Source organism: Streptomyces sp. NPDC059649 (assembly GCF_042734445.1).
Taxonomy (GTDB): domain Bacteria; phylum Actinomycetota; class Actinomycetes; order Streptomycetales; family Streptomycetaceae; genus Streptomyces.
The window spans coordinates 56,745-169,412 of the sequence record NZ_JBHWDV010000004.1 but is presented as its reverse complement, the minus strand read 5'-3'; the positions used below and the strand labels follow the sequence as shown (position 1 = coordinate 169,412).

At 71.5% G+C, this 112,668-nt stretch carries 100 protein-coding genes, 1 tRNA gene and 1 pseudogene (1 of these 102 cut by a window edge); 37 read left to right on the top strand and 65 right to left on the bottom strand.

Annotation, left to right across the window (positions count from 1 at the left end; genetic code table 11):
• Positions 1-211: 211 nt before the first annotated feature.
• On the bottom strand, positions 212-1,642 hold the full coding sequence (locus tag ACFV1J_RS08850) for a nitrilase-related carbon-nitrogen hydrolase (RefSeq protein WP_385856585.1): 1,431 nt from the start codon (positions 1,640-1,642) through the stop codon (positions 212-214).
• A gap of 244 nt (positions 1,643-1,886) precedes the next feature.
• Positions 1,887-3,260: a pyroglutamyl peptidase gene (locus ACFV1J_RS08845; RefSeq protein ID WP_385856735.1), complete on the bottom strand. Its 1,374-nt coding sequence runs from the start codon at positions 3,258-3,260 to the stop codon at positions 1,887-1,889.
• Between the two features lie 562 nt (positions 3,261-3,822).
• Between ACFV1J_RS08845 and ACFV1J_RS08840 the strand changes: the two genes are divergently transcribed.
• Complete coding sequence (locus ACFV1J_RS08840; RefSeq protein ID WP_385856584.1) at positions 3,823-4,578, top strand: hypothetical protein; 756 nt, start codon at positions 3,823-3,825, stop codon at positions 4,576-4,578.
• On the opposite strand, the gene ACFV1J_RS08835 is transcribed toward ACFV1J_RS08840, so the two are convergent.
• A complete protein-coding gene (locus tag ACFV1J_RS08835; RefSeq protein ID WP_385856734.1) occupies positions 4,562-5,236 on the bottom strand; it encodes a TetR/AcrR family transcriptional regulator in 675 nt (224 codons plus the stop codon). The two genes, ACFV1J_RS08840 and ACFV1J_RS08835, sit on opposite strands and share 17 nt — an antisense overlap.
• Before the next feature lie 336 nt (positions 5,237-5,572).
• Here ACFV1J_RS08835 and ACFV1J_RS08830 point away from each other — a divergent pair, with 336 nt between their 5' ends.
• Entirely contained in the window at positions 5,573-8,476 is a 2,904-nt protein-coding gene (locus ACFV1J_RS08830) for a glycoside hydrolase family 3 protein (protein ID WP_385856583.1), read from the top strand.
• Between the two features lie 624 nt (positions 8,477-9,100).
• Here the strand turns inward: ACFV1J_RS08830 and ACFV1J_RS08825 are convergent.
• From ACFV1J_RS08825 to ACFV1J_RS08815, 3 genes are all read right to left on the bottom strand, one after another.
• Positions 9,101-9,799 carry a DUF4097 family beta strand repeat-containing protein gene (locus ACFV1J_RS08825; protein WP_385856582.1) on the bottom strand — a complete coding sequence of 233 codons (699 nt, stop codon included), beginning with the start codon at positions 9,797-9,799 and terminating at the stop codon, positions 9,101-9,103.
• 249 nt (positions 9,800-10,048) lie between these two features.
• Positions 10,049-11,113, bottom strand: coding sequence for an aldose epimerase family protein (locus ACFV1J_RS08820; RefSeq protein WP_385856581.1), 1,065 nt, complete (start codon positions 11,111-11,113; stop codon positions 10,049-10,051).
• Between the two features lie 262 nt (positions 11,114-11,375).
• Complete coding sequence (locus ACFV1J_RS08815; RefSeq protein WP_385856580.1) at positions 11,376-12,287, bottom strand: SGNH/GDSL hydrolase family protein; 912 nt, start codon at positions 12,285-12,287, stop codon at positions 11,376-11,378.
• 324 nt (positions 12,288-12,611) lie between these two features.
• Between ACFV1J_RS08815 and ACFV1J_RS08810 the strand changes: the two genes are divergently transcribed.
• Both ACFV1J_RS08810 and ACFV1J_RS08805 read left to right on the top strand, forming a co-directional pair.
• On the top strand, positions 12,612-13,106 hold the full coding sequence (locus tag ACFV1J_RS08810; RefSeq protein ID WP_385856579.1) for a DUF3145 domain-containing protein: 495 nt from the start codon (positions 12,612-12,614) through the stop codon (positions 13,104-13,106).
• A gap of 211 nt (positions 13,107-13,317) precedes the next feature.
• Positions 13,318-14,232, top strand: coding sequence for an NAD(P)-dependent oxidoreductase (locus tag ACFV1J_RS08805; protein WP_385856578.1), 915 nt, complete (start codon positions 13,318-13,320; stop codon positions 14,230-14,232).
• An 80-nt stretch (positions 14,233-14,312) separates the two neighbouring features.
• Here ACFV1J_RS08805 and fabF read toward each other — a convergent pair whose 3' ends face one another.
• The 5 genes from fabF to ACFV1J_RS08780 form a co-directional block, all read right to left on the bottom strand.
• Positions 14,313-15,578, bottom strand: a complete 1,266-nt coding sequence (gene fabF, locus ACFV1J_RS08800) for a beta-ketoacyl-ACP synthase II (protein ID WP_385856577.1) — start codon at positions 15,576-15,578, stop codon at positions 14,313-14,315.
• 77 nt (positions 15,579-15,655) lie between these two features.
• Positions 15,656-15,904, bottom strand: coding sequence for an acyl carrier protein (locus tag ACFV1J_RS08795; protein WP_006605825.1), 249 nt, complete (start codon positions 15,902-15,904; stop codon positions 15,656-15,658).
• Positions 15,905-16,009: 105 nt separating this feature from the next.
• Positions 16,010-17,056, bottom strand: coding sequence for a ketoacyl-ACP synthase III (locus ACFV1J_RS08790; protein ID WP_385856576.1), 1,047 nt, complete (start codon positions 17,054-17,056; stop codon positions 16,010-16,012).
• Positions 17,057-17,069: 13 nt separating this feature from the next.
• Positions 17,070-18,032, bottom strand: a complete 963-nt coding sequence (locus ACFV1J_RS08785; RefSeq protein WP_385856575.1) for an ACP S-malonyltransferase — start codon at positions 18,030-18,032, stop codon at positions 17,070-17,072.
• 89 nt (positions 18,033-18,121) lie between these two features.
• Positions 18,122-19,306: a helix-turn-helix domain-containing protein gene (locus tag ACFV1J_RS08780; RefSeq protein ID WP_362136629.1), complete on the bottom strand. Its 1,185-nt coding sequence runs from the start codon at positions 19,304-19,306 to the stop codon at positions 18,122-18,124.
• A 57-nt stretch (positions 19,307-19,363) separates the two neighbouring features.
• Between ACFV1J_RS08780 and ACFV1J_RS08775 the strand changes: the two genes are divergently transcribed.
• Positions 19,364-20,035 carry a pirin family protein gene (locus ACFV1J_RS08775; RefSeq protein ID WP_385856574.1) on the top strand — a complete coding sequence of 224 codons (672 nt, stop codon included), beginning with the start codon at positions 19,364-19,366 and terminating at the stop codon, positions 20,033-20,035.
• A 169-nt stretch (positions 20,036-20,204) separates the two neighbouring features.
• Here ACFV1J_RS08775 and ACFV1J_RS08770 read toward each other — a convergent pair whose 3' ends face one another.
• Positions 20,205-21,026, bottom strand: coding sequence for a serine hydrolase domain-containing protein (locus tag ACFV1J_RS08770; protein ID WP_385856573.1), 822 nt, complete (start codon positions 21,024-21,026; stop codon positions 20,205-20,207).
• Positions 21,027-21,193: 167 nt separating this feature from the next.
• Between ACFV1J_RS08770 and ACFV1J_RS08765 the strand changes: the two genes are divergently transcribed.
• Both ACFV1J_RS08765 and ACFV1J_RS08760 read left to right on the top strand, forming a co-directional pair.
• Positions 21,194-21,685: a MerR family transcriptional regulator gene (locus tag ACFV1J_RS08765; protein WP_385856571.1), complete on the top strand. Its 492-nt coding sequence runs from the start codon at positions 21,194-21,196 to the stop codon at positions 21,683-21,685.
• 6 nt (positions 21,686-21,691) lie between these two features.
• The gene (locus tag ACFV1J_RS08760; protein ID WP_385856569.1) at positions 21,692-22,717 is read left to right on the top strand and encodes an aldo/keto reductase; all 1,026 of its coding nucleotides are present in this window, start codon (positions 21,692-21,694) and stop codon (positions 22,715-22,717) included.
• Between the two features lie 189 nt (positions 22,718-22,906).
• Here ACFV1J_RS08760 and ACFV1J_RS08755 read toward each other — a convergent pair whose 3' ends face one another.
• The 7 genes from ACFV1J_RS08755 to ACFV1J_RS08725 form a co-directional block, all read right to left on the bottom strand.
• Complete coding sequence (locus ACFV1J_RS08755; RefSeq protein ID WP_385856568.1) at positions 22,907-24,127, bottom strand: acyltransferase; 1,221 nt, start codon at positions 24,125-24,127, stop codon at positions 22,907-22,909.
• A gap of 232 nt (positions 24,128-24,359) precedes the next feature.
• A complete protein-coding gene (locus ACFV1J_RS08750; RefSeq protein WP_385856567.1) occupies positions 24,360-25,529 on the bottom strand; it encodes an alpha/beta hydrolase in 1,170 nt (389 codons plus the stop codon).
• Positions 25,530-26,126: 597 nt separating this feature from the next.
• A complete protein-coding gene (locus ACFV1J_RS08745) occupies positions 26,127-26,810 on the bottom strand; it encodes a response regulator (RefSeq protein ID WP_385856566.1) in 684 nt (227 codons plus the stop codon).
• On the bottom strand, positions 26,807-28,282 hold the full coding sequence (locus ACFV1J_RS08740; protein WP_385856565.1) for a sensor histidine kinase: 1,476 nt from the start codon (positions 28,280-28,282) through the stop codon (positions 26,807-26,809). The genes ACFV1J_RS08745 and ACFV1J_RS08740 overlap by 4 nt, the downstream gene beginning before the upstream one ends.
• 153 nt (positions 28,283-28,435) lie before the next feature.
• A complete protein-coding gene (locus ACFV1J_RS08735; protein ID WP_385856564.1) occupies positions 28,436-29,317 on the bottom strand; it encodes a DUF4429 domain-containing protein in 882 nt (293 codons plus the stop codon).
• A gap of 214 nt (positions 29,318-29,531) precedes the next feature.
• The gene (locus ACFV1J_RS08730; protein ID WP_385856563.1) at positions 29,532-30,746 is read right to left on the bottom strand and encodes an alpha/beta hydrolase; all 1,215 of its coding nucleotides are present in this window, start codon (positions 30,744-30,746) and stop codon (positions 29,532-29,534) included.
• 217 nt (positions 30,747-30,963) lie between these two features.
• Positions 30,964-31,623 carry a TetR/AcrR family transcriptional regulator gene (locus tag ACFV1J_RS08725; protein WP_385856562.1) on the bottom strand — a complete coding sequence of 220 codons (660 nt, stop codon included), beginning with the start codon at positions 31,621-31,623 and terminating at the stop codon, positions 30,964-30,966.
• 115 nt (positions 31,624-31,738) lie between these two features.
• On the opposite strand from ACFV1J_RS08725, the gene ACFV1J_RS08720 reads away from it, so the two are divergent.
• Entirely contained in the window at positions 31,739-33,340 is a 1,602-nt protein-coding gene (locus tag ACFV1J_RS08720; RefSeq protein WP_385856561.1) for an MFS transporter, read from the top strand.
• Positions 33,341-33,940: 600 nt separating this feature from the next.
• Positions 33,941-34,369, top strand: a complete 429-nt coding sequence (locus ACFV1J_RS08715; protein WP_385856560.1) for a peptidase inhibitor family I36 protein — start codon at positions 33,941-33,943, stop codon at positions 34,367-34,369.
• Between the two features lie 128 nt (positions 34,370-34,497).
• On the opposite strand, the gene aceE is transcribed toward ACFV1J_RS08715, so the two are convergent.
• On the bottom strand, positions 34,498-37,230 hold the full coding sequence (gene aceE / locus ACFV1J_RS08710) for a pyruvate dehydrogenase (acetyl-transferring), homodimeric type (protein ID WP_385856559.1): 2,733 nt from the start codon (positions 37,228-37,230) through the stop codon (positions 34,498-34,500).
• A 519-nt stretch (positions 37,231-37,749) separates the two neighbouring features.
• Here aceE and ACFV1J_RS08705 point away from each other — a divergent pair.
• The 6 genes from ACFV1J_RS08705 (at position 37,750) to ACFV1J_RS08680 (ending at position 42,324) form a co-directional block, all read left to right on the top strand.
• The gene (locus tag ACFV1J_RS08705; RefSeq protein WP_030414571.1) at positions 37,750-38,181 is read left to right on the top strand and encodes a DUF3052 domain-containing protein; all 432 of its coding nucleotides are present in this window, start codon (positions 37,750-37,752) and stop codon (positions 38,179-38,181) included.
• A gap of 144 nt (positions 38,182-38,325) precedes the next feature.
• On the top strand, positions 38,326-38,784 hold the full coding sequence (locus ACFV1J_RS08700) for a peroxiredoxin (protein ID WP_261951749.1): 459 nt from the start codon (positions 38,326-38,328) through the stop codon (positions 38,782-38,784).
• A gap of 170 nt (positions 38,785-38,954) precedes the next feature.
• The gene (locus ACFV1J_RS08695; RefSeq protein ID WP_385856558.1) at positions 38,955-39,530 is read left to right on the top strand and encodes a TerD family protein; all 576 of its coding nucleotides are present in this window, start codon (positions 38,955-38,957) and stop codon (positions 39,528-39,530) included.
• 180 nt (positions 39,531-39,710) lie between these two features.
• Positions 39,711-40,286 (top strand): TerD family protein, encoded by a 576-nt coding sequence (locus ACFV1J_RS08690; protein WP_385856557.1) that lies wholly within the window; start codon positions 39,711-39,713, stop codon positions 40,284-40,286.
• Positions 40,287-40,338: 52 nt separating this feature from the next.
• Positions 40,339-41,481 carry a DUF475 domain-containing protein gene (locus ACFV1J_RS08685; protein WP_385856556.1) on the top strand — a complete coding sequence of 381 codons (1,143 nt, stop codon included), beginning with the start codon at positions 40,339-40,341 and terminating at the stop codon, positions 41,479-41,481.
• Positions 41,482-41,580: 99 nt separating this feature from the next.
• A complete protein-coding gene (locus ACFV1J_RS08680; protein ID WP_385856555.1) occupies positions 41,581-42,324 on the top strand; it encodes a Tellurium resistance in 744 nt (247 codons plus the stop codon).
• Positions 42,325-42,355: 31 nt separating this feature from the next.
• Here ACFV1J_RS08680 and ACFV1J_RS08675 read toward each other — a convergent pair whose 3' ends face one another.
• Positions 42,356-43,480, bottom strand: coding sequence for a TerD family protein (locus ACFV1J_RS08675; RefSeq protein ID WP_385856554.1), 1,125 nt, complete (start codon positions 43,478-43,480; stop codon positions 42,356-42,358).
• Positions 43,481-43,697: 217 nt separating this feature from the next.
• Here ACFV1J_RS08675 and ACFV1J_RS08670 point away from each other — a divergent pair, with 217 nt between their 5' ends.
• The 4 genes from ACFV1J_RS08670 (at position 43,698) to ACFV1J_RS08655 (ending at position 48,937) form a co-directional block, all read left to right on the top strand.
• Entirely contained in the window at positions 43,698-44,870 is a 1,173-nt protein-coding gene (locus tag ACFV1J_RS08670; RefSeq protein WP_385856553.1) for an HpcH/HpaI aldolase/citrate lyase family protein, read from the top strand.
• 28 nt (positions 44,871-44,898) lie between these two features.
• The gene (locus ACFV1J_RS08665; protein ID WP_385856552.1) at positions 44,899-47,382 is read left to right on the top strand and encodes a phosphoribosyltransferase; all 2,484 of its coding nucleotides are present in this window, start codon (positions 44,899-44,901) and stop codon (positions 47,380-47,382) included.
• Positions 47,379-48,209, top strand: coding sequence for an HAD family hydrolase (locus ACFV1J_RS08660; RefSeq protein WP_385856551.1), 831 nt, complete (start codon positions 47,379-47,381; stop codon positions 48,207-48,209). The genes ACFV1J_RS08665 and ACFV1J_RS08660 overlap by 4 nt, the downstream gene beginning before the upstream one ends.
• A 104-nt stretch (positions 48,210-48,313) precedes the next feature.
• Positions 48,314-48,937 carry an O-methyltransferase gene (locus tag ACFV1J_RS08655; RefSeq protein WP_385856733.1) on the top strand — a complete coding sequence of 208 codons (624 nt, stop codon included), beginning with the start codon at positions 48,314-48,316 and terminating at the stop codon, positions 48,935-48,937.
• Between the two features lie 157 nt (positions 48,938-49,094).
• Here ACFV1J_RS08655 and ACFV1J_RS08650 read toward each other — a convergent pair whose 3' ends face one another.
• From ACFV1J_RS08650 to ACFV1J_RS08620, 7 genes are all read right to left on the bottom strand, one after another.
• Complete coding sequence (locus tag ACFV1J_RS08650; RefSeq protein ID WP_030806040.1) at positions 49,095-49,313, bottom strand: zinc ribbon domain-containing protein; 219 nt, start codon at positions 49,311-49,313, stop codon at positions 49,095-49,097.
• 25 nt (positions 49,314-49,338) lie between these two features.
• Positions 49,339-50,427, bottom strand: coding sequence for a sugar kinase (locus tag ACFV1J_RS08645; protein ID WP_385856550.1), 1,089 nt, complete (start codon positions 50,425-50,427; stop codon positions 49,339-49,341).
• Positions 50,428-50,459: 32 nt separating this feature from the next.
• Positions 50,460-51,080, bottom strand: a complete 621-nt coding sequence (locus ACFV1J_RS08640; RefSeq protein WP_385856548.1) for a bifunctional 4-hydroxy-2-oxoglutarate aldolase/2-dehydro-3-deoxy-phosphogluconate aldolase — start codon at positions 51,078-51,080, stop codon at positions 50,460-50,462.
• 241 nt (positions 51,081-51,321) lie between these two features.
• Positions 51,322-52,728 carry a galactonate dehydratase gene (gene dgoD, locus ACFV1J_RS08635; RefSeq protein WP_385856546.1) on the bottom strand — a complete coding sequence of 469 codons (1,407 nt, stop codon included), beginning with the start codon at positions 52,726-52,728 and terminating at the stop codon, positions 51,322-51,324.
• Positions 52,729-52,832: 104 nt separating this feature from the next.
• Positions 52,833-53,537, bottom strand: coding sequence for a FadR/GntR family transcriptional regulator (locus tag ACFV1J_RS08630; RefSeq protein WP_385856544.1), 705 nt, complete (start codon positions 53,535-53,537; stop codon positions 52,833-52,835).
• Between the two features lie 277 nt (positions 53,538-53,814).
• Positions 53,815-54,702 carry a DUF4383 domain-containing protein gene (locus ACFV1J_RS08625; RefSeq protein WP_385856543.1) on the bottom strand — a complete coding sequence of 296 codons (888 nt, stop codon included), beginning with the start codon at positions 54,700-54,702 and terminating at the stop codon, positions 53,815-53,817.
• Positions 54,703-55,139: 437 nt separating this feature from the next.
• A complete protein-coding gene (locus tag ACFV1J_RS08620) occupies positions 55,140-56,543 on the bottom strand; it encodes a hypothetical protein (RefSeq protein ID WP_385856542.1) in 1,404 nt (467 codons plus the stop codon).
• Between the two features lie 143 nt (positions 56,544-56,686).
• Here ACFV1J_RS08620 and ACFV1J_RS08615 point away from each other — a divergent pair.
• Positions 56,687-56,758: transfer RNA gene (locus tag ACFV1J_RS08615), tRNA-Val, on the top strand.
• Here ACFV1J_RS08615 and ACFV1J_RS08610 read toward each other — a convergent pair.
• Together ACFV1J_RS08610 and ACFV1J_RS08605 are read right to left on the bottom strand one after the other, a co-directional pair.
• Positions 56,732-56,932, bottom strand: a complete 201-nt coding sequence (locus ACFV1J_RS08610) for a hypothetical protein (RefSeq protein ID WP_385856541.1) — start codon at positions 56,930-56,932, stop codon at positions 56,732-56,734. The two genes, ACFV1J_RS08615 and ACFV1J_RS08610, sit on opposite strands and share 27 nt — an antisense overlap.
• A complete protein-coding gene (locus ACFV1J_RS08605; RefSeq protein WP_385856540.1) occupies positions 56,929-57,075 on the bottom strand; it encodes a hypothetical protein in 147 nt (48 codons plus the stop codon). Before ACFV1J_RS08605 ends, ACFV1J_RS08610 begins: the two co-directional genes overlap by 4 nt.
• A 557-nt stretch (positions 57,076-57,632) precedes the next feature.
• Here ACFV1J_RS08605 and ACFV1J_RS08600 point away from each other — a divergent pair.
• The gene (locus ACFV1J_RS08600; protein ID WP_385856539.1) at positions 57,633-57,848 is read left to right on the top strand and encodes a 4-oxalocrotonate tautomerase family protein; all 216 of its coding nucleotides are present in this window, start codon (positions 57,633-57,635) and stop codon (positions 57,846-57,848) included.
• Positions 57,849-58,327: 479 nt separating this feature from the next.
• On the opposite strand, the gene ACFV1J_RS08595 is transcribed toward ACFV1J_RS08600, so the two are convergent.
• The 3 genes from ACFV1J_RS08595 to ACFV1J_RS08585 all read right to left on the bottom strand — a co-directional run bounded on the left by ACFV1J_RS08595 (position 58,328) and on the right by ACFV1J_RS08585 (position 60,722).
• Positions 58,328-58,612, bottom strand: coding sequence for a chaplin (locus tag ACFV1J_RS08595; protein WP_385856538.1), 285 nt, complete (start codon positions 58,610-58,612; stop codon positions 58,328-58,330).
• Between the two features lie 553 nt (positions 58,613-59,165).
• Positions 59,166-60,029, bottom strand: a complete 864-nt coding sequence (locus ACFV1J_RS08590) for an alpha/beta fold hydrolase (RefSeq protein WP_385856536.1) — start codon at positions 60,027-60,029, stop codon at positions 59,166-59,168.
• Between the two features lie 60 nt (positions 60,030-60,089).
• Positions 60,090-60,722, bottom strand: coding sequence for a MarR family winged helix-turn-helix transcriptional regulator (locus ACFV1J_RS08585; RefSeq protein ID WP_385856535.1), 633 nt, complete (start codon positions 60,720-60,722; stop codon positions 60,090-60,092).
• Positions 60,723-60,811: 89 nt separating this feature from the next.
• On the opposite strand from ACFV1J_RS08585, the gene ACFV1J_RS08580 reads away from it, so the two are divergent.
• Entirely contained in the window at positions 60,812-61,249 is a 438-nt protein-coding gene (locus ACFV1J_RS08580; protein ID WP_385856732.1) for a hypothetical protein, read from the top strand.
• Positions 61,250-61,287: 38 nt separating this feature from the next.
• Here the strand turns inward: ACFV1J_RS08580 and ACFV1J_RS08575 are convergent, their stop codons facing one another.
• Together ACFV1J_RS08575 and ACFV1J_RS08570 are read right to left on the bottom strand one after the other, a co-directional pair.
• On the bottom strand, positions 61,288-61,944 hold the full coding sequence (locus ACFV1J_RS08575; protein ID WP_385856534.1) for a nucleoside/nucleotide kinase family protein: 657 nt from the start codon (positions 61,942-61,944) through the stop codon (positions 61,288-61,290).
• Between the two features lie 104 nt (positions 61,945-62,048).
• Positions 62,049-62,624, bottom strand: coding sequence for a cupin domain-containing protein (locus tag ACFV1J_RS08570; RefSeq protein WP_385856533.1), 576 nt, complete (start codon positions 62,622-62,624; stop codon positions 62,049-62,051).
• Between the two features lie 274 nt (positions 62,625-62,898).
• Between ACFV1J_RS08570 and ACFV1J_RS08565 the strand changes: the two genes are divergently transcribed.
• Positions 62,899-63,402, top strand: coding sequence for a TetR/AcrR family transcriptional regulator (locus ACFV1J_RS08565; protein ID WP_385856731.1), 504 nt, complete (start codon positions 62,899-62,901; stop codon positions 63,400-63,402).
• Positions 63,403-63,477: 75 nt separating this feature from the next.
• Here ACFV1J_RS08565 and ACFV1J_RS08560 read toward each other — a convergent pair whose 3' ends face one another.
• The 6 genes from ACFV1J_RS08560 to ACFV1J_RS08535 all read right to left on the bottom strand — a co-directional run bounded on the left by ACFV1J_RS08560 (position 63,478) and on the right by ACFV1J_RS08535 (position 70,449).
• Positions 63,478-64,794 carry a methyltransferase gene (locus ACFV1J_RS08560; RefSeq protein ID WP_385856532.1) on the bottom strand — a complete coding sequence of 439 codons (1,317 nt, stop codon included), beginning with the start codon at positions 64,792-64,794 and terminating at the stop codon, positions 63,478-63,480.
• A 262-nt stretch (positions 64,795-65,056) separates the two neighbouring features.
• Complete coding sequence (locus tag ACFV1J_RS08555) at positions 65,057-65,629, bottom strand: GNAT family N-acetyltransferase (protein ID WP_385856531.1); 573 nt, start codon at positions 65,627-65,629, stop codon at positions 65,057-65,059.
• Between the two features lie 134 nt (positions 65,630-65,763).
• Complete coding sequence (locus ACFV1J_RS08550; RefSeq protein WP_385856530.1) at positions 65,764-66,435, bottom strand: DedA family protein; 672 nt, start codon at positions 66,433-66,435, stop codon at positions 65,764-65,766.
• A gap of 189 nt (positions 66,436-66,624) precedes the next feature.
• The gene (locus ACFV1J_RS08545) at positions 66,625-67,089 is read right to left on the bottom strand and encodes a DoxX family protein (RefSeq protein ID WP_385856528.1); all 465 of its coding nucleotides are present in this window, start codon (positions 67,087-67,089) and stop codon (positions 66,625-66,627) included.
• A gap of 78 nt (positions 67,090-67,167) precedes the next feature.
• Complete coding sequence (locus tag ACFV1J_RS08540) at positions 67,168-69,276, bottom strand: FAD/NAD(P)-binding protein (protein ID WP_385856527.1); 2,109 nt, start codon at positions 69,274-69,276, stop codon at positions 67,168-67,170.
• A 516-nt stretch (positions 69,277-69,792) separates the two neighbouring features.
• Positions 69,793-70,449 (bottom strand): HNH endonuclease family protein, encoded by a 657-nt coding sequence (locus ACFV1J_RS08535; RefSeq protein WP_385856526.1) that lies wholly within the window; start codon positions 70,447-70,449, stop codon positions 69,793-69,795.
• Positions 70,450-70,865: 416 nt separating this feature from the next.
• On the opposite strand from ACFV1J_RS08535, the gene ACFV1J_RS08530 reads away from it, so the two are divergent.
• Entirely contained in the window at positions 70,866-71,624 is a 759-nt protein-coding gene (locus ACFV1J_RS08530) for an ABC transporter permease (RefSeq protein WP_385856525.1), read from the top strand.
• A gap of 205 nt (positions 71,625-71,829) precedes the next feature.
• Positions 71,830-72,414: a TMEM165/GDT1 family protein gene (locus tag ACFV1J_RS08525; RefSeq protein WP_385856524.1), complete on the top strand. Its 585-nt coding sequence runs from the start codon at positions 71,830-71,832 to the stop codon at positions 72,412-72,414.
• 337 nt (positions 72,415-72,751) lie between these two features.
• Here ACFV1J_RS08525 and ACFV1J_RS08520 read toward each other — a convergent pair whose 3' ends face one another.
• Together ACFV1J_RS08520 and ACFV1J_RS08515 are read right to left on the bottom strand one after the other, a co-directional pair.
• Positions 72,752-73,414, bottom strand: a complete 663-nt coding sequence (locus ACFV1J_RS08520) for an HAD-IA family hydrolase (RefSeq protein ID WP_385856523.1) — start codon at positions 73,412-73,414, stop codon at positions 72,752-72,754.
• 192 nt (positions 73,415-73,606) lie between these two features.
• On the bottom strand, positions 73,607-74,158 hold the full coding sequence (locus tag ACFV1J_RS08515) for a peptidoglycan-binding protein (protein ID WP_385856522.1): 552 nt from the start codon (positions 74,156-74,158) through the stop codon (positions 73,607-73,609).
• Positions 74,159-75,203: 1,045 nt separating this feature from the next.
• Here ACFV1J_RS08515 and ACFV1J_RS08510 point away from each other — a divergent pair.
• Complete coding sequence (locus ACFV1J_RS08510) at positions 75,204-77,288, top strand: DHA2 family efflux MFS transporter permease subunit (RefSeq protein WP_385856521.1); 2,085 nt, start codon at positions 75,204-75,206, stop codon at positions 77,286-77,288.
• 72 nt (positions 77,289-77,360) lie between these two features.
• Here ACFV1J_RS08510 and ACFV1J_RS08505 read toward each other — a convergent pair whose 3' ends face one another.
• Positions 77,361-77,921: a GNAT family N-acetyltransferase gene (locus ACFV1J_RS08505; RefSeq protein ID WP_385856520.1), complete on the bottom strand. Its 561-nt coding sequence runs from the start codon at positions 77,919-77,921 to the stop codon at positions 77,361-77,363.
• Between the two features lie 352 nt (positions 77,922-78,273).
• Between ACFV1J_RS08505 and ACFV1J_RS08500 the strand changes: the two genes are divergently transcribed.
• Complete coding sequence (locus tag ACFV1J_RS08500) at positions 78,274-78,702, top strand: DUF4190 domain-containing protein (protein WP_385856519.1); 429 nt, start codon at positions 78,274-78,276, stop codon at positions 78,700-78,702.
• 43 nt (positions 78,703-78,745) lie between these two features.
• Here ACFV1J_RS08500 and ACFV1J_RS08495 read toward each other — a convergent pair whose 3' ends face one another.
• The 5 genes from ACFV1J_RS08495 to ACFV1J_RS08475 form a co-directional block, all read right to left on the bottom strand.
• Positions 78,746-79,063, bottom strand: coding sequence for an antibiotic biosynthesis monooxygenase family protein (locus tag ACFV1J_RS08495; protein WP_385856518.1), 318 nt, complete (start codon positions 79,061-79,063; stop codon positions 78,746-78,748).
• A 94-nt stretch (positions 79,064-79,157) separates the two neighbouring features.
• Positions 79,158-80,315 (bottom strand): DUF2330 domain-containing protein, encoded by a 1,158-nt coding sequence (locus ACFV1J_RS08490; RefSeq protein WP_385856517.1) that lies wholly within the window; start codon positions 80,313-80,315, stop codon positions 79,158-79,160.
• 252 nt (positions 80,316-80,567) lie between these two features.
• Entirely contained in the window at positions 80,568-82,088 is a 1,521-nt protein-coding gene (proP, locus tag ACFV1J_RS08485; protein WP_385856516.1) for a glycine betaine/L-proline transporter ProP, read from the bottom strand.
• Between the two features lie 445 nt (positions 82,089-82,533).
• Positions 82,534-83,535, bottom strand: coding sequence for a CU044_5270 family protein (locus tag ACFV1J_RS08480; RefSeq protein WP_385856515.1), 1,002 nt, complete (start codon positions 83,533-83,535; stop codon positions 82,534-82,536).
• Entirely contained in the window at positions 83,528-84,079 is a 552-nt protein-coding gene (locus tag ACFV1J_RS08475; RefSeq protein WP_385856514.1) for an RNA polymerase sigma factor, read from the bottom strand. The genes ACFV1J_RS08480 and ACFV1J_RS08475 overlap by 8 nt, the downstream gene beginning before the upstream one ends.
• Before the next feature lie 139 nt (positions 84,080-84,218).
• Between ACFV1J_RS08475 and ctaD the strand changes: the two are divergent.
• A pseudogene (gene ctaD, locus ACFV1J_RS08470) lies at positions 84,219-85,853 on the top strand (cytochrome c oxidase subunit I); the annotation flags it as partial.
• Positions 85,850-86,230: a hypothetical protein gene (locus ACFV1J_RS08465; RefSeq protein ID WP_385856513.1), complete on the top strand. Its 381-nt coding sequence runs from the start codon at positions 85,850-85,852 to the stop codon at positions 86,228-86,230. The pseudogene ctaD and the gene ACFV1J_RS08465, both read left to right, overlap by 4 nt.
• Here ACFV1J_RS08465 and ACFV1J_RS08460 read toward each other — a convergent pair.
• The 4 genes from ACFV1J_RS08460 to ACFV1J_RS08445 form a co-directional block, all read right to left on the bottom strand.
• Positions 86,220-86,930 (bottom strand): hypothetical protein, encoded by a 711-nt coding sequence (locus ACFV1J_RS08460; protein WP_385856512.1) that lies wholly within the window; start codon positions 86,928-86,930, stop codon positions 86,220-86,222. The two genes, ACFV1J_RS08465 and ACFV1J_RS08460, sit on opposite strands and share 11 nt — an antisense overlap.
• 57 nt (positions 86,931-86,987) lie before the next feature.
• Positions 86,988-87,356, bottom strand: a complete 369-nt coding sequence (locus ACFV1J_RS08455) for a DUF6114 domain-containing protein (protein WP_385856511.1) — start codon at positions 87,354-87,356, stop codon at positions 86,988-86,990.
• Positions 87,347-87,967 carry a DUF6230 family protein gene (locus ACFV1J_RS08450; protein ID WP_385856510.1) on the bottom strand — a complete coding sequence of 207 codons (621 nt, stop codon included), beginning with the start codon at positions 87,965-87,967 and terminating at the stop codon, positions 87,347-87,349. Before ACFV1J_RS08450 ends, ACFV1J_RS08455 begins: the two co-directional genes overlap by 10 nt.
• A gap of 354 nt (positions 87,968-88,321) precedes the next feature.
• Complete coding sequence (locus ACFV1J_RS08445) at positions 88,322-89,554, bottom strand: cytochrome P450 (protein WP_385856509.1); 1,233 nt, start codon at positions 89,552-89,554, stop codon at positions 88,322-88,324.
• A 247-nt stretch (positions 89,555-89,801) separates the two neighbouring features.
• On the opposite strand from ACFV1J_RS08445, the gene ACFV1J_RS08440 reads away from it, so the two are divergent.
• Entirely contained in the window at positions 89,802-90,971 is a 1,170-nt protein-coding gene (locus ACFV1J_RS08440; protein ID WP_385856508.1) for a steroid 3-ketoacyl-CoA thiolase, read from the top strand.
• Here the strand turns inward: ACFV1J_RS08440 and ACFV1J_RS08435 are convergent.
• The 7 genes from ACFV1J_RS08435 to ACFV1J_RS08405 all read right to left on the bottom strand — a co-directional run bounded on the left by ACFV1J_RS08435 (position 90,955) and on the right by ACFV1J_RS08405 (position 99,392).
• Complete coding sequence (locus tag ACFV1J_RS08435; protein ID WP_385856507.1) at positions 90,955-91,812, bottom strand: ECF transporter S component; 858 nt, start codon at positions 91,810-91,812, stop codon at positions 90,955-90,957. The genes ACFV1J_RS08440 and ACFV1J_RS08435 overlap by 17 nt on opposite strands.
• Complete coding sequence (locus tag ACFV1J_RS08430; protein ID WP_385856506.1) at positions 91,809-93,431, bottom strand: ABC transporter ATP-binding protein; 1,623 nt, start codon at positions 93,429-93,431, stop codon at positions 91,809-91,811. The genes ACFV1J_RS08435 and ACFV1J_RS08430 overlap by 4 nt, the downstream gene beginning before the upstream one ends.
• A complete protein-coding gene (locus ACFV1J_RS08425) occupies positions 93,428-94,594 on the bottom strand; it encodes a CbiQ family ECF transporter T component (protein ID WP_385856505.1) in 1,167 nt (388 codons plus the stop codon). The genes ACFV1J_RS08430 and ACFV1J_RS08425 overlap by 4 nt, the downstream gene beginning before the upstream one ends.
• Positions 94,591-95,346, bottom strand: coding sequence for an SCO2322 family protein (locus tag ACFV1J_RS08420; RefSeq protein WP_385856504.1), 756 nt, complete (start codon positions 95,344-95,346; stop codon positions 94,591-94,593). Before ACFV1J_RS08420 ends, ACFV1J_RS08425 begins: the two co-directional genes overlap by 4 nt.
• On the bottom strand, positions 95,346-96,707 hold the full coding sequence (locus ACFV1J_RS08415; RefSeq protein WP_385856503.1) for a prenyltransferase/squalene oxidase repeat-containing protein: 1,362 nt from the start codon (positions 96,705-96,707) through the stop codon (positions 95,346-95,348). The genes ACFV1J_RS08420 and ACFV1J_RS08415 overlap by 1 nt, the downstream gene beginning before the upstream one ends.
• A 473-nt stretch (positions 96,708-97,180) precedes the next feature.
• A complete protein-coding gene (locus ACFV1J_RS08410; RefSeq protein ID WP_385856502.1) occupies positions 97,181-98,149 on the bottom strand; it encodes an SAM-dependent methyltransferase in 969 nt (322 codons plus the stop codon).
• A gap of 136 nt (positions 98,150-98,285) precedes the next feature.
• On the bottom strand, positions 98,286-99,392 hold the full coding sequence (locus tag ACFV1J_RS08405) for an MBL fold metallo-hydrolase (protein WP_385856501.1): 1,107 nt from the start codon (positions 99,390-99,392) through the stop codon (positions 98,286-98,288).
• 234 nt (positions 99,393-99,626) lie between these two features.
• On the opposite strand from ACFV1J_RS08405, the gene ACFV1J_RS08400 reads away from it, so the two are divergent.
• On the top strand, positions 99,627-101,078 hold the full coding sequence (locus tag ACFV1J_RS08400; RefSeq protein ID WP_385856500.1) for an aldehyde dehydrogenase: 1,452 nt from the start codon (positions 99,627-99,629) through the stop codon (positions 101,076-101,078).
• Positions 101,078-101,332, top strand: a complete 255-nt coding sequence (locus ACFV1J_RS08395; protein WP_385856499.1) for a ferredoxin — start codon at positions 101,078-101,080, stop codon at positions 101,330-101,332. Before ACFV1J_RS08400 ends, ACFV1J_RS08395 begins: the two co-directional genes overlap by 1 nt.
• A 67-nt stretch (positions 101,333-101,399) precedes the next feature.
• On the opposite strand, the gene ACFV1J_RS08390 is transcribed toward ACFV1J_RS08395, so the two are convergent.
• Complete coding sequence (locus tag ACFV1J_RS08390; RefSeq protein ID WP_385856498.1) at positions 101,400-102,035, bottom strand: TetR family transcriptional regulator; 636 nt, start codon at positions 102,033-102,035, stop codon at positions 101,400-101,402.
• Positions 102,036-102,295: 260 nt separating this feature from the next.
• Here ACFV1J_RS08390 and ACFV1J_RS08385 point away from each other — a divergent pair, with 260 nt between their 5' ends.
• From ACFV1J_RS08385 to ACFV1J_RS08370, 4 genes are all read left to right on the top strand, one after another.
• On the top strand, positions 102,296-103,687 hold the full coding sequence (locus ACFV1J_RS08385) for a glycosyltransferase family 4 protein (RefSeq protein WP_385856497.1): 1,392 nt from the start codon (positions 102,296-102,298) through the stop codon (positions 103,685-103,687).
• 86 nt (positions 103,688-103,773) lie between these two features.
• Positions 103,774-104,643: a class I SAM-dependent methyltransferase gene (locus tag ACFV1J_RS08380; RefSeq protein WP_385856496.1), complete on the top strand. Its 870-nt coding sequence runs from the start codon at positions 103,774-103,776 to the stop codon at positions 104,641-104,643.
• On the top strand, positions 104,640-105,710 hold the full coding sequence (locus ACFV1J_RS08375; protein ID WP_385856495.1) for a prenyltransferase/squalene oxidase repeat-containing protein: 1,071 nt from the start codon (positions 104,640-104,642) through the stop codon (positions 105,708-105,710). The genes ACFV1J_RS08380 and ACFV1J_RS08375 overlap by 4 nt, the downstream gene beginning before the upstream one ends.
• 78 nt (positions 105,711-105,788) lie before the next feature.
• Complete coding sequence (locus tag ACFV1J_RS08370) at positions 105,789-106,607, top strand: maleylpyruvate isomerase family mycothiol-dependent enzyme (protein ID WP_385856494.1); 819 nt, start codon at positions 105,789-105,791, stop codon at positions 106,605-106,607.
• Positions 106,608-106,624: 17 nt separating this feature from the next.
• On the opposite strand, the gene ACFV1J_RS08365 is transcribed toward ACFV1J_RS08370, so the two are convergent.
• The 4 genes from ACFV1J_RS08365 to ACFV1J_RS08350 all read right to left on the bottom strand — a co-directional run bounded on the left by ACFV1J_RS08365 (position 106,625) and on the right by ACFV1J_RS08350 (position 110,449).
• Positions 106,625-107,635: an LLM class F420-dependent oxidoreductase gene (locus ACFV1J_RS08365; protein WP_385856493.1), complete on the bottom strand. Its 1,011-nt coding sequence runs from the start codon at positions 107,633-107,635 to the stop codon at positions 106,625-106,627.
• Positions 107,636-107,808: 173 nt separating this feature from the next.
• Positions 107,809-108,654 carry a hypothetical protein gene (locus ACFV1J_RS08360; RefSeq protein ID WP_385856492.1) on the bottom strand — a complete coding sequence of 282 codons (846 nt, stop codon included), beginning with the start codon at positions 108,652-108,654 and terminating at the stop codon, positions 107,809-107,811.
• A gap of 169 nt (positions 108,655-108,823) precedes the next feature.
• Positions 108,824-109,756, bottom strand: coding sequence for an N-acetylmuramoyl-L-alanine amidase (locus ACFV1J_RS08355; RefSeq protein ID WP_385856491.1), 933 nt, complete (start codon positions 109,754-109,756; stop codon positions 108,824-108,826).
• 27 nt (positions 109,757-109,783) lie between these two features.
• Positions 109,784-110,449: a class I SAM-dependent methyltransferase gene (locus ACFV1J_RS08350; RefSeq protein ID WP_385856490.1), complete on the bottom strand. Its 666-nt coding sequence runs from the start codon at positions 110,447-110,449 to the stop codon at positions 109,784-109,786.
• A 405-nt stretch (positions 110,450-110,854) separates the two neighbouring features.
• On the opposite strand from ACFV1J_RS08350, the gene ACFV1J_RS08345 reads away from it, so the two are divergent.
• A protein-coding gene (locus ACFV1J_RS08345) for an acyl-CoA dehydrogenase (protein ID WP_385856489.1) crosses the window boundary here: on the top strand, positions 110,855-112,668 show its 5' portion. It continues 379 nt past the right edge of the window; the window shows 1,814 of its 2,193 coding nt (coding positions 1-1,814); its start codon is at positions 110,855-110,857; the stop codon falls past the right edge of the window.

The following is a 112,668-nucleotide window of genomic DNA, read 5'->3' as shown; positions in this document are numbered from 1 at the left end:
TCGGCCACTGGCCGCCGGCCACGGACCGTAGACCGTCGGCCGCCGGGCGTCGACCACCGGCCGTCAACCGCCAACCGTCGGCCGCGTCGGCCCCGGCCGGGTCATCGCTATCCGTCCACCTCCGCCCCCGCCCCCCATCCGCGTCCCCGCCCCATCCCCATCCCCATCCCCATCCCCGTCCCCGGCCCCATCTGCATCTCCATCTCCACCCTCATCCCGTCTCCCGCTCCACCTCCCGCTCGCTCTCGATTTCCTTCTCCAGTTCCTTCGGTCCGTACAGTGCATGGTCCGCGCCGGTCGCCACTGCCCAGTAGCGGTCGCCGTAGGACCAGTGCCACCACTCCGTCGGGTAGTTGACCAGCCCGGCGGCGGCGAGCGCGGCGCTCAGTATCCGGCGGTGCTCGCGGGCGGCGGGGGACAGGCCCGGCGCGGCCGTGTAGCAGGCACCGTCGCTCTCCTCCGGGGAGGCGTTGATCGGTGTCCCCATGTCGACCTCTTCGCCGTCGGCGGTGACGAGCGTGAGATCCACCGCACCACCCGCGCTGTGCGGTGCTATCTCCGGCGGGGAGACGTACCGGCTGGCGGCCTGATGGACCCGTGCCCCGTCCCAGTCCGGGTGCGCGGCGCGCAACTCGCCCGCGTACTCCTCGAAGTACTGTCGCTGGAGGCCCGGCGGGCGGTACCCCTCGACGAACTGCAGCCGCAGCCCGTCCGGCAGCGCCCGCTGCGCGTCCAGCAGTCGCCGCAGCACTCCCTCCCGCAGGTGTGCGAAGGCACCCTGCTCGTCGACCAGGTCCCCGGCCACCTGCAGGCCGGGCGCCGCGGTCCGCACGTCCACCAGCGGCTCGCCGCACTCCTTGACCGGTATCGCCGCCACCGCCGGGTCCGACATCAGCGTGATCTGGTCACGGACGTCGCTCACCACCAGCTCCGCACCGTCGCCCGGCACCGGGGCGGTCCACTCCGCGGCCACTGCCACCCGCTCACCCGACGGCAGCCAGACTCCGCTCAGCCCGCAGGCCGGCCCGGGACTGCCGACCTCCATTCCGTTGGCAAGCAGCACGAGGAGTCCGTGCTCCCGCGCTATCTCGCCGTACTGCGCCAACCGTTCCGCCGAATCATGGAAGGCGCTGGAGAGATACACCCGGCAGCCGTCCGCCGCGGCCCGCGCCGGCACCTCGGGGAAGCTGTTGTCGAAGCATGTGGCCAGCGCGAACCGGATCCCGCCGAGGAAGAACCGGCCATCGGCACTGCCCGGCGCGAAGACCTCGCTCTCGTCGTCGGACACATGGACCTTGTCGTATCGGGTCAGCAGCGTGCCGTCCGGTCCGTAGACGAACGAGGAGATCGTCGGCCGGCCGCCGGCCTCGACGGCCCGTCCCGGGGCGTTCACCACCGCCGCCACCCCGCTCGCCCGACAGGCTTCCCGCACCGGCGCCAGCCGGGCATCGTCGGGAGCGACCGTGAGCCGGTCCGGATCGGCCGCTATGAGCCGCAGGTCGTAGTGCGTCAGGGCGAGTTCGGCGAAGACCACCAGGCCGACGCCACGGCCGGCGGCCTCGCCGATGAGCGCGGCCATGCGGGCGGCGTTGGCCTCGATATCCCCTGGCACGGGGGCGAACTGTGCGGCTGCGGTGATCATTCCCCCATGATGCCCGCCACGGCCCCGACGCGTGCGGGCCTGTGGATAACTTTTCGCGGCCCCAGTCGCGGCCCGGTCGCGCCGGCGGTACGCCCTGCTCACCCCCTTGCCCTGCTCGCTCCGCCCGACCCCTTCCCGCTCGTCCCCTCTTCCCGCTCATCCCCCTTCGCTACGAGGTGCCAGTTCGGCACGATGGTGCCGGTTCATCACGAGGGGTGCCGGTTCGTGACGAGGTGCCGGTTCGCTACGACGTACCCGCCGCAGTGCCGCTCGCCGAGTCGGCCGCCACCGTCACGATCTCCCGCACCTGCCGGGTGATCGCCATCCGGTTCTGCACCAGGACCGGGTCGGTGACCTGCCCGTTCGCCGGATCCGTGTTGCCGGGCCCGAACTCCAGGACGGGGGTGTGCAGATGCCCGCCCGGCAGCGTCGGGCGTCCGACCGCATCCCGGAGCAGCGTCGCCCGATAGGCGATCTCATTGGACAGATAGTCTCCACCGCCCCCCGCCCGGGCGGTCGAACCCGGAGTCGGCCCGTCCGGCCGCTCGACCGGCGCCGTACCGCCCGCCGGTATTTCCGTCACGGCGGTGTGATCGACCACCGGGTACGGCCCGGTGCCGGCCGCCACGATCCGTGCGTACGGGAGGCTGGTGGTCGTCCACTGCGGCTGCGGCGTAACCGTCGGGACCCCGGGCGGAATCGGCACGGTCTCGGTACGTGAGTCCCGCACATTGTCCGGGTAGCCGCCCCGCCAGGCGCCGTTGGTCCGCTCCACGTCGAACCGTCCAGGTCGTCCCTGGCTGATCGTCGTGAACAGATCCACCTGCCGCGGACCGCCCCGCAAATACGGAGCCAGGGTTCGTTCCACCGTCCCCCGCGCGAAATCGGCCCACCGTACGGGGAAGACCACGGCCTCGATCCGCGCCGACTCACCCGACGCGGTCCGAATCGTCGTTCCGTCCAGTGCGAGCGCCGCCGCTCCCGACGGGTTGCTCCGCCGCGGATCGGCGTCCAGCTGGAACGGATCGAACCCGGTCACCACGATCCGCCGCAGGTGCTTTCCCGCGGGCAGCTCGATCGAGTCCTGGCCCCGCGATCCGCGTTCCAACGTGCCATTCAGCGCCTCTCGTTGACCCGACGACAGCCCGAAACCCGGCCGCCACTGCCGCAGCTCCTTCGACATCCCAAGCCGCGCCCAATACAGCGGGCGGTCGTCGTCCCGGCTGAGATCGCCACCCGCGGGCCCACGCCCCTGCGCCCGGTCCACGGCCCGCCGCCACAACGCCCGCCCCTCAGCCTCCACATACCGCCTGGCCTGCTGGTACGTGCGTATTCGCGCCAGCCCGCGCGCGAACTCCCGCGGCCATACGGCAAACCCACTGCGCCGCAGGATCTCCTGAGGGGCGGCCTGCGTCAGTCGGCCCTCCTCCACGGTGAGCTCCGCAGCTGCAGTTGCAGCTGCACCCGTAGCCGTCGCCGTAGCCGTGTGGGCGGTGGTTGTGGGTACCGCAGTGGCTATGGATGTTTCGGGCGTGATGGAGGTCGTGGTTGCCGCGGCCGACGGGGTCGGAAGGGACAGCGGAACGGCCGCCAACAGGGCGACACCGAGCCTGCTCAGGAAGGGGGTTGAGCGACCGGCGCTCGGCCTGGACGAGGGCGCTGAGGGTGATCTCATGGGGTGAGTAAAGCGGGGGCGCGGGCGCGACGGTAGAGGGCGGGTGCATGGCCCTCCGCGGTCACGGATAGGGTTTCCCGTCCGGCCTGGGTCTGGTCCGAGTCAGGCCCGAGTCCGACCTGGGTCTGGTCCGGGTCCGGTCCGCTCCCTTCGTCACATCGCCGTCGGGAGCCTGTTTTCGGCTCGATGCCGGGCGCCTGACCGAACTCGTCACCAGGCTCATCACGGGGTCTATCGCCCGTTTGGTCACCAGGCTCATCACCAGACTCATCAGGGCTCATCACCGGGCTCATTCCGGACACGACACGTATCCGGGCTTGTTTCCACGAGACTCAGGGGGATCTCTGTGGCCACCCCGCCACCACCGCACGGCCCGCACCCGTACGCTCCGCCGCCCAGCCAGCCAGGCCCGAACCCGTACGGCCCACCATCGGGTTACCCGGCCCCGGGCCTCGGGCCGACCCCGGCCGCCCAGGCGTCCCACCCGCACCCTCACCAACCCCCGGTGCAGCAGTATCCGCACCAGCAGTACCCGCCCCACCAGTACCCACCCCAGCAGTACCCGCCCCACCAGCACCCGGATCCGTACGCTCAGCCGTACGGGGCAGCCCCCGCCCCCGGTTGTGTGTTCTGCGGTGCGCAGCCCGCCGTCCAGGCCACCGTACGGGGCCACCAGGGCATCCTCTACGTCATGCGGTTCCTCAGCCGCAGCGGCATGTTCTGCCGTTCGTGCGGACTGGCCACCTATCGGGAGATGTCGGCGAAAACCCTGTGGCAAGGCTGGTGGAGCCCGCTTTCCGTGGCCATCACCCCGCTCACCCTCCTGATGAACCTCGGCCCCCGGGCGCGCTTCCGCAAACTGGGGCCTCCGATGGGCGGCTTCCGGCCCTCGCTCGATCCGGGCAAGCCGCTCACGCGCCGCCCCGAGGCGATGCTGTTCCTCATACCCATGGCCCTGCTCGCACTGCTGCTGCCGGTGCTGTTCGTCATCGGCCTGCTCGCGGACGACCCGTACGACGGCCCGACCACTACGGGAGGGGAGACGGCGCAGACCCTCAGCGTCGGCGACTGCGTACGCAATGACGGCGACTGGCACGAGCAGGACCTGCAGACACTGGATTGCGGATCGGCCGATGCGCAGTTCAAGGTGACCCGCATCCTCCGCTCCACAGGCGAGCAGTGCGCCGACGGGGACTACCTGGCCGACACCAAGTACAGCTCGGACGGGATGACCACCTCCTGCCTCACACCCCTCCGGTAGGCGTTCCGGAGTCCCCACTGTCGCCGCCCGCGCTCTCGTCGTCCGCGGGGTCGCCGCCCCCGCTGTCGTCGTCCCCGCCTCCGAGCAACGTGACAAAGTCCCGGAACGCCGCGGGCATATCGACGTTCTCCGGGTCCATCAGCCACTGCAGCTGGAGCCCGTCCATCACCGCGACCAGCAGCGGAGCCGCGCGCTCCGGCGTCAGACCGCCGGGCAGCCGGTCCCCGAACTCGGCCCGTAGCGCCGCCGCCATCGCCGCCCGTACGGTCCGGAAACGGGACTCGAAGAAGGCGCGGGCGGGATGGTCCTCGGTGACGCTGTCGGCGGACAGGACGGTGTAGGTCTGGACGATGCCGGGGCGGGTGGCGTTGTAGTCGACGAGTTGGGCGAGGGTGTCGGTGCCCCAGGTACCGGACGCCGCGGCGGACGAGGCCAGATCCCAACGGTCCCGCGCCTCCAGTACACCGACCAGCAGCAGCTCCTTGGTGGGGAAGTGGTGCAGCAGCCCCTGCTGGGTCAGCCCGGCGCGCTCGGCGACGGCGGCCAGCGAGGTGCGGCGGTAGCCCCGCTCGGCGATGAGTTCCATGGCGGCCTCCAGGATGGCCTCGCGCCGCTCGGCGCGCTGGGCCTCCCGCCCGCCACCGCCCCGCCGCGGCACCGTCCGGTCGTCGCGGGAGGCGCCCCGATCTCGTGCAGTCACCGGCCGAGCGTAACCCCGGCGTGGAGAACTCGTACGGGCAAGGTAACGGACGGGTCACAATGCCTACCGTTCAGGAGGTGAGAGGATCAGAATCCGGCCAGGGGGAGCGCATGCCGCCGGGGCAGCAGTCCCACAGCTCCGACAGGCCCAACGGGCCCCACACGTCTACAGGTTCACGGACCCAACGGGTCCACAGGCCCAACAAGCCCGACAAGCCCAAGGGGCCCAACAGGCCTAACAAGCCCAACAAGCCCAACAGGTCCACCAGGCCCAACAGCGAGACCGGAGAGCCGTATGGCCGACGCCCAGTCACACCGCCCGTCCCGCGACGACGCCGTCCCCGCCCAGGCCTCCACTCGTACGGATGCACACGCCGGGCTCCACCCTGCTGCCCAACCCGTGGATGCGGATGCCGAGACGCGCGCCGACGAACACGAGGAGCCGCTCGGCGCGGAACATGCCGCCGAACACGCCGAACACGCCGAACATGCCGAACACGCCGATGCCGTCGAACGGGCCCTCGCCGCGCTCGACCTGGAGACCAAGGTTCGGCTGCTGTCCGGCCAGGACATGTGGACCCTCCCGGCCATCCCCGAGATCGGCCTGCGGTCGCTGGTGATGTCGGACGGCCCGATCGGCGTACGCGGCCAGGAATGGAGCGCCGCGGACCCGTCGGTCGCCCTGCCCAGCCCCACCGCGCTGGCCGCCACCTGGGACCCCGAACTCGCCCGCCGCGCCGGGCACCTGCTCGCCCAGGAGGCCCGCCGCAAGGGCGTGCACGTCCTCCTGGCGCCGACCGTCAATCTGCACCGCTCCCCACTGGGCGGCCGCCACTTCGAGTGCTATTCGGAAGACCCGCTCCTCACCGGTGCGATCGGCGCCGGATACGTACGGGGGGTCCAGGAAGGCGGCGTCGCAACCACGGTCAAGCACTTCGTCGGCAACGACGCCGAGACCGACCGGCTCACCGTCGACAACCGCATCGCGCCCCGCCCGCTGCGCGAGCTCTACCTCGCGCCGTTCGAGCACATCGTCACCCACGCCCGACCCTGGGGCATCATGACCGCGTACAACCAGGTCAACGGCTCGACGATGACCGAACACCGTTACCTCGTCCAGGACGTCCTGCGCGGCGAATGGGGCTTCGACGGCTGCAACGTCTCCGACTGGACGGCCGCCCGGGACACCGTCCGCGCGCTCCGCGGCGGCCTGGACGTGGCCATGCCCGGCCCGCGCACCGTCTACGGCGCCCCGCTCGCCGAGGCCGTCCGAGCCGGTGAGGTGTCCGAAGACGAGGTGGACGACGCGGTCCGCCGCGTACTCCTGCTCGCCGCCCGGACGGGATGCCTTGCCGACGTACCCCCTGCCGTCGCCCCGACCGACGTGCCCCAAGGGATCGACGGCCCCGCAACGGCCCGCGAAATCGCCCGCCGCGCCTTCGTCCTGCTCCGCAACGAACCGGTGACGGGTGAGTCGACGGCCGATGCACCAGTAGTCGTTCAAGAGGTAGCCCATGAAGCAGTAGCCGATGCACCGGTAGCCGATGAAGAGGCAGTCAATGACGCAGCGGGGGCCCAACCCGCTCACGCCGCACGCCCATTGCTGCCCCTGGACCCGACCACGATCCGCTCCCTCGCCGTCATCGGAGCCACCGCGCGGGACGCCCGGGTACTCGGCGGCGGATCCGCGACCGTCTTCCCCGACCGGATCGTCTCCCCGCTGGAAGGACTGCGCGCGGCCCTGCCCGACGACGTCGAGGTCACCTTCGCCGTCGGCGCCGACCCGCGCACCCGGATCGCCCTCGCCCGCGAAGGGTTCACCCTGCATGCCCACTACCTCGACGCGGACGGCAACCTGCTCGCCGAAACCCCCCAGTTCGACGGGAAGGTACAGGTGATGGGCCGTTTCCCGGGCGGCGTCACCCGGCAGAACCTCAATGCCGTCGAACTGACCGGCAGCTACACCCCGCGGCTCAGCGGCGCCCACACCTTCGCCGTCGCCGGGACCGGCGCCCTCCGGCTGACCGTGGACGGCACGGTCCTCTTCGACGACACCGTCGTACCCGAGGGCAGCGACCCGTTCGAGGCGTTCATGAATCCCGTCGAGCAGCAAGTAACGGCAGAACTGGCGGCGGGGGAACGGGTCGACGTCACCCTGCGGTTCGTGCCGCGCAGCCTCGGGCTGGGGGAGGGGATGGACGCACTGAACTTCACCCTCGGCCACAGCGCGCCGCAGCTCGACCCGGACGCCGAGATCGAGGAAGCGGTCCGCGCCGCGGCCGCCGCCGATGTCGCGGTGGTGGTCGTCGCCACGACCGAAGAGGTCGAGTCAGAGGGCTTCGACCGCAGCGATCTACGGTTGCCCGGCCGCCAGGACGAACTGGTCAGCCGGGTCGCCGCGGTCAACCCGCGCACCGTCGTCGTGGTCAACTCCGGCTCTCCGGTGGAACTCCCCTGGCGCGAGCAGGTCGCTGCGATCCTGCTGAGCTGGTTCCCGGGGCAGGAGGCCGGTGCCGCACTCGCCGACGTCCTGCTCGGGACCCACGAGCCCGGCGGCCGACTCCCCACCACCTGGCCGGACCGCCTCGACGACGCCCCGGTCACCACCGTCACTCCCACCAACGGCGAACTCGCCTACGCCGAGGGCCTGTTCCTCGGCTACCGCGCCTGGCAGCGGTCCGCGTCGCTTCCCACCCCCGCCTACCCCTTCGGCCACGGCCTCGGCTACACCGACTGGGAGTACGAGTCCCTGGACACCACCCCCGACTCCGTACGCGTACGCCTCCGCAACACGGGCCCCCGCCCCGGCCGCGAGACCGTCCAGATCTACCTGACCCCCGCCCCCACCCCCACCCCCACGCCAACCACCCCGCACAGCACCCCGCCCGTCCCATACGCCACCGAGTCCGCCACGGCTACCCCGCATGGCACAGAGCCCTCCCCGGCTGCCCTGACGGGGGCGACCGCCGACGCCACCGCAGAGGCCCCCGAACGACCGGTCCGCTGGTTGGTCGGCTTTGCCGTCGTCGAGGCCGGTCCCGGGGAGAGCGCCGAGGCGGAAATCCCGCTACCGGACCGCGCCTTCGCCATCTGGGACGAGGAGGCAGGCGACTGGCGCCGGATCAAGGGCGTCTACACCGTCGAGGCATCCCACAGCCTCACCGACCGCCGCCTCACAGCCGAGGTCACCGCCGCATGACCGCCGAGGGCAACTCACCGTGGCCTGACAGCCGAGGCCGCCGCCGTATGACAGCGAGGGCTGCTCACGCGGCCTGACACCCGAGGCCTCCGCTTGCATGACAGCGAGGGCCGCTCACCTGGCCTGACACCCGAGGTCACCGCCATCCGACCGCGAGGGCCGCTCACCGCCGCCCCACACCTGAGGCCGCTTTCGCATGACAGTCGCGATCAGCGCAGCGCGACGGCCGAATCACCGCTGTCTGACCCCAGCTCCCCGGGAGGCGCCGACCGGACCGGGGGCCCCGGGGCCCCGCCCCCACCCCCTCCCCCAACCCCCTCTCGCTCCCCCCATCCCGTCGCCACCCACACACAGAGCCGCCCACAGCCCGACACGCCCACGGCCGGACGGGCAAGCACGCCCACGACCCGACGGACAGCACGCCCACGGCCCGACACACAGCACGCCCACGGCCTGACACACAGCACATCCACGGATCCGATGCACAGCACATCCACGGCCCGCGGGTGCAGCACGGAGCGTCGAACCGTCCACGGCGCCCCTACGTACTCCTCTACGTACTCCTCCCGCCACCCCGCGGCGAGGAGTCGGCGACGAGGAAGCGGCGAAGTTGGTGACGAGTCCTTAAGACGTCTGCACCGACACATCACCACCGCTCGTCCGCGCCGTCACCTTGTGCGGGGAGTTCGGGTCCGTGGGTACGGAGACCTTGCTGGTGCCGCCGGAGGTTGTGGCGTTGACCGCGTAAGTCCCCTTCGGGAGACGGACAGTGACGTTGCCTCCGCTCGTCCGGGCCGAGATGTTGTCGGGCATCGTGGTCAGCGTCAGCTCGACGTCGCCGCCGCTGGTTCTGGCCTGGGCTCTGCGGGTCGTGGAGTCAGTGATGGTGACGTCTCCGCCGCTGGTCTCCGCGTCGATGGCGCCCGAGGTGCCGCGGACGATGACGTCTCCGCCGCTGGTGTGCAGATTGACGGAGGCATCGCGCGGCAGCAGCACCCGGAAGTCCACCTCGCATTTGCGACCCATGCCGCAGTCCTCGGCCTTCAGCGTCAGCCGGCCGTTCTTGACGCTGTGTGCCGGGGTCGGCTTGCGGTCGTTGTAGCGGTACTTCTCCGTGACCTTCACCGAGCCGCCGGCCGCGACCGGCACTACCTCGATGTCGCCGCCGTGGGTCGTCGCGGAGAGAGCAGAGATCTTTCCGTCCACGGTGTACGTGCGCTTCGCCTCTTTGGTCGGGCCGAAACCGGAGAGCGAGCAGCCGGCCACCAGCGTGGTCAACGCCGCACAGGACAGGACGAGATGAGAGGCGCGGAGGCGGGCCATGGTGATACGTCTCCCGAGACGAAGGAAGGGGACCGAAGCGGTTCCGGCCCGGGTGGGCCGGACACTGATCATCTTCGGGTATCGCGAATCGGGAATCGTCACCGCAGGGTATGACCTTTGGCATCACCGCACGGTATGAGAGTCCCCTAGGGGAGTCCCCTCTCGCCCCTCATCCCTGACCCCCTCGTCCCGCCAGGGCTGCCCCCAGGGGCTGGCCTCTCTTCCCCGGCAGCTCCCAAGGGTCCCGGTTCAGGCTGTGTCGGCCGTCTCCCGCGGCCGTACCGAGAAGTGGTACACGGTCTCGGAGTGGTAGGGCTCGCCCGGGCGCAGGACCGTGCTGGGGTAGTCCGGGCGGTTCGGGGAGTCCGGGAAGTGCTGGGTTTCGAGGGCGAGGCCGGCCGCCGGGCCGTAGGGGAAGCCGGAGAAGCCGGTCAGGGAGCCGTCGAGGTGGTCGGCGGTGTAGAGCTGCAGACCGGGTTCCGTCGTGGCCAGCTCCAGGGTTCGGCCGGAGGCCGGGTCGTACAGCTCCGCGACCGGGCGCGGGGTCGTGGTCACGCCGCCGTCCAGCACGAAGTTGTGGTCGTACGGGCCGCCCACCGCGCGGGCGGTGCGGAAGTCGAAGCGGGTGCCCGCGACCTCGGCCGGCGCGCCGGGCAGCGGAATGCCGGTGTCGTCGACGGGTGTGTAGCGGCTCGCGGCGAGTCGCAGCTCGTGCCCGGTGGCGCTGCCGCTGTCGTCCCCGCCCAGGTGGAGGTACGTGTGGTTGGTGAGGTTCAGGACGGTGGGGGCGTCGGTGCGCGCGTCGTAGGAGACGTGCAAGGCACCACCGCGCGGGCCGGGGGAGAGGGTGTAGGCCACCCGCACGTCCAGGTTGCCGGGGAAGCCCTCCTCGCCGTCGGGGCTGACCCGGTGGAGTTCCACTCCGTTTTCGATCTGGCGGGCGTCCCACACCACCCGGGAGAAGTTGCGTGCGCCGCCGTGGAGGCAGTTGCGCCCGTCGTTCGCCGTCAGCGGGTACGTCCCGTTGTCGAGGGCGAAGGCGGCCCCGGCGATCCTGTTGGCGTACCGGCCGACCAGCGCGCCGAAGTGGAAGCCGCCGTGGGCCACGTAGGAGGCCAGGTCGCGGAAGCCGAGCGCCAACTGGCGCGACCTGCCGTCCCGGTCGGGAGCCTCGACGGTCTGGACGATGCCGCCGTACGTCAGGACCCGGACCCGTAGGGCGTCCGGGCCGGTGCCCGACTCAAGGGTCCAGCGGTCGACGCCGGTTCCGTCGTCCAGCGTGCCGAAGTGTTCCCTGCTGACCTGCGTCTTCATGGTCATGAGCCTATGCCTGGTCGGGGGCCGAATCTTCGTGGAGGCGCCCCACCGCGTGCCCTACGGGCCACCCGCCGCAGGCCGCAGGCTGCCCACCGCGCGCCCAGTGGGGAAGCCCCACCGGCCGGGCCCCACCGGGCCAGCCCCACTGGACGAGCCACCGGCCAGCCCCACCAGACAGCACAGCCGGCCAGCCCCAACAGACAGCCCCACCAGACGACCCACCAGCCAGCCCCACCAGCCAGTCCGGCAGCAACCCCCGCTACCCCTGCCGACGCGTAATCGTCCGGAACGCCAGTTCCGCCAGTTCCTTCTGGCCGCCCGCGCCCGGGTGGAACCAGTCCCAGGTGCTCAACTGGCGGCCGGTGAAGCGGTAGTCGAAGACGGTGGGGTCGAAGCGGCACAGCGGGTCCTTGCCGCAGACGTCGGCCAGCGCCGAGTTGTACGCCATGACGCGCTCGCGCACCTTCTCCCGCCGGTCCTGGGCGGGCTTGGTCAGGTCGTCCGGGTCGCGCAGCATCGAGCCGCAGATGCCGAACTTCCAGACTTCCTTCCCGAGCGGGTTCTTGCGCCCCTCGGACCACAGCCGCATCAGGTCGGGCACCGCGGCCACGTAGACCTGAGTGTGTGGCAGGGCGCGGCGCAGCGCCTTCAGGGAGCGCGTGAAGTCGGCGCGGAAGGTGGCCGTGGGGGTCATCGCCCCTACACCGGGGCGGCAGGCGTCGTTGGCGCCGATCAGGATCGTGACCAGTTCGGGTTTCCGTACGGCCGCGGCGGCCACCTGGCCCGGCAGGTCGTTGATCAGGGCGCCGGCCCGGGCGAAGTTCCAGCTGTGGGTGGCGGGACGTTTCACCAGGCGTCTGGCGAGGCTGTCAACTTTGGGGTCGGTGCCGGTGGCCCAGGAAACCTCGGGGCATTCGGAGAGGATGGTGCAGGCGTTGAAGCCGACGGTGATCGAGTCGCCGAGCGCGGCGATCGAACCGGGGTGGGTGTGCCAGGCGGGCGCCGGTTTCGCCTGCCGTCCGGCCGACGGGCTGGAGTGCGGGCTTGCGCTGCCGTCGGCACTACAGGAGGCGAGGGCGAGCAGCAGGGCGGAGACGGCGGTGACGGTGCGTGTGCGGCGTGCGCGACGACCGTGTCGACGGAGGCGAAAGGGTCGATCGATCTGGGTCATCCCCTGTCCCCTCCGGCGTGCGAGTGATATCTCTTCGGGTACCGACGGTACGTCACCCCCTCGTCCGGCACCGCGCGGTAGCTTTGCCCCCGTGCCTGCCGGGCGGTGACCCAAAGTGGCACGTGCGGTCGGCACAGACAAATTACATCACGTCATTTCCTGTCCCTTTTGCGGCAAATTCCGCCTAATGGTGTTTACTGTAGGTCACCTCGCAGGCTGGTGCCGAAGTGATCACTGGGGCAGAATGACAACTGTCCCGGCCGCAACCGGAACGGGCACGAGGCCGCTGGGGAAGGCGAACCTCGAACCGCACTGGAGGTCCCGGTGACGACACGTGGAGTTCTGTACGTCCACTCCGCTCCGCGCGCGCTGTGCCCGCACGTCGAATGGGCCGTGGCGGGCGTCCTCGGCGTGCGCGTCAACCTCGACTGGATCCGGCAGCCGGCGTCGCCGGGCACGTGGAGAGCCGAATTCTCCTGGCAGGGCGAGGTCGGTACGGCCTCCAAGCTCGCCTCCGCACTGCGCGGCTGGCACCTGCTGCGCTTCGAGGTGACCGCGGAACCCTGCGCCACCGCCGAGGGCGAGCGCTACAGCTCCACCCCCGACCTGGGCATCTTCCATGCCGTCACGGGCATCCACGGCGACATCCTGATCCCCGAGGACCGGCTGCGCGCCGCCGTGGCCCGCTCCGCACGCGGCGAGACCGAACTGGCCGCCGAGGTCGCCAAGCTCCTCGGCAAGCCCTGGGACGACGAACTGGAGCCGTTCCGGTACGCCGGTGAGGGCGCCCCGGTGCGCTGGCTCCACCAGGTCGTATGAGGCGTGCGGCGCCCGTGCGCTGCCTCCGCCAGGTCGTATGAGGGGTGAAGCGCGCACGTGTGCCGGCCCGCCGCCACGTCGTGTGAGTAGTGAGGCCCCCGGTGCGCTGCCTCCGCCACCAGGTCGTCCGACGCCACCGCCGGGCGGCGCCCGCAAGGCGACACACCGCCCTGTTTGCCTTGGAGCGCGCGCCAAGTCCTAGCGTGCCCTCATGGCCGACAACAACTCTCCCGACACCGACACCGACACCGTCACTGACACCCTGTCAGTAGCCGTCCTGGGCACCGGAATCATGGGCGCGGCGATGGCCCGCAACCTCGCCCGGGCCGGGCTGGACGTCCGCGCCTGGAACCGCACCCGGGCCAGGGCCGAGCCGCTGGCGGCCGACGGGGCCCGGATCGCCGACACGCCCGCGGAGGCGGTGGACGGCGCCGATGTGGTGCTCACCATGCTGCTCGACGGGGACGCCGTGCTCGACGCGGTGCGGCAGGCCGCCCCGGCGCTGCCCGACCGCGCCCTCTGGCTCCAGATGAGCACGGTGGGCGACGAGGCGCTCGACCCGCTCGCCCGGTTCGCCGACGACCACGGGCTGCGGTTCGTCGACGCCCCCGTATTGGGCACCAAGGCGCCCGCCGAGAAGGGGGAGTTGACGATTCTGGCGGCCGGCGCACCGGACGTGCGGGAGCGCGCCGAGCGGGTCTTCGGGATCGTCGGAAGCCGCACCCAGTGGGTGGATGAGGACGGCGCGAGCGGGGCCGCCAGCCGGCTCAAACTGGTCGTCAACAACTGGGTGATGACCCTCATCACCGGTACGGGGGAGACCATGGCGCTGGCCAAGGGGCTGGGCGTGGACCCGCGCGAGGCGCTCGCGGCGGTCGCCGGCGGGCCGCTGGACGTGCCGTATCTGCGGATGAAGTCCGAGCTCATCCTGTCCGGTGAGTACCCCGCGAGCTTCACCGTCTCCGCCGCCCGGAAGGACACCCGGCTGATCACCGAGGCCGCCCACCGGGCCGGCGTACGGGTGGATCTGGCCGAGGCGGCCGCGGAGCGCTTCCGCCGGGCCGAGGCGCAGGGCCACGGCGACGAGGACGGCGCCGCGGCGTACTTCGCCAGCTTCGACGACTGAGAGCACCCGACCGGGAAAAACGGAGGGCCCGCCCGGTGAACGTCACCGGGCGGGCCCTCTCACGAGTCCAGCGGCGCGCCTCAGACCGTGCGGAAGGCGAGCACGACGTTGTGGCCGCCGAAGCCGAACGAGTCGTTCAGCGCCGCGATCGTGCCCTCGGCCGGCAGCTTGCGGGGCTCGCCGCGGACGATGTCCGCGTCGGCCTCCGGGTCGAGCTCGTCGATGTTGATCGTCGGCGGGGCGATGCGGTTCTTGAGCGCGAGGATCGTGGCCACCGACTCGATGCCGCCCGCGCCGCCCAGGAGGTGGCCGGTCATCGACTTCGTGCTGGTGATGGCCATGTGATCGACGTCGTCACCGAACGCCTTGCGCAGCGCCCTGAGCTCACCGACGTCACCGGCCGGGGTCGACGTCGCGTGCGCGTTCACGTGCACAATCTCCGCCGGGTTGAGACCGGTGTTGTCGATCAGGTTCGTCAGCGCCGCCGCGATGCCGTTGCCGGACGGCTCGGGCTGCGTGATGTGGTGTGCGTCGGCGGAGATGCCCTGGCCGATGGCCTCGGCGTAGATCGTGGCGCCGCGGGCCTTGGCGTGCTCCTCGGACTCCAGGATGATCACGCCGGCGCCCTCGCCGAGCACGAAGCCGTTGCGGTCGACGTCCCACGGGCGGGAGGCGCCCTGCGGGTCGTCGTTGTTCTTGGACATCGCCATCATGTTGCCGAACGCGACGATCGGCAGCGGGTGGATGGCGGCTTCCGTGCCACCGGCGACGACGACGTCGGCGCGGCCCGAGCGAATCATCTCGATGGCGTAGCCGATGGCCTCGGCGCCCGACGCGCACGCCGAGACCGGCGTGTGCACACCGGCGCGGGCGTTGAACTCGATGCCGACGTTGGCGGACGGCGAGTTCGGCATCAGCATCGGCACGGTGTGCGGGGAGACGCGGCGTACGCCCTTCTCCTTGAGCACGTCGTACTGGTCGAGCAGGGTCGTCACACCACCGATGCCGGAGGCGATGACGGCGCCCAGACGGTCGGGGTTGACCGACGTGTCCTCGCCCGCCTTGGCGGTGAAGCCCGCGTCCTTCCAGGCTTCCTGGGCCGCGACGAGCGCGAACTGCGCCGAGCGGTCCAGCTTGCGGGCCTGCGGCCGCGGGATGATCTCGGACGGCTCAACGGCGATCTGCCCGGCGATGCGGACGGGCAGGTCGGCGGCCCAGTCCTGGTCGAGCGTGCTGACACCGGAGCGTCCGGCGAGCAGGGCCTCCCAGGTCGAAGCGCTGTCGCCACCCAGCGGTGTGGTTGCGCCGATACCGGTGACGACCACGGTGCGATTGGTCGCGTTCACGGGAATTCTTACTCCACGGGTAGAGGGGTCTGAATCGACGGCGCCACCGCGGGGTGGCGACATGCGCGGGAGCTGGATCAGCTCTGGTGCTTGAGGATGTAGTCGGTCGCGTCGCCGACGGTCTTGAGGTTCTTGACGTCGTCGTCCGGGATCTTCACGTCGAAGCGCTCTTCGGCGGCGACGACGACCTCGACCATGGACAGCGAGTCGACGTCCAGGTCGTCGGTGAAGGACTTGTCCACCTGGACGTCCTCGGTGGGGATCCCGGCGATCTCGTTCACGATCTCGGCGAGACCGGCAACGATCTCTTCCTGAGTGGCGGCCATGATGGCGCTCCTTCGGTCATTTTAAGGGGAAACTGCGTTACTTGCGGTGAAGATCCGTGCGGCGTCCGGCACGTCCGGAGACGGACGGTGCTGCGCAGATCTTGCCTAGGGGAGGGTAACGACCGTCGCGGCGTACACGAGACCCGCCCCGAAGCCGATGACCAGCGCGGTGTCGCCGCTCTTGGCCTGTCCGGTCGCCAACAGCCGCTCCATGGCGAGCGGAATGGAGGCGGCCGAGGTGTTGCCGGTGGTCTCCACGTCGCGGGCGACCGTCACACTCTCCGGCAGCTTCAGAGTCTTCACCATCGAGTCGATGATCCGCATGTTGGCCTGGTGCGGGATGAAGACGTCCAGGTCGTCCGGGCTGACTCCGGCCGCGTCCAGCGCCTGCTGGGCGACCTTCGCCATCTCGAACACCGCCCACCGGAAGACCGCTTGGCCCTCCTGGGTGATGGCGGGGTACCGGATCTCCGCCAGGGCGGGGCGCGCCTCGGGCCCGTCGCCTCCGGGGAACGGCGTGGAACGGTAGACGTCCCAGCCGAGGGTCTGCTTGATCGTGTCGGCCTTGTCGCCCTCCGAGCCCCAGACCGTCGGGCCGATCTCCGGCTCGTTGGCGGGGCCGACGACCACCGCGCCGGCGCCGTCACCGAACAGGAAGGCCGTCGCCCGGTCCTCCAGGTCGGTCAGGTCCGACAGTCGCTCGACGCCGATGACCAGGACGTACTCCGCCGAACCCTCCGTCACCAGGCCCTTGGCGAGGGTCAGTCCGTAGCCGAAGCCCGCGCAGCCCGCCGAGATGTCGAAGGCGGCCGGCTTGCCGGCGCCGATGCGGTGCGCGATCTCGGTCGCGATCGCCGGGGTCTGCTTGAAGTGCGAGACCGTGGAGACGATCACGGCGCCGATCTGCTCGGGCGTGATCCCGGCGTCGGCGATGGCCTTGCCGGACGCCTCGACCGACATCTGCGCCACGGTCTCCTCGGGGCTCGCCCAGTGGCGGGTCGCGATGCCGGACCGCGAGCGGATCCACTCGTCGGACGAGTCGATGTGCTTGAGGATCTCCTCGTTGGGCACGACACGGGTCGGCCGGTAGCCGCCGACGCCCATGATCCGGGCGTACGGAGCGCCCTTGGAGGGCTTGATCTTCGAGGTCATGCGCTTCGGACTCCTATTCGGCCGGTGCCGAGCCAGCAGCGGTGGCGGCGGACGCCTCGGCGATCAGCGTGCGGGCCGCGTCGAGGTCGTCGGGCGACTTGAGGGCGAGGGTCCGCACGCCGGGCAGGGCACGCTTGGCCAGGCCGGTGAGCGTGCCGCCGGGGGCCGCCTCGACGAGCGCGGTGACGCCGAGTGCCTTGAAGGTCTCCATGCACAGGTCCCAGCGCACGGGGTTGGCCACCTGGCCGACCAGCCGCTGCACCAGTTCCTGACCGGAGGAGACCAGCTGTCCGTCCTTGTTGGAGACGTAACGGGTGTGCGGATCGGCGACCGACAGCGATGCGGTCGCGGATTCCAGCGCGGAGACGGCGGGTGCCATGTGGTGAGTATGGAACGCGCCGGCCACCTTCAGCGGTACGACCCGGCGAGTGCCTTCCGGCTTGTTCTCGACCAGCGCGGCGATCTGCTCGGCGGTGCCGGCCGCGACGATCTGCCCGGCGCCGTTGACGTTCGCCGGAGTCAGGCCCAGCCGCTCCAGGTGGGGCAGCACGACGGCCTCGTCGCCACCCAGGAGGGCGGCCATACCGGTCTCGGTGACGGCGGCGGCCTCGGCCATCGCCAGGCCGCGGCGGCGTACCAGCCCCATCGCGGCCTCGTCGGAGAGCGTGCCGGTCAGCGCGGCGGCGGCGAGCTCACCGACGCTGTGGCCGGCCGCGGCGCCGACCTTGGAGGAGAAGTCGTCGGCCGTCGCGAACAGCTGACGGGCGGAGATCAGGGCGGACGCCACCAGCAGCGGCTGCGCCACCGCGGTGTCGCGGATTTCCTCTTCGTCCGCCTTCGTGCCGTAGTGGACCAGGTCGAGGTCGATGGCGGCCGACCACTCACGGAGCCGGTCTTCGACACCGGGGAGGTCGAGCCAGGGGGTCAGGAAGCCGGGCGTCTGGGCGCCTTGGCCGGGAGCGACGAGTACGAGCACCCTCACACTCTCTCTTGTGGGTGGTTCCGCCCGCCCGTGGGGACAAGGACGAAGAACCATCGGGGTAATTGTTGGTCTCCGACAAAAGTCTAGAGTTGCGCCTCACCGTCAGCCAGACGCCCCAGAATCAACGCGATACGGAGGGTGAAGGCCGAGCGCACGTCAGAGGGTGACCATCCGGTGACGTCCGTCACACGTCGCAGCCGATAGCGCACGGTGTTGGGGTGGACGAACAGCATCCGCGCCGCGCCCTCGAGGCTACTCGCCTGCTCCAGATAGACGCTCAGCGTCTCAAGGAGCGCCGACCCGGCTTCCTCCAGCGGTCTGTAGATCTCCTCCACCAACTGCTCCCGCGCGACCGGGTCCGAGGCCATCGCGCGTTCCGGAAGCAGGTCGTCCGCGAGCACCGGGCGCGGTGCGTCCGGCCAGGCCGCGCACGCCCGCAGACCGGCCGCCGCGGCCTGCGCGGAACGGGTCGCCGCCAGCAGGTCGGAGACCACCGGGCCGGCCACCACGGGACCGGCGGCATACGGGCCGATCAGTGCCTTCGCCGCCTTGAGCGGATTGTCCGAGCCGCCCGCGATCACCACCAGGCGCGAGCCCAGCACCCCGGTCAGCACCTGGAGCTTGGCGTGCCGGGCGGCCCGCCGGATCGCCTCCACGGTCAGCTCGCTGTCGCCGTCCGGGGCGGTGCCCAGCACCACGCAGACATGCTCGGGGGAGTTCCAGCCCAGCGCCGCCGCCCGGGAGACCGCGCCCTCGTCGGCCTCCCCCGAGAGCACCGCGTTGACCACCAGCGACTCCAGGCGGGCGTCCCAGGCACCGCGAGCCTCGGCGGCCTGGGCGTAGACCTGGGCGGTGGCGAAGGCGATCTCCCGGGCGTACACCAGGAGCGCCTCGCGCAGCACGGACTCGTCACCGGGGGCCGCGACCTCGTCGATCGCCGCCTCCATGACCTCGATGGTGGTCCGCACCATCTCCACGGTCTGGCGCAGCGTGATCGCCCGGGTCAGCTCGCGCGGCGCGGTGCCGAAGACGTCGGTGCTGATCGCCTGCGGGGTCTCCGGATGCCGGAACCACTCGGTGAAAGCGGCGATACCGGCCTGGGCGACCAGGCCGATCCAGGAGCGGTTCTCCGGGGGCATCGCGCGGTACCACGGCAGCGTGGCGTCCATGCGGGCGATGGCCGCGGCCGCCAGCGTGCCGGAGGAATTCTCCAGCCGCCGGAGGGTCGCGGAGTGCGGGTGCGCGTCGCGCGATGCGGGTTCAGACACGGGACAAGCCTGCACTATCGGGGCGGAGGGGTGAGGGGGCGGGGCTACCGTGGGCCCATGATTCAGGTGCGCAGGGGCGAGGAACGCTATCGGGGCGGCGATCCGGACGCCGGGATCGAGTCACTCCACGCATTCTCCTTCGGGCCCCACTTCGACCCGGACAATCTGCGCTTCGGGGCAATTGTCGCCTGCAACGAGGAGCGGCTGGCGGCCGGTGCCGGCTTCGACGAGCATCCGCACCGCGACACCGAGATCGTGACCTGGGTGGTCGAGGGTGAGCTGACCCACCGCGACTCGGCCGGTCACGAGACCACCGTACGCCCGGGCGATCTCCAGCGGCTCAGCTCTGCCGGCGGGGTGCGGCACGTGGAGCGCAACGGGGGCGGGGCGCCGCTGCGCTTCGTCCAGATGTGGCTGGCGCCGCGCGAATTCGGCGGGGAGCCGGCGTACGAGGTGGTCCGCGGCATCGCCGACGGCACGCCGTACGCGGTCCCGCGGGCCGGCGCCCTGCTGCATGTGCGCCGCCTCACAAACGGCGAGCGCACCGCCGTCCCGGACGCGGAGCGGGTGTACGTGCACGTCGTGCGGGGCGCGGTCACACTCGGCGGGGACCGCCTGGAGGCGGGCGATGCGGCGCGGATCACGGACGGCACGGGGCTGGAGCTGACGGCGCTGGCGGCGGCGGAGTGCCTGATGTGGGAGATGGGGCCGGAGCCGGTGTACGGGTGAGCGGGCGGCGGGCGGTGGCGGTAGGCGGTGGCGGTGGGCGCGTTCCGCTTCCCTCTCCTACGGGCCGCGCCCCCGCTCCTACGAGGACGCACCCCTCCTACGAGGAGGCGCCCCTACGAAGACGCGCCCCCGCTCCTACGAGGACGCGCCCGGTCGTCGGCCCGCTGCGTCAGGCCGACCGCGCCAGCTCGTCCAGCACCGCGTCGGTCAGCTTCGGCCAGACCTCGATCGCCCACGGTCCGAAGGCCCGGTCGGTCAGCGCCACACAGGCGGCCCCGGCATCCGGGTCCACCCACAGGAACGTCCCGGACTGCCCGAAGTGGCCGTAGGTGCGGGGCGAGGAGCCGGCGCCCGTCCAGTGCGGCGACTTGCCGTCGCGGATCTCGAAACCCAGCCCCCAGTCGTTCGGCTTCTGGTGGCCGTAGCCCGGCAGCACGCCCGTCAGCCCGGGGAAGGCCACCTGCGTCGCCGCCGCGAGCGTCTGCGGCGCGAGCAGCCGCGGCGCCTGAAGTTCGGCCGCGAACCGGATCAGATCGGCGACCGAGGAGACGCCGTCCTTGGCGGGCGAGCCGGGCAGTTCCGTCGCGGTCATGCCGAGCGGCTGAAGCACCGCCTCGTGCAGATACTGCGGGAAGGCGATGTCGGTCGCCTTGGCGATGTGGTCGCCGAGCACCTCGAAACCGGTGTTGGAGTAGATCCGGCGGGTGCCGGGCGCGGCCATCACGCGCTGCTCGTCGAAGGCGAGCCCCGAGGTGTGCGCGAGCAGATGACGGACCGTGGAACCCTCCGGTCCGGCCGGCTCGTCCAGCTCGACGGCGCCTTCCTCGACGGCCAGCAGGGCGGCGTACGCGGCCAGCGGCTTGGTCACCGACGCCAGCGGAAACCTCTGCTCCAGAGGGCCGTACGATCCGGCCACCGACCCATCGGCTCGTACGACGGCGGCCGCAGCGGTGGGCACCGGCCAGTTCTCGATCATCCGCAGGCTCTGCATGCTCCGAGCCTAACCTCCCCAAAATTGGGTCAAGTCTGCGCCCGATCCGCGCTTGCTTGGAGTGCGCTCGAACTCTCTAGCGTTGAAGCGTCGCAAGGCATCCGGCGAAAAGCCGCGAGGTCCGCGGCGAAGTCGAGAGCAATCCGGCGAAACAGGGGAGACGGGGCATGACGGTCACGCACAGCGAACCGGTGACGAGCGGCGCGGCAGCGACCGCCGAACCGCCGGTGAGGGTCGGCCGCTGCGGCCCCCCGCCGCTCCCGCACCCCAGGCCCACCGGCCAGGACCGGTACACCATCAGCGAGGTGGCGGAGCACACCGGGCTCAGCGCCCACACCCTCCGCTGGTACGAGCGGATAGGGCTGATGCCGCACGTGGACCGTACGCACACCGGGCAGCGCCGCTTCAGCAACCGCGATCTGGACTGGCTGGACCTGGTCTCCAAGCTGCGGCTGACCGGTATGCCGGTCGCCGACATGGTCCGCTACGCCGAACTGGTCCGGGCGGGCGAGAGTACCTTCGCCGAGCGTGAGCAGCTGCTGACCGCACACCGCGAGGACGTACGGCAGCGCATAGCGGAGCTGCGGAGCACGCTGGATGTACTCGACTACAAGATCGATATCTACGCCGACGCCCGACGGGCGTCCGAGAGGTTCTGAGGTCTCATGGGTAGCGAGAAGATCGACACGGTCGAGCTGGGCACCGGCGGCCCCCGGGTAGGGGTGCAGGGCCTCGGCTGTATGGGCATGAGTTTCGCCTACGGCCCCACGGACGCCGACGAGGCGCGAGCCACCCTGGAGCGCGCGCTGGAGCTGGGCGTGACGCTTTACGACACCGCCGACATGTACGGCCAGGGGGACAACGAGAAGTTCATCGCCCCGTTCATCCAGGCGCACCGCGACGAGGTCGTCCTGGCCACCAAGTTCGCCATCTCGCCGGACCCGGACGCTCCGGACGACCCGTACCGGCGCATCATCCGCAACGACCGCGCGTACATCCGCCAGGCCGTCGAAGGCAGCCTCAAGCGGCTGGGCGTCGACGAGATCGACCTCTACTACATGCACCGCCGCAACCCCGACGTCCCTCTGGAGGAGTCGATCGGGGCGATGGCCGAACTGGTCGCCGAGGGCAAGGTCAAGCACCTGGGGCTGAGCGAGGTGACCGGCAGCGAACTGCGCGCGGCCCACGCCATCCACCCGATCGCGGCCGTCCAGTCCGAGTGGTCCCTCTTCAGCCGGGACATCGAGGCCGGTGTGGTGCCGGCCGCGGCCGAGCTCGGCGTCGGCCTGGTGCCCTACTCGCCGCTCGGCCGTGGCTTCCTGACCGGCGCGTTCGTGCAGGCCGACCAGGAGCTGGGCGCGGACGACTTCCGCCGTACGCAGCCGCGCTTCACCGGCGACAACGCGGCCGCCAACGCCGCACTGCTGGAGCCGGTCCGGACGGTCGCCGACGCCCACGGCGCCACGCTCGGTCAGATCGCCCTGGCCTGGGTGCAGCAGCAGGCCGCCGTACGCGGCCTGGCCGTCGTCCCGATCCCCGGCACCCGCAAGCGGCACCGCGTCGAGGAGAACACCGCCGCCACCCGCATCCGGCTCACCGACGAGCAACTGGCCCTGCTGGAGCCGATCGCCGACAAGGTGGCGGGCGAGCGCTACGCGGACATGACGCATACGTCGGCGGGGCGGGAGTAGCTCCTTGGCGCGGGAGTGGGGGGTGGCCCAAGTGGTCCGGGGTCCCGGGCTCCCGGGCTCCCGGGCTTCCGGGCTCCCGGGCTTCCGGGCTTCCGGGCTTCCGGGCTCCCGGGGTCCCGGGGTCCCGGTGGGCACGCCCGGGTAGCCGGTCCCAGGGCCACCGCTCCCCGGGCCATCGCTCCCCGCGCCCTACGCCAGCCCCAGTGCGAACGCCGCGAACGCGGTGGCCAGGACCGCGGCGAGGGCCCGGCGGGCCCGGGTGACGCCCGTCCAAGGGGCCTCGAAACGGCGGGTGGTTCGGCCGATCAGCAGCAGGGCGACGGCGAAGACCGGCAGCCAGGCGAGTCGGACGAGGACCCACTCCGGCGTGACGGGCGCGACGGTCAGACCCGGCACCGCCCCGAGGAAGGACGCGGGCACCGCCGCGGACAGCATCGCCGTCTGGTGCCAGCACAGGACCGTCATCGCCGACAGGTTGATGACCACGACCGGTGCCCACAGGGCGGGCCGGCGCAGGAACCGGGCGATCCGGTCCCGGAGCAGGATCGCGGCACCGGACTGGGCCGCCGCCAGCGCCAGCACCAGCAGCGACGGCGGATGCGAGTTCGTACGGTCCTGGCCGGGGACGCCCACCATGCTCACCGGGTAGTGGAAGAACAGCAGCAGCGCCGCGAACAGTGCCGCCCCGCCGAACAGCAGCGTCCAGGCGGCCCGTCGGCCGAGCCGCCGCTCCCCCCAGGAGACGCCGAGCTGATAGGCGAACATCCAGCCGGGGAGCAGGTTCAGCAGACTCAGCCAGGACGGCATGGCGTCGGCGAACGGCCCGTAGCGCAGGAAGTCCACCACCGCCACGGCCGCCAGCAGCGGCGCGGCCGCCCAGGCCCCCATACGGCGCGCGGCGCGGACGCAGTACGGCGTCAGCGCGGTGATCCCCGCGTACACGCCGACGAACCACAACGGCTGGATGACCAACGTCGCGCCGGTCCGCAGGGTCGCCTCCGGCACGCCCATCCCGTGGAGCAGCGGCAGTAACACCGCCCATACGGCCGTCACACCGAGCACCGGCCGGCCCAGCCTGACGAGCCGTCCGCGCAGCCAGCCGCCGACGGACTCGCCGCGTCCGATCGCGCGCCGGTAGGACAGCACCGAGGCATAGCCGCCCACCAGGAAGAAGATGCCGAGCATCTGCAGCGCCCAACTGGCGGGCGCGAGAAAGCCCGAGGTGGTCAGCGGACTGGCGTTGTGCAGCGCACCGTTGGCGTCCAGGGTGAAGCCACCGAGCAGCCAGTGGCCGGTGGGTACCGCGAGCAGCGCGAGCGCCCGCAGTCCGTCGATCGCCCGGTCCCGCTCCGCGGGGGTACGCGCCTCGATCGCGCGGACGGCTGAGCGGACCGTGTGTGTGGTTTTCATGGCTGTCCTTGGCCTCTGCGTCCTGAAGATGGGTGGTGCAGTGGTGCCTTGAAGGTGTGGTGACGCGGTGGTGCGGTGGTGCGGTGTATTGGAGTGCCGTGGTGCCGTGGTGCCGTGGTGCGGGGGTGTGGGGTACGGGGCGGGGTGCCCCGGCGACGGGCCGCGCCGTACGGCGAGGTGTCACGCCGTGCCGCGGGCTGCTACGCCGTGCCGCGCCCGCCGCTTGCGTGCCTCAGCTGACCTGGCCGTAGCGGCCCAGCACGATGGCCGCGAAGTTCCGCAACGAGTCCGTACCGGGGGCGAGGTAGCCGGTGTGGCCCTCGGCCCGCTGCGCGGAGACATGCCGGGCGCCGAAGGCGGGGTCGGTGGGGTCCTCGCCGTGACCGAGGCCCAGCAGCTCGACGTTCGGGATGTCGCCGATCCAGTCGGTCGCGTCCCGGGCCGCCCAGACCCGCGCGGAGGTGTGCAGCTCAGCCACGCCGTCCCGGCGCATACCGGGGGAGCCGAAGACGACCAGGTCGGCGATGCGGCCCTGACCGCCCAGTCGCGGTACCGCCAGTCCGCAGACCACCGAGCCATAGCTGTGGCACAGCACGGCCGGTGCCGGGGCGCCGGTGGCCGTCAGCCCGGACAGGAAGCGGGCCAGCCGGGGCGCGCCGGCCTCGGCGAGCCGGCCGGTCGCCGCGTCCGGTCCGAGACCGACCGGGGTGGTGTACCCGACCCAGGCGATGACGGCGGTACGGGTCCCGGGCGCGTCGGCGGCCATCTGCCTGTGCAGCGACCTGGCCATCCCGCTCGGTGTGCCGTACGGGTCCTTGGCGCGGTCGAACGACGCCAGGTCGATGTCCGAGCCCGGCACGATCACGGCGATGTGCTCGGCGGTCGTCAAGCCGCCGTACACCTCGGCCACTTGGCCACGGCCCCGCGGGTCGAAGGAGAGGATCCGGCGGCCGGGCGCGAGCAGCGCGGCACACCGGTCGGCCGCCTTCCTGGCCTGCTGGTGGTCCTCAAGGGTGCCGGCCGGATCGGTGATACGGGCCAGCTGACGGGCCCGTTCCGCCTTCAGCGCAAGGGAGTTGGCCGTGTACCGCAGGGCGATCGGGGCACCGTCGAGATTGCCCACGATGAGCGGGTGCCGGACGGCGAGTGCCTGCTGCTGGGCATCGGTCAGCGAGGCGAAGAAGCGGGCGACGGCGGCGGGTCGGGCGGTCGCCGGGTCCGGCAACCGCACGCCGAGGGAGTGGTCGGCGCGCCAGGCGGCGGCGCCGGGCGGCGGGCCGGTGACCGCGGTCTGCGCGGAACCGGCCGCCCAGCCGCCGGTTCCGGCGGCCACGGTCACCGCGAGCGCGGCGGTGATCAACGTGCGCTTGCTGCGTCGAGCGACGGTGCGCAGCACGGACATGGTGTGTCTCCCTCTCCCGTTGGCGTGGCGGGGGAAAGGTAAGGAGACGGTGTATGACACGGCGTCACACCGCGGTGCCAACTCCCGGGTGATACCGGGGTAGGGGGCCCGCCCCCGCACTCGTCCTCAGGAAGGAGCGCGGGGGAGGGGAACCTAGGGGATGGAGCGGGATGAAGGGGGATGGCAGGGACGGAGGGGATGTAGGGCAGGTAGGCGGCGCGTAGGGATACGCGGGGACGAATTCGGGGACGCATACGAGGGCGCATGTGAGGGCGCATGCGGGGACGCATGCGGGGGCACCTCGACAGGCCGCGGCCCCGGCCGCCGGCCCGAAGAGAGCCGGCAACCGGGGAGGGGCCAGCAATCGGGGCGGGGCAGGCCACCGGGGGCAGGGGACGGCAACTGAGGCCGAGGGGGAGGCAACCGGGGCGAGGGGGCCGGCAACCGAGGCCGAGGGGGCCGGCAACCGGGGGCGTGGGGCCGGCAACCCAGACCGAGGGGGCAGGCAACCGAGGCCAAACGAAGCTGCCGCCCCACCGCGCTGCCGCCTCACCCCGCTGCCGCCTCACCGCTTCAACTGCGGCTCCGCTTACCGCTCTAGCCGCCACTCCCCGGCGCCACCAGCCCCGACTCATACGCGAAGATCACGGCCTGGGCGCGGTCCCGCAGTTCCAGCTTGGCCAGCACCCGCCCGATATGGGTCTTCACGGTCTGCTCGGCGAGGATCAGCGCCTCGGCGATCTCCTGGTTCGACAGCCCACGGGCGATCAGCTCCAGCACCTCGGTCTCCCGCGGGGTCAGGCCGTTCAGTCGCAGTGAGGCGCGGTCCTTGCGGGGCGCCGGCCGCTGGCGGGCGAAATCGGCGATCAGCCGACGGGTGACCGACGGCGCCAGCAGGGCCTCGCCGGCCGCCACCACGCGCACCGCCGAGATCAGATCGGCCGGCGGGGCGTCCTTGAGCAGGAACCCCGAGGCACCCGCGCGCAGCGCCTCGTACACGTAGTCGTCGACGTCGAAGGTGGTCAGCATGAGCACCTTCGGCCGGTGGGTGACACCGGGCGGCGGACTGAGCAGTTGCCGGGCCGCCTCCAGCCCGTCCATCTCCGGCATCCGGACGTCCATCAGCACCACATCGGGGTGCGTCCGACGACTCAGCTCCACCCCCTGCACACCATCGGGGGCGTCGCCCACCACATCGATGTCGCTCTGCGCGGCGAGCAGCGCGGCGAACCCCGCGCGCACCATGGCCTGGTCGTCGACGATGATCACGCGCGTGGTCATGAAGAGCCGGAATCCTTCGCTGAGAGGGGAGACGCCGAAGGGGCGGAGGGGGTGCCGGGTATGGGGTTTTCGGGCGAGGTGGTTCCGGACGCCGGGGTGACGGTCGCCGCGGCACCGGGCGCGGGCGTGAGGGGGAGCCGCGCCGCGACCCGGAAGCCGCCGTCGGGCAGGGGACCGGTGTCGAGCGAACCGTCCACCAGCCGCACCCGCTCCCGCATCCCGACCAGGCCGTGGCCGGTCCCGGTCGTCTCCAGCGGTGCGGAGGGTGCGGACGGCACGGGCGGGGCGGAGTTGACGATCAACACCGTCAGCCGGGTGCGGTCCGTGCTCGTGGTGACCGACACCCGGGTCTGCGCGCCGGGCGCGTGCCGCACCACATTGGCCAGCGCCTCCTGCACGATGCGGTACGCCGACAGATCCACCGCCGGTTCGAGCACCACCGGCTCCTCCGGCAGCACCAACTCCACCGGCACACCGGCCCGTACGGTCCCCTCGACCAGCTTCGGCAGCATCGCCACCCCGGGCTGCGGCGTCTTCTCCGGGCCGCCCTGCCGTTCCGTCTCCTCACTGCGCAGCACGCCGAGCAGCCGGCGCATCTCCGCCAAGGACTCGCGCGCGGTCGCGGCGATCGACCCGAACTCCTCCTCCGCCTCCTTGGGTATCCCGCTGATGCGGTACGGAGCGCTGTCCGCCTGGACCGTGATCACCGACATGTGGTGGGCGACCACGTCGTGCAGCTCGCGGGCGATCCGGGTGCGTTCCTCCAGGAGCGTACGACGGGCCCGTTCGGCCTCGCTGATGGTCTCCTGCTCGATCAACTTCCGCTGGGCATCGCCCCGTTCGCGCAGGGTGGCGCCCATCAGCAGCATCACACCGGCGAGCACGAACGTCAGCACCCAGGTGCTCTGGCTGCGCTCCGGGGTCATCGTCTCGGAGAGGATTCCGGCGAAGCCGGTCGTCAGCCAGACGGCTATCAGGGTGCGCCGGCGCTCGCGCAGGGACAGCGCCAGCATCAGTGCGAGGTAGCCGACGATCGCCGGCGGTGTCCAGGGCCAGGCGCGGCCCGCCACTCCGTCGACCACGGTGAGCCCCAGGGCGCAGACGACATCCGCGGCGAAGATCACCCACCAGGCCTGCAGCGGCCGGGTCACGGCCAGCATCAGGGGCACGGTCTGGGCGGTGGCGAGCGCGCCGGCCAGACCGCCGCTCATGCCGTAGTCGTTGCCGAGGACGTTGATGGTCGTCGGCAGCAGCGACACCGCGAACGTGAAGGCGACGAGATACGGCACCCGGCGCAGCCAGCGGTTCTGCACACCGGCGAACAGCGGGATGCCGGGCTCGGTCGGGGTGCCGAGCTCGACGGCGAGGATGCGCAGCGCCTGCCGTGCGGCGCGCAACGCTCTCGACCGGGTCGGCTCGCGCTCGGCGCCGCGGGCCGCCTCGGGGGCTGGGGTGGGGGATCGTCCGTTCATCGCGGAGTCAATGTAAGCGGACGGCCTGAGCCCGGGCGTCATACCACGGGTCGGCCTTCGGACCCGTACCACGGTATGACCCACCGCGGTACGACACAGCGGTACAGCCCCCGCGGCGAGGCAGCCGGCCCGCGGACAGCACGGGCCCGGGCCCTACAACTCCGCCAGCAGTTCGGCCTTCTTCGCGCTGAACTCGTCGTCCGTCAGCAGCCCGGCCTCGTGCAGCTCGCCCAGGTGCCGTATCCGGTCCGCGATGTCCGCCGGGTCCCGGCGCGCGTCCCCGGCCCGGCGGCACACCGGCTCCCGCTCCGCCGTCTCCTGCTCCGGTTCGGCGGCGCGCACGGCCTGCAGTACCGCGGCGGCGAACGGCAGCGACTCGTGGACCGGGCCGTACCCCAGGCCGAACACCACGGCGGCGGGGTCCTGATCGGCCTCGCCCTTCCCCGGCTCGGCCGCCCCGCGTTCCAGCAGCCGGAGGTAGCCGTTGAAGACCTCCGGCGAGCGCCACTCGACGCCGGCCAACTCGCCCACCGTGAACGTCTGGTCGCCGCACTTCCACTTGGCCGACGACGCACCCGTCCAGAACCAACGGAAGGCGACCGAACGGCCGTCGAAGGACGCCTTGCCGTCGTAGGCCTTGAAGTGGAGCGGAGGTTCCGGTGCGGTCACCAGATGACGCTCGGCGGGTTCCTTGGCGTCCGGGCCCAGCACCGTGCGCAGTTCGTCGGCGTAGAACTCGGCCAGCGTCTCGCGCTCGGCCGGCAGCACCAGCCGGTACGGGTCGGCATCCTCCTTGAGCTGCCCGTTCGCCGCCTCCATCAGGGGGTCGGCGCCCGGCCGGGGCACGGCGCGCAGCACCACCGTGCCGCGTCTGCCCCCGGTCACCTCGACGGAGCTCAACGCCTCGTACGGAATGCGTCGCTCGCCGAGCGCCTGGAAGAGCTTCGGCCTGCGGATCCCCCGTTCGAAGCGGATGAGTACGGAGTCAGTGTCGAACTCCCAGACGGCATGAAAACCGGCCAGCACATCACCCATGCGACTCATCGTATGCGGGCGGTTGCCCGCCCGTCCCCCTTCCGGACACCTCGAAGGCGCCTGCCAGGACTACGCGCGTCATGGGCCTCTCGCCCAGCCGCTTCCGGCCCTTGTCCCATGGACGCGCTCGCCCCTGAGGACGGTTCCCGTCGGCGCGGTCCGTCCCCGGGCGCCGGGCCGTGCCGGCGGGAACCGGCCGTTTCTGCGCGGGAGATCAGACCAGGCCCGTGCTGCAGTGCGGATCGTCGGTGGCGCAGTCCACCGAGTCGAGCGCCCCGACCCCGACCAGCGCGAAGTTGCGCAGGCTGCGGGTGCCGGGCGCGAAGTAGCCGGCGTGCCCGACGGCGCCGTCGGCGGACAGGATCCGGGAGCCGAAGGACGGATCGACCGGGTCGGCGCCGTGGCCGAGCCCACCGACCTCCAGGTACGGCACGTCCTGGATCCAGTCGTCGGAGTCCCGCATCGCCCAGACCCGGGCGTGGGTGCCGAGTCCGGAGAGGCTTTCCGCCCGCATGCCGGGGCTGCCCGCGACCGCGATGTCCTCGACGTTCGCCGGTAGGTGCCGGGCGGCGACGCCGCACACCACGGAGCCGTAGCTGTGGCAGAACAGCGAGACGGTGTCGGAGGACGGCAGCGACTTCACCAGGGCGCGCAGCCGGACCGCGCCGGCCTCGGCGAGGTTCCCGGTGACGGCCTCGACACCGAGGCCGGACGGAGTCGTGTAGTCGGCCCAGGCGATCACGGCCGTCCGCACGCCCGGCTTGGCCGCGCGCTCGGCGTCGTAGAGGGAGCGCCCCATGCCGACGGGCGCCGTGTTGGCCCGTACCGTCCGTTCGAAGGTCGCCAGGTTGGTGTCCACCCCGGGCACCACTACGGAGACCCGCTTTGCCGCCGGGAGGTTGCCGAAGACCTCCGCGGCCCGGCCGCCGCCGGCCGGGTCGAAGGCGAGGATCTGCCGCCCGGGGGCCATCATCGACTCGAAGCGGTGCATCAGCCGGCCGGCTTCCTGGCGGCCCACGGGCGTGAGGCGGTGGTCGCCCGTCCGTCGCTGCTCCGTGGCGCGGGCGTCGTCGATCGCCATCCGGTTGGCCCGGTAACGCAGTTGGACGGGCGCGCCGCCCATGTTGCCGACGACGAGCGGATAACGGGCGGCGAGCTGCTGCTTCTGGGCGCCGGTGAGCGTGGCGAAGAAGGTCCGCAGGGTGGCCGGGGAGCCGGTGGGGTCGGGCAGCGGGTGACCGAGGAAGGTGGCGTGCTTCCAGGCGTTTCTCGCCGTGGCCAGGGGGTTGGCGTCGTCCTTGGTGCCTCTGACGGCTGTCCAGCCGGTCATGGCGAGCATCACGAACACCACCGCCAAGGCGAGCGCCGCACGCCAGGCGGTGGACTGCAGAAAACTGGAGGAGGGGCCCAGGCCCGGGAAGGAAGTCACCGCGGGCCACCCTAGGAGACGGGGCAGGCCCGCTGTCGGGCCCGTGAGTGATATCACGTTTCGCGGCGGGTATTTCGACCAAACCGGACATGAATTGCCGATTTCCCGTGCTCAGTCGTGCAGAGGCGGTCTCATCAGGCGGTTAAGGGGTTGCTCAACGGCGGCTGTCCGTTACGGGCAGTTGCGGGTGATTCGGCCTCGGCGGCGGAAGTCGACCTCAGCGGGCGGAACGCCAGTCGCCGCCGATCGCCGGCTGGATGTGGTCCAGATAGGACTGGGTCAGCGCGCGGATGGACGCCACGCTGCAGTCCGGGCCCTCGCCCCACACCTTGCCGGCCACCCGCATCACCCCGCAGAACGCGGCGACCAGCACCCGCGGCCGCGGATCGGCATCGACGTCCAGCCCCTCGCGCCGGGCGATCAGCCCCGCGATCCGCTCCTCCAGTTCGGACGAGCGCCGCAGATGGGAGGCCACCAGCGTGGGTGTGGACTCGATCATCCGGTACGTCCGCATGTGCAGCTCCACCGGGATCACCGACTCGATGGCGCTGCCGATGTCGTCCCAGGCCACCATCACCGCGGTGCGCAGCGCCGTCAGCGGATCCTCGGAGGCGGGGCGGGCGGTCAGTTCGTCGAGGAAGCGGGCCTCGACCATCTCCTGGACCGCGAAGGCGACGTCCTCCTTGTTGGCGAAGTACCGGAAGTACGTCCTCTGGGAGACGTCCACCGCCTCGGCGATCTCGTCGACGGTCGTTTCCTCGTAGCCCTGCTCCGTGAACAGTTCGAGTGCCGCGCGGATCAGGGCGTCCCGGGTGCGCTGCTTCTTACGTTCGCGCAGTCCGCCTCCGGGGGCCGTCTGCGGCGTCGAGGTGGCCATCCTGCGCCGCCTTTCCGTGGTCTTCTCGCTGCTCAGGTTACCTGTGAGGGAGATGACAGTTACCGACTCGTGAATCGCTTTGTCAATTGTCAGCCGCTGACATTAGCCTCGGGGTATGAGTTCCCAGACCCCGGTCGCCCACGCCGCGCCGGAACTTCCCGTACCGGAGCCCCCGAGGGGGCTGCGAGGCCATCCGTGGCTGACCCTGTTCTCCGTCGCCATCGGCGTCATGATGGTGGCCCTGGACGGCACGATCGTCGCCATCGCCAACCCGGCGATCAAGGACGACCTCGGCGCCTCGTTCGGCGACGTGCAGTGGATCACCAACGGCTACATGCTCGCCCTCGCCGTCTCGCTGATCACGGCCGGAAAGCTCGGTGACCGCTTCGGTCACCGCCAGACCTTCCTCATAGGCATCGTCGGTTTCGCCGCCGCCTCCGGAGCCATCGGCTTCTCCAGCGAGGTCGCGCTGGTCATCGTCTTCCGTGTGCTGCAGGGCCTGTTCGGCGCGCTGCTGATGCCCGCCGCCCTCGGACTGCTGCGCGCCACCTTCCCGGCCGAGAAGCTCAACATGGCGATCGGCATCTGGGGCATGGTCATCGGCGCCTCCACCGCCGGCGGCCCCATAGTGGGCGGACTGCTGGTCGAGCACGTCAACTGGCAGTCCGTGTTCTTCATCAACGTCCCGGTCGGCGTGCTGGCCCTGGTCCTCGGCCTGGTCTTCCTCAAGGACCACCGCGCGGAGAACGCCCCCCGCTCCTTCGACGTCCCCGGCATCCTGCTGCTCTCCAGCGCGATGTTCTGCCTCATCTGGCCGCTGATCAAGGCGACCGACTGGGGCTGGGGCGACATGAAGACCTGGGGCTTCCTGATCGGGGCCGTGGTCCTGTTCGCGCTGTTCGCCCTCCTGGAGACCAGGGTCCGCGAACCGCTCATCCCGCTGCGGATGTTCCGCTCCGTGCCGCTGACCGCCGGCACCATCCTCATGGTGCTGATGGCCTTCGCCTTCCTGGGCGGCCTGTTCTTCGTGACGTTCTACCTGCAGAACGTCCACGGCATGAGCCCGGTGGACAGCGGCCTGCACCTCCTGCCGCTCACCGGCATGATGATCGTCGGCTCCCCGCTGGCGGGCGCCCTGATCACCAAGCTCGGCCCGCGCATCCCGCTGGTCGGCGGCATGGTCCTCACCGCGGTCGCCATGTACGGCATGTCCGGCCTGGACACCAACACCGGCACCGGGCCGATGTCCGTCTGGTTCGCGCTGCTCGGCCTCGGCCTCGCGCCCGTCATGGTCGGCGCCACCGAGGTCATCGTCGGCAACGCCCCGCTGGAGCTCTCCGGCGTCGCCGGCGGTCTCCAGCAGGCCGCCATGCAGGTCGGCGGCAGCCTCGGTACGGCCGTGCTCGGCGCGGTGATGGCCTCCCGCGTGGAGAACGACCTGCCGGGCAACTGGCAGTCGGCCGGCCTCCCGCCGATCCCGCCCGCCCAGATGCCGAAGGTCTCCGACGCCGTCTCGGCCGGTATCGCGCCGGTCCCGAAGCACACCCCGCCGGAGTTCGCGCAGAAGATCACCTCGGTCGCGCACGACACCTTCGTGTCCGGTATGGGCCTGGCCTTCACCGTGGCCTGCGGTGTCGCGATCGTCGCGGCGCTCGTCGCGCTCTTCACCAAGCGCGGTGCGAACGCCGAGGCGGGGGCCGGCGTCGGCCACATCTGACCCGGCCGCCGGGGCACTTGAGCGCCCCGGCCGCACCCCCTCATCCCTGGCGCGCGGCCTGCCGAGGCACTCCTCGGCCGGCCGCGCGCCGTCGCATACGCAGCCGTCGCGCACGCCGCCATGAGATCGCCACCGTCGCGCCCGCGGCCGCCAGCGCCAGCGCCGACGCCGGTGCGGGCCCGAGGCGCGGATCCGTGGGCCGACCGCGTCAACTCCCCGTTTCGAGCCTCCCTGCACCCCATCTGCCAGGAGCCAAGCGGTAGTTGACCTCCTCCGAAACGTCGAATCCCTCATCCAGGTGAGCGAGGCCGGGAACCGCACCTGCCCCCGCGCGCATTACAGGTGACGCCCCTTCCCCCGATCCCGGCAGGCGGCCGCGAAGAACGGTTTCCGCGGCCCGTCCGGCCGCCCCGCGCCACGTCAACCTCGTACGCAGCAGCGGCACTTGCGGCCGGTCCGGTTGTCCACATACCCGATCCGGGTGGTGGCGCCGGCCGGGCCTTGGCAACCGCCCCGCGGCCCGGCGAAGGTCGATGACGAACCCGCCGCGGGCAGCCGCCCGCCGCGGAACGTCACGTACCTCACGGGGGAGAGATTCCTATGCGTCTGCGTCTGCACACGTCCGCCGGCACCACCGCCACCGCCCTGTTCACCGGCCTCGCCGCCCTGGCCGCCGCGCTCACCCTGCCGTCCGCGCTCGGCACCGCCCCCGCGCACGCGGCCACCACCGGCCGCACCGCAGCGGCCTCGGGCGAGTGCGTGGCGGGAGCGCTGTGCCTCTGGCCGAGGGCGGACTTCGCCGGCAAGCGGCGGACCTTCGAGCTGTCCGACACGGACATCGAGAGCTGCATCTCGCTGCCCAAGGGCGTCAGCGCCGCCTCGTTCGCCAACCGGATGGGCCGGCCTGTCACCACGTACCAGAGCGCGGAGTGCGCCGAGACCGCCGAGTACAACACCTACCCCGGCGGCGGCACCTGGGTGCCCCGATCCCCTTACCAGGTAAGGGCGTTCAAGGTGTGGGAGCGATGAACCGCGCACCGGCGGCACCACCGCGAGGTGCCGGCCCGCCACACCGCACACCACCGCGCCCTCCGGCCGGTGGAGGTCACCGGCCGGAGGGCGCGACAGAAGCGGTGCGGCACCAGGCCGCGGGGGAATCAGGCGTCGCCGCCGGCCTCACCCGCGTCGGCGGCCGCGACGTCCAGGAGCTGGTAGCGGTCGATGGCCTGCTTCAGCAGGGAACGGTCGACCTTGCCCTCCTTGGCGAGCTCGGTGAGCACGCTCAGGACGATGGACTGCGCGTCGATGTGGAAGAAGCGACGGGCCGCGCCACGGGTGTCCGCGAAGCCGAAGCCGTCGGCGCCCAGCGACTGGTACGTCCCCGGGACCCAGCGGGAGATCTGGTCCGGGACGGCACGCATCCAGTCCGAGACCGCGACCTTCGGGCCCTCGGCGCCCTGGAGCTTCTGCGTCACGTACGGGACGCGCTGCTCCTCCTCCGGGTGCAGCAGGTTGTGCTCCTCGACCTCCACCGCGTCGCGGCGCAGCTCGTTCCAGGAGGTCGCCGACCACACATCGGCCTTGACGTTCCACTCGTCCGCGAGGATCTGCTGGGCCTCGATCGCCCACGGCACCGCGACGCCGGAGGCGAGGATCTGGGCCGCGTGCTCGCCCTTCTCGCCGGGCTTGACCCGGTGCAGACCCTTGAGGATGCCCTCGACGTCGACGTCGGCCGGCTCCGCGGGGTGCACGATCGGCTCGTTGTAGACGGTCAGGTAGTAGAAGACGTCCTCGGAGTTCTCGCCGTACATCCGCCGCAGACCGTCCCTGACGATGTGGGCGATCTCGTAGCCATAGGCCGGGTCGTAGGCGACACAGGCCGGGTTCGTCGAGGCCAGCAGCTGGGAGTGGCCGTCGGCGTGCTGGAGGCCCTCACCGGTCAGCGTCGTACGGCCCGCGGTGGCGCCGAGCACGAAACCGCGCGCGAGCTGGTCGGCCATCTGCCAGAACTGGTCACCGGTGCGCTGGAACCCGAACATCGAGTAGAAGACGTAGACCGGGATCAGCGGCTCGCCGTGCGTGGCGTAGGCGGAGCCCGCCGCGATCAGCGAGGCCGTGCAGCCCGCCTCGGTGATGCCGTCGTGCAGCATCTGGCCGGTCGGCGACTCCTTGTAGGCCAGGAGGAGTTCGCGGTCCACCGACTCGTACTGCTGGCCCAGCGGGTTGTAGATCTTGGCCGACGGGAAGAACGCGTCCATGCCGAAGGTGCGGTACTCGTCGGGCGCGATCGGCACGAAGCGCTTGCCGATCTCCTTGTCCCGCATCAGGTCCTTGAGGATGCGGACGAACGCCATGGTGGTGGCGATCTTCTGCTGGCCCGAGCCCTTCTTGGCGCCCGCGTAGGCCTTGTCGTCCGGCAGCTGCAGCGGCTCGGCGCGCACGACACGGGTGGGCACGTACCCGCCCAGCGACTTGCGCCGGTCGTGCATGTACTGGATCTCTTCGGAGTTGCGGCCCGGGTGGTAGTACGGCGGCAGGCCGCTCTCCAGGTCCTTGTCCGGGATCGGCAGGTGCAGCCGGTCGCGGAAGCCCTTGAGGTCCTCGACCGTCAGCTTCTTCATCTGGTGGGTCGCGTTGCGGCCCTCGAAGTTCGGGCCGAGCGTCCAGCCCTTGACGGTCTGCGCGAGGATCACGGTCGGCTGGCCCTTGTGCGCCTTGGCCGCCGCATAGGCCGCGTAGATCTTCTTGTGGTCGTGACCGCCGCGGCCCAGGTGCAGGATCTGGTCGTCGGTCATGTTCTCGACCATCTTCCGCAGGCGGTGGTCGTCGCCGAAGAAGTGCTCGCGGATGTACGCGCCGGTCTCGGTCGCGTACGTCTGGAACTGGCCGTCGGGGGTGCTGTTGAGCTTGTTGACCAGGATGCCGTCGCGGTCCTGCGCGAGCAGCGGGTCCCAGCTGCGGTCCCAGACCAGCTTGATGACGTTCCAGCCGGCGCCGCGGAACTGCGACTCCAGCTCCTGCATGATCTTGCCGTTGCCGCGGACCGGGCCGTCCAGGCGCTGCAGGTTGCAGTTCACGACGAAGGTCAGGTTGTCCAGGCCCTCGCGGGCGGCGATGGACAGCTGGCCGAGCGACTCGGGCTCGTCCATCTCGCCGTCGCCGAGGTAGGCCCACACGTGCGACTTGGAGGTGTCGGCGATGCCGCGGGCCTCCATGTAGCGGTTCATCCGGGCCTGGTAGATCGCGCCGAGCGGGCCGAGGCCCATCGAGACGGTCGGGAACTCCCAGAAGTCCGGCATCAGCCGCGGGTGCGGGTAGCTGGACAGGCCGTTGGGGGCCTTGGACTTCTCCTGGCGGAAGGCGTCCAGCTGGGCCTCGCTCAGCCGGTCCAGCAGGAACGCGCGGGCGTAGACACCGGGCGAGGCGTGGCCCTGGAAGAAGATCTGGTCGCCGCCGTCACCCTCGTCCTTGCCCCGGAAGAAGTGGTTGAAGCCCACGTCGTAGAGGGAGGCGGAGGACGCGAAGGTGGCGATGTGGCCGCCGACACCGATGCCGGGGCGCTGGGCGCGGGACACCATCACGGCGGCGTTCCACCGGGTCGCGTTGAGGATCTTGCGCTCGATCTCCTCGTTGCCGGGGAAGAACGGCTCGTCCTTGGTCGCGATGGTGTTGACGTAGTCCGTGCTGCGCATCTCCGGCACGGCCACGCGCTTCTCGCGGGCCCGCTCGATCAGCCGGAGCATGAGATAGCGGGCACGTTCCCGGCCTCGCTCGTCGACGGCCGCGTCGAGCGAGTCGAGCCATTCCTGGGTCTCTTCGGGATCGAAGTCCGGGACCTGGCTGGGAAGGCCGCCAATGATGATCGGGTTTCGATCGGATCCGGAAGCCACGCTGTTCCTTCGTGTTCGGGTCGTGTCGTGCTCCGCACGTTATTCATGCCGTGCACGGGACGAATGCTGTCTCTGCCTTGGTGTCGCGCCGTCTTCCATCGTGTACCGAGCCACAGCGATACGTCACCTCTACCGATGGGTAACCATCCGCTGAGAGATGGCGCTGAAAAGGCCGATTTCTCAGGTCGGCCAAATCGCAACCATACGCCCACCTGGAAAGTGCTCCGCGTACGGACGTACGCCCTCCGAAAGGGGATCCGGTACCGGGCCCGGTCACCCCCCGAAGGGACCAGTCGTGCTCGAGTACCCGATAAACTCCGCAGAACGCTGTGGTGTGAATCACTTCACCCTGTCTCCCGGGGGTCGCGGTTGCGGCGAGACGCCGCGAAACGTCACCGTTTCGGCGGTCTGGACCGCCGGGTACTTGCGCGATCCGCCCGGCCCGTGTGGACTACGCCCAATGCTCCGCGCACGCGCGGAGTCCCCGAGCACTTTCCGAAACATGACAGGAGGCAATCCGTGAGCGCGACCGCGGACCACGCGGAGGAGCGGACCAACCCTGCCGCCAGGCTGGGGTTCGAGCCCGGACAGGTGGTCCAGGAGATCGGCTACGACGACGACGTCGACCAGGATCTCCGCGAAGCCATTGAGACCGTGATCGGCCAGGATCTCGTCGACGAGGACTACGACGATGTGGCCGACGTCGTTCTGCTGTGGTTCCGCGATGAAGACGGCGACCTCACGGACGCGCTGGTGGATGCCATCGGTCTGATCGACGAGGGTGGCCAGATCTGGCTGATGACGCCCAAGACGGGCCGTGACGGCTACATCGAGCCCAGCGACATCAACGAAGCCGCGCAGACCGCGGGCCTGTCGCAGACCCGGAGCATCAACGCGGGCAAGGACTGGACGGGCAGCCGGCTGGTCACGCCCAAGTCCGGCAAGCGCTGAGCCGCGGCCCCCTCATCCGCCACCGAGCCCCCTCCGCCCTGTTCCGGAGGGGGCTCGGCCCCGTTCAGGTCGGGTCCCCCGCGGCGTGCCCCGGCGCGTAGGGTGGTCGCGTTCTGTTGAGCGTGAGCGGAAGGGAAGCACCCCATGGCGATCGAGGTCGGCACGAAGGCTCCGGATTTCGAGCTGAAGAACCAGCACGGCGAGCTGGTCAAGCTCTCCGACTTCCGCGGCGAGAAGGCCGTCGTCCTCCTCTTCTATCCCTTCGCCTTCACCGGCGTGTGCACCGGTGAGCTGTGCGCCCTCCGCGACGAGCTGCCGAAGTTCGTCAACGACGACGTCCAGCTGCTGGCCGTCTCCAACGACTCCCCGTTCTCGCTGCGCATCTTCGCCGAGCAGGAGGGCCTGGAGTACCCGCTGCTGTCGGACTTCTGGCCGCACGGCGAGGCCTCCCGCGCGTACGGCGTCTTCGACGAGGAGAAGGGCTGCGCGGTGCGCGGCACCTTCGTCATCGACAAGGAGGGCGTGGTCCGCTGGACGGTCGTCAACGGCCTGCCCGACGCCCGCGACCTGAACGACTACGTCAAGGCCCTCGAAACCCTCTGAGCCGGGGCGCTCTCCCGCCCGCCGGTGCTCACCGCGCCGACATCCGCAGCGATCCGGGTGCGATATCGGCAATCGGTGGGAACCGGTCACTAGGATCAATTCGTTGATCCGATGCCATGCACGATGGGGGCGCAAATCTTTACGTACCCCTCGAATCTACGGGAGGACTCGTGGGAGTCAGCCTCAGCAAGGGCGGCAACGTCTCGCTGACGAAGGAAGCCCCCAATCTGACCGCGGTCGTCGTCGGTCTGGGCTGGGATGCGCGTACCACCACCGGTACGGACTTCGACCTGGACGCCAGCGCCCTGCTGACGAACGACCAGGGCAAGGTGGCCAACGACCAGAACTTCGTGTTCTTCAACAACCTGAAGAGCCCGGACGGTTCGGTCGAACACACCGGTGACAACATCACCGGTGAGGGCGAGGGCGACGACGAGCAGATCAAGGTGAATCTCGCCGCCGTGCCCGCCGATGTCGCCAAGATCGTCTTCCCGGTGTCGATCTACGACGCCGAGACCCGCCAGCAGAGCTTCGGCCAGGTCCGCAACGCCTTCATCCGCGTCGTCAACCAGGCCGACAACAAGGAGCTGGCGCGCTACGACCTGAGCGAGGACGCCTCGACCGAGACCGCCATGGTCTTCGGCGAGCTGTACCGCAACGGCGCCGAGTGGAAGTTCCGCGCCATCGGCCAGGGCTACGCCTCCGGCCTGCGCGGTATCGCCCAGGACTTCGGCGTCAACGTCTGACCGGTCCCGAGCCGATCGCCGACGTTCGGCCGGGCAGTGCCACCGCGGTGGCCGCCCGGCCAGGAGAGTGACCGCGCCCGGCGCCGCACTCCCCCGACGGGGGCGTACGGCGCCGGGCGCGCGTGAAGGACCCGGGCCGCGCCAGGGCGGGCCCGTACGACACCGGGGAGGAAGCGAACGATGAGTGTCACGCTCGCCAAGGGGGGCAACGTCTCCCTGTCCAAGGCCGCGCCGAATCTCACCCAGATCATGGTCGGCCTCGGCTGGGACGCACGCTCCACGACCGGAGCGCCCTTCGACCTCGACGCCAGCGCGCTGCTGTGCCGGGAGGGCCGGGTGCTGGGCGACGAGTACTTCGTCTTCTACAACAACCTCAAGAGTCCTGAGGGCTCCGTCGAGCACACCGGGGACAACCTCACCGGTGAGGGCGAGGGCGACGACGAGTCGATCCTGGTGGATCTCTCGCAGATGCCCGAGCAGGTCGACAAGATCGTCTTTCCGGTCTCGATCCATGAGGCGGATCTGCGCGGCCAGAGTTTCGGCCAGGTCAGCAATGCCTTCATCCGGATCGTGAATCAGTCCGACGGCAGTGAACTCGCCCGTTATGACCTGAGCGAGGACGCGTCGAGCGAAACCGCAATGATCTTCGGCGAGGTGTACCGCTACAACGGCGAATGGAAGTTCCGAGCAGTAGGACAGGGGTACGCGTCGGGTCTCCGGGGCATCGCTCTAGACTTCGGGGTCAACGTTTCGTAAAGCGCCGCGCGCTGCGCGCGGGGGACCCACATAGCGAGGGATTGGGTAGGCAGTGCTCCTGAAAACCTTTGGCTGGTCGTTCGCCATCACGGTGGTCGGTCTCGCCTTGGCCGGCGTGCTCTGGGGGTGGCAGGGGCTCGCGATCGTCGGGATCCTGTCCGTTCTGGAGATTTCGCTCTCGTTCGACAACGCCGTCATCAACGCAGGCGTCCTGCGCAAGATGAACGCCTTCTGGCAGAAGATCTTCCTGACCGTCGGCATTCTCATCGCGGTGTTCGGCATGCGGCTGGTCTTCCCGGTCGTCGTCGTCGCGATCACCGCGAAACTGGGGCCGATCGAGGCGGTCAAGCTCGCCCTCAATGACAAGCCGCACTACCAGGAGCTGGTCACCAGCGCCCACCCGGCCATCGCGGCCTTCGGTGGAATGTTCCTGCTGATGATCTTCCTCGACTTCATCTTCGAGGAGCGCGACTACAAGTGGCTGTCCTGGATCGAGAAGCCGATGGCCAAGATGGGCAAGCTCGACATGCTCTCGGTCATCATCGCGCTGGTCGCCCTGTTGGTGAGCGCGATGACGGTGGCGACGAACGTCGCGCACGGCGGCGGTGACAAGACCGCCACGGTCCTGCTGGCCGGCGTCGCGGGCCTGATCACGTACCTCGTCGTCGGCGGCATCTCGGGCTACTTCGAGGGCAAGCTGGAGGAGGACGAAGAGGACGAGGACGGCGAGGAGGCCACCGCGGCCGCCGCGACGCCCGTGGCGAAGGGCGCCGGCTCGGCGCTCGGTCTGGCCGGTAAGGCCGCGTTCTTCCTGTTCCTCTACCTCGAGGTCATCGACGCGTCCTTCTCCTTCGACGGCGTCATCGGCGCGTTCGCCATCACCAACGACATCTTCATGATGGCGCTGGGCCTGGGCATCGGCGCGATGTACATCCGCTCGCTGACGGTCTTCCTGGTCCGCAAGGGCACCCTCGACGACTACGTCTACCTGGAGCACGGCGCGCACTACGCCATCGGCGCGCTCGCCGTCATCCTGCTCATCTCCATCAAGTACGAGATCCCGGAGGTCGTCACCGGCCTGATCGGTGTGGCGCTGATCGGCCTCTCGTTCGCCTCGTCGGTGATCCGCAACCGGCGCGAGGGCAAGCCGGGCGACACCTCCGGAGCAAAACCGGAAGTCGCGTCCGGAGTGTGACGCGGCGCTGATTGAGGAACGCTCTCTGCGGGGCGGCCATGGGGTAGGGACCCCGGGCCGCCTCGCGGTAGTTGGGGCCGAGCAATGGGGTGGGGCAAGGTGTCGTTCCTGGGGAACCTGTGGCGCGGTGGCGCCCAGAAATTCGACTTCGACAGCGGCGGCGCGTCGTACGTCGTCGAGCTGACGAAACGCAGTCCGGTCATCTCGCTGACCAAACAGGGTGCGGCGGCCGGGCATCTGCGGGTCAATCTGCACTGGCAGATGCGGACCTCCGACTTCCACGAGCGGGGCGGGCAGGGCCGGGGCGGGCTGCTGCGGCACCCGGGCAAGCTGTTCAAGCCCGAGATCGTCCAGGCGCAGGGACCGGCCGTGGTCAATGTCGACCTGGACCTGGCCTGCCTGTACGAGCTGCAGGACGGCACCAAGGGCGTGGTGCAGCCGTTGGGCAACTTCCTCGGCGATCTCAACGGCCCGCCGTTCGTCCAGCTCAGCGGCGACGACCGGTTCGGTTCGGGGTCCGGCGAGACGCTCTACATCAACCTCGACCACCGCGACGAGATCAAGCGGTTGCTGATCTTCGTCTACATCTACGACGGCACGCCGGCGTTCGACCGTACACACGCGGTCGTGACCCTCTATCCCAGCAGTGGACCGCGGGTGGAGGTCAAGCTCGACGAGCGGGCACCGCAGGCCCGGTCCTGCGCGATCTTCACGCTGGAGAACACCAAGGGCGAGCTCACGGTGCGCCGCGAGGTCAAGTACGTCTACGGCTTCCAGGCGGAGCTCGACCGGCTGTACGGCTGGGGCCTCCAGTGGGGGCGCGGGTACAAGTCCAAGGTCTGACCCGCAGCGCGCCCGCCCGGCCGGCCGTCGGCTACCGGCGCTGGAACTGCGGCCCCTGCGGCGGCAGTACGAAGGACGGGTCCGGCGCGGGGTACTGCTGGGTCGGGTAGCCGTACGCCGGGGCCGGTGGCGGCGGTTGCTGCGGATAGCCGTACGCGGGCGGTGGCGGCTGCTGCGGCACGTACTGCGGCGGCGGGCCCGGGTAGCCGTAGGCGGGCTGGGCCGGGGGCTGGGTGGGCGGCGGCGGGACGTGCGACGGGTAGCCGTAACCGCCGCCCGTCGGTGCGGCCGCGGGCGCCTGGGGCGGGGCGCCGGGCGGCGGGAGCGGAGCGGCCGAGAAGGGCTCGGGCATCGCGTCCGCCACGTGCTGGGTGACGGCCTCCGGGTCCGACGCCGGATAGGTCTGGGCGTCCGCCGCGGCTCCCGGGCCGGACGCCCCTTCGGGCCAGGTGCTGGGCGGTGGCGTGACGGCGTCGGTGCCGGCCGGTTCCCTGCGCGGGGACGGGCTGACCGCCGTGGTGGCGTCCGAGGCGGACGGCGCTTCCGGTGCGGCTGCCGCCGCGGGGGCCTTTGCCTCCTCACCCGCGGCCGCGTCGCCGCCGGCCGCGTCGTCGTCCCCCTCCACCGAGATGCCGAACTCGGTCGCCAGGCCCGTCAGGCCGCTCTCGTACCCCTGCCCCAGGGCGCGGAACTTCCAGGACTCGGCACGGCGGTACAACTCCCCGCAGATCAGCGCGGTCTCGTCGCCGGTCTCGGGCACCACGTCGAAGACCGCGATCGGCTCGCCGTCGCCCGCCGCCGCGTCGTACAGCAGAACACGCAGGTCGGCTACGCCCGCGAAGGCACCGCCGTCGGACGATGCGGCCAGGACGACCCGGTCGATCGACGGATCCAGGTCGGCCAGGTCCGCCTCGATGGTTTCGGCCAGACTTTCGTCGACCGGCGCCTTGGGCAGATGCCGCACCAGACCGCTGGGATGGCGCGGTTGGTTGTAGAAGACGAAGTCCTCATCGGAACGCACGCGCCCCTCGGGCCCCACCAACAGCGCCGAGGCATCGACGTCGGGGACGTCGGCGCCGGGTGTCCAGCGCAGGACGGCCCGGACAGCCGTGGCGTCGAGGGGTACGTTCGACCCTTTCAGCATCGCGTGCGTCATGCCGCAATCCTGCCTTCTGCAAGGTGGCAGGGACAACGCGGGGCCCGCGAGCCGGTGCGTCGGGCGTCTGCGCGGACACCCGGGCGCCTCATGAGGGTTACGTGATTTTCACGCACGTGGGAACTAACCCCACCCCCACGCACGTACGATTACCGGCTGGATCCAGACAGCGAGAGGCAGCGGGGGGCCCGGGTCCCGCAGGTAATCGGGGAGTTATATGCGGCATTTTGGGCATCTTCCGCCCGCTATCCGGAAGACACTGTTCCACCAGGAGCCGGTGGAGTTCACCGCCGATTCCCCCGCCCGCACCCTCGCGGTCGCCCTCGGTGCCACCCTCTACAGCCCCGCCACCCGGCCGCGGCTCGCCGCCGACGTCCTCAAACAGGCCGGCCGCGGCGTGATGTCCATGGTCCTGTGCCTGGAGGACTCCATAGGGGATGCGGACGTCGCGGCCGGCGAGGAGAACCTCGTACGGCACTTCGGACTGCTCGACGAGGCGGCCGAGGCGGGCACGGACCTCCCGCTGCTGTTCATCCGGGTACGGGCGCCCGGGCAGATACCGGATCTGATCCGCCGTATCGGACCGGCCGTGCGTCGGCTGACTGGATTTGTACTTCCGAAGTTCACCGAAGAACGTGGCGTGCCGTTCCTCGAAGCGCTCACCGCGGCCGAGTCCGTATGCGGCCGGCGGCTGTTCGCGATGCCGGTACTGGAGTCCCCGGAACTGCTCCACCTGGAGAGCCGCCCCGAGACGCTCCAGGGCATCGCCCGCACCGTCGACAAATACCGGGACCGCGTGCTCGCCCTCCGGCTGGGGGTCACGGACTTCTGCTCCGCCTACGGGCTGCGCCGGGCACCCGACATGACGGCGTACGACGTCCAGATCGTGGCGTCCGTGATCGCCGACGTGGTGAACGTGCTGGGCCGCGCGGACGGCACCGGGTTCACCGTCACCGGACCGGTCTGGGAGTACTTCCGGCTGCACGAGCGGATGTTCAAGCCCCAGCTGCGCCGCTCGCCGTTCCTCGGACGCGCCGAGGAGCTGCGCACCGCGCTGATCGAGCACGACATGGACGGCCTGCTGCGCGAGATCGAGCTCGACCGCGCCAACGGCCTGCAGGGCAAGACCTGTATCCACCCCTCGCACGTCGCGCCGGTGCACGCCCTCTCGGTCGTCAGCCACGAGGAGTTCAGCGACGCCGTCGACATCCTGCGGCCGGAACGCGGCGACGGCGGGGTCCTGCGCTCGGCCTACACGAACAAGATGAATGAAGTGAAGCCGCACCGCGCCTGGGCCGAACGCACCCTGCTGCGCGCCGAGGCGTTCGGCGTCGCCCGGGAGGGCATCGGGTTCGTGGAACTGCTGACGGCGAGCCTGCCACAGACCTGAGCACCGACACCTGGACACGACGGACGACATGAACGCTACGACGGAGGAGACGGAACGCGTGGTCTGGACCGGAGAATGGGTCGCCGGCCGGCTCGGCGTCTCGCTGAGCGGCGGGGACGAGCTGACCGGCCTGCTGGGACTGGCGCTGCGGCGCAACCCCAAGCGGGCCCATCTGCTCGTGTCGAACGTGCTGGGGAAGCACGTGCCACAGCGGCCGGACGTGGTGCACGGCGCGGGCGTGGACCTGGGGCGCCGGGTGCGCACGCTGCTGGGTGACGAGGCCGCCGCCCGCGCCGTCGTCCTGGGCTACGCCGAGACCGCCACCGGCCTCGGCCACTCCGTCGCCGACGGCCTGGGGCTCGCGCCGTATCTGCACTCCACCCGCCGGCCGGTCGAAGGGGTGCCGCACCAGGCGGGGTTCGAGGAGGAGCACAGCCACGCCACCTCGCACCTGCTCCTGCCCGAAGATCAAGAACTCCTCGCGGGGGACGGGCCGTTGGTGCTGGTCGACGACGAGTTCTCCACCGGCCGGACCGTCCTGAACACCATCGGCGCGCTGCACGCCCGCTTCCCGCGCGACCGCTACGTCGTCGTCGCCCTGGTCGACATGCGCTCCGCCGCCGACCGCGGACGGCTGGCGGAGTGTGCGGCGGAACTGGCCGCCCGGGTCGACCTCGTGACCCTCGCCGCGGGGGGCGTACGCCTTCCCGAGGACGTCCTGGCCCGCGGGCAGGCGCTCGTCGCGGAGCACGAGGCCCGCACGCCGGCGGAACCGGTGACTCCGGAAGGCTCGCCCGGTTCCGAAGAGGGCCGCCGCGCGGACCTCGTACGCGTCGACCTCGGCTGGCCCGCCGGGCTGCCGGACGGTGGGCGGCACGGCTTCACCCCGGCGCACCGCGCCCGCCTGGAGGCCGAACTGCCCGGCATGGCGGCCCGCCTCGCCCCGCATCTGGACGGCGCCCGCCGGATCCTCGTCCTCGGCAACGAGGAGCTGATGTACGCGCCGCTGCGGCTGGCCGGGGCGCTCGACTCCCACCTCGGCGCGGGCGCGGAGGTCCGCTTCTCGACCACCACCCGCTCGCCCGTCCTCGCCGTGGACGACCCCGGCTACGCGATACGCACCCGGCTGTCCTTCCCTGCCCACGACCGGCCGGCCGACGGCCCGGGGGAGCGGTACGCCTACAACGTCGCGGCCGGCAGCGACCCGGCCCGCCGCTTCGACGCCGTCGTCGCCGTGGTGGACTCGCACGGCGACCGCCCCGAACTCCACGCCGCCGGCGGCCTGCTGGACCGGCTCGCCGGCCACACCGACCGGCTGCTGCTCGCCGTCATCCCCTCGTACGCCCCGCAACCCCAGGCCGCCCCCATGCCCCTCCCCGAGCCGCTGCGCGGCCCCGCCTTCTCCTCCTACGACGCCGACGAGGTCGGCTGGCTGCTGCAGGACCTGTCCGACGTCACCCTGGAAGCGCCCACCGAGGAGCGCGAGGAGGCGATCCAGCGCGGCGGCGCCCACTACGCCGAGTCGCTGCCCGTCGAGTACCAGCCGAGCGAGCGGTACCAGGAGCTGTTCCACAGCGCGTTGCAGGGCTCCGCACGCCGGATCGCGCGCGCCGTCGGTACGGTCACCGAGACCGTGCTCGCCGAGCGCAGCCCCCGCCCCGTATTGGTGTCCCTGGCCCGGGCCGGCACCCCCGTCGGCGTGCTGATGCGCCGCTGGGCGCGGCACGCACACGGCCTGGAACTGCCGCACTACGCCGTCTCGATCGTCCGCGGCCGGGGCATCGACACCACCGCCCTGCGCTGGCTGGCCGCCCACCACGACCCGGCGGACGTCGTCTTCGTCGACGGCTGGACGGGAAAGGGCGCCATCACCCGCGAACTCGCCCAGGCCGTCGCCGGCTTCCCCGGCTTCGACCCGCGGATCGCCGTGCTCGCCGACCCCGGCGGCTGCGTCGAGACCTACGGCACCCGGGACGACTTCCTCATCCCCTCCGCCTGCCTCAACTCCACCGTCTCCGGTCTCATATCGCGCACCGTCCTGCGCGACGACCTGGTCGGCCCGGACGACTTCCACGGCGCCAAGTTCTACCGCGAACTGGCCGGCGCGGACGTCTCCCGGACGTTCCTGGACACGGTCACCGCCTGCTTCGACGAGGTCGCCGAGGACGTCGCCGCGGAGGTGAAGGAGCTGGCCGGCGCCGACCGGGCCCCCACCTGGGAGGGCTGGGCGGCCGTCGAGCGGATCAGCGAGGAGTACGGCATCCACGACGTCAACCTCGTCAAGCCCGGCGTCGGCGAGACCACGCGCGTACTGCTGCGCCGGGTCCCCTGGAAGATCCTGGCCCGCCGCGGCGCCGGGACCGACCTCGACCATGTCCGTCTCCTGGCGGACCAGCGGGGGGTGCCCGTCGAAGAGGTCGACGAACTCCCCTACAGCTGCGTCGGGTTGATCCACCCGCGCTTCACCCGCGGCGCCACCGGCGCCGACGGCAAGGCGGTGGCCTCCGTATGAGCACCGTCGTCGCCAGCGATCTCGACCGCACCCTGATCTACTCGGCCCCGGCCCTCGGCCTGGACATGCCCGACGCCGAGGCCCCACGGCTGCTGTGCGTCGAGATATACCAGGGCAAACCGCTCTCCTTCATGACGGAGACGGCCGCCGGGCTGCTCGCCGAACTCGCCGCCGGCACCACCTTCGTGCCGACCACCACCCGCACCCGCGAGCAGTACGGCCGCATCCACCTCCCCGGCCCGCCACCGGAGTACGCGATCTGCGCCAACGGCGGCGAGCTGCTCGTCCGGGGCGAGTCCGACCCGGACTGGCGGCGCACCGTCGCGGAACGGATCGCCGCGCGGTGCGCGCCCCTGGCCGAGGTCCGGGACCATCTGGTCCGCACCGCCGATCCCGCCTGGCTGCTCAAGGAGCGGGTCGCCGAGGACCTCTTCGCCTACCTCGTCGTCGAGCGGGCGCTGCTGCCCGAGACCTGGGTCAAGGAACTCGCCCGCTGGGCGGAGGAGCGCGGCTGGACCGTCTCCCTGCAGGGCCGCAAGATCTACGCGGTGCCCCGCCCGCTGACCAAGAGCGCGGCCGTGGCGGAGGTGGCCCGTCGTACCGGGGCGTCCCAGGTGCTCGCCGCCGGTGACTCGTTGCTCGACGCGGACCTGCTGCTGGCCGCGGACCGCGGCTGGCGGCCGGGCCACGGCGAACTGGCCGATTCCGGCTGGCAGGCCGGCCACGTCACCGCGCTCGACGCCCGGGGCGCCGCCGCGGGCGAGGAGATCGTCCGGGCCTTCCTCGGGGCTGTGGAAAACCGGTGGGCGGCCGCGGACCTCGGCTAGTCTCGCGGAGGCGGTCGGCCGCACTTCCGGTGATCGGCCGAGACCGATCTTGATCCGGAGGAGAGCCAGTGGCCGAGTCCAAGAGCACGCCGATCACGGCGGAGATGTACGACTACGTCCTCGCCCACAACCCGCAGCTGAACCCCGCACAGCGCGAGATCGTGGACCTCACCCACCAGAAGTTCCCCGACGCCGCGATGATGCAGTCGGCCGAGGAACAGGGCGCCCTGCTGGCGTTCCTGGTGCGGCTGATCGGCGCCCGGCACGTGGTCGAGGTCGGCACCTTCACCGGCTTCTCGGCGCTGTCCATGGCCCAGGCGCTGCCCGCGGACGGCAGACTGATCGCCTGCGACATCTCCGAGGAGTGGACGGCGTACGGCCGGGAGGCATGGGCCCGGGCCGGCGTCGCGGACCGCATCGACCTGCGCATCGCGCCCGCCCTGGAGACGCTCCGGGCGATGCCGGTCGAACCGCACATCGACCTCGCGTACCTCGACGCCGACAAGGGCGGCTACATCGCCTACTGGGAAGAGCTGGTACCCCGGATGCGGCCGGGCGGCCTGATCGTCGCGGACAACGTCCTCTACGGCGGTGAGGTCGTCAACCCGGCGGCCACCGGCTCGGCGCTGGCGATCCGGGGGTTCAACGACCATGTGCAGGCGGACGCGCGGATGGAGGCGGTGATGCTGACCGTGGCGGACGGGGTGACGCTGGCCCGCAAGCGGTAGCGGGGACGGGCGGACGGGCAGGCCCGCAAGCGGTGGCGGGGACGAGCGGCGGGCAGTTGCCGGCCGCCCGCCGAGGCCTCATGGCCGCCCGCCGACGGCATCACGGCCGCCCGCCGACGGCCTCATGCGGGCCCGCCGTGGCGCGGGCCCGGGCGGGTCAGCCGCAGCAGCCGCCTCCGCAGCAGCCGCCGCCCCCGCCGCTCGGCGCACTCCGGGCCGGGGCGGCCGCCGAGCCGCCGACCGCGACCGTGGAGAGCAGCTTCACGGTGTCCTCGTGGCCTTCCGGGCAGACGGCCGGGGCGGAGGACTCGGCCATCGGCCGGTTCAGCTCGAAGGTGGAGCCGCAGGGGCGGCACCGGTATTCGTAACGAGGCATGGCCACAGATTAACCGCGGCGCCGGTCAGCGCACGACGGTCCCGGGCGGCGCGCCCAGCAGACCCAGCTCGGCACGGGTCGGCGCGCCCTCCCAGTCGCCGTGCGAGGCGACCGCGAACGCCCCGGTGGTCACGGCCCGCTCCAGGCGTTCCGCGGGCCCCTCGCCGTCCAGCAGCGCCGAGAGGTACCCCGCCACGAACGCGTCCCCGGCACCCACGGCGTCCACGGCGCGGACCGGTGTGGCGGGCCGGTGGAGGGGCCCGGTCCCGGTGAAGACCGCCGCCCCCGCCGCGCCCAGTTTCGCCACCACCTCGGCGACACCCAGATCCAGCAGCGGCTCGGCCTGCGCGGCGAGCGCGGCGACCCGCCCGGCGCCGGACCCTTCCGTCCTGCGCACCCCCTCTGGCAGACAGAGCGGAAGCTCGTCGTCCGAGGCGATCAGCACGTCCACGAACGGGATCCACTGCCGGAGCACGGCGGCCGCGTCCTCGACACCCCACAGGCGGGCCCGGAAGTTGACGTCGAGGCAGATCAACGCACCGTCCTTGCGGGCCAGTTCGAGGGCGTGCCGGGACGCCGCGAGGGCCGTGGGGCCGAGGGCCGGGGTGATGCCGGTCAGATGGAGGATCCGGGGCGGGGCGGCGTCGAGGGCGGCCTCGACCGCGTGCGCGGTGAGCCGGGAGCCGGCCGACCCCGCGCGGTAGTAGTGCACCCGGGTGACGTCCGGCAGCCGCGGCTCGAACATCACCAGCCCGGTCGGCGCACCGGGATCGACGGTGGCACCGGACACCTCGACGCCCTCGGCCCGTAGCGTACGGAGCACCAGCTGCCCGGCCTCGTCGTCGCCGACCGCACCCGCCCAGCTCACGGCGTGCCCGAGCCGGGCCAGACCGATCGCCACGTTGCTCTCCGCGCCGGCGACGGACACCTGCATCGTGCCGCCGAGCCTCAGCGGACCGCTGCCGCGCAGCGCGACCATGGTCTCGCCGAAGGTGAGGACATCGGGCCGGCCGGGCCGGGCCGGAGGAAGCGGCTGCTCGCCCGGCTCCTCCGCCACCACCGGCCCCGGGCCCGCTGCTTCCGCTTCCGCCTCCGACCCCGCCTCCCCACTCATCGGAGCTTCCCCTCCCACCGGGGGCCCGCCCGTCATCGGGCGCATACCGCCCGGAACTCCGCCGCGCGCTTGCGCAGCTCGTCCAGGTCGCCGCCGTCCGCCGCATCCCCGACCAGCGGTGAGCCCACCCCCACGGCCACCGCCCCGGCGTCGAAGTACGCCTGCGCGATCGCCGCGTCCACCCCGCCCACCGGCACGAACGGCAGCTCGGGGAAGGGCGCGCGGAGCGCCTGCAAATACGCCGGGCCGCCCGCCGACGCCGGGAACAGCTTCAGCGCCGAGACGCCCAGCGCCTCCGCCGCGATCACCTCGGACGGCGTCAGCACCCCGGCGAGCGTCGCCAGCCCCTGCCGCACGGACTCCTCCAGCCCCGCCCCCAGACCGGGCGTGACGATGAGGTTCGCTCCCGCCTCCGCGGCGCGCCGGGCGTCGCTGCCGGTCAGGACGGTGCCCGCGCCGATCCAGGCCGCATCGCCGAGCTCGGCGCGGGCCCGCCGGATGACGCCCAGCGCGTCCTTCCCGCTGAGCGAGATCTCGACCAGCGGCAGCCCCGCCTCCGCGAGGGCCATGACCGTACGGAAGGACGCCTCCGCGTCACTGCCCCGGATGATGGCGACCAGCCGCTCGGTGCGGAGCGCTGTGCTGAAGTCCATGGCGTTTCCTACTTTCTCCCGTTCCCGCCCGGCAGATGCCAGGCGGGAGGGTCATCCGGTCGCGCGGGTGCTGCCTCCGACTCCGATTATTCCGGTCCGGACTGACAGGCGCGCCGGACAATACGGCGCCGGTCGGGTCACCGTTCAGCTCGCCGTTCGGGTCACCACGCAGTTCACCGTTCGGGTCACCACTTCACCACTCAGCCCACTGTTCGGCTCACCACTCAGTTCACTGTTCGGCTCACCACTCTGCGAACGACCCGTCCTCGTGGCGCCACACCGGATTCCGCCAGGCGTGTCCGCGCGCGTCGGCGGCCCGTACGGCGGCCTCGTCGACCTCCACGCCGAGGCCGGGACGCTCGGTCCGCAGCAGCGACCCGCCGTGGAAGCGGAACGGCTCCGGGTCCACGACGTAGTCGAGCAGCTCGGCGTCCTGGTGGTAGTGGATGCCGAGGGACTGCTCCTGGATGAGGAAGTTCGGGGTGGTGAACGCGACTTGGAGGCTGGCGGCCAGCGCGACCGGCCCGAGGGGGCAGTGCGGGGCGAGCTGCGCCCCGTAGGTCTCCGCGAGCGCGGCGATCCGGCGCAGTTCGGAGATGCCCCCGGCGTGCGAGATGTCGGGCTGGAGGATCGCCACCCCGGCCTGAAGCGGAGCCAGGAACTCCCGTCGGGTGAAGAGACGTTCACCGAGCGCGAGGGGGATGTTGGAGGCGTTGACGAGATCAGGGAGGGCTTGCATGTAGTCGGACAGCACCGGCTCCTCGACGAACATCGGAGCGTGCTCGGCCAGCAGGGGGAGGAGCCTGCGGGCATTGGCGGGGGAGACCCGGCCGTGGAAGTCGAGACCGAAGTCCCGGTCGTCGCCGAGGACTTCCCGTGCGGTCTCGGCCCGCCGCAGGCACGCCCGTACCTCGGCGCGGGTCGCCACCGGGCTCATCCGGCCGCAGCCGTTCATCTTGACGGCCGTGAAGCCGGCCTCGGTCTGCGCGGTGACGGCGTCGCGGATGGCCTCGGGCTCGTCGCCGCCGACCCATGCGTAGGTGCGGATCTTCTCGCGGACCGGCCCGCCCAGCAGCTGGTGGACGGGCAGGCCGTGCCGCTTGCCCTTGATGTCCCACAGCGCCTGGTCCAGCCCGGCGACGGCGGACGACAGGACGGGCCCGCCGCGGTAGAAGCCGCCCTTGGTCATGACCTGCCAGTGGTCCTCGATCCGCCCCGGCTCCTGCCCCAGCAGGTACTCGGCCAGCACCTCCACGGCCGCCCGCACCGGCTCCGTCCGCCCCTCGACCACCGGCTCACCCCAGCCGACCAGCCCCTCATCGGTCTCGACCCGCACGAACATCCAGCGCGGCGGGGCGAGAAAGGTCTCGATACGGCTGATCTTCATGGGTCCCCTCCGGGGCTGTGGGTGGAACTGGGGGCGGAGCTGGCTGCGGAGCTGTGGGGCCGGCCTGGTGGGGGCCGGGGCCGTGCCGTTCGATGGCTTGCGCAACGGTGGCTTCTGCCCCGTGAGGGGAGGGGCGTAACGGGGGGAGAGGGATGAGTGACGAGGGATGGGGGATGGGGGATGGGGGAGTAGCGGTGCGAGCAACGGTCGTACGAGCGAGCACCAGCGGTACGAGGGAGCACCAGCGGTACGAGGGAGCACCAGCGGTACGAGGGAGCACCAGCGGTACGAGGGAGCACCAGCGGTATGAGCGAGCACCAGCGGTACGAGCGGACATCAGCGGACGCCCGAAAAGCCAGCCGTGCCTAGGGATGCTCGCGCGCGGACTTGTCGAGCAGTTCGAGCATCGCCATGTACGCGCCATCCACATCCTGATCGCGTACCGCATCGCGGACCGTGGCGTGCACCGCATACGGGTGCTCCAAGACGCCGTCGGCATCGAGCACCGCGCGGTCGCGCTCGACCAGCACCGGCACGATCACCCGGTGCATCTGCGCATAGAACCGGTTGTTCGACGCGATCAGCAGCGCCGTGTGGAAATCCGCGTCGGCGCGTATCAGCAGCTCCGGGTCGTCGTCGGTCGCCGCCATGGTGCTCAGCGCCGCGTCCAGGGCCGCCAGGTCCTCGTCGGTACGGCGTTCCGCGGCGAGCGCGGCCGCGGCCGGCTCGATGGAACGCCGCAGTTCGAGCACGTCCGCGAAGAAGTCGGAGGACACGCCGGCCGCGAGCTTCCAGCGCAGTACGTCCGTGTCCAACAGGTTCCACTCCGCCCGGGGAAGGACGAACGTCCCGCGCTGCTGATCGGTACCGAGAAGCCCCTTGGTGGTCAGCACCTTGACCGTCTCGCGCAGCACGGTCTGGCTGACGTCCAGCTCCGCCATCAGCTCCGACATGGCGAGGGATTCGCCCGCCCCGTAGGTGCCCTGGAGGATCCGCTTGGCGAGCGCTTCGACCGCCGCGTGCTGCACACTGCTCCCCGCGGCGGGGACAGGCTGCCCCGACCGGCTCATGCTGCCACTCCTTGCTCCGGTCCAGTACGTGTACGACGCCACATCCAGGTCGACGCCACATCCAGGCCGACGACACGTTCAGGCCGACGACATGTTCAGGTCGACGACACGTTCAGGTCCTGCGACGCCCGGGCGTACGACGCCATGGCGTCCGGCAACCCCATCCCCTCGTACGAGGTCCAGGACGTCCAGGACGTCAGGACGTCAGGGCGTGCCGAATCCCGATCCCTCCTCGGCACGCCCTGACGCCTCCGCGCGACGCCGGCTCACGGTCGGCTCACGGCTCGTTGCCGCCCGAGCCGCTCGCGCCGCCCGACCCTCTGGACCTACTCGTTCCGCTCGTACCGCTTGTTCCACTCGTTCCGCTCGACTGGCTTGACGCCCCAGGTGCGGTGCCGCCGGTACCGCTGCCACTACTGTCACTGCCTCTGGTGTCACTGCCACTGCTGTCACTGCCTCCGGCGGTGCCGTGCGCATCCGTGCCCGTACTGCGGCGGATGCCACTTCCGCTGGTCCCGGGACCGAACGAACCGCGCCCCGCATGCGGCGCGCCCTGGATCTTGACGAGCATCGCCTGCCGTCCGGCCGTCATACCGGGCGCCGGACGCCACTCGCCGCGGTCGAAACGCTCCGCCTCCTCCGGGTGCCGGGCGCGCCAGTACGGGTTGTCGGACGGAAGGCCGCCGCTGACCCGCCCGTACATGCCGAAGACCATCAGCATCAGGCCCACCACGAAGCTGAACAGGACGTTCTGGATCTTGAAGGCGAGGAAGTTCGCGTCGGTCTGCAACAGCGCCAGGTTCACGAAGCCGCTGAGGAGGAAGAGGATGCCGAAGGTGAGGTTGAGGTTCGAGGCGAAGTTCCCGCCGATCACCATGCCGATGAAGAGGATCGCACCGACGATGATCGAGAGCACGCTCAGGGCGCCGTTGGTCTGCAGCCCGGTCACCGTGTCGCCGCCGGTGTCGAAGAAGCCGATGTGGTGGGTCAGTCCGAGGACGCCGAATGCGACCAGTACCAGTCCCATCAGCCCGGCGCCGATGCGGTAGACCTTGCTCAGCCCGTGGTCCACGGGCAGATGCTCATCGAGCCGCGCGCGTCGCTTCGGCTTCGCCCGGTGGAACCGCCCCCCGGGCAGAGCCTGGCCAGGAGCCCCAGTAGCCATGTCCGGCCTCCTTTGCACAGAGGTGCCGACTGGGCCGTACTCAACTCAATCTCCAGGATCCGCCCACCCGCCACTTCACGCCATCGCTCGGGGAGGGCGCACCTCGGGTCGGCGCCGTGGAATATCCCTGGGGACGCCCCGCGGAATGGGGTGCGCTACGGGCCAGGCCGCGTACGGATCCGCGACGGGGCCGCGCAACGAACAGCTACGACCGCCCAGCCGCCCAGCCGCCCACCCGTCCCACCGCTTGGGTCCTGTGCCGGGTACGGCCCCTGCGCCGCGTACGGACCGACATCGCGCACGGACCGACATCGCGCACGGACCGACATCGCGCAACGAACAGATACGACCGCCGAACCGCCGAACCGCCGAACCCCCAGCCGCCCAACTGCCGATCATCCCGCTGCCCCGCTGCCGCCCAGCCGCCCAGCCGTCGATCAGCCGCCCGTCGCCGTTCCCGTTCCCGTCCCCGTACCGCCCCGGGCCTCACGAATCTCCTGCACCACCCGGGCGGCCGTCTCCCGTACCGCCTCGGTCTCCATCAGGAAGTGCCACCAGTCCGGATGCCGCCCTTCCAGGCCCGCGACCGCACGGTCGAGCCGCGCCACCGCGTCGTCCAGCGGCTGCGCGTGCCGCGGATCAGGGGTGCTGCGCCCCGCCATCGCCAGCCGCTGGGCGTCCCGGATCGCGAAACGCGTCCGGTCGACCTCCTTCTGCCGGTCGAACGAGACCGCGTCGAGCCGCTGCAGCCGGTCACCGGCCGCCGACACCGCTTCGTCGGTGGTGTCCAGCAACGCCCGTACGGTCGCCAGCCGGCTCGTGGCGTCCGCCCAGCGCTGCTCGTCCCGCGCCTGCTGCGCCTCCCGCAGCTTGACCTCGGCCTGCTCGACGGACTGCGCCGCCCGCTCCGGAACGTGCTGCAGGTCCTGCCAGCACGCCGCGCTGTAACGCCGGCGCAGCTCGCTGAGGATCGGCTCGACCTGCCCGGCCCGCGTCGTGATCGCCTGCGCCCGGGTCCGCAACGACACCAGCCGCTTGTCGATCTCCGCCGCTCGCGCCGGCAGCCGCTCGGCCTCGGCCCGTACCTCCCCGGCCTTGCGCTGTACGTCCTCCGCCCGCCGGATCGTCTCCTGGACGCCGTGCTGCCCGGCGCCCTGATTGAGCTTGGTCAGCTCCGGCCCGAGCGCGGCCAGCCGGGCCGCGAGCTCGTCCGCGCGCAGGCCCTGCGCACGCACCGTGTCCAGCGCATTGCTCGCCCCCAGCAGCGCCTGCCGGGCCCGCTCGACGGCCGGGGCGAGCTGCGCCAGCTGGGTCTCGGCGGACTGCAGCAGCGGCGTCAGCCCCTGCGCGAACCGGTCGAGCTCACCCTTGACCCGGTTCAGCTCGTCCTTGGCACGGGTCAGATCGGCCCGGGCCCGCGCCACCGCACCGCCGTCCAGATCGTCCCGGTCCAGATCATGGGAGTCGACCGCGGTGATGTACGCCTGGCTGACCTCGTCGATCCGCCGCCCGAAGTCCTCATAGTCCCGTGCGGCCTGGCGCGCCCGCGGCGAACTGTCGACCGCGGTGATCGTCTCTATGGTGATCCGCAGGTCCCGCTGCGCGGTGTCCAGCTCGTAGAACGCCGCGGCCGCGGCATCCTTCGCGGCCTGCGCGTCGGCCCGCTGGCTCTCCCCCCGCCCGAACCAGCGACGCGTACCGCCACCCGCGAACGACATCGTCGCCACCGCCGCCACCAGCGGCAACGGCAACAACACCAGCCCCACCAGGTCCCGGAGGGGGCCACCCCGCGCACGACGACGTTCTCGCTGCTCAAGCGGCTGCGTGTGTGTCGCCGTCACTTCCCTCTCCCCGATCGGATCGCCCCAAGACCGAATGTCATTCTCGCACCCACCGGAAACGAACACACCGGCCGGTAAGTTCGCACTTCGCCCACTGGATTGCAGACCAGCCCCGACGGCAAGGTAGTCTGTCGGCTCGGCCAGGGCGCATAGCTCAGCGGTAGAGCGCTGCTCTTACAAAGCAGATGTCACAGGTTCGAATCCTGTTGTGCCCACTCTTCACGGAAACGACAAAGGCCCAGGTCATCCGGTACGTACTCGGATTCCTGGGCCTTGCTCGTTTTCTGCTGCGGCTGCGGCTGCGGCTGCGGCTGCGGCTGCGGCTGCGGCTGCGGCTGCGGATGCGGGGCGGCCGGGATCGTGCCACTTATCGGGATCGTGCCGCTCACGTGCCGGCCGACCGCTCCGAGCCGCCCCGGTCCGGCTTCGACCGGTCGTCCACGCCGCCCATCCACGTGATCGGCAACGCTTGATCACGACCGTTGATCAGATGCTGGTAGATCAGCGCCGCCCGCACGGACGAGTGCCACATGCACGGACGAGTGCCCCATGCCAGGCAACAGCTCACGGGTGGTCGCGCCGCCGGTCGCGGCGAGTGTGTTGCCCGTGTCGTGCGTTGCTCCAGGTCGACGTCATGGCGCTGCAATGCCGCCAGTTCACCGAAGCGCAGCGCAGTCCGGTGAACGCGGCGAGGAGGACAGGGATGGGGGAGCCGCAGCGGTACAGCCGAGGTCCCGAGGCTGGCCGAAGGCAGTCAAGGCCGACGGGCAGGGACCACCGCGGAACCGCGCTGCCGCCCGTCACCGAAGTCGATCTGCGAGACTGGTAGAAGCACGCCGGCACCGCAGGGTTGAGAGCAGCGGTTGGCATCGGCGTCGCGGCTCATCGTGAACCGGGCCGGCCGGGACGAGGGACAGGCGCCGCCTATGAGCGCTGTTCCGGCAGGGACGAAAGGCAGTGCGTCAGTACGTCTTCGCTGGCCCCGCTGGCCCCCTTCTCCCCGGAGAGGAGGCGAGGCCCGGACCGCATTCGGCCCTGGTGTCCAAAGCGGCATGACGGCTCGATCTCACCTCATGCGGGAGGCATCCGATGCCATTCATTGACATCAAGGTGATCGCAGGAGTGTTCACGCCCGAAGAGAAGCAGAAGATGGTCGAAGACGTTTCCGAGGCGCTGATCGCCATCGAAGGCGAGGCACTGCGACCGGTGACGCATGTCGTGATCACCGAGACACCCAGCGGCGAATGGGCAGTCGGTGGTAAGCCCCTGACAGCCGAAGACGTTCAGGCCAAGAGGGCCGGCTAGCCCAGCCGGTACGTGTCTTCGAGCTCCTGCCGATCGCCAGGCAGCAGCACATCCGTGACCAAGAGGGCCCAGGGCCTGCCCTGATACAAGCGCCAGGAGTTCGGCTTCTTCCTTGTCCGGCAGGCGGGCTGAGACGCGCTCGGTGACATGGCCGAAGCGCAGGCGCTTACGGGACTCGACGTGCGGACGCAGCCCCTCACGCAGCCCCTCGGCCAGCGGTGCCGAGTCAGCGGACTCCGTGCCGTCGACCAGGTCGGCAGGGGAGGAGTACGAGGAAGCCAGCTATCGGCTCGCCTCGGTCCTCGACGAGCGGCTGGCGGGGGAGCACCTTGGATAAGCGCTCCGGGATCGACTACGAGCGCAACAAGCACGCGCCGCCCGCCGTCGGCGGGCGGCGCGTCGAGGCATTGGGCAGCCGCCACCATGGGTTGCACTCCAGGACCGGAGCCCACCCCCAAAGACGCTCGTGGGGGCCGCTCTCAGCGCGTGCGGACCTCGTCGTGGTAGAAGCCGTGGCTCTTGACGTCGGCGTTGATGCACGTGTTCCCGAAGGCCGGGTTCAGCAGAGCGAAGAAGTTGATGGAGTTCCCGCAGACGTTGATCGGGATGCTGATCGGCACCTGGACGTTGTTGCCGGAGACGACGCCCGGGGAGCCGACCGCGGCGCCGCCTGCATGGGCGTCGGCCGAGGCCACGCCGGCCATGCCTGTGACGGCCACCCCGGCGGCGACGGTCGCCACAAGTGCCTTCGCGATATGCGACATGCTCTCTGTCCTTTCACGTATGACTCAGATCACGCTCCCCACCCATGAGATACGGCCGGGGTTCTGATCAACGCGCGGCTGCCCGATCTATCACGCAATGCTCCACCGAACGGCTTAATGCGCGGGGTGCATGCGGCCCGCGGGCCGCGACTGGGCCGTGCAAGGCGGGCCGACGAAGACGAAGGACGCCCGAGGGTGCCCATTCCCTCACCGCTCTCACCCGGGCCGGGCCGGATGATCTGCGGCACTGGACGCACCATGCCTGCACCCGGAGAACTCAGCTCGGCGCGCTGACATCGATGGCTGACATCAGCGACTCCGGATGGCAGCAGCTTTGAGCGGACTGAGGAAGCACCATCCCGCCGTCGCAGCTCGGCTGAATGCGGGCGGTTGATCGAACCTGGTAGGTGCAGCACCGCTACAGGCTTGCTGACCTGGGACGCCCGGTCGGAGGCCTGCGCCAGGCTTGCAAGGCGGATGTGTGCGGTGCGGTGCGTGGCCGGCTGGGAGGCGTCGCGGTGGGGGCGTGGCCGGCGGTGGATCTGGTGGGGGGCTAGTAGCCCAGGGGGGAGTAGTCCAGGGTCGAGAGGAAGGTGTGGAGTTCCTGGTCGAAGAGGGGGGTGTTTTCCAGGTTCACCATGTGGGCGGCGCCTGGTATGCGGATTCTTCGGGCGCCTGGGACGGTCAGCGCTATCGCATGGGCGTTGGCGGTGATGTCTGTGCTGTCGAGGTCGCCGTCGAAGACGATGGTGGGGACCCGGATCTCGTGCAAGCGGTCGATGGCCCCGACCTCCAGGGGGATGCCGGCGCCCACGCCGTCGGCATGGACCAAGACATTGGCTTCGGCCGAGGCGCGCATGCGCTCGCGGAACCCCGGATGGACGGCGGAGGGGTGCCGGTGGGGGCCGTCCACCCACATCCGGAGGAAGTGTTCGACGTAGCGTTCCGCGCCGTCCGGTGCGCCGATCGCGGCCACCTGCTCCTTGATGTGCTCCAGGACGAAAGGATCGGTGAAGGCGCGGCCGCTGATCCCCGGGGAGGCGAGCGCGAGGGCCGCGACCCGGTCGGGGTGGGCTATCGCGGTGTCCAGTGCGACCCGTGAACCGTGGGAGAGACCGACGAGGACGGCGCGGGGGATGTTGAGGGCGTCGAGAAGGGTGACCAGGTCGTCGTGGTTGGCGTAGTCGCCGGTGACCGTGGACGACAGGCCGTGCCCCCGGGAGTCGTAGCGGATCGCGCGCAGGCCGGAGTTCACCAGCCAGCTGAACTGCTCGTCCCACATGTGCTGGTCGAGCATGCCGCCGTGCAGCAGCACCACGGCGGGACCCGAGCCGGCCGTCTCGTAGAACAGCTCGCCGTCCTCGATCGGCACGATCCCGTTGTCGATCTCGGACCAGTCGGTGATGGCCTGGGTCATTTCACGACCGTCCTTTGTGAGGGAGGGGCGGAGGGGGTGGGGGCTTTCTTGTGGGGCTGGTCAGGGGTGTTGAGGGGTGGGGGTGTCGCTGCCGCTGGGGGCGTCCGGGGTGTCCTTGATATCACCCGTTTTGCGCAAGACAGGTCCGTCGTGACGGTCTGAGGTGTTGTGGGTGCCGGAAGGCGTTGCGGGCGTGGGTGCGTCGGACGCCAGGTGGTGGAATTCCTCGCCGATTCGGTCGAGTACGTGCAGCGCGGTGCGTACGTCCGCGGCGGGTAGATCGGCCAGACGCTGCCGCAATTCCGTGGACTCGAAATCCTGGATGCCGCGTATCACCTCCGCGCCCTCCGTGGTGAGCTCGATCAGTGACGAGCGGCGGTGCGCGGGATTGGGGGCCGTGACGACCAGGCCCAACTCCGCGGCGTGATTCACCCAGCGCTGGACCGGCTGTCTGTCGAGGCCCATGGTGCGCGCCAACTGCGGCACCGTGCGCGGGCCTTCGGTGCGCAGTGCGTCCAGCAAGGCGTGTTCGCCGGCGGTCAGGCCCGTGCCCGCGAGCTCGCGCTCCACCGCGCGGACGACCGTGCGGTGCAGTGGCCACAGGCGGCGGATGACGCCGTACAGCAATTCTTCGGTGGGGGTCGCCCGTCCGGCGTCGTCGGCGTCGCGCCGACCCCTCTCAATGACACTCATGATGTCATGATGACATCGCTGATGTCGTTTGGGAAGGGATTTATAGAGGCTGGGATTGAGGGGCTGGAATCGGTGTGAAGTGGCTTGAGATGGAAGGGAGTTGCTTGGTGAAGGTGGGGTTGTTGAGGGTGGTGGGGGTGGCCACCGCTGTGTATGGAGTGGCGGTGTCGGCCATCCCTGATCTGTTGGCGCGGCCTTCGGGGCTGGTGGATGAGGAGGGACGGGTCGCGCGGGCGACCCGGATCTCCTTGCGTCCGCTGGCTTGGCGGGATGCCGCGAGCGGGCTGGCGCTGGTGTTGGCGCCCGAGGGACCGGCGCTGCGCACCGCCGCCTACGTCCGTATGGCGGCGGACTTCGGGGATGCGGTGCTGCTCGGCCTGACGCTGCCGGACCGTGACCGGAGGAGGAAGGCGGTGGCGGTGTCCGTGGGATGGGGCGCGTTGTCGGCGCTCGGCCTGGTGGGTGGGGGTAGGGGCGGGGGCGGGAGCGGGGGCGGGGGTGGGAGTGGAGCGAAGGGGAGCGGGTAGGGCGCCTCGGCTGCGGGCGTCGGTCGGGGGAGGGGGCGTCAGGTGGTCTGTGGGGGTGGGGCTTCGTCGGAGGTGAAGGTGATGACCAGGTCGGCGCGGTCGCGGGTGGTCGCCACGACGCGGGCGTTGGCCTCGTCCGAGGCGTGCACAAAGCGCTCGGCGTCGACGCGGGGGCGACCGAAGCGCTCGTGACGGTCGATCAGTCGCCGGATCCGCTCCTCGGCGTCCAGCTCCACGTACCAGACCTCGTCGAGCAGCTCGTGCACCCGCGACCAGGGGCCCGAGTCGAGGAGGAGGTAGTTGCCCTCGGTGACGATGAGGGGGATGTGTGGCGCTACGGGAATGCTGCCCGCGACCGGCTCCTCGATGCTGCGGTCGAAGGCGGGGGCGTAGACCGCGGTGCCCGGCTCGGGGAAGCGCAGACGGCTCAGTAGTGCCGCGTATCCGGCCGGATCGAACGTGTCGGGTGCGCCCTTGCGGTCCGTACGCCCGAGGCGGCGCAATTCCGCCTCGGCGAGGTGGAAGCCGTCCATCGGGACCAGGGCGGCCTGGCCGGCCAGCCCGGCGACCAGGTGGGCGGCAAGAGTGGACTTACCGGCACCGGGTGGGCCGGTGATGCCGAGTAGCCGGCGCTCGGTGGGGCGTGCGGAACCGGCGAGTCGACGGGCGCGGGCGAGGAGGTGCTGGAGGTCCATGGTGCGCCCATGGTGCCTGAGGGGAGGGTAGGGCGGGGAGGGGCGCCTCTCTGGGTGTGGCCGTCAGGTCAGGTCTGGTTTCGGGTCCGGCTTCCGGGTCGATATCAGGTTTGGTACTCCATGCCGTGTTTCGCGCCGATGGCGTTGAGGCGGTCGAGGTCGGGGTGGCCGTCCTTCATGGCGACCGGGCCGGCCTCGAACATGTCCTCCATGAACGCGTCCCAACCACCTGGCGACGAGATCTGTAGGCAGCGGGCGGGTGGCTGGGAGGCATTGCGGAGGGCGTGCGGTACGCCGTGCGGCAGCAGTACGCACATACCGGGGGTCAGGCGGTGGGTGGCCCCGTTGATGTCGACCTCCATCTCGCCCTCCAGTACGTGGACGAACTCATCGGCGTGGTGGTGGACGTGTAGCGGGATGTCCATCTGGAGCTGGTTCTCCAGGATGGCGAGGCGGCCCTCGGTGTCACTGGTACGGGCCTTGATGGCCAGGCTGGGCGGCAGGGGGACGCGTCCCGGCCGTCGTTCGCCGGGTTGGAGGACGAGGAAGCGGGCTGGGGTGGGGGTGGGCGAGGTGGAGGGTGAGGGTGCGGGTGAGGTTGTGGGTGATGTTGTGGGGGTGGGCGAGGTGGAGGAGGTGGGTGCGGGATCGGGTGTGGGGTGAGGCGTGGAGTGGGGCATGAGGTGCTGGGCCTTTCGCTCGCCGAAGGAAGCTGAACCGGAATCCGATTCCGTATTGCGAGCGTAGCAGTAGCATCGGCGTGTGGCACCCTCCTCGTCCTCCTCGTCCTCTTCGTCCCCCTCGCCCTCCCGCTCCCACTCCGGCTCGCCCCACTCCTCCGTGTCCGCTTCAGATTCAGACCCTTCCGGGGCTTCGGGCTCCTCTGCCTCCTCGGCCTCCTCGGCGCCTCAGCGCAGGCCGCGGGCCGATGCCGAACGCAACCGCGCGCGTGTCCTGGAAGCCGCGCGGGAGGTGTTCCGTGCGCGCGGTGAGGAGGCGCAGATGCCGGAGGTCGCCCGGGCGGCGGGGGTGGGCATCGGCACCGTCTACCGGCATTTCCCCAGCCGGGCCGCTCTGATCGCTGCCGTGGGCGAGCAACGGCAGGCGGAGATCGTGGAGTTCGGGCGTCGTCGCTGTCTGGCGAGTGCGACGGCGGTCGCGGGGTTGGTCGCCTTCGTCGAGCACATCGGGGAAGTGCTCGACGCGGAACGTGGGCTGTCCGCGTCCATCGAGGCGGCGTTCGGATCCACCGAGCCGACGGGGGAGGGGCGGGCGCAGGCCGAGGCGGTCGCCGGCCAGTTGCTCGCCCGGGGGAAGGAAGAGGGCACGGTGCGCGCGGACGCCGAGGTCGGTGATGTGGTGATGATCGTGTGCGGGTTGGCGGCGGTGATCCGTAACGATGCGGGGGATTGGCGCCGTTACGTACGTAATGCGTGTGCGGGGTTGCGGCAGCCGTAGGGGAGCGGCACGGGCGGTGACGAGCGTTCCGGAAGGTTTGACCAGCGTGCCGGCCCTGCTCCGGAACGCTAGGTGCTAAGGCCTGTCTGCGGGCGTCGGGTGGTGGGCGAGGCCCAGGCGCCACAAGGAGGTCACTTCGGCCATGCGGGCCACGTGGAGCGGGTCCGAGGTGTCGCGGGCGCGGGGGTGCCGTGGGGCGATGTCGAGGCGGCCGAGGACCGTGAGGCCCGCTTCTGCGATGGTGTCGAGGAGTTCGGTCCGCGGGCGTAGGCCGAGGTGTTCCGCGAGGTCGGAGAGGATCAGCCAGCCCTCGCCGGTCTCCGTGAGATGGTCCGCGAGGCCGTGGAGGAAGCCGTGCAGCATCTGGTTGCCGGGGTCGTAGACCGCGCGCTCCACGGGAGAGGTCGGTTTCGCGGGCACCCATGGGGGGTTGCAGACGATCAGTGGTGCGCGGCCGGACGGGAACAGGTCGGCCTCGACCACCTCCACCCGGTCGGCCACGCCGAGCCGTTCGGTGTTCTCGCGGGCGCAGGCCAGCGCGCGGGGGTCCTGGTCCGTGGCCACGATCCGGTGTACGCCGCGCCGGGCGAGGACCGAGGCCAGCACGCCGGTGCCGGTACCGATGTCGAACGCCAGCTCCTGGGAGGGCAGGGGGGCCTCGGCGACCAGGTCGACGTACTCGCCGCGGGCGGGGGAGAAAACACCGTAGTGGGGGTGGATCCGGTCGCCGCCGAGCGCGGGGATCTCCACGCCCTTCCTGCGCCATTCGTTGGCACCGATCAGGGCGAGGAGTTCGCGGAGGGAGACGAGGGAAGCGGTGGGGGGAGTGTCTGCGTCCTGTGGTGGGACTTCGGCGGCGCCGGCGGCCTCGTCCGGGGCGGCCTCATCCGGGGCGGTCTCGCCCGGCGCAGCCTCAACCGGGGCGGGCTTGTGCGAGGTGGGTGGCTCGTGCGAGGTGGGCTCGTGCGGCGTCGGTTCATGCGTGGGGGCCCCGTAGGCCCTGGTGCAGGCCTCGCGGACGTCGGGGGCGCGGTGCAGCGGGACGGCGTACGACGCGTCGAGGGGGACCAGCAGCATGCCCAGGATGCGGGCGCGGTGGTTCTGCGCGGCGCGGTGCACATGGAACGCCTGGGTGGCATCGGCGGGCAGCGCTTTCCGCGGGCGGCGGTCGATGCGGCGGGCCATCGCCGTCAGCAGTTGGCGGGCGTTGTGGAAGTCGCCGCGCCACAGCAGGGCGGTGCCCTCACAGGCGAGCTTGTAGGCGTCATTGGCCCGCGTCCGATCGTCGGCGATGACGATACGGCGGGGTGGCGGAGAGCCGTTCTCGGAGCGCCAACGGGCGGAACGGGGCTGATCGGCCTCGGTCCAATGGACGACCGGCGGTTGGTTCACCGAAATGTGCCTCGCGTGTGTGGTTCGGACCCGGCCCGTGGGGCGCCGGCGAGCGGCGCCCGCGCCGCCCACGGAGGGCGGTCGTGGTGGCGTGGCCGCATGCGCGGCTCTGCGAGGGGCGGGCTGTGACGCTCGACTCTACTCCGTCATGGGTGCCCCTCTCTTCCGTACTCTCCCGTATGCGTCGCCCTCTTCCGTACGCGGGCTCTTTCGCATGCGCTCTGTTCCGTATGGGCTCCGTTCTCTATAGGTGCCGCCTTGGTCAGTCGATGCCGAAGGGGGCGGCGTACCGGACCGTGCCGCGCGGGGGTATGGAGCCGTCGAGGGAGAGTGCCAGGAAGGCCTCGTCCGGCCACGGCTGCGGGGGAAGGATCCCGAACCGGCTGGTGGCCGGGGCGAAGCCGAAGCGTGGGTAATACGGCGGGTGGCCGAGCACGACGGCGGTGCGCTCGCCGGCCGCACGCGCCGCATCGAGGAGCGCCCGGATCACGGCGCTGCCCGCTCCGGTCTTCTGGTGGGCCGGGAGCACCGCGCAGGGGGCGAGCGCGACGGCGGGCACGTCGTCGACATGGCAGCGGGTCAGCAGGGCGTGGGCGGCCGGGGTGCCGTCCGGTGCGTCGGCGACGTACGAGAGTCCGGGGAGCCAGGCCGACCGGTCACGGCGCAGGGCATTGACGAGATCCGCCTCTTCGGCCGTCTCGAAGGCCGCGAGGTTGATCCGGCGGACGGCCGCTATGTCCTCGGCGGTTTCCGGGCGCGCCTGCCAGGTGGACCGGGCGGCGGAGGGGGCCGCTGCGGGGGACGGATCGGGTGCCTCGTCGGTGCTGCTGGTCATGCCCTTCATCGTCGCAGCAGGGTCTGACAACGTGCCATGAGTTTCCGCCTGCACGGGCGGAGAGACGAGCCTCGACCCGGCGCCCCCGGCCTGCTCCTGCCCTCCGTCCAGTGGGCAGTTGCCGTGCCTCCGTCTCAGTTGGCGGTGTGCCGTTCCGGGCGGCGTATCAGGTAGGCGGCGGCCGATCCGGCGGCGAGCAGGGCGACGACCGAGAGTGCGGTGCTCACCCAGGACGTGCCGAGCCAGTGGCCGCCGAAGTAGCCGAGGCTCACGCTGTACGCCGCCCAGGCCAGGCCGGCCAGGGCGGACCAGGGTAGGAACTCGCGGACCGTACGGTGCGCGACGCCGGCGCCGAGGCTGACCACGGACCGCCCGGCCGGGGCGAAGCGGGCCAGGACGACGAGGCCGCCGCCGCCGCGGGTCAGCGCGGCGCCGAGGCGTTCCTGGGCGGCGGTGAGGCGCCGGGAGCGGCCGATGGCCCGGTCGAAGCGGTCGCCGCCGCGCCAGGCGAGCCGGTAGGCGACCATGTCGCCCATGACCGACGCGGTGGCGGCGCAGACCACCAGGGAGAGGATCTCGGCGAGGTGGGTGCCACCGTGGACGGACGAGGCCATCTTGACCGCGTTGCCGGTGACCGCGTTGCCGGTGGTGGCGGTCGCGGCCGTGCTGCCGGCGGCCGTGGTGGCCGCGGCGATCACCAGGACGCCACTGGGCAGGATCGGGACGAACACATCGAGAAGGATCGAAAGACTGACGATCACGTACAACCAAGGGGTGCCGCTGAGGGACCCCAGGCTTTCCAACAACGTCCTTCTCCCGGTCCGAACCCCGCCGCGACGTCGCTCGTGCGACAGCGGCGGCTTTACGGCTATACAGCGTACGCCTGGCCGTTTCGGCCGGCCCGTCCGCCCCCGCCGGAGGGCGCGAAGACGCCACGGCCCGTACGGCGGAGTGCCGTACGGGCCGTGAAGCAGGGGCAGTTGCCCAGTGGTGCGTCAGGCGGCGGAGGGCTCCCCCTGGGCGGCCGAGGCCGGCTCCTGGGTGCGGTCGCCGAAGAAGACGCGGTCGAGCGCCCAGGTGCCGGGGCCGGTGAAGAAGATCAGCAGGAACGCCCAGCAGAACATCGCCGACGCCTCACCGCCGTTCTGTATCGGCCACAGCGCGCTGCCCTGGTGGACGGAGAAGTACGCGTACGCCATCGAACCGGAGCTGATCAGCGCCGCGGCGCGGGTGCCCAGGCCGAGCAGGACGAGGAGGCCGCCGGCCAGCTGGATCACCGCGGCGTACCAGCCGGGCCAGGCGCCGGTGGGCACGGTGCCGCCCTGGCCCATCGCGCCGCCCAGGACGCCGAAGAGCGAGGAGGCGCCGTGGCAGGCGAAGAGCAGACCGACGACGACGCGGAAGAGTGCGAGCACGTGCGGCGTCGATCTCTGGGTGAACGAGTTCAGCGGTGCGGACATAGAGGGTGCTCCTACGGTTTCTGGGGACGATGGAACCGTGGAGCATAGGTTAGGGGTACCTAACCAGTACTTGCAAGTTCAACCTTTGGTCAAACGTGAGCTTTGGTCCGAACCAGCCACCTCCGGGGTGGTCAATGCGGCCCGCAGCGCCGCCCGGGCCACCGCGTCCGTATCGGCGAGCGTCACCGACCCCACCCCGGGGCGCGCCCCCGCCGCCGTCACCCAGTGCACGCCCTCCGTCGGCACCCCGACCGCGAACCGCCGCGGATGGGACCGCCCGTCCGCCTCGACGAGGTGGTACGGGCTCGGCGTCACGTCCAGGCCGCCGGTCTCGTAGCCGTCCACGGTGTGCGGCCGGCAGCCACCGTCGGCCAGCAGTCCGGCCAGCAGCGCGTCCCCGGTCCGCCGCAGGTCGGGCTCCGGAAGCCGGGCCTCGATCAGCGCCGTCGCCGTCACCTCCGACCCCGGTACGTCCGGCGAGACGGCCGTGAAACCGGGCCCGCGCCCGTCGGCGGCGCCCGTCCGGACCGCCATCCTGGGACCGACCACCTCCAGTACGCCCGCCTCGATGAGCGCCACCATCTCCGCTATCCGGCGGCGCGGCGGCCCGATGGAGAGGAAGGCGTTGAGCGGGGTGTACCAGCGGTCCAGGTGATCGCGCCGGGACGCACCGGCCAGTCCGCCGTGGTCGACGATCTGCCGCAGCTCGTTGCGCAGATCGCGCAAGACGTCCAGGGCCGCCTTGACCGGGCCGGACACGTTGTTCTGCCGGGCGTGCGCGATGTCCTCCCGCAGATGGTCCAGCAGCCACTCCCGGAAGGCGGCGCGGTCGGCGAAACCGTGCTCCGTGTGCGGCCGGGAGATCCGGTGCCAGTCCCAGCGGTCGGCAGGTGCGATGTCGAACGCGTCCAATACGGCGGCCTCTTCGGCACTACGGTGCGCGGTCGCCAGGAAGCGCTCACGGAAGCAGCGGGACGTACCGGCTCGCTCGCCAACGGCCTTGCCCTCGTCCCGGTTCTCGCTCCCGCCCTCGCCCTGGTCCTGGTGCTGGTCCAGGTGGTCCTCGCCAACGGCCTTGCCCTCGTCCTCGCCCTGGTCCCCGTCAACTGCGTCGCCCTCGTTGTCGGCGGCGAACCGCGTGGCCTGGGGGGCCCGGGCCGGCGTCGCTCGCCGGGCCAGCAGCGCCTCGTAGTAGACGGTTTCCACCTCCTTCGCCACCAGGGGCCAGACCTCCGTCAGGAAGTCGGGAAGATCGTCGGAGTCGGCGCGCTTACGGAAGGCGGCGATCACATCCGGCGTCAGCAGCAGCGGCAGATGGCGGCCGTGCGCGCCCTTCGCGTTGTCACCGCGCGCGTGGTACGGAATGCCGCGCCGGGACCCGGCGTACAGTCGCGGCTCGCGTCCGGACGGCAGATACCTCAGCGCGCCGTCCGTGCCGGGGACGAACCGCCCGCCGCGGGCCGTCGTCAGCAGCGCCATGTGGTCGAAGAAGTTGAGGCCGAGACCGCGCAGGATCACCGGCCGGCCGGGGGCCAGCGCCTCCAGGTCGGCGGAGAGATCGGCAGGATTGGCGGGCGGCAGATAGCGCAGACCGTGTCCGGCGGCGTACGCGGCCAGCCGCTGCTCCTCCGGCCCGGGGCGGGTGGGGAGATGGCCCTGGGCGAGGATCACGGCGCCCAGTCCGTGCAGGGTCCGGCCGTCGTCCAGGGTGAGCGACTGCGATCCGTCGGGGGCCTCGGCCAGCCGTACCGCGCGGGCCCGGTGGACGTCGACGGTCACCTCGTCCGGGGCGGTCCGCACCGTATGCCGGAAGACCCACTCCAGATAGCGCCCGTACAGCGCGCGCCCCGGATAGTCGTCCGGTCCGACCTCGCACCCCGCCCAGGCATACAGGCTCGGACCGGTACGTATCGGGCCGGCGCATGCCACGCTGTCGTCGGTGAACAGGGTGACCTGTGACGCGACGGTGTTCATCAGGAGCTCGGACGACTGGGCGGTGCGCCATACCTGGCCGGCACCGGGCGGGGCGGGGTCGATGACGTGGACGGTCAGCCGGGCGCCCGGGGCCAGTTCGGCGGCCGAGGCGCAGATCCGCTCCAACACGCTCGTCCCGCGCGGCCCCGCGCCGACGATGGCGAGCGCGGCGACGGGGCGGGGGCGGCGGTCGGCGATGTGGTCGGCGGCCAAGAGGGGCTCTCCCTGGGGCGGCGGACGGCCGGCGCGCGGGCGCGGCCGCCCGAGAGTGCGGGCGACGAGGTGCGCCCCATCATCACCGGCCGGTGCGCCGCTGCGGCACCCGGGTGCGCGAAGAATCACATGGATCCTTGGGGTGGGGGTGGGGGTGGGAGTGGGGATGGGGGTGGAGTGGTGGTGGGGGGCCGAGGGCTGGGGCCGGGTGCGGGTGTCACTGAAAACGCCCGTCGACCGGGGGTGTCCGGTCGACGGGCGTCGGGGCGTCGGGGCGCGGGAGCGGAGGGGCCGCGGGGGAGGCGGGGCGCCGAGGGCGGCCCGCCAGTTGCCCTCCTCAGCGGGCCTTGGTGGCTCTCCAGTGCGCCTCAGCGGCTCTCAGGGGGCCTCCCCAGGCCCCAGCGGTCCCCCATGACCCCAAGTTCGCCGTTGAGGCCGCAGGGGGGCCTCAACAGTCGCCAGCGGTCGTCAACGGCCGTCAGCGGTCGTCAAGGGCCGTCAGCGGTCGGTCAGTAGTCAGCAGCCGTTCAGGATCTTCTTCAGGGCGGCCTTCTCCGCGGAGTCCGCGGTCATCCCGTACTCGTGCTTCACCCACACCCACATCCGGGCGTACTGGCAGCGGTACGACGCCTTCGGCGGCAGCCACTTCGCCGGGTCCTTGTCGCCCTTCTCCTGGTTGACGTTGTCGGTGACGGCGATCAGCTGGGAGTGCGTCAGGTCGTTGGCGAGTGCCTGGCGGCGGGCGGTGGTCCACTGCGCGGCGCCCGACTTCCAGGCCTCCGACAGCGGGACCACGTGGTCGATGTCGAGGTCGGAGGCCCGGGTCCAGGTCGCGCCGTCGTAGGGCGAGACCCAGGTGCCGCGCACGGCCGCACAGCCGCCGTCCTGCTGCACGTTCTTGCCGTCGCGCTTGAGCACCACCTCACGGGTGTTGCAGTTGCTCCCCTGGTCGATCCAGTGCGGGAACTTGGCGCGGCTGTAGCCGTCCTGCGGTCCCTCGGGCTTCTCCTTGATCTGGGTGAGGTACGTACGGGCGGTGGCCGCGCTCGGCGGGCTGGGCGGCGCGGCCTGGGCGGACTGTCCGCTCAGCACCAGCGTGCCGAACAGTGCCGCGGCCGAACCCGCGGCGATGGAAACGCGACGCGCGTAGACCTTCGACCTGGTCTTGGCCATCGGAACTCCCTTGAGGTGGGGGGTAGTTGACTGCGGTGCCGGCCCATGGTGGTGATGTGGGGTTGCCGTGGGGTGGGCACCAGGTAACAGAGTGACGACATGCTCACGACAGATCAAGAGCTGACGGACAGCCATAAGTGCGTGAGAGCCCTCCGGTTGTCCGCATGACGGCACTCCGCTTGGCGTGCACGGCGGTACTGCGGTGGGTGTGCGGGGCGACACTTTGGTGGGTGTGCGGTGGCGCTGCGTTGGTGTGTGTGGTGGTGCTCTGGTCGGTGTGGGTGGCGGCACTCCGGCCGGCGTTGTGACGGCACTCCGTTTGGTGTGCGGTGGCCTTCTGGTCGGTATGAGTGGCGGCACTCCGGTGTGGGCGCTGAGGTGCCTGGGTCCGTTGCCGTCGGCCCTACAGTGAGCGCGTGCTGTTGCCGGTCAATGCCACCCTCGGGGTCGTCCTCGCCGTCCTCCTGGTCGCCGCCGTGACCGTCGCCGCACTGGCGCACCTCGGCCATGCCCGCGCCATTGCGGTCGCCGGACTACGGGCGGCGGCGCAACTCGCCGCGGTCTCCTACCTCATCGGCTGGGTGGTGCGCGCACTTCCGTGGCTGCTGTGCTTCCTGGTGCTGATGTTTGCGGTCGCGGTACGGACCGCGGGCCGGCGGATCACCCAGAACCGCACCTGGTGGTGGGCCGCCGTGCCGATCGCCACCGGGGTGGTCCCGGTTGTCGGGGTGCTGTTGGCGACCGGTCTGGTGCCGCCGCGGGGCCTCAGCCTCATCCCCGTCACCGGCATCCTCATCGGCGGCGCGCTGACCGCCACCGTATTGGGCGGGCGGCGGGCGCTGGACGAGCTGGAGACCCGGCGCGGCGAGTTCGAGGCGGGGCTCGCGCTGGGGCTGCTGGACCGGGACGCGCGGATGGAGGTCGCCCGCCCCGCCGCGTCGGACGCGCTGCTGCCGGGGCTCGACCAGACCCGGACCGTGGGGCTGGTCACACTTCCGGGGGCGTTCGTCGGCATGCTGCTGGGCGGCGCCTCGCCCGTACAGGCGGGCGCGGTGCAGCTGTTCGTGCTCGTCGCCCTGCTGGCGGTGCAGGCGGCGGCCTGTGCGGTGGTGCTGGAGCTGGTCGCGCGTGGGCTGCTGCACCGCGTACCCTTGAGGACAGCAGAAGGGGAGTAGCTCTCCGCCGGACCGTCGACATACTGCCCGCCCTCGTGGTGGGCCGGCGCCCGGAGCGCGATGTGGATACCGCGAGCGGATACGACGAGCGGATACGCAACGCGCCAGCGAGACCTTCGGCCGCAGTGTTCGACGCTGCCGTGCCGAAGCGACCCCTTTCCGGGCCCCTTTTGGCGCGGCCCAACCGATCGAGGTATTCCACCCCGTGTTCAGCCTGACCGTCGCCGCCGTCGTCTTCGGCGTCATTTTTCTCGCCGAACTGCCCGACAAGACCGCCCTCGCCGGACTGATGCTCGGCACCCGTTACCGCGCCTCGTACGTCTTCGCCGGGGTCGCCGCCGCCTTCCTGCTGCACGTCGCGCTCGCGATCGCGGCGGGCAGCGTGCTCACCCTGCTCCCGCACCGCGTCGTCCAGGGCGTGGTCGGGGTGCTCTTCCTGGTGGGCGCGGCGGTGTTGCTGTTCAAGAAGGACGACGACGAGGAAGAGGTGACCAAGCCCGCCGACCAGAGTTTCTGGAAGGTCTCCGGGGCGGGCTTCATGATGATCCTGGTGGCCGAGTTCGGCGATCTCACCCAGATCATGACCGCCAACCTCGCGGCCCGTTACGACGATCCGCTGTCGGTCGGCGTGGGGGCGGTGCTGGGCCTGTGGGCGGTGGCCGGCCTGGGCATCCTCGGCGGCCGCACGCTCATGAAGCACGTCCCGCTCAGGCTCATCACCAAGATCGCGGCGGGCGTGATGGCCCTCTTGGCGGCGTTCAGCTTGTACGAGGCGCTGACGGCGGGCTGAGGTTCTTTCCCCGCCGCCCACCCCCCTTCGGGGGGTGGGCGGGTGAGGAGGGGCCGAGGGCGGGCCGAGCGCGGGTCGAGGGCGGCTGACGAGGGGCGACCTCCGTCTGATCCCCGGGGGAGGACGGGTGAGAGGGGTGACCGCCGTCTGTCCCCTGTCCCCGGAGGAGGAAGCGTGAGGAGGGGGTGACCGCCGTCTGTTCCCGGGTGAGGAGAGGTGAGGAGGAGCGACCGCCGCCTGAGCCGGGGGACGGGCGAGGACCGAGGACCGAGGACCGCCGTCTGAAGTCGGGGGCGGGCGGGGTAAGGAGGAGCGGCCTCCGCTTGAAATCGGGCCCTCAGGCCTCGATGTGGACCGCGATGTGGCCGTCTGTAAGGGCCTCGATGCGGATCTGGGTGAGGTCGCGGACGTGGGCGGTGGGGGCGTACGCCGCGGCGCGGGCGCCGACGCCGACCACTCGCATACCGGCCGAGCGGCCCGCCTCTATGCCCGCCTCGGAGTCCTCGAAGACCAGGCAGTCCTCCGGGGCGAAGCCCAGTTCCGCGGCGCCCTTGAGGAAGCCCTCCGGGTCCGGCTTGCTGGCGCTCACGTTCTCCGCCGTGATCCGTATGGCGGGCATCGGCAGCCCGGCCGCCGCCATCCGCGCGTCGGAGAGCGGGACGTCCGCGGAGGTCACCAGGGCGTGCGGCAGGTCCGCGAGGGCGGCCAGGAAGGCGGGCGCGCCGGGGACCGGCACCACGCCGTCCATGTCGGCGGTCTCCTGCTCCAACATCCGGCGGTTGTCCGCCAGGTGGAGTTCCATCGGGCGGTCGGGGAGCAGCGCGGCCATCGTGGCCCATCCCTGGCGGCCGTGGACGACCGCGAGGACCTCGTCGGCGTCCAGCCCCTGCTCGGCCGCCCAGCGGCGCCAGCAGCGCTCCACGACGGCCTCGGAGTTCACGAGCGTGCTGTCCATGTCGAGCAGCAGGGCGCGGGCGGTGAGCGTGGTGGTTGCCGTCATCGGCGGGGGCTCCTGGGCGCTACGGCTGGCTCGGCCGGCGCGGAACCGTACGAGCGCAGGGAGGACAAGCGGCTCCGCCCGCCGGTCAGGGAGTGCGGGCGGAACCACTTTGTTTTGCCACGATACAAAACCGGAGCCGGGTGCGACAACCGGGGGTGGGCTGCGAGGTGGCCCGGCCGGGCCACTGGGCTCCTACGGCTCCCGGGTGCGGGCCTCCAGGGATTGCCGGGTTCGCGGGCCGTAGACGCCGTCCGGGTCGCCCGTTACGCCGTAGGTCCGCTGGTAGCGCGAGACGGCGTTCCGTACGTCCGCGTCGTACCGGCCGTCCTCGGCGCCCAGATAGAGGGCCAGCTGGCGCAGCCGCCCCTGGAGCTCGGTCACCTCCGGGCCGCTGGAACCCTCGCGCAGCACGATCGGCCCGGTGGGAGCGGCGCTCGGATCGTCGCCACCGGGGGCGTCGGTGACGCTGCCGGAGGCCCTGGTGGGCGGGGGTGGGGGCGGCACGGCCGTACGGGAGAGCTTCACGGTGGCCTTGGGGGTGCCGATGCCCGTGGCGCTCGGGGAGGGCGAGCGGTCGGGGGACGGGGGAGAGGGGATGCCGTGCCGGGTGGGCGAGGGGTCCGGGTCCTCGCTGGTGGGGAAGGCGGCGGTGGGGGAGGTGGTGCCGCGGTCGGGTGGGGCGGCGCGGTCCTGTTTGCTGGCCGAGAGCGCATCGGTGCTGATCAGGGCCGCGGTGGCGGCCACCGCCGCGCCGGCCGCGACCAGTGCGGCGGGCAGCGCGCGCCGGCGCTGGGGTGGACGAGAGGGGGATGGGTGAACGGCACCGGGTGGTGGGGGATCGGGTGGTGGGGGATCGGGTGGGAGGGGAGCCGCCGGGGCGGCGGGGACTGGGTCGGGGCCGGGGTCGGGGAACGGTTCCTCGGGGGTCGAGTGGTACGTCCTCGAACTCGGTCCGGCGAGGCGACGTGCCCGGCGCACCAAGGGCTCCGAGGGCATCCAAGGCCCCAAGGGCTCCGCGGCGGAGGCGGAGTCTGTGGTCCCTGTGGTCCCTGGGTTTGCTGGGGTTGGTGGGCCGGGGAGGGGCGGCGCGTCGTTCGCTATGTGGGCGGCGGCGTTGATCCCGGGTAAGTCCTCCAGTGCGTCCGCCGTCCCATTGGTCAGCGGGCCCGCCCCGTAGTCGGTCTCCGTCCCCTTGACCGAGGGGTGCCCCGTCAGTGAGACGTACGGGCGTATGTGCAGCGGATCGAAGTCGTCCGAAGCGGCCGCCGCACACAGGCACGTGGGCCGGCCGTTGCTCCGTACGGGTGCCAAGCAGTGCGGGCAGGTCCGTAATGCCGTCACGAGTGCGCTCCTCCCTGGAGGCCCGAACAGGCAGCGATTATCCAGACGCCGTCCCGGCCCGCGCAGGTGCTCGCGGACATCCGCCCGGCATACCCGAGGTGTCCGCCGTCCGACGGGAGCCGCCGATCATCGCTCGGCGGGCCATATCGGTCGGAACCACCCACCATGGAACGCGATGGACGACGTCTGCAAGGAGGTCCGCAGACGTCCGCAAGGACGTCCGCAAGGACGTCTGGAAGCCCGGAACGCGGGCACCCGGTTCCAAACCGGGCACCGGTTCCAAGCCGGACACCCGGCCCCCAAGCCGGGCACCCACTCCCGACCGCCTCGGACCCCGACCTCGACCCCACCCCGGACCCTGACCCCGACCCCACCCCCGACCCTGACCCCGATCCCCATCCCGCTTCCCGACACCCGCCGCCTCCCCCCCGCACCAAAGGAGACGCACATGGCGCCCGACATCAGCGCTCCTGCCGTCCCGGGTGAGCGCCGGTCGCAGCGGACGGTTCTCGTCGCGATCGGCGCGCTGCTGCTCGGCCTGCTCATCGCGGCGCTCGACCAGACCATCGTCGCCACCGCGCTGCCCACGATCGTCAGCGAACTCGGCGGACTGGACCACCTCTCCTGGGTGGTCACCGCCTACCTGCTGGCCTCTACGGCCGCGACGCCCCTATGGGGCAAGCTCGGTGACCAATACGGACGCAAGAGGCTGTTCCAGACCGCCATCGTGATCTTCCTGATCGGTTCGGTGCTGTGTGGCATCGCGCAGAACATGGGCCAGCTGATCGCGTTCCGGGCCGTCCAGGGCCTGGGCGGTGGCGGTCTGATCGTGCTGTCGATGGCGATCGTCGGGGACATCGTGCCGCCCCGTGAACGCGGTAAGTACCAAGGGCTGTTCGGTGCGGTCTTCGGCGGTACGAGCGTCCTCGGACCGCTGCTCGGCGGGCTGTTCGTGGACCACCTCAGCTGGCGCTGGGTGTTCTACGTCAACGTGCCGATCGGCATCGTCGCGCTCGCCGTGATCGCCGCCGTCCTGCACATCCCGCGTCACCGCACCCCGCACCGGATCGACTACCTGGGCACCGTCACCATCGCCGCGGTCGCCGTCTGCTTCGTGCTGATGACCTCGCTCGGCGGCGTCAGCTACCCGTGGGGCTCATGGCAGATCATCGGCTTCGGCGTACTGGGCGTCGTGTTGCTGGTGGCCTTCGTCCTCATCGAGCGCCGGGCCGCCGAACCCGTCATCCCGCTGCGCCTGTTCCGGCTGCGCACCTTCTCGCTCACCGCCGTCATCGGCTTCGTCATCGGCTTCGCGATGTTCGGCTCGATGACGTTCCTACCGACGTTCCTACAGGTCGTCCAGGGTGTGTCGCCGACGCTGTCCGGTGTGCACATGCTGCCGATGGTGTTCGGCATGCTGCTCTCGTCCACCGCCTCCGGCCAGATCGTCAGCCGCACCGGCCACTACAAGGTCTTCCCGATCGCCGGCACCGCCGTGGTGATGCTCGGACTGCTGCTTCTGCACCGGCTCGAACCGTCCAGCGGCGTCGCCGAGATGAGCGGCTACTTCTTCGTCTTCGGCTTCGGACTCGGCCTGGTCATGCAGGTGCTGGTGCTCATCGTGCAGAACGCCGTCGCCTACCAGGACCTCGGCGTCGCCACGTCCGGCGCCACGTTCTTCCGCTCCATCGGGGCCTCGTTCGGCGTCTCCCTCTTCGGTACGGTCTTCGCCAACAAGCTCGGGCCCCGGATCGCGGCCGTACTGGCCGGGCAGCAACTGCCGCCCGGCGTCGACCCGTCGAAGATCGCCCAGGACCCGCGGACCGTCGCCCGGCTGCCGGCCCGGCAGGCGGCCGGTGTCCTCCAGGCCTACGCCAACTCGATCACCGACGTCTTCCTCTACGCCGTGCCGGTCGTCTTCGTGGCGTTCGTACTGGCCTGGTTCCTCAAGGAGGAGCCGCTGCGCAGCAGCGTGACGGCCCCGGACACCAGCGAGGTGCTGTCGTCCAACCCCGTGGAGCGGTCGTCCCGCGAGGAGTGCGCCCGTGCGCTGTCCAAACTCGGCAGCATGGAAGGGCGCAAGCACATCTACGAGAAGATCACCGAGCGGGCCGGCCTCGACCTCAAACCTGCCGCCAGCTGGCTGCTCCTGCGGATCCACCGCTATGGATCGGTCGAACCGGGGCTGCTCGCGGAACGCAGCACCGTCCCGCTCGGCGTGCTCGCCGAGAGCGTCCGCCAGGTCGAGGAGCGTGGACTGGCCACCCGTGACGGGCTGTTGATGCTGCTGACCGACCGGGGGCGGGAGGTCACCGAGCGGCTGTCGGCGGCCCGCCAGGAGTCGCTGGCCGAGATGCTGGGGGACTGGTGGACCAAGGACCGGCCCACCGACCTCACCGAGCTCGTACGGGAGTTGACGGCGGAGCTGTGCGGCTCGGACGCGGAGGAGCCGTACGTCGGCCACGCCCGGCAGCCGATGCCGCGCCCCGCCACCTCCCCCCGGCCACCACAGCCCCCGAACCTCACACGGTGAGTCGCCGGGCGCGGGGAGATGCCGCCAGGGGCAGGGAGATGCCGTCAGGGGGCAAGGGGCAAGGGGCAGGGGTCAGGAGCAGGAGCAGGGGTCGGCGGACGGATCGTCGTCGCCACCGTCGGTGAGGCGCTTCTCGAAGAAGATCTCGGCGTAGATGTCGTCGTGGTACGGAGCGATCTCGACGAAACCGTGCCGCCGGTAGAGCGCGATGGCCTCCGTCAGATCCAGCCGGGTGTCCAGCCGGATCCGTTCCGCGCCCAGCCGGGCCGCGGCCGTCTCGGCGGCCGTCAGCAGCCGGCCACCGGCACCCAGGCCGCGCAGCGCGGGCCGGACGAACATCTGCTTGAGCTCGGCCGTGCGCGGGTCCAGCAGCCGTACGCCGACGCAGCCCGCCGTCTCACCGCCGCGGCGGGCCACCAACAGCACGCCGTGCGGCGGCGCGAGATCGGCGACGGGATACTCCGCCACTCCTTCGTCGATCTCCCGCGGCGTCGAGAGACGGTCCTCATGCAGCGTGAAGTACCGGTCCGCCACTTCCGTGTAGTACTCCCGCAGCAGCATCCGTGCATCCGGCGACTCAACCGGCTCGACGGAGAGGGTCCATGGCGTGCGGAGCGTGGCGGCGTCACTCATGGCCGCCCATGTTGCGGCCGGGACGGCCCCGGCCGCAACGGAATTGATGCCGGGCCGACGACGGCGGCGCGGGGCCGGCAGGGACAGGCGGAGGGGAGCAGAGGGGGCAGAGGGGGATGCGCACGGCACGCCGCCCAGCAACCCGTACGTGGCCTTCGAGAGAAGACTCGCGTGGCCTTCACGGCAGGACTCGAGCCGGTTGAAGGCGAATCTCGAACCGGTTGAATGCGAACCGGCCCCGCGATCAAGTTGCAGGCCCGGTATGTCCGAGAGACCGTCGTAGGAGCGTATATCTGTCCGTTTGCGGCAGGGGGGAAGGGCGGACAAGGCACCACAGGAGCAGGGAGGCGCCATGAGCAGTGAGCAGCCCCAGGATCCTCAGGACCGATCTCCCCAGCAGCAGTACCCGCAGTACCCGCAGGGCCAGCAGTACCCGCAAGGCCAGCAATACCCGCAGGGCCAGCAGTACCCGCAGGGTCAGCCGGGCCAGTTTTCTCAGTATCCGCAATACCAGCCCCAGCCACAGCCCAGCACGAACGGTAAGGCTGTGGCGTCGATGGTTACCGGGATCGCGTCGCTCGTCATTCCCTTCATCGGAATCATCACGGGGCCGCTGGCAATCGTCCTGGGCACCAGAGCGCGCAGCGAGGTGCAGCGCACCAGGGAAAAAGGCGATGGCTTGGCCATCACCGGGCTGGTGACCGGCATCATCGGCTGCGTCGGCTACGCGATCTTCTTGATCCTCATCATCATCGGCGCAGCGACCGGATCATCCGGATGACGGGGCCCAGGGACATCGACGGGACCCAGAAACTCCTCTGCCGCTAGGGGGCCTTCGGCGCGGCCTGTTGCACCACCTCGAAGGACCACACGGTGGATCCACTGGCAGCGGGCTTCGGCCGGTCGCTGCCGCCCTGGTGCGCCGCCTTCATGGGCCCTTCCATCCACGCCTGGAACGACTCTTCGTCCCGCCACCGCGTGTAGACCAGGTAGTCGTCGGTGCCTTCGACCGGGCGGAGGAGCTCGAACCACTCGAAGCCGTCCGAGCTCTCCACCGCGTGGGCGCGGGAAGCGAAGCGCTTCTCAAGGGTTTCCCGCTGTTCGGCGGGGACGGTCAGAACGTTGATCTTCACGATGCTCATGCCCCCATCGTGCCGTACGGGACTGACAAGGGGGCGTAAGGGGCGACGGTCGGGGGTTCGTTCAGGGGGTTCGTTCAGTTGGTGGCGGGGTCGTTCAGCTGGTGGTGGGGGTTGAGCGGCGGCGTCTGCGGGCGGCGACTCCCAGGGCCAGTGCTGCCGCTCCTGCCTGGAGGAGCAACAGCGTCCCGCCGACCGTCACGATCCAGGCCGGGACACCGGCCACCTTCAGCAGTGCGTACTCGTACCTGACCCGCCGGTACGGGGTGTCGTGGGCGGTGCGGCGCAGTTCGTGGTCGCCGGTGATGCGGTCGGGTTGCGGGAAGCTCTGGTCGATGGCGGTGAGGAAGGTGGGCCGGGGGCCGGCGAGGTCGCGGAGCGGGCCCTCGGGGTGGATGCGGCCCGCGAAGAAGACCTCGGGGCGCGACCCGCCGATCGTGCTGCGCGGCTCCATCTGGTGCGGCGCGAGGACGTAGAGACCCAGGGACTGCGGGGTCGTCGCCAACGCGGAGAGCCGCATCGGGTAGACGAGTTGGTCGCTGGCGAAGGACAGGCGCAGGGGGTCGAGGGTGCCGGAGAGCGTGCGGTGCCGTTCGGCGGGTGCCAGGCGGATCGCCACGTACTCCCAGTGCTGGGCCACGTACGGGCGGAGGGCGCTCGCCAGGGGGGCGGGGAGGTGGAAACCGTGCGTTTTCAGCCAGCTGCGCAGGGCGCGGGGGTCGGTGGCGGTCAGCCGGGCGACGTCGAACGGGCCCAGCCGCTCGCGGCCCACGACCCCGACACCGGGGGCGCCCGCCGACGGCGGCGGGGCCTCGGCGGCGTCCCCGTTGGACCCGAAGGGCCAGTCGCCACCGTGCGGCCAGAAGTAGTGGCGCTGTGCGACGGCCGGTTCGGTCAGCGTGCCGAGCCGGTCGAAGACCGCCGGGTCGCCCAGTTTCACCGTGGCCCGGTGCGGTACGGGCATGATCCACGCGGCGTCGGGGGCGGTGCCGTTGACCTGCAGACTCATCACGATCTGCTCGGTGGTCCCGTCCCAGCGGACGACCGAGGTCTCCCGGCCCACCGCCATGGTGGTCTTCGGGTCGTGCACCATCGCCCCGCAACCACAGGCGTACGCGGGCCGGGCCAGGGACACCAGCTGGACGGCCAGCAGCATCAGGACCACCAGCAGCGCCTGCCGGTGCGCCCGCCGCCGTCCGCCGTCCCGCGCCGCCGCGGCCCGTCGCGCCCGTGGCCGGACCGTCGCCAGCGCCATCTCGCCCCCCGCCCTCTTCCTGTCTGTCGACGCAGACGGTGGGGAGGGGGTGGCTGGTTCCCGTCGGTCCTCGACGGTCGTCCCCGGTACCCGCTGGTTTCCCGCATGGCGCGTTACGCCCCGCGGCATCCCGGGCCGCCGCGAAGCTGGCCGACTTCATGGGCTGACCGACGCGGAGGGACTGACGCGAAGGGCCCGGCCGGAGGTCTCCGGCCGGGCCCGTTCAGTACCCCTGCGATCAGTTCGCCGCGATCAGTTCGCCGCGGTCGCCGCGCCCGCGGTCGCCGCGCGGCGGGCCGCTTGGACGACCTCCTGCGCCTCGGCGCCGGTCTCGACGGCCGGCGGGGAGCCGGGCAGCGGCTGGCGGGCGCTCTCCGACATCCGCCAGACGGCGATCCCGCCGATCACGGCCGCCGCCATCATGTAGTAGGCGGGCATCATCTTGTTGCCGGTCGCGCCGATCAGGGCGGTGACCACCAGCGGCGTGGTGCCGCCGAAGAGCGACACCGAGATGTTGAAGCCGATCGACAGCGAGCCGTAGCGGACCTTGGTCGGGAACAGCGCGGGCAGCGTGGCCGGCATCGTCGAGGTGAAGGTGACCAGCAGCAGCCCCAGCGCGGCCATGCCCAGCGCGATGGCGAGCAGCGACCCCTGGCGGATCAGCAGCAGCGCGGGCACCGACAGCACCAGGAAGCCGGCGCAGCCCGCGGCGATGACCGGGCGGCGGCCGAAGCGGTCGGAGAGCCGGCCCGCGAACGGCTGGACGCCCATCATCAGCACCATCACCCCGAGCACGACCAGCAGACCGTGCGTCTCGTCGTACTTCAGCTCCGAGGTCAGATAGCTCGGCATGTACGACAGCAGCATGTAGTCGGTGACGTTGAAGACCAGCACCAGCCCGACGCACAGCAGCATCGACCGCCACTGGCCGAAGACCATCTCGCGGACGCCGATCCGCTTCTCGGCCTCGCGGCGCGCCTTCTCCTTCGTCCGCGCCTCCTTCTCCAACTGGGCGAAGGCCGGGGTCTCTTCGAGCCGCATCCGCAGGTAGAGGCCGATGATGCCCATCGGGCCGGCGATCAGGAACGGGATCCGCCAGCCCCAGGAGGTGAGGTCCTCGGTGGACAGCAGGGCCGTCATCAGCGTGACCAGGCCGGCGCCGCCGACGTAACCGGCCAGCGTGCCGAACTCCAGCCAGCTGCCCAGGAATCCGCGCTTCTTGTCGGGCGCGTACTCGGCGATGAAGGTCGAGGCGCCGCCGTATTCGCCACCGGTGGAGAAGCCCTGCACCAGGCGGGCGACGAGCAGCAGGATGGGTGCGCCGACGCCGATGGTGGCGTACGACGGGATCAGGCCGATGGCGAAGGTGCCCACCGCCATCATGATCATGGTGATCGCCAGCACCTTCTGGCGGCCGATGCGGTCACCGAGCGGCCCGAAGACCATGCCGCCGATCGGACGCACCAGGAATGCCGCCGCGAACGCGCCGAACGTCGACAGCAACTGCGCGGTCGGATTCCCGGACGGGAAGAAGACGTGCCCGAGAGTGACCGCGATGTAGCTGTAGACGCCGAAGTCGAACCACTCCATCGCATTGCCCAGCGCGGCCGCCGACACCGCCCGCTTGACCATCGTGGGGTCGACGACGGTCACCTTGGGTGAGGACCGCTGCGGTGCTGCTGCCTGCCGGTCCTGGCGCGGACCGGATGCGGCATCGGCACGACTGCCGACGGGGGGACGGGGGCCGGGTGCGACGGGGGACTGCGTCGGCACGTGTTCGCTCGCCTGCGCTCTCTGGGACGACTACAGGAACCGCCCGCCACCGGGGTGGCGGGACATGGCCCGCCATGGCAGCGACGGGCAGGCCCGCCGTCGAGCGGCGGGCAAAGGTCGACCATAGGGGCAGAACGGTTCATCACGGACAGTGCGCGGATGACCGCGCAGGCGGTCGTATACCCGCTCCTTGCAGGGGAAACTCCGTTTTGCCGAGCAATGTGCGGGACTTTGGTCTGTGATCCATCTCGCGGGGATTGCCTGCAACCATCCGCCGGGATGTGACATGGACCACCCGAAGGATCCCGGTACGTACCGCCGTCGCGCCCACGCGAAACGGCGCGGCGGCACACACAGCACCGCCGCGCCGAAACGGGATCGTCGCGTCCCCTCAAGGATCGGCCATACCGCGCCGCCCCGCCACTCGGGAGCCCGGGCCGCCCGGTCACGGCATCCACGCCTCGTACGACATCACCTGTCCCGCCTTCACCTTGAAGTCCGGCTGGTCCGTGGTGAAGGTCGCTTCCAGACCCAGCAGTTCGCCGGTCCGCGGATCGAGGATCACCATGTGCCGCAGGCCCGTCCCGTCGTACACATAGGCCTCACCGCGCCGCCCCAGCCGGTCGGTGACCGAACCGGCCGGACGCAGGCCGCCGGCATCCGCCAGCATCCGTACGACGGCGGCCGTTTCGCGCGGCCCCGGGGTCCACTCGCCGCGGAACGAGGAGAGCGCCTGTAGGAGTGCGGAGGCCGTACGGGTGCCGCCCGCCCCGCCGTACAGCCACCCCAGCTGCTCGCGCAGCTTCGCCGGGTCCGTCGGTGGCCGTGTACGGGAGGCCAGGCCGCCGTGTTGGGCCTCGGAGCCCGCCGGGTAGGTCTGGCGGTGCAGGACCTTGCCGTCGCTGACGGTCCGCCAGTGGCCGTCGTCGTCATGGATGACCGGACGGCCCGGGTGCCGGGGGTCGGTGGCCACGACCAGTTCGGAGCCGCTGCCGTCCGCTTTCCACCGGGTGATGCGTTCCTCGGGCACGGTAACGGGCGGCGCCGCGTCCGGGCCCTCCTGCATGCTCAGGTACCAGCTCTGCACATGGCTGCCCCGGTGCGGCCCGTCCCCCGGTGCCGCCGCGCGGGCCCTGGCCTCCGCCCTGCGGGCCAGTTCGGCCAGCGGGACCGGCCGGGTGTCGGCGTGCGGCACGAGCGGCCGGGGCGCCGCGGCGGCGGGGCTGCTGCCGGCGTCGGAGAGCAGGAAGCAGACCACCGTCACCAGCGCGAGCAGCGCCGCCTCCGCGCGCAGCATCAGCCGGCGCCCGGCCCGGCGGGTGCGCGTGTGGTGCAGCAGCCGGGTGAGACCCGCTTCGGCGCGGGCGTCCAGCGGGCGGTCCCGCCAGCGGCCCGCGCCGGCCGGTGCGGGATCGGCCGCCCGCAGCAGCTCCAGTTCGTCACCCATTGCGGCCCCCATTGCCGTCGTTTCCTGCCCGTGCGGACACGGTCGTCCGCGTACGGTCGATCTCCGCGCGCAGGCGGCGGCGCGCGCGGTGCAGCCGCATGGCGGCCGCGCCGTTGCCGCACCCGAGGGTCACCGCCAGCTCCTCGATGGTCAGTTCCTCCCAGGCGGTCAGCCGCAGCACCTCCTGGTCGGCGGGCGAGAGCCGGGCCAGCGCCTCGTGCACCCATGAGCCGGGCGGCTCGGCGTCCGGACTCTCCACGGTCTGCCGCTGGTGCGCCGCCTCGTGGTTGCCGAGACGGTTCAGCAGCCGCCGGTAGCGGCTCAGCCCACGCACCGTATTGGCCAGGCAGTTGCGGGCCACTCCGTAGAGCCAGGGCAGCGGGGACTCGGGGAGCTCGCTGCGGCGCCGCCAGGCTACGGAGAAGACCTCCGCCACCACTTCCTCGACCTCATGGGCCTGCCCGTCCAGCCGTCGCGCCACGTAGCGGCTGACCGCCCAGTAGTGCGCGCGATAGGCCTCGGCGAAGGCGTCGTCCGTGCTCATGAACCGTTGGTGTCCGGCATGCCCCCGATCCTCACACCCGCACCGAGTGACACATCCCACCCCGTCGGCCAAGGGCCACGCACCCGTTGGCGGTGAAGGCGGCGGCGGTCCCGGACACCAACGGGGCATGAAGCTCCCCCTGAAGTGGCTGACGACCACTGACCACAAGACGATCGGCACGCTCTATCTGGTCACCGCCTTCGCGTTCTTCTGCGTCGGCGGTCTGCTGGCGCTGTTCATGCGCGCCGAACTGGCCCGGCCGGGCCACCAGATCATGTCGAACGAGCAGTTCAACCAGGCATTCACGATGCACGGCACGATCATGCTGCTGATGTTCGCGACACCGCTGTTCGCCGGTTTCGCGAACTGGCTCATGCCGCTGCAGATCGGTGCCCCCGATGTCGCCTTTCCCCGGCTGAACATGTTCGCGTACTGGCTCTATCTCTTCGGCTCACTCATCGCGGTGGGCGGATTCCTGACCCCGCAAGGGGCGGCGGACTTCGGCTGGTTCGCCTATGCACCGCTCTCGGACGCGACCCACAGCCCGGGAATCGGCGGCGATATGTGGATCATGGGTCTGGCCTTCTCCGGTTTCGGCACGATTCTGGGGGCGGTCAACTTCATCACGACCATCCTCTGCATGCGGGCGCCCGGCATGACGATGTTCCGGATGCCGATCTTCACCTGGAACGTGCTGCTGACCGGTGTGCTGGTCCTGTTGGCCTTCCCGGTGCTGGCGGCGGCGCTGTTCGCGCTGGAGGTGGACCGTAAATTCGGTGCGCATGTCTTCGACGCCGCGAACGGCGGGGCGTTCCTCTGGCAGCACCTCTTCTGGTTCTTCGGACACCCCGAGGTCTACATCATCGCGCTGCCGTTCTTCGGCATCATTTCCGAGGTCATTCCGGTGTTCTCCCGGAAGCCGATGTTCGGTTACATCGGTCTGATCGCGGCGACGGTTTCGATCGCCGGTCTTTCGGTCACGGTGTGGGCGCACCACATGTACGTCACGGGTGGTGTGCTGCTGCCGTTCTTCTCCTTCATGACGTTCCTGATCGCCGTGCCGACCGGGGTGAAGTTCTTCAACTGGATCGGCACGATGTGGAAGGGCTCACTGTCCTTCGAGACGCCGATGCTCTGGGCGGTCGGCTTCCTGATCACCTTTGTCTTCGGTGGTCTGACCGGTGTCATCCTGGCCTCGCCGCCGATGGACTTCCACATCTCCGACACCTACTTCGTCGTGGCGCACTTCCACTACGTCGTCTTCGGAACGGTCGTCTTCGCGATGTTCTCCGGCTTCCACTTCTGGTGGCCGAAGTTCACCGGCAAGATGCTCGACGAGCGGCTCGGCAAGATCACCTTCTGGACGCTGTTCATCGGCTTCCACGGCACCTTCCTCGTCCAGCACTGGCTCGGCGCGGAAGGCATGTTGCGCCGTATCCCGGACTATCTGGCGGCCGACGGCTTCACCGCGCTGAACACCGTCTCCAGCATCTTCTCCTTCCTCCTCGGCCTGTCGATCCTGCCGTTCCTCTACAACGTCTGGAAGACCGCGAAATACGGCAAGAAGGTCGAGGTCGACGACCCGTGGGGATACGGCCGTTCGCTGGAATGGGCCACCTCCTGCCCGCCGCCGCGGCACAACTTCCGGTCGCTGCCCCGTATCCGTTCCGAATCCCCGGCATTCGATCTGCACCACCCGGAGATCGCCCGGGAACTCACGGATACAAGGGATTCCGACGACCGGTCCGGTACCGGAATCGAGGCCCGGGCATGAGCGAGCGCATCCGCACCGGTGAGGAAAGGACCTGGGACCGCGAACGGGATCTGGACCGGTCCGTCAACGAAATCGAGGGCTTTCTGCTCTGGGAGGCGGAGAAGGACCGCGCCCGCACCCGTGCGGAGGCCTTCTGTGCGGGCCTGCCCTGGCTCACCGACACCCAGCGGCAGGAAGTGGCGGTCCGTTATTGCCAGGACCAGCACGAGACCTCGCGGGCCTATCTGGAACGCATTGCGGTCCGCAGCGCGAGTCTGCGGACCGAATACGAGGGTGTTTACCGGGTTCTCAGGCGACGGCTGGTCACCGCGTGCGTGAGTGCCCTGACCGTGGTGGTGGCCCTGGTGACGGTGGCGGCCGCCGCCCTCACCCGGTGACGGTGATCTGGGACGCCGGGTCGGTGGTGTCGCGCACCTGATAGGTGGCGTTGAACGTCGAACTGGTCGCACTGGTCGGGCAGCCGAACCCGCCCACCACCTTCACCGGCACCGACGCGTTGGTGAAGACCAGGGTGGACGGTGCCCCGTTGGTCCAGGTGCCGTTGACGGTGGCCGCCGAGGTGGGCGCCGCGGTCACCGTGCAGGACGCCAGACCGCTGGTCCTGAGCACGAACCCGCCCGAGGGGATGGTCAGTCCGGCGGTCACCGGTGTCCCGTTCTGCATGGCCACGCCCCAGGTGCCGGTCGTGCTGACGGTCGCGCTCACCCCGGGCATGCTCGTCGTACAGGAGCCGTACGTGGCCGGGGTGGTCGAACTGCTCACCGGCCCGCCGTCGTTGTGGTTGCCGGGCGCCGCCGGGACCTGGCCGCTGGAGGTCGAGGTCGTACAGGTCACGGTCACCGAGCCGGCGGTGAAGGTGGCCTTGCCGCTGAGGGTGGCGGTGAAGGCGTGACCGGCGGGGCTGACGGTCGTGGCGGCGGCGGTGGTCCCGGCCGGCTGTGCCATCGCCGGACCGGTCACCCCCGCCGACAGGCCGAGCGCCGCGGCGCTCCCGGTGGCGGCGACGAGTAAGGCCCGTGCGCGGGACGTGCGGGGCCGGCTGGATCTCGGGTGCGGGGTGAGGTGAGTACGCATCATGGTGGGTTCCTTCCAGAGGGGGGCCGGAGCGGCCGGAGGGTGGTTCCAGGAGGCGTGTTACGGAGCGGGAGGTGGGGGCGCCGTCGCCTCGCTCGGCTGCCAGGCGAAGATCATCGAGCCGCCGAGGATCCCGATGACCGTGCCGATCAGGAAGCCGCCCAGGTTGGACATCACCAGCGCGGCCGCCGCGCACAGGACGGTGAGCACCCCGGCGAGCCCCCGGTAGTGGGGCGCGAACCACGCGGAGAGTCCCATCAGGATCATCACCAGTCCCATCAGGACGGACGGGATGCCGGCGATGCCCTGTTGCAGCATGATCTTCAGGGGTGCCAGAGGGATGGCGCAGATCTCGGCGCCGGCGACGACGGCCACCAGACCGCCCCAGAAGGGCCGTCCCGTCCGCCAGCGCCGCCAGGTCAGAAGCATTCCTTCGTGCCCTTGGAGATCTTCATCCGCAGGCCGGACAGCTTGAAGGTGCCGGCATTGGTCGCCCAGGCGGTCTGCCGGAGCTTGCTGATGCTGACGTCGTCGGCCTGCTGGGCGAAGAGGTCCTGCATGCCCTGGGCGCTGGCCGGGCCCTTGTCCAGCGTGGAGGCGTCCCGGCCGATCTCGATGCCGTGGAAGGACGCGTTGCCGGAGAGCTGGGTGGCGTCCACGAACAGATTGCTGGCCTCGACGGGTGTGCTGCCCGTACCGGCACTGAGGTTGAGTGAGATGTCACCGATGACGGGCAGGTGGGTGACCACCGACTGGCAGAGGTGGTGCAGTCGTGCCGACGTGATGGCGGTGACCGCGACCGGCAGGAGATCCCCCCTGGCGTTCGCGTCCACGCTGCCGTATTGGGCGAATCCCTCGCCCGTGAGGCTGTCGGCGGACACCTTGAACTGCTGTCCCGATACGGCGAACGACGCCGCCAGCGCCCCGTTGGCCAGGGCGATGCCCAGGGCCGCGGTGCCGGCGAGGGCCGGAACGGCCAGCACGGCGAACTTCCGCCAGCTGGTGCGTCCCGTGACAGGTCTGCCGTGAGCGTCCTTCATGGTGTGGGTCCCCTTCGGAGAGCGGTGGAGCGCGCTGTCGCGACATGTGGGGGGAGGGGCGGTGCGTGGAGGTGCGGTGCGTGGAGGTGCGCAGGGGAACCGGGCGCGGCGCGTGAGGGGGGAAGGCCGAGTTACCCGCGGTTACTTACTGGCGAGTTCGAATGTAGGTCTGCCCCTGACGGCTGGCAAGGTTGAGCGGCAAACCGTTTTCGGACATATCGCGGCGCCCGGCGGTCCCTGCCGACCACCGGGCGCCGCACGTCACACGTCGCAAGCCACAAGCCACAAGCCACAAACGCGATCCACGAACCACCCACCACAAGCCGTAAGCCGCGAGCGGCACGGCTCAGCGTCTCAGCCGTACTGCACCCGGAGTTCCTTCACGCCGTTGAGCCAGGCCGAGCGCAGCCGCCGTGGAGCGCCCGTCAGCGAGATGTCCGGCATGGCGTCCGCGATGGCCTGGAAGATCAGGTTGATCTCCAGTACGGCCAGCGACTTGCCGAGGCAGAAGTGCGGTCCGCCGCCCCCGAAGCCCAGATGGGGATTGGGGTCACGGGTGATGTCGAAGGCCTCGGGGCGGTCGAAGACCTCGGGGTCGTTGTTGGCGGACGAGTAGAAGATCCCGACCCGCTGGCCCTTCTTGATCCGGGCGCCGCCCAGTTCGGTGTCCTGGGTGGCGGTGCGCTGGAAGGACACCACCGGGGTGGCCCAGCGCACGATCTCCTCGGCCGCGGTGGCGGGGCGTTCGCGTTTGTAGAGCTCCCACTGCTCGGGGTGGGTGAGGAAGGCGTGCATGCCGTGGGTGATGGCGTTGCGGGTGGTCTCGTTGCCGGCCACCGCCAGCAGCAGTACGAAGAAGCCGAACTCGTCGGAGCCGAGGTTCCCTTCGTCCTCCGCCGCCACCAGCTGGCTGACGATGTCCTGGGCCGGGCATTCCTTGCGCGCCGCGGCGAGGTTCATCGCGTACGAGATCAGCTCCATGGCCGCGTTGGAGCCGACCTCTTCGGTGATGGCCAGTTCCGGATCGTCGTAGGCGACCATCTTGTTGGACCAGTCGAAGATCCGGGCCCGGTCGTCCTGGGGGATGCCGATGAGTTCGGCGATGGCCTGGAGGGGCAGCTCGCAGGCGACGTCGGTGACGAAGTCCCCCGAGCCGTTCGCCCGGGCCCCGGCGACGATCCGGGTGGCCCGTTGGCGCAACGCGTCCTCCAGTGCCCGTATGGAACGCGGGGTGAATCCGCGCTGCACGATCTGGCGGACCCGCGTGTGCTCGGGCGGGTCCATGTTGAGCATGATCAGCTTCTGGACGTCGATCTGCTCCCGGGTCATCGAGGCGTTGAACCGGATGATCGAGGTGTTGAGGTTCGCGGAGAAGACGTCCGGTTTGGTGGAGACCTCCTTGACGTCCTGATGGCGGGTGACGACCCAGTAGCCGTCGTCGTCGAAGCCGGCGATGCCGTGCGACTGGGCGTTCCACCACACGGGCGCGGTCCGCCGCAGCTGCGCGAACTCCGGGAGCGGGACGCGGGACCGGTAGACGTCGGGATCGGTGAAGTCGAACCCCTCGGGCAGCGCTGGACATGGCATGGGCGACTCCTGGTCCATGGGCCATCGTGTTTCTGACGGAGCATCAGGTACGGGGTCGCGGTGAAGGTAATAACGAGTTCTACAAGTGGCAAGGGTCTCGGCGATTCCCGTTACGGACAAGGGTGTTGCATGCCCCTTGCGCCCCGGCTGGCGGCTCACGAGACTGTTCGCAGAACTAGAACGCGTACTAGTTCTTGTTCCGTGGGTTCCGGGACGCCCGCGGACGCGAGGAGAGGACGAGTCAGTCATGGCCGCGGAACCCGTCATCGTCGAAGCAGTACGCACCCCGATCGGCAAGCGCCAGGGCGCGCTCGCCAACCTCCACCCCGCCTATCTCCTGGGCGAGACCTACCGCGAACTGCTCGCCCGTACGGGCATCCAGCCCGACTGCGTGGAACAGATCGTCGGCGGCACCGTGACCCACGCCGGCGAACAGTCGATGAACCCGGCCCGCAACGCCTGGCTGACCATGGGCCTGCCCTACGAGACCGCCGCGACCACCGTGGACTGCCAGTGCGGCTCGTCCCAGCAGGCCAACCACATGGTCGCCAACATGATCGCCGGCGGGGTGATCGACGTCGGCATCGGCTGCGGTGTCGAGGCGATGTCCCGGGTACCGCTCGGCAGCGGCTCCAAGCACGGTCCCGGCAAGCCCTGGCCCGACGAGTGGAACGTCGATCTGCCCAACCAGTTCGAGGCGGCCGAACGCATCGCCCGCCACCGGGGGCTCACCCGCGAGAACGTCGACTCCCTCGGACTGATCTCCCAGGAACGCGCGGCCACCGCCTGGGCCGAGGAACGCTTCAAACGCGAGACGTTCGCCGTCCAGGTCCCCACCACCGAGGACGAACAGGCCGCCGGCCAGGGCATGTGGCGGCTGGTCGACCACGACGAGGGCCTGCGCGACACCAGCATGGAGGCGCTGGCCCGCCTCAAGCCCGTCATGCCGACCGCCGTCCACACGGCCGGCAACTCCTCACAGATCTCCGACGGCGCCGCCGCGATCATGTGGGCCTCCAAGCGGATGGCCCGCGCCCTCAAGCTCAGGCCGCGGGCCCGCATCGTCGCCCAGGCCCTGGTCGGCTCCGACCCGCACTTCCACCTCGACGGCCCGATCGACGCCACCCGCGCGGTGCTCGGCAAGGCCGGGATGTCCCTCAAGGACATCGACCTGGTCGAGATCAACGAGGCCTTCGCCTCCGTCGTGCTCTCCTGGGCCCAGGTCTTCGACCAGGACCTGGCGAAGGTCAATGTGAACGGCGGCGCCATCGCACTCGGTCACCCCGTCGGCGCCACCGGCGCCCGGCTCCTCACCACCGCCCTGCACGAACTGGAACGCGCGGACAAGGAGTTCGCGCTGATCACCATGTGCGCGGGCGGAGCGCTGGCGACCGCGACGATCATCCAGCGGCTGTAGGGCGCTTCTCCTCGAAGGAGACCGGGACGTCGAAGGCGGCGCGGCGGGTGGCGCGGCGCAGCGCCTTCAGGACCGTCCCGCCCAGCGTGCAGGTGAGGACCACGGTGACCAGGGCGCGCGGGAGGTCCCAGCCGAGGGAGGTGGCGAGGCAGTAGGCGACGTAGCGGGCGAGGTTCTGGTCCAGCGGATCGCCGGGCACGAAGGAGACGCCCGAGGCCATGCCCGCGATGTACGGCCAGCCCTGGAGGTTCATGACCAGGCCGTACAGGACCGCGGAAACGGCACCGTAGGCGGCGAGCAGCGCCAACTCACGGCGGCCGCGCAGCCGGTCGGCCCCCGGCAGCAGCCCCGCGCCCATCGACACCCAGCCCATCGACAGCATCTGGAACGGCATCCAGGGGCCGACCCCGCCGGTCAGCAGCGCCGAGGCGAACATCGACACGGAACCCAGCACGAAACCGAAGCCGGGCCCGAGCACCCGGCCCGACAGCACCATCAGGAAGAACATCGGCTCGACCCCGGCCGTCCCGGCGCCCAGCGGACGCAGCGCGGCCCCGGCCGCCGCCAGCACGCCGAGCATGGCGATCGCCTTCGCGTCCAGACCGGCGGACCGCCCAGCGGTGGCCGGGGTGTCGCCGATGGTCGCCAGAACCACGGCGAGCAGCATCGGCAGCAGCGCGGCGAACAGCCACGGCGCGTCCTGGGAATGGGCGAGCCCGGACGCCGAGCCGGCCAGCAGCGGCCAGCCGAACGCCGCCACGCCGATGGCCGACACCAGGACCAGCGCGGCGATGGAGCGGGGCCCGAGCCGCACCGCCCGGGCCTGGCGGCCGGCCGTCATACGGCGCCCTCCAGGGCACCGGCCACCTGGGGCACGGTCAGCCAGGGCAGCGGCGCGAGCACCTTGGCGACCTGTGGGGCGAACGAGGGCGACGAGACGACCACCTCGTCGGTGGGCCCGTCGGCGACCACCTCACCGTCCGCGAGGATCACCACCCGGTGCGCCAACTCGGCGGCGAGCTCCACGTCATGGGTGGCCAGGACGATGGCGTGCCCCTCGGCCGCGAGACCGCGCAACACCTCGATCAGCCGGGCCTTGGCGGCGTAATCCAGACCGCGGGTGGGCTCGTCGAGCAACAGCAGCGGAGGCCGGGCGGTCAGCACCACCGCGAGCGCGAGGGCCAGCCGCTGGCCCTCCGACAGATCACGCGGGTGCACGGAATCCGGCACCCCGGGCAGCAACCGCCCGACCAGCTCCCGGCACCTGCCCGCGGGCGCGGACGCGTCCCGGTCGGCCGCCGCGCACTCCGCGGCGACGGTGTCCGCGCAGAGGAGGTCACGGGGTTCCTGAGGGACCAGACCGACCTGCCGCAGCAGCTCCCGCGGACCGGTGCGGTGCGGCACCAGCCCGCCCACGCGCACCGCGCCGGACGACGGCTGGTGCATCCCGACGAGCGTGGACAACAGCGTGGACTTCCCCGCGCCGTTGCGCCCCATCAGGGCCACGGTCTCACCGCGCCGGACGGACAGGTCCACCCGGTGCAGCGCCTCGGTCCGCCCCCGGCGCACGCCGAGACCGGTGACCTCCGCGACCGGCGCGGCCTCCCGCTCCTCCGTGGCGTCGACCGGCCGCGGTGGCGTGACGGCCGCCAGCCGCGTCCGTAGGGGAGCGGCCTTGCGGCGGGCGTCCCGTACGGAGAGCGGGAGCGGGGACCAGCCGGCGAGCCGGCCCAGGCCCACCACCGGCGGATGGACCGGGGAGACCGCCATGACGTCGGCCGGCGGGCCCATGACCGGCGGCGCACCGGGAGCGGGAAGCAGGATGACCTGGTCGGCGTACTGGATGACCCGTTCCAGCCGGTGTTCGGCGAGCAGGACCGTGGTCCCGAGGTCGTGGACCAGACGCTGGAGGACGGAGAGCACCTCTTCGGCGGCGGCCGGGTCCAGGGCCGAGGTGGGCTCGTCCAGGACCAGCACCTTGGGGTGGGTGGTGAGCACCGAACCGATCGCCACCCGCTGCATCTGGCCGCCCGAGAGGGTGGCCAGGGCCCGGTCCCGCAGCTCGGCCAGGCCCAGCAGATCGAGGGTCTCCTCGACCCGGCGGCGCATCACGTCCGGCGCGAGACCCAGCGACTCCATGCCGTAGGCGAGCTCGTCCTCGACGGTGTCGGTGACGAAATGCGCCAGCGGGTCCTGGCCCACCGTCCCGACCACATCGGCCAGTTCGCGCGGCTTGTGGGTGCGGGTGTCACGGCCGTCGACGGTGACCCGGCCGTGCAGCGTCCCCCCGGTGAAATGCGGTACCAGCCCGCAGACGGCGTTCAGCACCGTCGACTTGCCGACACCGGAGGGGCCGACCAGCAGGCACAGCTCACCCTCCGGGACGGTCAGGTCCACGTTCTGGACGGCCGGCGCGGCGGCGTCCCCGTAGGTGACCGAGACCTGCTCGAACCGGATCACTTGCTGGGCTCCTTCTGGGCGGTCCGGGCGGTCCGGGCGGTCCGGGCGGTCCTGGTGGTGTCCGTGGTGGTGACTGTGGTGGGCGGGGGCGGGGCCGGGGCCACGACGGCGGGGAGGAGGCCGACGAGGAGTGCGGCGGCGGGCCAGAGGGGCAGGACCGGGGCGGTGAGCGGATAGGCGGGCGGGTGGAGGGCGGCGGGGGCGTGGTCGCCGGCCCAGATCGTCAGGGCGGCGACGGCGATGCCCGAGCCGGCCACCAAACAGGCGCGCGGACCCCACGGTTCGGGGCGGTAACGGGTGCGCACGGAACGCCGGCCGCCCAGCCACAGCCCGGCCAGCGCCGCCGCCAGCCCGGCCAGGAGCAAGGGCAGCCCGTAGCCGGCGCCCGTGTCACCGAGCAGGCCGTAGGTGCCCGCGCAGACGCCGAGCAGCCCGCCGAGGGTGAGCGCGGAGGTGGTCCGCCGTACGGCACGCGGGACCCGGGCGCTACGGCCGTAACCGCGGGCGTCCATGGCCGCGGCCAGCGCCACCGAACGCTCCAACGCGCCCTCCAGCACCGGAACTCCGACCTGGAGCAGCGCCTTGAACCCCCGGTCGGGACGGCCGCGCAGCCGGCGGGCGGCCCGCAGCCGCTGGACGTCGGTGACCAGATTCGGGGCGAAGGTCATCGCGACAACTACGGCGACGCCCACCTCGTACAGCGCGCCGGGCAGCGACTTCAGCAACCGGGACGGGTTGGCCAGCGCGTTGGCGGCACCGACACAGATCAGCAGGGTGGCCAGCTTCAGCCCGTCGTAGAGGGCGAAGACCATGCCCTCCGTGGTGACCCGGCCACCGATCCGGACGCCCTTCGCCCAGTCCGGCAGCGGCACTTCGGGGAGCGTGACGAGCGTGTGGGTACCCGGGATCGGCGAGCCGAGGACGAACGCGAAGACCAGCCGGATACCGATCACCACCAGCCCCAGCTTCACGAACGCGCCGTACGACCGGGCCCACGGCGCGTCCGTGCGCCGCACCGCGACGACGTAACCGGCCACCCCCACCAGCAGCCCGAGCAGCAGCGGATTGGTGGTCCGGGAGGCCGCGGTGGCCAGTCCGAGCGCCCACAGCCACCATGCGCCGGCGTGCAGCGCGGTGGCCCGGGTCGCCTGCGGGGCGCTCATCCGCGCCGGCGGCGCGCCTGCCACCCGGCCGCCGCACCGAGGACGAGGACGGCCGCACCGCCGCCGAGCAGACCGGCGGACGGCCCGCTGTCGGAGTCATGAGACCCCTGAGCCTCATGAGCCTTGTCGGAGCTCTCCGTTCGGTCGGCGCCGGAGTCGGCGGAACCGGAACCGGAACCGGAGCCACCGGAACCGGAATCGGAACCGGAGCCGGCGCCTCGGTCCGAGTCCTTCACCTGGTCCGCGCAGCCCGACTTCGGGTAGCCGGCGATCCCGCACAGCAGCGCGTCGGAGGCGTAGCGCAGCGGCTTGGCGACCGCGGCCAGGGCCTCACCGGCCGAGGCGTCCTCGGACACCTGGGCGCAGGCGGTCCGCCCCTTCGGTGGCCGCTCGCCATCCGGGGCGTCCGCGGCGGTGCCGAAGTCGATGACGATGCCGATCCGCTTGCGGCCGTCCGCGGCGGGCGTCGTACCGCAGACGGCGTCGAAGTCCGCGGCCGTACGCGGCTTTCCGGCCGCGGCGGAATCGGCGCTGACGGCGAAGCGGAAGCCCTCGACCGCACCGTCGGCCGGCCGCAGGGTGGCCGGCCCCTCCGTCGCGTACGCCCACGAGCCGTCCTTGCCGCCGCCGTTCCAGAACGACCAGTAGCGGTACTCCTGCGCCTGGGCAGGGGCCGCGGCCAGACCCGTGAGGGCGCCGGCCAGACCGGTGAGGGCGCCGGCCAGCAGCGCCGCCTGGAGTGCCCGACGCATCAGAGGTCGTTCTTCGTGCGGTTCTTACGGCCGCTCAGCAGGAAGCCGATACCGGCACCGATGGCCAGACCGACCGCGACGACCCATACGACGCCGAGGCCCCCGCCCTTGCCCTCGTCGCTCTGCTCGTCCTTCCCGGACGTCTCGGCCTTCGTGGACACCGTGGCCGGCTTCGGGCCGGTGGCGTTGAGGGCGGACACCAGGTCGGTGCCGCCGAACGCACGCGGGTCCGTTCCCGTGGCGTGCGCGGCGAGCACCAACTGCGCGTAGGCGGCCGGACCGTTCTGCCGGGCCCAGCCGGCGGCGTTCTTCTCCAGCCACGCGAGCGGCCGCTGCGCGGCGGACCGGTGGCCACCGGCCGCCAGCGCCACCACGGCGTCGGCGGTGTTGCCGACGTCCGGCTGCTTCTCCGCACCCGGCATCGCGGACAGCAGATGCTGTCCGTTCTTGCCGAGCTGATCGACGAGGTAGGCGGCGCCGCCGTCCGCGGCCCGCGCCCGGTCGGCCGCCGCCCCCGCCTGCTTGCCCTTGCCGGCGCCGTCCTCCGCACCGCCCTTGCAGGTCAGCGACTTGACGGGAGCGTCGGCCGCACCGGCCTCAGGGCTGACGACGAAACCCTTGCCGAGCGCGCCGGTCGCGGCGGCCGCGGTGGCATCGGCGTTCGGCGCCGCGCCCTTGAGCTGGAAGGTGAACGCACCGCGTCCCTCCTCCTTGGTGTCACAGCCCAGTCGGAAGGTGAGCAGCCCGTCGTACGGGGTCTTGCCGCCCTTCTTCGACGTGACCGACTCCGGCTTCCGACCGGCCGCCGCCAGCGCGCCGATGACCACCGAGGTGGAGTTGGCGTCGCTGGGCGAACCGGACATCGAGCTCCAGCCGCCGTCGTCGTTCTGCACCGACTTCAGCCAGTCCACGGCCTTCGTCACGCTCTTGCCGTGCCCACCGAGCGCGGCCAGCGCCTGCACCGCGGCGGCCGTCTGATTGGTGTCCCGCATCGTCTTGGCGTCACACGCCTTGCCCGGGTCGGCCCGGAACGCGGTGTACGAGCCGTCCGCGCACTGCTGCCCCACCAGCCAGTCCACCGCCGCAGCCGCCGGCCGCACACCCACCGTGTGCTGCGCCAGCAGCGCGAGCGACTGCCGCCAGACGCCGTCGTACTGCGGGTCCTTGGTGCCGTACAGCCCGGCGGGCAGCTTCTGCGGGGACCCGGAAGGGGCGGCGGGCGCTGCGTCGGCGAACGCGGCGGGGGCAGCGGCCGCGCCCAGGACCGCCGCGGCCGCCAGCGCCGTGGCGGCGCGGCGCGCCAGGAAGGCGACGGGGTGCGTCGAAGGGGCCTGGTGAGCCATGGAAGCCATGGGGGCCATCGGGTCGGTGCCTCTCGGGTCGGGTCGCGGCGGTGCACGCAAGCCGCGCTCGGCCGACCACCCGCACACCGATCCTGTGGATCGGACGCGGGGGCACCGGGCTCGGCTCCGTATACCTCGACGGTGCCGCGCACCGGCCCTCCGCACGGTGGCGGTGCCGGTGGCGCGAGCCTGGCCGTGCCCCATCGGGTGCTCCGGCTCGGCCGGCCGGATGCCGCGCGAGGCGCGACCGGCCGTCCTCACGGATGGGGTGCCCCCGGGTTCGAGCGAAGCCGAGAGCTTGGGGGAGGGTCAGCGCCGGATTTCCACCGGCTTCCCCCGATCGGGTACGGATGACTTGTCCCGCACACCTTAACCGGCCCCCGGTGGGGGGCCACCGGCACGGGGAGGGGCAGCGGGAGGGCGGGCCGCGTCCTCGGGTCCGCCGGCCGGGCGGGAGGACCCCACGGTCGATCGGGGCGCCTCCAGGTGTGCTAACCGGCCGGGATCTCACGGTCGGCGCGTACGGCCACGACAAAGGCACCACGGCCGTCCGTCCCGTCCGCCCTGTCCGCCCCATCCACCGTGTCCGCTCCGTCCGCCCTGTCCGTCCCGTCCGCCCCGTCGGCGTCGGCCTTGCCGGGACGGGCGCCCGAGGCCGGCCCGTACCCGTACGAGGCCGCGAGCGTCTCGTGGGCGTACGTACGCGGCTGCCAGCCGTGCCGGCCCAGCCAGTCGTCGGCCGGCTCGTCGAGCCCGCCCTTCCACAGTGCGCTGATCTCCCGCATCGACGGCAGGGCGCGCCCGCCGGCCATCATCGGGCTGTTGCGGAAGTCCCCGGAGCCCGCGAAGGCGAGGCGGCTGCCCGGGGCGGACTGTTCGCCGAGGGTGGTCAGCAGCCGGGCGGCCTCTTCGGCCGACAGATAGACCAACAGCCCCTCGACGAGCCAGGCGGTCGGCTCGTCCGGCGCGAAACCGGCGGCCCGCAGCGCGGCGGGCCAGTCCGTGCGGAGATCGGCGGTGACGGCGGTACGCGCACACCGCGGCCGGGCTCCCTGCTCGTCCAGCACCCGCTCCTTGAAGGCCAACACCTCCGGCAGATCGACCTCGTAGAGGCGTAGGCCGTCGGGCCACGGCAACCGGTAGGCGCGGGTGTCGAGGCCGGCGGCGAGGACCACCACCTGACGGAGGGCGTGTGCGGTGGCGGCGGCGGTCAGGTAGTCGTCGAAGAAACGGGTGCGCAGCACGATGTGCCGGAACAGCCCGCGGTGGAACGCCTCCCGGCGGGCGGCGGGCACCTCCGCGTCGTCCGCCCGCGCGGCGGCGGTGGGTGGCGGCGGGGCGGCGGCCACGAAGGCCGCGGCGTACGGATCGTCGAAGAGCCGGTCCGGGCGGGCACTTTCGGCCGCACGGATCCGGGCCACACCTAGTGCCGTGGCGGCGACGCCGCGCAACTCGCCCATGAGGGGCCTCCGGAGTGAGGAGAGAAGAGGTGAAGAGGTAGTGAGCAGGAGGGTAGCGCAATTGGTTGCCTGGGGCTACTAAAATTCCCGCGCCGCGCCAGGGGCTTCGACTGCACCGCCTGCGGGTTCGGTTCGGTCACACCGCCTGGTAGCGCGCCGGGCCCCCGTCCGTCGCCCGCTCCACCTGCTCCACCTGTCCCAGCTTCACCAGACGGCGCAGATGCGCCTCGGCCTCCGAGACGGCGATGTTCCGCGACGCGTAAGGGATTTGTTCCCACGGGCGGTTCCACTCCATCCGCACCGCGAGCTCCCAGGGGGTGAGCGGTTCGCGGAGCAGTGCTCTCAGTCCGGAGAGCCGCTCTTCGTGGTGGGCGATGAGCTCGCGTACGCGTGCGCCGGCATCGGCGAAGGCATGCTGATGCGCCGGCAGGACCTCGGCGGGCGCGAGGTGGGCGATGCGTTCGAGGGAGTCGAGGTAGTCGCCGAGGGGGTCGGTGCCAGTGGCGTCGTCCGGATCCTCGTAGAGGCCGATGTGCGGGGTGATGCCGGGGAGAAGGTGGTCACCGGAGAACAGCCGCCCGAAACCGCCCACTTGTCGGCCCTCGTGTTGTTCGGGACCGGGTCGGCCCTCGTGCTGTCGGGGACCGGCCGCCGGATGCTCCTCCTCCAGGTGCAGGCATACATGGCCCGGCGTGTGCCCGGGGGTCCAGATGGCGCGCAGCCGGCGCCCGGGGAGGTCGAGCAGGTCGCCGGGCGCGATGTCGCGGTCCGGCAGTGCGGCCTGCCGGCTGTGAGGCCGGCGGCCGCTCCTTCCCTTGGCGCGTGCCTCCCGTAGGGGGGTCAGATGTTCGTCCGGTGCGCCCGCGGCGGAGAGTTTGGCGATCAGGTAGTCGAGCCACTGCCCGGGAACGGCCGCGCGGGTGCGGCGTACGACGGCGGTGTCCGCGGCGTGCATCGCGATCCAGGCGCCGGACGCCTCCCGCACCTTGGCGGAGAGGCCGTGGTGATCGGGGTGGTGGTGGGTGATCAGTACCCCGTGGAGATCGGTGAGGGCGAAGCCGCAGGCGGTGACGCCGGCCACCAGGGTGTCCCAGGAGTCCGGATCGTCCCATCCGGTATCGATCAGCACCGGCCCGCGATCGGTCTCCAGGAGGTGGACGAGGGTGTGGCCGAGCGGATTGTCCGGGATGGGGACGGCGATGCTCCACACCCCGCCCTTGTGGTCGATCACCTGCGCGCCCATCGCGGGTCCCCTCTCGTCGAAACCGGCTTCACTATAACTAGAACGGGTTTCAGGTGACCGGGTAAGTGGCCGTCGACTGTGGTGAGTTGACGGGTATCGGATTCGGTCCGTGCCGTGGACTCCTCCCACTGGAACTGGTAACAGTTCTGACGCGGGAGCATGCCTGACGATCCGTCAGGAACAGTAAGGCGCCAGCAGGCCACAGCAGGTCATCGTCGGGAGGCGGCAGCAGCCATGAGCGACCTCGTCGAGCACGGAAAGCTCTACATAGGCGGTGAGTTGGTCGATCCGGCCGGCCGGGACACGATCGAGGTCGTTTCGCCGCACACCGAGCAGGTCATCGGCCGGGTCCCGCACGCCGCGCGGGCCGATGTCGACCGTGCGGTGGGCGCGGCCCGCACCTCCTTCGAGTCCGGGGTGTGGGCGAACGCCCCGCTCGCGGACCGGATCGAGGTGGTGACCCGTATCAAGGACGCCTTCGCGGCGCGCAGTGAGGAGATCGCCCGGGTCATCAGTTCCGAGAACGGCACCCCGTACACCTCGGGCGTCATGGTGCAGTCGCTGGCCTCGGTGCTGGCCTGGGACGCGGCGCTCACGGTGGCCCGGGACTTCCCGTTCGAGGAACGGCGGGCCGGGGTGCTGGGGCCGATCCTCGTACGACGGGAGCCGGCCGGGGTGGTGGCGGCCGTGGTGCCGTGGAACGTGCCGCAGTTCACCGCCGCCGCCAAGCTGGCGCCGGCGCTGCTGGCCGGGTGTTCGGTGGTGCTGAAGGTGTCGCCGGAGACCCCGTTGGACGCGTACCTCCTCGCGGAGATCGCGACCGCGGCCGGGCTGCCGGAGGGGGTGCTGTCGATCCTGCCGGCGGACCGTGAGGTGAGTGAGTACCTCGTCGGGCATCCGGGCGTGGACAAGGTGTCGTTCACCGGGTCGGTGGCGGCGGGCAAGCGGGTCATGGAGGTCGCGGCCCGGAACCTCAGCCGGGTCACGCTGGAGCTGGGCGGCAAGTCGGCGGCGGTGATCCTGCCGGACGCGGACCTGGACGCGGCGGTGGCCGGCATCGTGCCGTTCGCGTGGATGATCAACGGGCAGGCGTGTGTGGCGCAGACCCGGATCCTCGCGCCGCGCAGCCACTACGACGAGATCGCCGAACGCTTCACCGCGGCGGCGTCCGCACTCACCGTGGGCGACCCGCTGGATCCGGCCACCGAGGTGGGCCCGCTGGTCGCCCGCCGGCAGCAGCAGCGCTCGCTGGACTACATCGCGCTCGGCCAGAAGGAAGGCGCCAAGGTCCTGACCGGCGGCGGCCGGCCGAAGGGGCAGGCCACCGGCTGGTACGTCGAGCCGACGCTCTTCGGCGAGGTCGACAACGGGATGCGGATCGCCCGGGAGGAGATCTTCGGGCCGGTCATCTGCCTCCTGCCGTACGAGGACGAGGCGGCGGCGGTACGGATCGCCAACGACTCCGACTACGGGCTGTCCGGCTCGGTGTGGACGGGCGATGTCGAGCACGGCATCGACGTGGCGCGGCGGGTGCGGACCGGCACGTACTCGGTGAACACGTTCAGCATCGACATGCTCGGGCCGTTCGGCGGCTACAAGGACTCCGGGATCGGGCGGGAGTTCGGGCCCGAGGGGTTCGGTGAGTATCTGGAGCACAAGATGATCCACCTGCCGGCGGGGGCGTGATGGCGGACGCGGAGGGGCGCACGGCGGAGCGGTGGCGGGTGGAGGTCGACCGGGGCGTGTGCATCGGGTCGGGGATGTGTGTCGGCGCGGCGCCGGACGGGTTCCGGCTGGACACCGCGCGGCAGTCCCATCCGGTGGCGGCGGAGACGGAGCCCGACGAGCGCGTACTGGCGGCGGCCGAGGGGTGCCCCGTGGAGGCGATCACGCTCACCGTGGTGGACAGCGGGGCGGCGGTCTTCCCTCCGGAGGACTGAAGCGTCCAAGTCCCCGCCTCCGGTGACGTGACGTCGATCCGCCAGAGGGGCCAGGGGGAGGCGCCCCCTAGCTCTTCCCCGCCCCCGGTGACGTGACGTCGATCAGTTTGCAGACCGTTTCGATGTCGATCTTGACCTGGGCGATCGAGGCGCGGCCGGAGAGCCAGGTGATCAGGGCCGAGTGCCAGGTGTGCTCGATGACGCGGACCGCGGAGAGTTGTTCGGGGGTGGGCGGGCCGTCCAGGCGCATCGCGTCGAGGATGATCGCCGTGGTCAGCCGGGAGACCGTGTCGACCTCGGGGCTCACCGAGCGGTCGGCGAAGGTCAGGGCGCGGACCATGGCGTCCGCGAGGTGCGGTTCGCGCTGCAGGGCGCGGAACGCCCGCATCAGGGTCTGGGCGACCCGGGCGCCCGGGTCCTGCTCGGACGGCGGGCGCTTGCGCAGCGTCTCGTGCATGTGCTGGAGCTGGTCCTGCATGGTGGCGACCAGCAGGTGCACCTTGGACGGGAAGTAGCGGTAGAGGGTGCCGAGCGCGACGCCCGAGGACTCGGCGACCTCGCGCATCTGTACGGCGTCGAAGCCGCCACGGGAGGCCAGTTTGGCGCTGGTGTGCAGGATGCGGCGGCGCCGGGCCTCCTGACGCTCGGTCAGGGGAGGACTCGCGGGAAGCACCGGCCTGGCTGCCTTGGATTCCGTAGTCATTGTTCCCATTCCATGGCTGTTCCGTGGCCGTCCGTGGCGTTCTGTCCGCGATGTGATGAGTGCCGCTGCCGCGACCGGAACAGCATGGCAGGGGGTCGGGTGGTGGCGCGAATCACCTGGTGCGGCTCTTTTCGCATCGTTCTCGGCCGGTAGATTCGAAGCTCGGTGAACTGATCAGTAGCCCAGCAGTTCTGAAACTTGTTCTAGATTACCGCCAGCGGTTACGCTCCGGCGAAAGTCCAGTGAGAAGGGGGCCGAGCGTGACCGCAGAGGCCGTTCAGGCAGCCGCGCCTCGCCCTGCCGGGGACTCCTCGGCCGCCGCCCCGCGGGACCACGCGCACCCGGAGCGCAGCGCGACCACCTCCTCGGAAGGCCACGGGCGTCCCCTGCGCATCGCGATGCTGACGTACAAGGGGAACCCGTTCTGCGGCGGCCAGGGCGTCTACGTACGGCACCTCTCGCGCGAACTGGCCCGGCTCGGCCACACCGTCGAGGTGATAGGCGCCCAGCCCTACCCGGTGCTCGACGAGGGCGTGCGGCTGACCGAGCTGCCGAGCCTGGACCTCTACCGCCAGCCGGACCCGTTCCGCACCCCGAAGCGCGGCGAGTACCGCGACTGGATCGACGCCCTCGAGGTGGGCACGATGTGGACCGGCGGCTTCCCCGAGCCGCTGACCTTCTCGCTGCGGGCCCGGCGTCATCTCGCGGACCGCCGCGGCCAGTTCGACGTCGTGCACGACAACCAGACCCTCGGTTACGGCCTGCTCGGCGGCCCCGACGCGCTCGGCGCCCCGCTGGTCACCACGATCCACCACCCCATCACCGTCGACCGCCGGCTCGACCTGGCCGCCGCCACGGACTGGAAGCGCCGCGCCTCGGTCCGCCGCTGGTACGGCTTCACCCGGATGCAGAAGCGGGTCGCCCGCCGGCTGCCGTCCGTCCTGACCGTCTCCGGTTCGTCCCGCCAGGAGATCGTCGACGACCTCGGCGTCCGCCCCGACCGGATCCATGTCGTGCACATCGGCGCCGACACCGACCTTTTCTCGCCGGATGCGTCCGTCCCCGAGGTGCCGGGCCGGATCGTCACCACCTCCAGCGCCGACGTCCCCCTCAAGGGCCTGATCCACCTCGTCGAGGCGCTCGCCAAGGTGCGCACCGAGGACCCCGACGCCCATCTGGTGGTCGTCGGCAAGCGCGCCGACGACGGACCGGTCGCCGCCGCCATCGAACGGCTCGGGCTGGCCGGCGCCATCGAGTTCGTCAAGGGCATCAGCGACCCCGAACTCGTCGACCTCGTCCGCTCCGCCCAGATCGCCTGTGTGCCCTCCCTCTACGAAGGGTTCTCGCTGCCCGCCGCCGAAGCGATGGCCACCGGCACCCCGCTGCTCGCGACCACCGGCGGCGCCATCCCGGAGGTCGCCGGGCCGGACGGCGAGACGTGTCTGGCCGTACCGCCGGGCGACGCCGGTGCGCTGGCGGCCGGGCTGCTGCGGCTGCTCGGCGACCCGGAGCTGCGCCGCCGGCTGGGCACGGCCGGCCGGGAGCGGGTGCTGACCCGCTTCACCTGGCGCCAGGCCGCCCTCGGCACCGCCGAGCGCTACCGCGAGGCCATCGCCCGCCAGGGCAGCCGGTCCGCCGCCGCCCCCAGATAGTTCCGTCACCCCGGCACCGCCTCCCGGGCGCCCCGCCGTCGTTTGCCGCACCACCGCCACCCACCGCCGGACGAAAGCAGAACGCCGTGCTGACCGTCGACTTCTCCCGATTCCCGCTCGCTCCCGGCGACCGCGTGCTCGACCTGGGCTGCGGCGCCGGTCGGCACGCCTTCGAGTGCTACCGGCGCGGCGCGCAGGTCGTCGCCCTCGACCAGAACGGCGACGAGATCCGCGAGGTCGCCAAGTGGTTCGCCGCGATGAAGGAGGCCGGCGAGGCCCCGGCCGGTGCGTCCGCCACCGCCATGGAGGGTGACGCGCTGGCCCTGCCCTTCCCCGACGACAGCTTCGACGTCGTCATCATCTCCGAGGTCATGGAGCACATCCCGGACGACAAGGGCGTGCTCGCCGAGATGGTGCGGGTGCTGCGCCCCGGCGGCCGGATCGCGGTCACCGTGCCGCGGTACGGGCCGGAGAAGATCTGCTGGGCGCTCAGCGATGCGTACCACGAGGTCGAGGGTGGCCATATCCGTATCTACCGGGGCGACGAACTCCTCGGCAAGATGCGGGAGGCCGGCCTGGAGCCGTACGGCACGCACCACGCGCACGGGCTGCACAGCCCCTACTGGTGGCTCAAGTGCGCCTTCGGGGTGGACAACGACAAGGCGCTGCCGGTGCAGGCGTACCACAAGCTGCTGGTCTGGGACATCATGAAGAAGCCGCTGGCCACCCGGCTCGCCGAGCGGGCCCTCAACCCCGTCATCGGCAAGAGCTTCGTCGTCTACGCCACCAAGCCGCACCTGCCCGAGGCGCCCGTCGCCGACGAGGCGAGCGCGCCCGCCGAGGCCCCGGAGCCGGCCGCCCGGCCCGCCACCCGCACCCGGAAGACCGCCACGTCCACCACGAAGGCCCCCGCCACGAAGGCATCCGCCAAGTCCTCCGCCGGGGCCGCCAAGTGACGAGTCCCGGGCGTACCGAACGGCTCGTCCTGCCGGGGGTGCTCACCGCCGAACAGGCCGCCCGTACGGTCGACGGCATCCTCGCGACCCAGCGCACGGACGGCGCCATCCCGTGGTTCCGGGGTCACCACCTCGACCCATGGGACCACACCGAGGCCGCCATGGCCCTGGACGCGGCCGGCGAGCACGAGCGCGCCGAGGCCGCGTACGACTGGCTGGTGCGGCACCAGAACCCGGACGGGTCCTGGTACGCGGCCTACGCCGACGGGGACGCGGCGGCGCCCACCGACCGCGGCCGGGAGACCAACTTCTGCGCCTACCTCGCGGTCGGCGTCTGGCACCACTACCTGTCCACCGGCGACGAGACCTTCCTCGACCGGATGTGGCCCGCGGTCCACGCCGCGATCGAGTACGTCCTCGAACTGCAGCAGCCCGGCGGGGAGATCGGCTGGAAGCGCGAGGACGACGGCACCCCGGTCCGCGACGCGCTGTTGACCGGCTCGTCCTCCATCTACCAGGCGCTGCGCTGCGCCCTGGCGCTCGCCGAACAGCGCGAGGAGCCGCAGCCGGACTGGGAGCTGGCGGCCGGCAGGCTCGGCCATGCGATACGCAGCCACCCCGAGCGGTTCCTGGACAAGGCCCGCTACTCCATGGACTGGTACTACCCGATCCTCGGCGGCGCGGTCCGCGGCCAGGCGGCCCGGGACCGGATCGACGCCGACTGGGAGCGCTTCGTGGTGCCCGGCCTGGGCGTGCGCTGCGTCCTGCCCAACCCCTGGGTCACCGGCGGCGAGAGCGCCGAACTGGCGCTCGCGCTGTGGGCGATGGGGGAGTCCGAGCGGGCCGTGACGATCCTCAAGTGGATCCAGCACCTGCGCGCCGAGGACGGCATGTACTGGACCGGCTACGTCTTCGACGACGACGCGATCTGGCCGCGCGAACGCACCTCCTGGACGGCCGGTTCGCTGCTGCTCGCGGTGGCGGCGGTGGGCGGTGACGAGGCGACCACCCTCGTGTTCGGCGGCGAACGGCTGCCGACCGGGCTCGATCCGGACTGCTGCCGATAGGCGCGGCGCGGCATCGGCGGACCCGGCACGCGTCAAATAGGACGCCCCGGGTCCGCGATGCGCACTACTGTGCGCCGCATGACTCACCCCGCGCCCCTCCAGGGCTCCCTCAGCCATGACGCCTACTGTTCCCAACTCCTCGACGAGACCGACCGCTTGCGGGAGATCGTGCGCAGCGCCGACCTCTCCGTGACCGTGCCGACCTGTCCCGACTGGACGCTGGCCGACCTCGCCCGGCACGTGGGCGGAGCGCACCGCTGGGCCGGCACGATCGTCGCCACCCGCGCGGAGCAGGGCATCGGGCCCGACGAGGTGCCGGGCACGCCCGGGCCCGAGGGGGAGGACGCGGCGGCCCTGGACGCCTGGCTCGCCCAGGGCGCGGAGGAGACCGTGGCGGCGCTGCGCGAGGCCGGGCCGGACGCGGAGGTGTGGACCTGGGCGCCGCCGGTGCAGCGGTCCCGCTTCTGGGCCCGCCGGATGACCCATGAGACGGTCGTCCACCGCATCGACGCCGCGCTCGCCGCCGGCGTCCCCTTCGACGTGCCGCAGGAGGTGGCCGCCGACTGCCTGGAGGAGTGGCTCCAGTTGTGCGCGCTGCCGGAGGCCGCCGAGCGGTTCGCGGCGCACGGCGTCACGCCCTTCGGGCCCGGCCACACGCTCCACCTGCACGCCACGGACACGCCGGACGGGCTGAACGCCGAATGGCTGCTCGACCTCACCGGCGACCGGTTCACCCACCGCCGCGCGCACGAGAAGGCGGCGGTCGCGCTGCGCGGCCCGCTCACGGACCTGCTCTGCGTCCTCTACCGCCGGCTGCCCGCCGACAGCGACCGGGTCGAGGTGCTCGGGGACCGGGCGCTGCTCGACACCTGGCTGACGTACGCCTCGTTCGAGTGAGCGGCCCACGCCGGGCGTCAGGAGTTCAGCTCGGCCAGCACCCGTAGCGTGCGCGGGTCCGGTGCGGTGACCAGCAGGTCGGTGACCGGGCCCGCGCGCCACGACTCCAGCCGCTCGGCGATCCGTTCGCGCGGGCCGACCAGCGAGATCTCATCGGCGAACGCGTCCGGAACGGCGCGTATCGCCTCCTCCTTGCGGCCCTCCAGGAACAGCTGCTGGATGCGTCGGGCCTCCTCTGGGTATCCCATACGCGCCATCAGGTCGGCGTGGAAGTTCCGGGCGGCGTGCCCCATGCCCCCGATGTAGAAGCCGAGCATCGCCTTGACCGGCCACAGGCCCTCGGCGACGTCGTCGCAGACCACCGCGCGGGCCATCGGCGCGATGCGGAACCCCTCGGGCGCGCCCGCCAGCGACTCCTCGTAGACGCCGGTGCGCTGCGGCGACCAGTACAGCGGCAGCCAGCCGTCCGCGATCCGGGTGGTCTGGGCGATGTTCTTGGGCCCCTCCGCGCCGAGCAGGACCGGCACCGAGGCGCGCAGGGGGTGGGTGATCGGCTTGAGCGGTTTGCCCAGGCCGGTGCCGTCCGGACCGCGGTAGGGGTGCGGATGGAACAGCCCGTCGGACTCCACCGGCCCCTCGCGGCGCAGCACTTGGCGGACGACGTCCACGTATTCGCGGGTGGCGGTCAGCGGGCTCTTGGGGAACGGCCGCCCGTACCAGCCCTCGACGACCTGCGGCCCGGACAGCCCCAGGCCCAGCAGCAGCCGTCCGCCGGAGAGGTGGTCGAGGGTGAGGGCGTGCATCGCGGTGGCGGTGGGGGTACGGGCGGCCATCTGGGCGATGCCGGTGCCCAGTTGGACACGGGAGGTGTGGGCGGCGATCCAGGTGAGGGCGGTGAACGCGTCCGAGCCCCAGGCCTCCGCGGTCCACACCGAGTCGTAACCGAGGCGTTCGGCGGCACGGGCGAGTTCGAGGTGCCGGGGGTCGGGGCCGCGGCCCCAGTAGCCCAGTGCCAGACCGAGTCGCATGGCGACCGCCTCTCTCCGCTACGGACGTCCCGGGCCTTCACCCGTATACGAGCTGACGCACCGTCAGCTCACTGTCGTGCGCGCACTGTACGACCGGTGTGCGGGCAGCGCAACGGCCCCCCGCCGGGAGGCGAGGGGCCGTGGAAGGACCGCTGGGGGACGGTGGTGGCGGATCAGCCGCGCTGGATGCCGGTGGTGTCCTGCAGGACGCCGCGGCGGCCGTCCTGGGTCTGCGCGATCAGCGCCTGACCGCGCTGCTCCACCGCCAGGTACCAGGTGCCGGGCGCCAGTTCGGCGATCGGCGACGGCGAACCGTCCTCGCCGTACAGCGGGCGGGCGACGGGGACCGCGAACCAGAACGGTGCGAAGTCCGCCGCGCCGCCGGCCGCGGGGGCCGCGCCCGCCGCGCCGCCGGCCGTCGCGTCGGCCGCCGGCTGACCGGGCGTCTGGCCGGTCTGCTGGCCGCCCGGACCGGGGTAGCCGTAGCCCTGGCCCGCCGCCTGCTGCTGGGCGCCGGGGTAGCCGTACCCCGGGTTGGGGCCCGCGCCGTAGGGGGCGGCCGGCGGCTTGGGCGCACCGATCAGCTCCACCTTCAGCGCCGGGACGAGCGGACCGGCGACCGCGCCGCCGGCCAGCGCCAGTGCGGCGATCAGACCCACGATCAGGCCGGCGCCGGCGCTGCCGGCGTCGATGAGGGACCAGAACGCCGTCCACGCCGCGAAGATGGTCAGCGCGACACCGAACTGGCCGAGGTCGAGACCGGCGATCTTGCGCGGCTGCGGCAGCGCACGGCTGATGACGATGATCGCCGCGCCGATCACGCCGGCCAGGTAGATGCTCATGAGCACGGAGACGGAGGACCAGGCGTTGCTGCTGCTGTAGTCCTGGGCCTCGCAGTACTTGGCGAACGGGCCGGTGCAGTCCGGGGCGCCGGTGAGGCCGAGGAACGAGGCGATGAACAGCAGCACCGCTGCTCCGATCACCACGCCGTCGCCTCTAGTGAGGGAGCGGATGTTCACGTAAGGGTCCTTTGTCTCTTTCGTGGTCTATTCGTCGCTGTCGCGGTGCGCGCGGTGCGAGGCACGGCGGTGACCACCCATCGTAAAGGGGAACCTATCGCCGAATCCGGCGGGTCGGCCTGTTGGTTTCGATGCGTTATCCGGCCGGGGGTGCGATCGTCGTAGGTGGTCAGCGCGTCAGGAAGTCCGTAATGCCCTCGGTGATCCCGCGGGCCGCTTTTTGCCGCCAGTGCCCGTCGGTCAATTGCGCGGCGTCCTTGGCGTCGCGCATATTGCCGCACTCGATGAACACCTTGGGCACCGTGGAGAGGTTGAGCCCGCCCAGATCGCCGCGGACATCCAGCCCGGTGCCGTGGCCGACGTAATTGGACCGCGAACTTCCGGTTACCGTCCGGAAGCGGTCGGCCAGCCGCTCGCCCAGCTGCCGCGACGGACCGGTGATCGCCGCGGTGTCCGCCGGGCCGGCGGAGACCCGCGCGGGCAGGATGACGTGGAAGCCGCGGTTGCCGGCGGCCGAGCCGTCGGCGTGGATCGAGACCGCGGCGTCCGCGTGCGCCTTGTTGCCGATCGCCGCGCGCTCGTCCACACACGGCCCGTACGGGCGGTCGCCGTCCTGGGTGAGGACGACCTTGGCGCCCTGGTGCTCCAACAGGGTGCGGACCCGGCGGGCCACGTCCAGGGTGAAGGACGCCTCCGCGTAGCCGCCGTTGGTGGCGGTGCCGGTGGTGTCGCACTCCTTGCGCGCGGTACCGATGTTCACCAGCCGGGCGATCTGCCCGGTGTGCCGGCTGTTGCGGGGATTGTGCCCGGGGTCGATCACCACGGTCATGCCCTTGAGGCTGCCGTGCGGATCACCCGTGCCGCCCGGGCGGGGGGTGGCGCCGCGGCCCGCGCGCCCGTCCGGAGTGCCGCCGGTACCGGAGCCGCTCCCCGCCGTCCGGCCGGGCGTCGGCGTGCCGCCGCGGGCCGTCGGGTCGCCGTGCCCGCCCGCCTGCCGCCAGAACAGCCAGCCGCCCAGGGCGACCACGGCCACGGCGGCCAGCACGAGGAGTACGGTGCCGCGCCGGCGGCGGGGCGGGGGGAAGGTACTGCCGTTCGACATCTCCGCGATGGTAGCCCGCGGCCCGGATCAGCTGCCCGGGCCGGTGCGCCGCAGGACGCGCAGCGTCCCCTGCGCGGAGACCTCGGTGAACGCCCCGGAGCCCAGCGCCCGCAGATAGATCCGGTACGGCGCCTGGCCGGTGAACTCGTCCTCGGGGTGCGGGTGCACGTCGTGGATGACCAGCAGCCCGTCCGGCGCCACGTGCGGCGCCCAGCCCTCGTAGTCGGCGGTGGCGTGCTCGTCGGTGTGTCCGCCGTCGATGAAGACCAGCCCGACCGGCCGCGCCCACACGGCCGCGACCTGCGGGGAACGGCCCACGACGGCGATCACGTGGTCCTCCAGCCCGGCCGCGTGCAGGGTGCGGCGGAAGGTGGGCAGGGTGTCCATCCGGCCGACCTCGGGGTCCACCACGGACGGGTCGTGGTACTCCCAGCCGGGCTGCTGCTCCTCGCTGCCCCGGTGGTGGTCGACGGTGACGGCCGTCACCCCGGCGGCCCGGGCCGCGTCCGCGAGCAGCACGGTGGACCGGCCGCAGTACGTGCCGACCTCCACCAGCGGCAGCCCCAGCCGTGCCGCCCCGGCCGCCGCCGCGTACAGCGCGAGCCCCTCGTCCACGGGCATGAAGCCCTTCGCCGCCTCGAACGCGGCGAGGATCTCCGGCTGCGGGGCGGTCGGCGCCGTGGGAGCGGACATGGGCTTCCTCCTGGTCGTGCGGTCGGAGGCTCATCGTGCCGTACGGGCCGGGGGCGGCCGTGCGGGGGTTCGCCTTTTCGTGCGGTTTTCCGGCCGGCCGGGCCGGGCGGGGGAGTCGCGCCGGCGGATTCCCGGCCGTTCCCGCCGGTTTATCGCCGGACGTTTCCCGGATGTCCGGAAACGGGAAAGGTGTGGGCCGGAAACCGCCGGGGCGGCAAAAGGCATTCCGTACCGGAATTCATCGGACCGTTTCCCGTCCGCCGTCGGCCGTTTTCCGTGTGCCACCGGCCGTTTCCCGTGTGCCACGGGTGGCCCCCCTGCGACACCTGGGCGCGGTCCGCCGGTCGGAACATTCCGGCTCATCTGACCTTCCGTCAGATTGGAACGTGTTCTAGTCTGCCCCGCATGGGCATCGGAATCACACCGGACCACCGCGACCTGGCCGAGGCGGCGGGCGGCTGGGCCCGCCGGGCCGTACCGCCCGAAGAGGTCCGCACACTCCTCGACACCACACCCGCCCGCACCGGGCGCCCTGCCCACTGGGACGGCCTCGCCGCCCAGGGACTGCTCGGCCTCCACCTCCCCGAGGCCGACGGCGGGGGCGGCGACCTGCTCGACCTCGCCGTCGTCCTCGAAGAACTGGGCCGCGCCGCACTCCCCGGCCCGTACCTGCCCACCGTCCTTGCCGCCGCCCTGCTCCACCACACAGGCACCCACCGGCACCTGGTACGGGCCCTCGCCACCGGCGGGCTGATCGGCGCGGTGGCGCTCGGCCCCGGCACGCTCACCGCCACCGGGACGCCCGACGGCTACGTCCTCGACGGCACCGCGCCACCCGTCCTCGCCGGGGCCGACGCCGACCTCGTCGTGCTCGCCGCGCGGACCGCCACCGGGACCGTCCATCTCGCCGTCGACACCGCGGCGCTGACCGTACGCGTCCAGGACAGCGCCGACCCGACCCGCCCGGTCGCCGAGGTCCACGCGGACCGCGTCCCGGTCCCCGCGGACCGGCTGATGGCGATCGACGACGCCCTCGTCCGCGACCTGGCCGGGGTGCTGTTCGCCGCCGAGAGCTGCGGGACGGCGGCCTGGGCCCTCGCCACCGCCACCGAACACGCCCGGACCCGCGAACAGTTCGGCCGCCCCATCGGCCAGTTCCAGGCCGTCAAACACCTCTGCGCCGACATGCTCGTCCGCTGCGAACAGGCCCGCGCCCTGGCCTGGGACGCGGCCCGCGCCCACCGCGAGCCGCCCGAGGTCCGCGGCCTGGTCGCCGCCCTCGCCACCGCCACCGCCCTCGACGCCGCCTTCAGCTGCGCCAAGGACTGCCTCCAGATCCTCGGCGGCATCGGCTTCACCTGGGAACACGACGTCCATCTGCATCTGCGCCGGGCGACCGTGGCCCGCCAGCTGCTCGGCGCCGGCGACACCCACCGGCTGCGCGCCGCCGGGTATGCCGCCGACGGCGCCCGGCGCCCGCTGAGCATCCAACTCCCGGACGCGGCCGAGCAGTTCCGTACCGAGGCCCGCGAGGTCATCGACCGGGTACGCGGACTCGACCCCGCCGCCGCACGCCGCGAGCTGGCTCCCACCGGATACGCCGCACCGCATCTCCCGCCGCCCTACGGACTGGGCGCCGGCCCCCTCCGGCAACTGGCCGTCCAGCAGGAACTGGCCGCCGCCGGCGTCACCGTCAGCGATCTGGGCATCGCCACCTGGGTCGTGCCCGCCCTGCTCGCCCACGGCACCCCCGCACAGCAGCAGCGCTATCTGATGCCCTCACTGCGCGGGGAGATGCTGTGGTGCCAGCTGTTCTCCGAACCGGAGGCCGGGTCGGACCTGGCCGCGCTGCGGACCCGCGCCGAGCGGGTGGACGGGCCCGACGGCCCCGGCTGGCGGATCAACGGACAGAAGGTGTGGACCTCGGCCGCCCAGTGGGCCGACCACGGCATCCTGCTCGCCCGCACCGACCCGGAGGCCCCCAAACACCGGGGGCTGACCTTCTTCGTCGTCGACATGAAGACCCCCGGGATCGACATCCGCCCGCTGAAGGAGATCACCGGCGAGGCGCTCTTCAACGAGGTCTACTTCGACGACGTACTGCTGCCGGCCGACGCCGTGGTCGGCGAGACCGGCAACGGCTGGAAGGTGGCCCGCACCACCCTGGACAACGAACGCGTCCACATGGCCGACCAGTTGACCTTCGACACCGGACTGAC

What these genes read in the sequence shown, in the direction of transcription:
- ACFV1J_RS08850 (WP_385856585.1), bottom strand. Translation starts at nt 1,642, where the DNA reads ATGATCACCGCAGCCGCACAGTTCGCCCCCGTGCCAGGGGATATCGAG.
- ACFV1J_RS08830 (WP_385856583.1), top strand. Translation starts at nt 5,573, where the DNA reads ATGGCCGACGCCCAGTCACACCGCCCGTCCCGCGACGACGCCGTCCCC.
- ACFV1J_RS08825 (WP_385856582.1), bottom strand. Translation starts at nt 9,799, where the DNA reads ATGGCCCGCCTCCGCGCCTCTCATCTCGTCCTGTCCTGTGCGGCGTTG.
- ACFV1J_RS08820 (WP_385856581.1), bottom strand. Translation starts at nt 11,113, where the DNA reads ATGAAGACGCAGGTCAGCAGGGAACACTTCGGCACGCTGGACGACGGA.
- ACFV1J_RS08815 (WP_385856580.1), bottom strand. Translation starts at nt 12,287, where the DNA reads ATGACCCAGATCGATCGACCCTTTCGCCTCCGTCGACACGGTCGTCGC.
- ACFV1J_RS08805 (WP_385856578.1), top strand. Translation starts at nt 13,318, where the DNA reads ATGGCCGACAACAACTCTCCCGACACCGACACCGACACCGTCACTGAC.
- ACFV1J_RS08795 (WP_006605825.1), bottom strand. Translation starts at nt 15,904, where the DNA reads ATGGCCGCCACTCAGGAAGAGATCGTTGCCGGTCTCGCCGAGATCGTG.
- ACFV1J_RS08790 (WP_385856576.1), bottom strand. Translation starts at nt 17,056, where the DNA reads ATGACCTCGAAGATCAAGCCCTCCAAGGGCGCTCCGTACGCCCGGATC.
- ACFV1J_RS08775 (WP_385856574.1), top strand. Translation starts at nt 19,364, where the DNA reads ATGATTCAGGTGCGCAGGGGCGAGGAACGCTATCGGGGCGGCGATCCG.
- ACFV1J_RS08770 (WP_385856573.1), bottom strand. Translation starts at nt 21,026, where the DNA reads ATGCAGAGCCTGCGGATGATCGAGAACTGGCCGGTGCCCACCGCTGCG.
- ACFV1J_RS08765 (WP_385856571.1), top strand. Translation starts at nt 21,194, where the DNA reads ATGACGGTCACGCACAGCGAACCGGTGACGAGCGGCGCGGCAGCGACC.
- ACFV1J_RS08760 (WP_385856569.1), top strand. Translation starts at nt 21,692, where the DNA reads ATGGGTAGCGAGAAGATCGACACGGTCGAGCTGGGCACCGGCGGCCCC.
- ACFV1J_RS08755 (WP_385856568.1), bottom strand. Translation starts at nt 24,127, where the DNA reads ATGAAAACCACACACACGGTCCGCTCAGCCGTCCGCGCGATCGAGGCG.
- ACFV1J_RS08750 (WP_385856567.1), bottom strand. Translation starts at nt 25,529, where the DNA reads ATGTCCGTGCTGCGCACCGTCGCTCGACGCAGCAAGCGCACGTTGATC.
- ACFV1J_RS08745 (WP_385856566.1), bottom strand. Translation starts at nt 26,810, where the DNA reads ATGACCACGCGCGTGATCATCGTCGACGACCAGGCCATGGTGCGCGCG.
- ACFV1J_RS08740 (WP_385856565.1), bottom strand. Translation starts at nt 28,282, where the DNA reads ATGAACGGACGATCCCCCACCCCAGCCCCCGAGGCGGCCCGCGGCGCC.
- ACFV1J_RS08735 (WP_385856564.1), bottom strand. Translation starts at nt 29,317, where the DNA reads ATGGGTGATGTGCTGGCCGGTTTTCATGCCGTCTGGGAGTTCGACACT.
- ACFV1J_RS08725 (WP_385856562.1), bottom strand. Translation starts at nt 31,623, where the DNA reads ATGGCCACCTCGACGCCGCAGACGGCCCCCGGAGGCGGACTGCGCGAA.
- ACFV1J_RS08720 (WP_385856561.1), top strand. Translation starts at nt 31,739, where the DNA reads ATGAGTTCCCAGACCCCGGTCGCCCACGCCGCGCCGGAACTTCCCGTA.
- ACFV1J_RS08715 (WP_385856560.1), top strand. Translation starts at nt 33,941, where the DNA reads ATGCGTCTGCGTCTGCACACGTCCGCCGGCACCACCGCCACCGCCCTG.
- ACFV1J_RS08700 (WP_261951749.1), top strand. Translation starts at nt 38,326, where the DNA reads ATGGCGATCGAGGTCGGCACGAAGGCTCCGGATTTCGAGCTGAAGAAC.
- ACFV1J_RS08690 (WP_385856557.1), top strand. Translation starts at nt 39,711, where the DNA reads ATGAGTGTCACGCTCGCCAAGGGGGGCAACGTCTCCCTGTCCAAGGCC.
- ACFV1J_RS08675 (WP_385856554.1), bottom strand. Translation starts at nt 43,480, where the DNA reads ATGACGCACGCGATGCTGAAAGGGTCGAACGTACCCCTCGACGCCACG.
- ACFV1J_RS08670 (WP_385856553.1), top strand. Translation starts at nt 43,698, where the DNA reads ATGCGGCATTTTGGGCATCTTCCGCCCGCTATCCGGAAGACACTGTTC.
- ACFV1J_RS08665 (WP_385856552.1), top strand. Translation starts at nt 44,899, where the DNA reads ATGAACGCTACGACGGAGGAGACGGAACGCGTGGTCTGGACCGGAGAA.
- ACFV1J_RS08660 (WP_385856551.1), top strand. Translation starts at nt 47,379, where the DNA reads ATGAGCACCGTCGTCGCCAGCGATCTCGACCGCACCCTGATCTACTCG.
- ACFV1J_RS08655 (WP_385856733.1), top strand. Translation starts at nt 48,314, where the DNA reads ATGTACGACTACGTCCTCGCCCACAACCCGCAGCTGAACCCCGCACAG.
- ACFV1J_RS08650 (WP_030806040.1), bottom strand. Translation starts at nt 49,313, where the DNA reads ATGCCTCGTTACGAATACCGGTGCCGCCCCTGCGGCTCCACCTTCGAG.
- ACFV1J_RS08645 (WP_385856550.1), bottom strand. Translation starts at nt 50,427, where the DNA reads ATGAGTGGGGAGGCGGGGTCGGAGGCGGAAGCGGAAGCAGCGGGCCCG.
- ACFV1J_RS08640 (WP_385856548.1), bottom strand. Translation starts at nt 51,080, where the DNA reads ATGGACTTCAGCACAGCGCTCCGCACCGAGCGGCTGGTCGCCATCATC.
- ACFV1J_RS08630 (WP_385856544.1), bottom strand. Translation starts at nt 53,537, where the DNA reads ATGAGCCGGTCGGGGCAGCCTGTCCCCGCCGCGGGGAGCAGTGTGCAG.
- ACFV1J_RS08625 (WP_385856543.1), bottom strand. Translation starts at nt 54,702, where the DNA reads ATGGCTACTGGGGCTCCTGGCCAGGCTCTGCCCGGGGGGCGGTTCCAC.
- ACFV1J_RS08605 (WP_385856540.1), bottom strand. Translation starts at nt 57,075, where the DNA reads ATGTGGCACTCGTCCGTGCGGGCGGCGCTGATCTACCAGCATCTGATC.
- ACFV1J_RS08600 (WP_385856539.1), top strand. Translation starts at nt 57,633, where the DNA reads ATGCCATTCATTGACATCAAGGTGATCGCAGGAGTGTTCACGCCCGAA.
- ACFV1J_RS08595 (WP_385856538.1), bottom strand. Translation starts at nt 58,612, where the DNA reads ATGTCGCATATCGCGAAGGCACTTGTGGCGACCGTCGCCGCCGGGGTG.
- ACFV1J_RS08590 (WP_385856536.1), bottom strand. Translation starts at nt 60,029, where the DNA reads ATGACCCAGGCCATCACCGACTGGTCCGAGATCGACAACGGGATCGTG.
- ACFV1J_RS08585 (WP_385856535.1), bottom strand. Translation starts at nt 60,722, where the DNA reads ATGAGTGTCATTGAGAGGGGTCGGCGCGACGCCGACGACGCCGGACGG.
- ACFV1J_RS08580 (WP_385856732.1), top strand. Translation starts at nt 60,812, where the DNA reads ATGGAAGGGAGTTGCTTGGTGAAGGTGGGGTTGTTGAGGGTGGTGGGG.
- ACFV1J_RS08575 (WP_385856534.1), bottom strand. Translation starts at nt 61,944, where the DNA reads ATGGACCTCCAGCACCTCCTCGCCCGCGCCCGTCGACTCGCCGGTTCC.
- ACFV1J_RS08570 (WP_385856533.1), bottom strand. Translation starts at nt 62,624, where the DNA reads ATGCCCCACTCCACGCCTCACCCCACACCCGATCCCGCACCCACCTCC.
- ACFV1J_RS08555 (WP_385856531.1), bottom strand. Translation starts at nt 65,629, where the DNA reads ATGACCAGCAGCACCGACGAGGCACCCGATCCGTCCCCCGCAGCGGCC.
- ACFV1J_RS08545 (WP_385856528.1), bottom strand. Translation starts at nt 67,089, where the DNA reads ATGTCCGCACCGCTGAACTCGTTCACCCAGAGATCGACGCCGCACGTG.
- ACFV1J_RS08535 (WP_385856526.1), bottom strand. Translation starts at nt 70,449, where the DNA reads ATGGCCAAGACCAGGTCGAAGGTCTACGCGCGTCGCGTTTCCATCGCC.
- ACFV1J_RS08520 (WP_385856523.1), bottom strand. Translation starts at nt 73,414, where the DNA reads ATGACGGCAACCACCACGCTCACCGCCCGCGCCCTGCTGCTCGACATG.
- ACFV1J_RS08510 (WP_385856521.1), top strand. Translation starts at nt 75,204, where the DNA reads ATGGCGCCCGACATCAGCGCTCCTGCCGTCCCGGGTGAGCGCCGGTCG.
- ACFV1J_RS08505 (WP_385856520.1), bottom strand. Translation starts at nt 77,921, where the DNA reads ATGAGTGACGCCGCCACGCTCCGCACGCCATGGACCCTCTCCGTCGAG.
- ACFV1J_RS08500 (WP_385856519.1), top strand. Translation starts at nt 78,274, where the DNA reads ATGAGCAGTGAGCAGCCCCAGGATCCTCAGGACCGATCTCCCCAGCAG.
- ACFV1J_RS08495 (WP_385856518.1), bottom strand. Translation starts at nt 79,063, where the DNA reads ATGAGCATCGTGAAGATCAACGTTCTGACCGTCCCCGCCGAACAGCGG.
- ACFV1J_RS08490 (WP_385856517.1), bottom strand. Translation starts at nt 80,315, where the DNA reads ATGGCGCTGGCGACGGTCCGGCCACGGGCGCGACGGGCCGCGGCGGCG.
- ACFV1J_RS08480 (WP_385856515.1), bottom strand. Translation starts at nt 83,535, where the DNA reads ATGGGTGACGAACTGGAGCTGCTGCGGGCGGCCGATCCCGCACCGGCC.
- ACFV1J_RS08475 (WP_385856514.1), bottom strand. Translation starts at nt 84,079, where the DNA reads ATGAGCACGGACGACGCCTTCGCCGAGGCCTATCGCGCGCACTACTGG.
- ACFV1J_RS08465 (WP_385856513.1), top strand. Translation starts at nt 85,850, where the DNA reads ATGAGCGAGCGCATCCGCACCGGTGAGGAAAGGACCTGGGACCGCGAA.
- ACFV1J_RS08460 (WP_385856512.1), bottom strand. Translation starts at nt 86,930, where the DNA reads ATGATGCGTACTCACCTCACCCCGCACCCGAGATCCAGCCGGCCCCGC.
- ACFV1J_RS08455 (WP_385856511.1), bottom strand. Translation starts at nt 87,356, where the DNA reads ATGCTTCTGACCTGGCGGCGCTGGCGGACGGGACGGCCCTTCTGGGGC.
- ACFV1J_RS08450 (WP_385856510.1), bottom strand. Translation starts at nt 87,967, where the DNA reads ATGAAGGACGCTCACGGCAGACCTGTCACGGGACGCACCAGCTGGCGG.
- ACFV1J_RS08445 (WP_385856509.1), bottom strand. Translation starts at nt 89,554, where the DNA reads ATGCCATGTCCAGCGCTGCCCGAGGGGTTCGACTTCACCGATCCCGAC.
- ACFV1J_RS08440 (WP_385856508.1), top strand. Translation starts at nt 89,802, where the DNA reads ATGGCCGCGGAACCCGTCATCGTCGAAGCAGTACGCACCCCGATCGGC.
- ACFV1J_RS08435 (WP_385856507.1), bottom strand. Translation starts at nt 91,812, where the DNA reads ATGACGGCCGGCCGCCAGGCCCGGGCGGTGCGGCTCGGGCCCCGCTCC.
- ACFV1J_RS08425 (WP_385856505.1), bottom strand. Translation starts at nt 94,594, where the DNA reads ATGAGCGCCCCGCAGGCGACCCGGGCCACCGCGCTGCACGCCGGCGCA.
- ACFV1J_RS08420 (WP_385856504.1), bottom strand. Translation starts at nt 95,346, where the DNA reads ATGCGTCGGGCACTCCAGGCGGCGCTGCTGGCCGGCGCCCTCACCGGT.
- ACFV1J_RS08415 (WP_385856503.1), bottom strand. Translation starts at nt 96,707, where the DNA reads ATGGCCCCCATGGCTTCCATGGCTCACCAGGCCCCTTCGACGCACCCC.
- ACFV1J_RS08410 (WP_385856502.1), bottom strand. Translation starts at nt 98,149, where the DNA reads ATGGGCGAGTTGCGCGGCGTCGCCGCCACGGCACTAGGTGTGGCCCGG.
- ACFV1J_RS08405 (WP_385856501.1), bottom strand. Translation starts at nt 99,392, where the DNA reads ATGGGCGCGCAGGTGATCGACCACAAGGGCGGGGTGTGGAGCATCGCC.
- ACFV1J_RS08400 (WP_385856500.1), top strand. Translation starts at nt 99,627, where the DNA reads ATGAGCGACCTCGTCGAGCACGGAAAGCTCTACATAGGCGGTGAGTTG.
- ACFV1J_RS08395 (WP_385856499.1), top strand. Translation starts at nt 101,078, where the DNA reads ATGGCGGACGCGGAGGGGCGCACGGCGGAGCGGTGGCGGGTGGAGGTC.
- ACFV1J_RS08390 (WP_385856498.1), bottom strand. Translation starts at nt 102,035, where the DNA reads ATGACTACGGAATCCAAGGCAGCCAGGCCGGTGCTTCCCGCGAGTCCT.
- ACFV1J_RS08370 (WP_385856494.1), top strand. Translation starts at nt 105,789, where the DNA reads ATGACTCACCCCGCGCCCCTCCAGGGCTCCCTCAGCCATGACGCCTAC.
- ACFV1J_RS08365 (WP_385856493.1), bottom strand. Translation starts at nt 107,635, where the DNA reads ATGCGACTCGGTCTGGCACTGGGCTACTGGGGCCGCGGCCCCGACCCC.
- ACFV1J_RS08355 (WP_385856491.1), bottom strand. Translation starts at nt 109,756, where the DNA reads ATGTCGAACGGCAGTACCTTCCCCCCGCCCCGCCGCCGGCGCGGCACC.
- ACFV1J_RS08350 (WP_385856490.1), bottom strand. Translation starts at nt 110,449, where the DNA reads ATGTCCGCTCCCACGGCGCCGACCGCCCCGCAGCCGGAGATCCTCGCC.